Source organism: Mycobacteroides sp. CBMA 271 (assembly GCF_009729205.1).
GTDB lineage: Bacteria > Actinomycetota > Actinomycetes > Mycobacteriales > Mycobacteriaceae > Mycobacterium.
The window spans coordinates 169416-263890 of record NZ_VTHB01000009.1 but is presented as its reverse complement, the minus strand read 5'-3'; the positions used below and the strand labels follow the sequence as shown (position 1 = coordinate 263890).

General features: G+C 64.0%; 79 protein-coding genes and 1 pseudogene (1 of these 80 only partly in view). 31 read left to right on the top strand and 49 right to left on the bottom strand.

Annotated elements, in window-relative coordinates; genetic code table 11:
* On the top strand, positions 1-291 hold a 291-nt coding region (locus FZI91_RS23180), incomplete at its 5' end, for an HNH endonuclease signature motif containing protein (RefSeq protein ID WP_166548275.1).
* Here FZI91_RS23180 and FZI91_RS23175 read toward each other — a convergent pair.
* Positions 178-792, bottom strand: a complete 615-nt coding sequence (locus FZI91_RS23175; RefSeq protein WP_162526345.1) for a TetR/AcrR family transcriptional regulator — start codon at positions 790-792, stop codon at positions 178-180. The genes FZI91_RS23180 and FZI91_RS23175 overlap by 114 nt on opposite strands.
* A gap of 94 nt (positions 793-886) precedes the next feature.
* Between FZI91_RS23175 and FZI91_RS23170 the strand changes: the two genes are divergently transcribed.
* On the top strand, positions 887-1330 hold the full coding sequence (locus tag FZI91_RS23170) for an MmpS family transport accessory protein (protein WP_162526346.1): 444 nt from the start codon (positions 887-889) through the stop codon (positions 1328-1330).
* Positions 1327-4197: an RND family transporter gene (locus FZI91_RS23165; RefSeq protein ID WP_155941407.1), complete on the top strand. Its 2871-nt coding sequence runs from the start codon at positions 1327-1329 to the stop codon at positions 4195-4197. The genes FZI91_RS23170 and FZI91_RS23165 overlap by 4 nt, the downstream gene beginning before the upstream one ends.
* Before the next feature lie 3 nt (positions 4198-4200).
* On the opposite strand, the gene FZI91_RS23160 is transcribed toward FZI91_RS23165, so the two are convergent.
* Positions 4201-4965, bottom strand: coding sequence for a metalloregulator ArsR/SmtB family transcription factor (locus FZI91_RS23160; RefSeq protein WP_155941468.1), 765 nt, complete (start codon positions 4963-4965; stop codon positions 4201-4203).
* A 37-nt stretch (positions 4966-5002) separates the two neighbouring features.
* Complete coding sequence (locus tag FZI91_RS23155; RefSeq protein WP_155941406.1) at positions 5003-6481, bottom strand: NAD(P)/FAD-dependent oxidoreductase; 1479 nt, start codon at positions 6479-6481, stop codon at positions 5003-5005.
* A gap of 74 nt (positions 6482-6555) precedes the next feature.
* Here FZI91_RS23155 and FZI91_RS23150 point away from each other — a divergent pair, with 74 nt between their 5' ends.
* Genes FZI91_RS23150 through FZI91_RS23135 form a run of 4 tightly spaced genes read left to right on the top strand, consistent with a single transcriptional unit; the run spans position 6556 to position 9423 of the window.
* Positions 6556-7188, top strand: a complete 633-nt coding sequence (locus tag FZI91_RS23150; RefSeq protein ID WP_162526347.1) for a TetR/AcrR family transcriptional regulator — start codon at positions 6556-6558, stop codon at positions 7186-7188.
* Between the two features lie 25 nt (positions 7189-7213).
* Positions 7214-8311 carry an alcohol dehydrogenase catalytic domain-containing protein gene (locus tag FZI91_RS23145; protein ID WP_155941466.1) on the top strand — a complete coding sequence of 366 codons (1098 nt, stop codon included), beginning with the start codon at positions 7214-7216 and terminating at the stop codon, positions 8309-8311.
* On the top strand, positions 8308-8751 hold the full coding sequence (locus FZI91_RS23140; protein ID WP_162526348.1) for a thioesterase family protein: 444 nt from the start codon (positions 8308-8310) through the stop codon (positions 8749-8751). Before FZI91_RS23145 ends, FZI91_RS23140 begins: the two co-directional genes overlap by 4 nt.
* Positions 8752-8757: 6 nt before the next feature.
* Positions 8758-9423 carry an enoyl-CoA hydratase/isomerase family protein gene (locus tag FZI91_RS23135; protein ID WP_155941405.1) on the top strand — a complete coding sequence of 222 codons (666 nt, stop codon included), beginning with the start codon at positions 8758-8760 and terminating at the stop codon, positions 9421-9423.
* On the opposite strand, the gene FZI91_RS23130 is transcribed toward FZI91_RS23135, so the two are convergent.
* From FZI91_RS23130 to FZI91_RS23120, 3 genes are all read right to left on the bottom strand, one after another.
* Entirely contained in the window at positions 9385-9816 is a 432-nt protein-coding gene (locus tag FZI91_RS23130; RefSeq protein ID WP_155941404.1) for a hypothetical protein, read from the bottom strand. The two genes, FZI91_RS23135 and FZI91_RS23130, sit on opposite strands and share 39 nt — an antisense overlap.
* On the bottom strand, positions 9813-10241 hold the full coding sequence (locus tag FZI91_RS23125) for a MarR family winged helix-turn-helix transcriptional regulator (RefSeq protein ID WP_155941403.1): 429 nt from the start codon (positions 10239-10241) through the stop codon (positions 9813-9815). The genes FZI91_RS23130 and FZI91_RS23125 overlap by 4 nt, the downstream gene beginning before the upstream one ends.
* A gap of 89 nt (positions 10242-10330) precedes the next feature.
* Positions 10331-12268: a hypothetical protein gene (locus FZI91_RS23120; protein ID WP_155941402.1), complete on the bottom strand. Its 1938-nt coding sequence runs from the start codon at positions 12266-12268 to the stop codon at positions 10331-10333.
* A gap of 427 nt (positions 12269-12695) precedes the next feature.
* Between FZI91_RS23120 and dinB the strand changes: the two genes are divergently transcribed.
* Positions 12696-13901 carry a DNA polymerase IV gene (gene dinB, locus FZI91_RS23115; RefSeq protein WP_155941401.1) on the top strand — a complete coding sequence of 402 codons (1206 nt, stop codon included), beginning with the start codon at positions 12696-12698 and terminating at the stop codon, positions 13899-13901.
* A gap of 25 nt (positions 13902-13926) precedes the next feature.
* Here dinB and FZI91_RS23110 read toward each other — a convergent pair whose 3' ends face one another.
* The gene (locus FZI91_RS23110) at positions 13927-14709 is read right to left on the bottom strand and encodes a VOC family protein (protein ID WP_155941400.1); all 783 of its coding nucleotides are present in this window, start codon (positions 14707-14709) and stop codon (positions 13927-13929) included.
* Positions 14710-14944: 235 nt separating this feature from the next.
* Here FZI91_RS23110 and yaaA point away from each other — a divergent pair, with 235 nt between their 5' ends.
* Positions 14945-15691, top strand: coding sequence for a peroxide stress protein YaaA (gene yaaA, locus FZI91_RS23105; protein WP_162526349.1), 747 nt, complete (start codon positions 14945-14947; stop codon positions 15689-15691).
* Here yaaA and FZI91_RS23100 read toward each other — a convergent pair.
* The 4 genes from FZI91_RS23100 to FZI91_RS23085 all read right to left on the bottom strand — a co-directional run bounded on the left by FZI91_RS23100 (position 15681) and on the right by FZI91_RS23085 (position 19847).
* Positions 15681-17333 carry a hypothetical protein gene (locus FZI91_RS23100; RefSeq protein WP_155941399.1) on the bottom strand — a complete coding sequence of 551 codons (1653 nt, stop codon included), beginning with the start codon at positions 17331-17333 and terminating at the stop codon, positions 15681-15683. The two genes, yaaA and FZI91_RS23100, sit on opposite strands and share 11 nt — an antisense overlap.
* A gap of 95 nt (positions 17334-17428) precedes the next feature.
* A complete protein-coding gene (locus FZI91_RS23095) occupies positions 17429-17827 on the bottom strand; it encodes a DUF779 domain-containing protein (RefSeq protein WP_155941464.1) in 399 nt (132 codons plus the stop codon).
* Entirely contained in the window at positions 17824-19374 is a 1551-nt protein-coding gene (gene adh / locus FZI91_RS23090) for an aldehyde dehydrogenase (RefSeq protein WP_155941398.1), read from the bottom strand. The genes FZI91_RS23095 and adh overlap by 4 nt, the downstream gene beginning before the upstream one ends.
* Positions 19375-19448: 74 nt before the next feature.
* Positions 19449-19847: a PaaI family thioesterase gene (locus FZI91_RS23085; RefSeq protein WP_155941397.1), complete on the bottom strand. Its 399-nt coding sequence runs from the start codon at positions 19845-19847 to the stop codon at positions 19449-19451.
* 162 nt (positions 19848-20009) lie between these two features.
* Between FZI91_RS23085 and FZI91_RS23080 the strand changes: the two genes are divergently transcribed.
* Positions 20010-22019: an MDR family MFS transporter gene (locus FZI91_RS23080; protein ID WP_155941463.1), complete on the top strand. Its 2010-nt coding sequence runs from the start codon at positions 20010-20012 to the stop codon at positions 22017-22019.
* On the opposite strand, the gene FZI91_RS23075 is transcribed toward FZI91_RS23080, so the two are convergent.
* Positions 21973-22533, bottom strand: a complete 561-nt coding sequence (locus FZI91_RS23075) for a TetR family transcriptional regulator (protein ID WP_162526354.1) — start codon at positions 22531-22533, stop codon at positions 21973-21975. The genes FZI91_RS23080 and FZI91_RS23075 overlap by 47 nt on opposite strands.
* Before the next feature lie 103 nt (positions 22534-22636).
* Between FZI91_RS23075 and FZI91_RS23070 the strand changes: the two genes are divergently transcribed.
* Entirely contained in the window at positions 22637-23548 is a 912-nt protein-coding gene (locus tag FZI91_RS23070; RefSeq protein ID WP_155941395.1) for an LLM class flavin-dependent oxidoreductase, read from the top strand.
* 20 nt (positions 23549-23568) lie between these two features.
* On the opposite strand, the gene FZI91_RS23065 is transcribed toward FZI91_RS23070, so the two are convergent.
* The 4 genes from FZI91_RS23065 to FZI91_RS23050 form a co-directional block, all read right to left on the bottom strand.
* Positions 23569-23853, bottom strand: coding sequence for a hypothetical protein (locus FZI91_RS23065; RefSeq protein WP_155941394.1), 285 nt, complete (start codon positions 23851-23853; stop codon positions 23569-23571).
* Between the two features lie 113 nt (positions 23854-23966).
* Positions 23967-24410, bottom strand: coding sequence for an SRPBCC family protein (locus FZI91_RS23060; protein ID WP_162526350.1), 444 nt, complete (start codon positions 24408-24410; stop codon positions 23967-23969).
* A 24-nt stretch (positions 24411-24434) separates the two neighbouring features.
* Complete coding sequence (locus tag FZI91_RS23055) at positions 24435-25490, bottom strand: lipase family protein (protein ID WP_309224152.1); 1056 nt, start codon at positions 25488-25490, stop codon at positions 24435-24437.
* Positions 25491-25596: 106 nt separating this feature from the next.
* The gene (locus FZI91_RS23050; protein WP_155941393.1) at positions 25597-25815 is read right to left on the bottom strand and encodes an antitoxin; all 219 of its coding nucleotides are present in this window, start codon (positions 25813-25815) and stop codon (positions 25597-25599) included.
* A 78-nt stretch (positions 25816-25893) separates the two neighbouring features.
* On the opposite strand from FZI91_RS23050, the gene FZI91_RS23045 reads away from it, so the two are divergent.
* The gene (locus FZI91_RS23045; protein ID WP_162526355.1) at positions 25894-26703 is read left to right on the top strand and encodes a class I SAM-dependent methyltransferase; all 810 of its coding nucleotides are present in this window, start codon (positions 25894-25896) and stop codon (positions 26701-26703) included.
* Between the two features lie 80 nt (positions 26704-26783).
* Here FZI91_RS23045 and FZI91_RS23040 read toward each other — a convergent pair whose 3' ends face one another.
* Positions 26784-29189, bottom strand: a complete 2406-nt coding sequence (locus FZI91_RS23040) for a cation-translocating P-type ATPase (protein WP_162526351.1) — start codon at positions 29187-29189, stop codon at positions 26784-26786.
* A gap of 37 nt (positions 29190-29226) precedes the next feature.
* On the opposite strand from FZI91_RS23040, the gene FZI91_RS23035 reads away from it, so the two are divergent.
* Both FZI91_RS23035 and FZI91_RS23030 read left to right on the top strand, forming a co-directional pair.
* On the top strand, positions 29227-29598 hold the full coding sequence (locus FZI91_RS23035; protein WP_155941391.1) for a nuclear transport factor 2 family protein: 372 nt from the start codon (positions 29227-29229) through the stop codon (positions 29596-29598).
* 39 nt (positions 29599-29637) lie between these two features.
* On the top strand, positions 29638-30315 hold the full coding sequence (locus FZI91_RS23030) for a class I SAM-dependent methyltransferase (RefSeq protein ID WP_155941390.1): 678 nt from the start codon (positions 29638-29640) through the stop codon (positions 30313-30315).
* On the opposite strand, the gene FZI91_RS23025 is transcribed toward FZI91_RS23030, so the two are convergent.
* Both FZI91_RS23025 and FZI91_RS23020 read right to left on the bottom strand, forming a co-directional pair.
* A complete protein-coding gene (locus FZI91_RS23025) occupies positions 30312-31427 on the bottom strand; it encodes an MBL fold metallo-hydrolase (RefSeq protein ID WP_162526352.1) in 1116 nt (371 codons plus the stop codon). The two genes, FZI91_RS23030 and FZI91_RS23025, sit on opposite strands and share 4 nt — an antisense overlap.
* A 2-nt stretch (positions 31428-31429) precedes the next feature.
* A complete protein-coding gene (locus FZI91_RS23020; protein WP_155941388.1) occupies positions 31430-32161 on the bottom strand; it encodes an enoyl-CoA hydratase in 732 nt (243 codons plus the stop codon).
* A 15-nt stretch (positions 32162-32176) separates the two neighbouring features.
* On the opposite strand from FZI91_RS23020, the gene FZI91_RS23015 reads away from it, so the two are divergent.
* Complete coding sequence (locus tag FZI91_RS23015) at positions 32177-33247, top strand: NAD(P)-binding domain-containing protein (RefSeq protein ID WP_162526353.1); 1071 nt, start codon at positions 32177-32179, stop codon at positions 33245-33247.
* Here FZI91_RS23015 and FZI91_RS23010 read toward each other — a convergent pair.
* Positions 33227-33775 (bottom strand): hypothetical protein, encoded by a 549-nt coding sequence (locus FZI91_RS23010; protein WP_375234374.1) that lies wholly within the window; start codon positions 33773-33775, stop codon positions 33227-33229. The genes FZI91_RS23015 and FZI91_RS23010 overlap by 21 nt on opposite strands.
* A 177-nt stretch (positions 33776-33952) precedes the next feature.
* On the opposite strand from FZI91_RS23010, the gene FZI91_RS23005 reads away from it, so the two are divergent.
* The 4 genes from FZI91_RS23005 (at position 33953) to FZI91_RS22990 (ending at position 37114) form a co-directional block, all read left to right on the top strand.
* On the top strand, positions 33953-34432 hold the full coding sequence (locus FZI91_RS23005; RefSeq protein ID WP_155941385.1) for a hypothetical protein: 480 nt from the start codon (positions 33953-33955) through the stop codon (positions 34430-34432).
* Positions 34429-34935, top strand: a complete 507-nt coding sequence (locus FZI91_RS23000; RefSeq protein ID WP_155941384.1) for a hypothetical protein — start codon at positions 34429-34431, stop codon at positions 34933-34935. Before FZI91_RS23005 ends, FZI91_RS23000 begins: the two co-directional genes overlap by 4 nt.
* A gap of 44 nt (positions 34936-34979) precedes the next feature.
* Complete coding sequence (locus FZI91_RS22995; protein WP_155941383.1) at positions 34980-35723, top strand: response regulator transcription factor; 744 nt, start codon at positions 34980-34982, stop codon at positions 35721-35723.
* A 77-nt stretch (positions 35724-35800) separates the two neighbouring features.
* Positions 35801-37114, top strand: coding sequence for a sensor histidine kinase KdpD (locus FZI91_RS22990; protein WP_162526356.1), 1314 nt, complete (start codon positions 35801-35803; stop codon positions 37112-37114).
* A gap of 2 nt (positions 37115-37116) precedes the next feature.
* On the opposite strand, the gene FZI91_RS22985 is transcribed toward FZI91_RS22990, so the two are convergent.
* From FZI91_RS22985 to FZI91_RS22970, 4 genes are read right to left on the bottom strand one after another with little or no spacing between them, the layout of a single operon-like run.
* On the bottom strand, positions 37117-37476 hold the full coding sequence (locus tag FZI91_RS22985) for an FKBP-type peptidyl-prolyl cis-trans isomerase (RefSeq protein ID WP_155941381.1): 360 nt from the start codon (positions 37474-37476) through the stop codon (positions 37117-37119).
* Positions 37473-38294, bottom strand: a complete 822-nt coding sequence (locus tag FZI91_RS22980) for a GntR family transcriptional regulator (RefSeq protein WP_155941380.1) — start codon at positions 38292-38294, stop codon at positions 37473-37475. The genes FZI91_RS22985 and FZI91_RS22980 overlap by 4 nt, the downstream gene beginning before the upstream one ends.
* 27 nt (positions 38295-38321) lie before the next feature.
* Positions 38322-39098 (bottom strand): 3-oxoacyl-ACP reductase FabG, encoded by a 777-nt coding sequence (fabG, locus tag FZI91_RS22975; protein WP_155941379.1) that lies wholly within the window; start codon positions 39096-39098, stop codon positions 38322-38324.
* A 20-nt stretch (positions 39099-39118) separates the two neighbouring features.
* Entirely contained in the window at positions 39119-40135 is a 1017-nt protein-coding gene (locus tag FZI91_RS22970; RefSeq protein ID WP_155941378.1) for a phosphotransferase enzyme family protein, read from the bottom strand.
* A gap of 256 nt (positions 40136-40391) precedes the next feature.
* On the opposite strand from FZI91_RS22970, the gene FZI91_RS22965 reads away from it, so the two are divergent.
* From FZI91_RS22965 to FZI91_RS22955, 3 genes are read left to right on the top strand one after another with little or no spacing between them, the layout of a single operon-like run.
* A complete protein-coding gene (locus FZI91_RS22965; RefSeq protein WP_166548274.1) occupies positions 40392-41954 on the top strand; it encodes an APC family permease in 1563 nt (520 codons plus the stop codon).
* Positions 41951-43270 carry an aspartate aminotransferase family protein gene (locus FZI91_RS22960; protein WP_155941377.1) on the top strand — a complete coding sequence of 440 codons (1320 nt, stop codon included), beginning with the start codon at positions 41951-41953 and terminating at the stop codon, positions 43268-43270. The genes FZI91_RS22965 and FZI91_RS22960 overlap by 4 nt, the downstream gene beginning before the upstream one ends.
* 25 nt (positions 43271-43295) lie before the next feature.
* Complete coding sequence (locus tag FZI91_RS22955) at positions 43296-44807, top strand: NAD(P)/FAD-dependent oxidoreductase (protein WP_155941376.1); 1512 nt, start codon at positions 43296-43298, stop codon at positions 44805-44807.
* A gap of 107 nt (positions 44808-44914) precedes the next feature.
* Here FZI91_RS22955 and FZI91_RS22950 read toward each other — a convergent pair whose 3' ends face one another.
* The 13 genes and pseudogenes from FZI91_RS22950 to FZI91_RS22890 all read right to left on the bottom strand — a co-directional run bounded on the left by FZI91_RS22950 (position 44915) and on the right by FZI91_RS22890 (position 66347).
* Positions 44915-45355 carry a MarR family winged helix-turn-helix transcriptional regulator gene (locus tag FZI91_RS22950; protein ID WP_375234335.1) on the bottom strand — a complete coding sequence of 147 codons (441 nt, stop codon included), beginning with the start codon at positions 45353-45355 and terminating at the stop codon, positions 44915-44917.
* The gene (locus FZI91_RS22945; protein WP_162525551.1) at positions 45345-46757 is read right to left on the bottom strand and encodes a DHA2 family efflux MFS transporter permease subunit; all 1413 of its coding nucleotides are present in this window, start codon (positions 46755-46757) and stop codon (positions 45345-45347) included. Before FZI91_RS22945 ends, FZI91_RS22950 begins: the two co-directional genes overlap by 11 nt.
* 69 nt (positions 46758-46826) lie before the next feature.
* Complete coding sequence (locus FZI91_RS22940; RefSeq protein ID WP_155941375.1) at positions 46827-48110, bottom strand: citrate synthase; 1284 nt, start codon at positions 48108-48110, stop codon at positions 46827-46829.
* 60 nt (positions 48111-48170) lie between these two features.
* Positions 48171-48929: a DJ-1/PfpI family protein gene (locus FZI91_RS22935; protein WP_155941374.1), complete on the bottom strand. Its 759-nt coding sequence runs from the start codon at positions 48927-48929 to the stop codon at positions 48171-48173.
* Positions 48926-49903: a GlxA family transcriptional regulator gene (locus tag FZI91_RS22930; RefSeq protein WP_162525550.1), complete on the bottom strand. Its 978-nt coding sequence runs from the start codon at positions 49901-49903 to the stop codon at positions 48926-48928. Before FZI91_RS22930 ends, FZI91_RS22935 begins: the two co-directional genes overlap by 4 nt.
* 62 nt (positions 49904-49965) lie before the next feature.
* Positions 49966-50109, bottom strand: a pseudogene (locus tag FZI91_RS22925) (DUF2252 domain-containing protein); the annotation flags it as partial.
* Positions 50110-50138: 29 nt separating this feature from the next.
* A complete protein-coding gene (locus FZI91_RS22920) occupies positions 50139-50615 on the bottom strand; it encodes a hypothetical protein (RefSeq protein WP_155941373.1) in 477 nt (158 codons plus the stop codon).
* Between the two features lie 19 nt (positions 50616-50634).
* Positions 50635-50925, bottom strand: coding sequence for a glycohydrolase toxin TNT-related protein (locus FZI91_RS22915; protein WP_375234334.1), 291 nt, complete (start codon positions 50923-50925; stop codon positions 50635-50637).
* A gap of 21 nt (positions 50926-50946) precedes the next feature.
* Positions 50947-51426 carry a hypothetical protein gene (locus FZI91_RS22910; RefSeq protein WP_155941372.1) on the bottom strand — a complete coding sequence of 160 codons (480 nt, stop codon included), beginning with the start codon at positions 51424-51426 and terminating at the stop codon, positions 50947-50949.
* The gene (locus tag FZI91_RS22905) at positions 51426-53366 is read right to left on the bottom strand and encodes a TNT domain-containing protein (protein WP_155941371.1); all 1941 of its coding nucleotides are present in this window, start codon (positions 53364-53366) and stop codon (positions 51426-51428) included. The genes FZI91_RS22910 and FZI91_RS22905 overlap by 1 nt, the downstream gene beginning before the upstream one ends.
* A gap of 6 nt (positions 53367-53372) precedes the next feature.
* Entirely contained in the window at positions 53373-53687 is a 315-nt protein-coding gene (locus tag FZI91_RS22900) for a WXG100 family type VII secretion target (RefSeq protein WP_162525549.1), read from the bottom strand.
* 238 nt (positions 53688-53925) lie between these two features.
* A complete protein-coding gene (locus tag FZI91_RS22895) occupies positions 53926-55155 on the bottom strand; it encodes an MFS transporter (RefSeq protein WP_155941454.1) in 1230 nt (409 codons plus the stop codon).
* Between the two features lie 50 nt (positions 55156-55205).
* A complete protein-coding gene (locus tag FZI91_RS22890; protein ID WP_155941370.1) occupies positions 55206-66347 on the bottom strand; it encodes a type I polyketide synthase in 11142 nt (3713 codons plus the stop codon).
* Between the two features lie 298 nt (positions 66348-66645).
* On the opposite strand from FZI91_RS22890, the gene FZI91_RS22885 reads away from it, so the two are divergent.
* From FZI91_RS22885 to FZI91_RS22870, 4 genes are read left to right on the top strand one after another with little or no spacing between them, the layout of a single operon-like run.
* On the top strand, positions 66646-68067 hold the full coding sequence (locus FZI91_RS22885) for a condensation domain-containing protein (protein ID WP_155941369.1): 1422 nt from the start codon (positions 66646-66648) through the stop codon (positions 68065-68067).
* 33 nt (positions 68068-68100) lie between these two features.
* Positions 68101-71097, top strand: coding sequence for an RND family transporter (locus FZI91_RS22880; RefSeq protein ID WP_155941368.1), 2997 nt, complete (start codon positions 68101-68103; stop codon positions 71095-71097).
* A 47-nt stretch (positions 71098-71144) separates the two neighbouring features.
* Entirely contained in the window at positions 71145-72317 is a 1173-nt protein-coding gene (gene pe / locus FZI91_RS22875; RefSeq protein ID WP_155941367.1) for an acyltransferase PE, read from the top strand.
* Complete coding sequence (locus FZI91_RS22870; protein ID WP_162525548.1) at positions 72314-74053, top strand: AMP-binding protein; 1740 nt, start codon at positions 72314-72316, stop codon at positions 74051-74053. Before pe ends, FZI91_RS22870 begins: the two co-directional genes overlap by 4 nt.
* Positions 74054-74069: 16 nt before the next feature.
* Here the strand turns inward: FZI91_RS22870 and FZI91_RS22865 are convergent, their stop codons facing one another.
* Positions 74070-74723, bottom strand: coding sequence for a GAP family protein (locus FZI91_RS22865; protein ID WP_155941366.1), 654 nt, complete (start codon positions 74721-74723; stop codon positions 74070-74072).
* 5 nt (positions 74724-74728) lie between these two features.
* Positions 74729-75325 (bottom strand): TetR/AcrR family transcriptional regulator, encoded by a 597-nt coding sequence (locus tag FZI91_RS22860; RefSeq protein WP_155941365.1) that lies wholly within the window; start codon positions 75323-75325, stop codon positions 74729-74731.
* Between the two features lie 74 nt (positions 75326-75399).
* Between FZI91_RS22860 and kstD the strand changes: the two genes are divergently transcribed.
* Entirely contained in the window at positions 75400-77073 is a 1674-nt protein-coding gene (gene kstD, locus FZI91_RS22855) for a 3-oxosteroid 1-dehydrogenase (RefSeq protein ID WP_309224050.1), read from the top strand.
* Here the strand turns inward: kstD and pdxH are convergent.
* Positions 77039-77686: a pyridoxamine 5'-phosphate oxidase gene (gene pdxH / locus FZI91_RS22850; RefSeq protein WP_162525547.1), complete on the bottom strand. Its 648-nt coding sequence runs from the start codon at positions 77684-77686 to the stop codon at positions 77039-77041. The two genes, kstD and pdxH, sit on opposite strands and share 35 nt — an antisense overlap.
* A gap of 121 nt (positions 77687-77807) precedes the next feature.
* Here pdxH and FZI91_RS22845 point away from each other — a divergent pair, with 121 nt between their 5' ends.
* Both FZI91_RS22845 and FZI91_RS22840 read left to right on the top strand, forming a co-directional pair.
* On the top strand, positions 77808-78944 hold the full coding sequence (locus tag FZI91_RS22845) for a citrate synthase 2 (RefSeq protein ID WP_155941364.1): 1137 nt from the start codon (positions 77808-77810) through the stop codon (positions 78942-78944).
* Positions 78945-79099: 155 nt separating this feature from the next.
* On the top strand, positions 79100-79543 hold the full coding sequence (locus tag FZI91_RS22840) for a VOC family protein (RefSeq protein WP_375234338.1): 444 nt from the start codon (positions 79100-79102) through the stop codon (positions 79541-79543).
* Between the two features lie 5 nt (positions 79544-79548).
* Here the strand turns inward: FZI91_RS22840 and FZI91_RS22835 are convergent, their stop codons facing one another.
* The gene (locus FZI91_RS22835) at positions 79549-81246 is read right to left on the bottom strand and encodes an FAD-dependent oxidoreductase (RefSeq protein WP_155941362.1); all 1698 of its coding nucleotides are present in this window, start codon (positions 81244-81246) and stop codon (positions 79549-79551) included.
* Entirely contained in the window at positions 81246-82301 is a 1056-nt protein-coding gene (locus FZI91_RS22830; RefSeq protein WP_155941361.1) for a diiron oxygenase, read from the bottom strand. Before FZI91_RS22830 ends, FZI91_RS22835 begins: the two co-directional genes overlap by 1 nt.
* Positions 82302-82513: 212 nt before the next feature.
* Here FZI91_RS22830 and serC point away from each other — a divergent pair, with 212 nt between their 5' ends.
* Complete coding sequence (gene serC / locus FZI91_RS22825; protein WP_155941360.1) at positions 82514-83629, top strand: phosphoserine transaminase; 1116 nt, start codon at positions 82514-82516, stop codon at positions 83627-83629.
* A 53-nt stretch (positions 83630-83682) separates the two neighbouring features.
* Here serC and FZI91_RS22820 read toward each other — a convergent pair whose 3' ends face one another.
* The 3 genes from FZI91_RS22820 to FZI91_RS24380 all read right to left on the bottom strand — a co-directional run bounded on the left by FZI91_RS22820 (position 83683) and on the right by FZI91_RS24380 (position 87527).
* On the bottom strand, positions 83683-85536 hold the full coding sequence (locus tag FZI91_RS22820; RefSeq protein WP_155941359.1) for a glycosyltransferase family 39 protein: 1854 nt from the start codon (positions 85534-85536) through the stop codon (positions 83683-83685).
* Positions 85533-86759, bottom strand: coding sequence for a bifunctional glycosyltransferase family 2/GtrA family protein (locus tag FZI91_RS22815; protein WP_162525546.1), 1227 nt, complete (start codon positions 86757-86759; stop codon positions 85533-85535). Before FZI91_RS22815 ends, FZI91_RS22820 begins: the two co-directional genes overlap by 4 nt.
* 111 nt (positions 86760-86870) lie before the next feature.
* Positions 86871-87527 carry a hypothetical protein gene (locus FZI91_RS24380; protein ID WP_243734033.1) on the bottom strand — a complete coding sequence of 219 codons (657 nt, stop codon included), beginning with the start codon at positions 87525-87527 and terminating at the stop codon, positions 86871-86873.
* Positions 87528-88091: 564 nt separating this feature from the next.
* Between FZI91_RS24380 and FZI91_RS22805 the strand changes: the two genes are divergently transcribed.
* Positions 88092-90449, top strand: coding sequence for a penicillin acylase family protein (locus tag FZI91_RS22805; RefSeq protein WP_239001613.1), 2358 nt, complete (start codon positions 88092-88094; stop codon positions 90447-90449).
* 161 nt (positions 90450-90610) lie between these two features.
* Here FZI91_RS22805 and FZI91_RS22800 read toward each other — a convergent pair whose 3' ends face one another.
* From FZI91_RS22800 to FZI91_RS22785, 4 genes are all read right to left on the bottom strand, one after another.
* Positions 90611-90832: a cytochrome P450 gene (locus tag FZI91_RS22800; RefSeq protein ID WP_375234333.1), complete on the bottom strand. Its 222-nt coding sequence runs from the start codon at positions 90830-90832 to the stop codon at positions 90611-90613.
* A 626-nt stretch (positions 90833-91458) separates the two neighbouring features.
* Complete coding sequence (locus tag FZI91_RS22795) at positions 91459-91683, bottom strand: ferredoxin (RefSeq protein WP_155941357.1); 225 nt, start codon at positions 91681-91683, stop codon at positions 91459-91461.
* Positions 91684-91803: 120 nt separating this feature from the next.
* Positions 91804-92541 carry a hypothetical protein gene (locus FZI91_RS22790; RefSeq protein WP_155941356.1) on the bottom strand — a complete coding sequence of 246 codons (738 nt, stop codon included), beginning with the start codon at positions 92539-92541 and terminating at the stop codon, positions 91804-91806.
* Positions 92542-93042: 501 nt separating this feature from the next.
* Positions 93043-94475, bottom strand: the 3' portion of a protein-coding gene (locus FZI91_RS22785; protein WP_155941355.1) for a cytochrome P450. Its footprint extends 37 nt past the window's final position; the window shows 1433 of its 1470 coding nt (coding positions 38-1470); its start codon lies off the right edge, out of view — the gene reads right to left on this strand; it ends in the stop codon at positions 93043-93045.

Here is a 94475-nt window from a genome sequence, read left to right as displayed (position 1 = left end):
TACCTCTGCGAGGTCCACCACATCCACGAGTGGGCCCATGGCGGTACCACCGACATCGACCGACTCACCTTCGCCTGCCCCGCCCACCACCGCCTCCTATCCCAAGGCTGGACCACCCGAAAACAACCAGACGGCACCACCGAATGGATACCCCCACCACAACTCAACCTCGGCAGTTCAGAGCTCGCGGGTCAGACTCGGCATGATCACATCATCCACCAGCGTTCGGACGGTATCGGCCGTAGCCGACCTCACCGGCAGCAGCCCGCGGAACACGAGGTACCCCGGTAACAGATCCCAGAGCTCCTCGTTGATGGCAGCCGCGTCAATCTCACCTCGTTCAACGGCCGCGGCGAGCACATCGTCGATCAACTCCTTGCGCTGATCAACAAACTTCGTCCGAAATGCCTTGGTCAATGCGGGGTTTCGCGTGATCTCATTCAACATCCCACGCATGATGGGCGAGTTGCGTCGAACATCGGCGAGCGCATGGGTGCCAATGGTCAGCAGGTCCTCACGAAGAGATCCGGTGTTTGGCCGCACCAACTGCGCACGCATTCCTTCAATGAAGGCCGCCAACACCAGTTCAGCTTTCGAAGGCCAACGCCGATAGATCGTTGCCTTACTTGCCCTCGACTCGGTAGCGACTTCATCCATCGACAGGCGGTCGTAACCATGCTGCTGAAGCAGCCGCAGCGTGACAGCGAGCAGCTCCACCTCGCGCGGGGTCCACGGCGAGGCTTCGCGCCCCTTCCCCGCCTTAGTCAACCCCGTTGACACACCTCGCCTCACGGGAGTACGGTACCGTACCGTTCCGCAAATCGGCTCGACCGCCTCTCAGTACTCGATCCGCGGCCTGCCGACTACTGAGAGGGCGTGGACACTAGTGCAGGGTCGGCTCTGGACTCTCCTCAAACGGTGGTGGACGTTGGTCGTAGCGGCTTGCGTGGTGGCCGTGGTGGCCTTCGGCGTGACTCGGCTTCACGGCGTATTCGGTTCGAACATCGAGCTGTCCCGCCCAGGCACCGAGGCCATGGAAAACACCAACTACAACCCCAAACGCGTCCTCTTCGAGGTCTTCGGCACGGCCGGGAGCACCGCAACCGTCAACTTCCTCGATGAAAACGCTCAACCACACCGCGTCGACAACGCACCACTGCCGTGGTCTCACGAGCTGGTCACCAACGACCCCACCCTGTTCGCCGATCTGCGCGCCCAGGGCACCGGTTACGTAACCGGCTGCCGCATCACCGTCGACGGCATCGTCAAGGACGAAAGGACCGTCACCATCGTGAACGGCTACACCACCTGCCTGGACAAGTCCGCATGAGTGCCGGTCACGCCCAAGAGTCGCGACCGGCACGGATCATCCGCCGCCTCTCAGTGCCCATCATTCTGTTCTGGGTGGCGGTCGCCGGAGTGACCAACGCCCTTGTACCGCAGCTGGAAATCGTCGGTGCCGAACGCTCGGCCCCCATGAACGCGGCCGACGCACCGTCCACTCTCGCGATGCGACACATCGGCAAAGTGTTCAACGAGTTCGACTCGGACAGCTCGGCAATGGTGGTACTCGAAGGCGAGAATCCCCTTGGCGCCAAAGCTCACGACTTCTATAACACGTTGGTGCAGCGGCTGAATGAGGACCGCGAACACGTCCAACATGTGGCCGATTACTGGGGTGACCCGATCACCGCGGGTGGCTCGCAAAGCAAGGACGGCAAGGCCGCGTACGTGCAGGTCTACGTCGCCGGCAACCAGGGCGAGGCACTCTCCAACGAATCCGTCGACGCCGTGCGCCGCATCGTGGCGGACACGCCAGCCCCAGATGGGATCAAGGCCTACGTATCGGGCGAGGCGCCGACCATCACCGATCAATTCGAGATAGGCAACGCGGACGCCGCCCAGGTCACGATCATCACCTTCGCGGTCATCGCCGTCATGCTGCTGGTCGTCTACCGCTCGCTCGTCACGACGGCCATCGTCCTGGTGACGGTCATGGTGGAACTCTCATCAGCACGAGGAGTCGTTGCCGCACTGGGGCATACGGGCGCCATCGGTTTGTCGACTTACGCGACGAACCTTCTCACCATGCTCGCCATCGCCGCCGGCACCGACTACGCGATATTCTTCGTCGGGCGCTACCAGGAGGCACGCTCGGCCGGCGAGGATCGCGTGACCGCCTATTACACGATGTTCAAATCCACCGCTCACGTGATCATCGGATCGGGTTTGACCGTCGCGGGTGCGTTGTTCTGCCTGTCGTTCACGCGACTGCCCTACTTCCAAACCCTTGGCGTGCCTGCAGCGCTCGGGGTGCTGGTGGCATTGGCCGCGGCCCTCACCATGGCACCCGCGGTGCTGGTAATCGCCAGTCACTTCGGTCTGATGGAGCCCAAACGTGCGATGCGCACCCGCGGATGGCGCCGCATCGGCACGGCAATTGTGCGCTGGCCCGGCCCAATTCTCGTCGCCTCCTGCGTGGTGACGTTCGTTGGGGTACTCGCATTGCCGGGATACCAGACCACGTACGACGGCCGCATCTACATGCCCGACAGCACCCCGTCGAACGTGGGATATGCCGCGGCAGAACGTCACTTCTCCGTCGCCCGACTCAACCCCGAACTTCTCATGATCGAAACCGACCACGACATGCGTAACCCCGCAGGCATGGTCTTACTGGAACGCGTCGCCAAATCGGTTCTGCATGCGCGAGGCGTGGCCCTGGTGCAATCGATCACGCGCCCCCTCGGGACGCCAATCACCCATTCATCCATACCGTTTCAGATCAGCGCATCAAGCGCGAGTCAGCTGATGAACCTCTCGCAGCAGCAGAACCAGGCCTTGTACCTCACGCAGCAGGCCGACCAGATGACGCAGACCATCGCCGTGCTGAAACAACAACTGGCGCTTCAGAAACAAAGCGCAGCCATCACGCACGAACAAACTCAAGGATTTCAGCAGACGGTGGCCGTCGCCGAGGACCTACGGGACAAGATCGCGAACTTCGACGACCAGTTCCGGCCCATCCGTAACTATTTCTATTGGGAACCACACTGTTTCGACATCCCCTTCTGTGCGGCACTGCGATCGATCTTCGATGCCCTCGACGGTATTGATGAACTCGTCGATGCACTGCAATCGGTCACCGGGAGCCTCGACAAGCTCGACACGCTACAGCCCAAACTTGTGGAGCTGATACCGCCGCAGATCGCCATCCAGGAGAAGAACCGCGACCTGACTCTCTCCAACTACGCCATCAACGACGGCACCAACCAACAGAATGAGGAATCCACCCGCACCGCAACCGAGTTGGGCAAGGCCTTCGATGACGCGAAGAACGATGACTCCTTCTACCTGCCACCGGAGGCGTTTGACAACCCCGCGTTCAAACGCGGTATGAAGCTGTTCATGTCCCCGGATGGCAAGGCCGCGCGGATGATCATTACCCACCAAGGCGATCCGCAGACCTCCGAGGGGATCAAGCACATTGATGCAATCAGAGAGGCCGCCTTCGACGCCGTGAAGGCCACTCCACTGGCGGACGCCAAGATCTACGTGGCCGGAACCGCCTCGGCATACAAAGATATCCAAGACGGTCAGAAGTACGACCTGCTGATGGCCGCACTGGCTTCACTCGGTCTCATCCTGCTCATCATGATGTTCCTGACGCGCAGCCTGGTTGCGGCCTTGGTCATCGTCGGGACCGTGGCGCTGTCGCTGGCGGCCTCTTTCGGCATGTCAGTTGTAGTGTGGCAGTACATCTTCGGCATTCCGCTGTTCTGGGTCATTTTCCCGCTGGCGGTCATCATCTTGCTGGCGGTCGGGGCCGACTACAACCTGCTGCTGATCTCCCGATTCAAGGAAGAAACCGGCGCGGGACTGAAGACGGGCATCATCCGCGCCATTGCCGGCACCGGCGGGGTCGTCACCGCCGCAGGCCTGGTCTTCGCGGTGACGATGTCATCCTTCATCTTCAACGATCTGCTCGTCCTCGGGCAGATCGGCACCACGATCGGCCTCGGACTGCTCTTCGACACCTTGGTAGTGCGGTCCTTCTTGACGCCGGCGATCGCCACCATGCTGGGTCGCTGGTTCTGGTGGCCGATAAATGTGCGCACTCGCCCGGCGCCTAAACCCTTTGGGCCGAAGCCTGTTGGGTCGGACGACACCACCGGGCCGGTCTCGGTGAGCGGGTAGCGGTCAGCCCGGTTGAGTCCACGGCTCGGTCGGCAGCGGGGATCCAGTCTCCAAGAACGACTTGAGGTTTGACAGGACGGCCGCCCATCCACCGCTAGCCTGCGCATACTCGGTAGGATCCGCGAGATCAGCATGCGTCACGGTCAGACGCACGATGTCTTGGTACGGCTGAATCAGGAACGTGACGGTGGACTCCTGTCCGCCAGACGGCTCGGCCCACGTGGTCACCAGCTTGCGCGGCGGATCTGCCTCCACCACGGTGCCGACCACGTCGGCGATGCCGGAACCATCCAACCGCTGATGCTCCCAGCGTGAACCCTGTTGCCAGTCAGAGACATTCGCGTGTCCCCAGTACTGCCCGCTGAGTTCGGGGTCGGTGATGGCCTCCCACACCTTTTCCGGTGTGCTGTTGATGTAGGTGGTGTAGACGAACGTAGGTTGGGAAGGCTGAGAAGACTTAGTCACGGATTCCTCCTGGGCTCGCTGCTTGATGGCACTCAACGCTCGCAGTCGCGGGCGTTCGAACTTGTCGATCCACCGTTCCTGAATCTCGTGCAGCGGAACCGGATTGAGATAGTGCAGCTTCTCCCGGCCCTGACGCACGGTGCTGATCAGGTTGGCGGATTCGAGTACGCCCAGATGCTGAGTCGCCGATTGCCGTGTCATCGACACGTCCTCGCATAACTGACCCAGGGTCTGGCCGTTGTGTTCATGCAGCCGATCCAGCAGCGCTCGTCGCGTTGGATCAGCGAGCGCCCTGAAGACCAATTCGAGATCGGGGTGCACCCGATCATTATGCAGGTATTTACCTGCCTATTGCAACGGGCGCCTTCTTGGCGGCATTAACCCTGCTGAAGCGGACGCCCTTATCGGCGATCTTCCCGTATTTCAGCACGGGCAGCTCACGGAAGTAGTTCTGGTACGAACGCCACGGAGCCGCCGGTACCTGATGCGGCATCGCCTCGGCCGCCCGGGAGATGTACCCGGAGTCCAGGTCGACGAAGGGCAGCCGCTCGGCGGTCTCGGGTTCGACGGGCCAGACGACCGTCTGCCCCTGCTTGTCCATGTAGTTGAGCAGCCGACAGGTGTACTGCGACACCAGATCGGCACGCAGTGTCCACGAGGCATTGGTGTATCCGAACGTGAAGATGAAGTTCGGGATGCCCGTCAGCATCAGCCCCTTGTAGGTGACGCACTTCGACGGATCAACCTCGACGCCGTCGACGACGGGTTTGAGGCCGGCCGCCAGCTGAACATTCAAACCCGTTGCCGTGACGATGATGTCGGCCTCAAGCTCCTCGCCCGACTCCAACAGGAGGCCCTTCGGCGTGAATCGCGCGATGCGGTCGGTGGCGATCGACGCGGTGCCCTTGCGCAGCGCACGGAACAGATCCGAATCCGGCACCACACACAGCCGCTGATCCCACGGGTTGTACTTCGGGGTGAAGTGCTTGTCCAGGTCGAAATCGGGGAGCTGACGCTTCAACAGCGCACGCAGGATCCCCTTCATCCGCTCCGGGTCGCGACGGCTGGTCTGGTAGCTGATGAAGCTGACCATCTGGTTCTTCCACTTCACGATCGGGTACGCGATCGAGGCGGGCAGCTTGCCCTTCAACGCCACCGCCAGCGCGTCGGTGGACGGCAGCGACACCACATAGGTGGGCGAGCGCTGCAGCATGGTGACGTGCCCGGCGGTCGGGGCCATCGCGGGAACCAGCGTCATCGCCGTCGCGCCACTGCCGATGACGACAACCTTCTTGCCGGCGTAATCCAGGTCCTCGGGCCAGTGCTGCGGATGAATCACCTGACCGGTGAAGTCCTCGGCACCCTCGAAATCGGGCGTGAAGCCCTCGTCGTAGTTGTAGTAACCGGTGCAGCCCAAGAAGAACTCGCAGGTGAACTCGACGGCCTCGCCATCACGCTCGGCACGCACGGTCCAGAGCCCGTCCTCGGAGGACCATTCGGCGCCGACGACCTTGTGCCCGAAGCGGATCTTCTTATCCACGCCGAATTCGCGCGCGGTGTCGGTGACGTACTCGCGGATGGACGTCCCATCGGCAATGCCCTTGGTGCTGGTCCACGGACGGAAGTTGAAGCCCAGGGTGAACATGTCGGAGTCGGAGCGGATCCCCGGGTAACGGAACAGGTCCCAGGTACCGCCGATGCGCTCGCGACCCTCCAGCACCACGAAATTCTTACCCGGCACGTCGCGGGTGATGTGGCAGGCCATGCCAATACCTGAGATCCCGGCGCCCACGATGACAATGTCGACATGTTCGGTCATGAGGACTAGGCTATCGACGCAGTGTCGAGAAAGTCAACAGTGTGTCGAGAACTTTATAGAATGCGCAGGTAGACGTGACAAAACCGACCACAAGAGGCCGCAAAACCACGCGGCCCTCCGGGGATGAGCGCATACAGGCGATCCTGGCCAACGCCGAGGAACTGCTCAGGGACCGCCCTCTCGCGGATATCTCCGTCGACGATCTGGCGCGCGGAGCGGGGATCTCCCGGCCGACGTTCTACTTCTACTTCTCTTCCAAGGAGGCCGTGCTCCTCACGCTTGCCGAGCGGATCATCGAGGAAGCCGACGCCAATGTCGCGAGCATCGATCCGGCTGCCATGACCAGCATCGCGGAGTACTGGCGCGCGGTGATCAAGGCCTACTTCGACGCCTTCGGTTCGCACCGCGCCGTCTCGGTGGCCTTGTCCGGGGTCCAGGGCGCCAACGCTGAGTTGGATCAACGCTGGTCCGAGGTGACGGAAAACTGGGTCGCCAACACCACGATTGGTATCGACGCCGAACGCGCACGTGGGGCGGCGCCGACGACGATTCCCGCCCGCGATATCGCCATTGCGCTCAATCTCATCAACCAGTCGGTGATGCAGTCCACCTTCACCGGCCAGCAACCCGCCGTCGCGGACGCCGACGTTGTCGATACGCTGCTCCACGTCTGGCTCAATGCGATCTACGGAGGGGTCTGTGCCTGAAAGTCTTCGCGCAAGCGGCTCATCCATGCGAATTCGCGCCGCTGTGCTGCACGCAGCACCCGTCGACCGGCCATACCGCGACACCCATCCGCTGAAAGTCGTTGACCTGGAGCTCGACCCGCCCGGCCCCGGTGAGGTGCTGGTCCGAATCGAAGCGGCCGGACTGTGCCACTCGGATCTGTCGGTCGTCGACGGCAACCGGATACGCCCGATGCCCATGGCCCTTGGACACGAGGCGGCCGGCGTCGTCGCCGACGTCGGACCCGGTGTTCGCGACGTCTCCCCCGGCGATCACGTGGTGCTGGTGTACGTGCCGAGCTGCGGCGCATGTCGGTACTGCTCCTCGGGTCGCCCCGCGCTGTGCCCCGACGCCGCGGCAGCCAACGGTCGCGGTGATCTGATTCGCGGCGGTACCCGCCTGCGCGATCTGGACGGCACTGAGATTCGCCATCACTTGGGCGTCTCGGGCTTCGCCGATCATGCCGTGGTAGACCGTAATTCGGTGGTCGTCATCGAGAAAGATGTGCCGCTGGACACCGCCGCCCTTTTCGGCTGCGCCATGCTGACGGGTTTCGGGGCGGTCACCCATACCGCCGCGATACGTCCCGGCGACTCGGTCGCGGTCCTCGGACTCGGCGGTGTCGGCCAGGCCGTGGTGATGTCGGCCGCCGCCGCGGGCGCCGGGCGGGTGCTCGCCATCGACCCTGTTGCCGCCAAACGCGAACTGGCCCTTGAGCTCGGGGCCACCAGCGCTTGCGCCCCGGACGCGGCGCCGGGCGGTCACGACTGGGTGTTCGAGGTCGTCGGATCGGCCGCGGTACTGGAACAGGCATACGCGCTCACCGGCCGCGGCGGTGGCACCGTGTCGGTGGGACTGCCACACCCCGACGCGCGAATCACCCTCCCCGCGTTAAGCATTGTGGCCGAGGGGCGCAGCATTCTGGGCTCGTACATGGGGTCGGCGCAACCACAGCAGGACATCCCCGCGATGCTGGCGCTGTGGCGCGTAGGACGGCTGCCGGTGGAGAAGCTCAAGTCCGGAGAGCTGCCACTGGAGGACATCAACATTGCGCTCGACGCGCTGGCCGACGGCCTGGCAGTTCGACAGGTCGTACGCCCGTGACTAAACCCGACATCCCCACCAAGGCCGACTTCCCGGTACACCTTCGGCACCAAACTCGTTGGGCCGACAACGATGTCTACGGACACGTCAACAACGTCGTGTACTACGCATGGTTCGATACCGCCGTCAACGGCTGGCTGATGGAGGCCGCTGGATGCGATATCCGTGACTTGCCTGCCATCGGCGTCGTCGCCGAAACGTCCTGTAAATACCTGGCCGAGGTGTCGTTCCCAGATGAGCTGTCCATCGGGTTGGCGCTGGAGCACCAGGGCCGCAGCAGCGTCATCTACAAACTCGCCGTATTCACGGTTGTGAACGGCGTCGTCGAAGACACTCCGCGCGCCCTCGGTAGATTCGTCCACGTCTACGTGGACTCCGACGCACGCACCCCGGTCCCCATCCCCGAGCAAGTAGCCACGGCTCTCGAACAGTTGAGGTAACCACACATGCCATCTCTAACCCGCTCCGATGCCATCTACACCCTTGAACTCGGCACCGACGAAAACCGGTTCACCACAGCGAATATCGAGCAGATCAATGCACTGCTGGACGAGGTTCTGGACGACGGCACCCCGTCCGCGCTGGTGGTCACCGGCAGCGGCAAGTTCTTCTCCAACGGGCTGGACGTCGATTTCCTGGGCGCCAATCCCGACAAGCTCAGCTGGTACATCACCGAGGTCCAGAAGATCCTGGCGCGCTTCCTCGTATTCCCGACGCCCACCGTCGCCGCCGTCAACGGCCACGCGTTCGGTGCCGGCGCCATGGTCGCGCTGGCCTGCGACTACCGGGTGATGCGCGCCGATCGCGGATTCTTCTGCCTACCCGAGGTCGATCTCGGCATGCCGTTCACTCCCGGCATGGCGGCGTTGTGTCAGGGCAAGATGACGCCGCAGGCGGCCTCGGCGACCATGCCGAGCGGACGCAGGTTGGGCGGCGCCGATGCACTCAACTACCAGATCGTCGACGCTGCCGTCGCCGAAGACGGGGTGCTATCTACCGCAACGAGTTTCGTCGCGGCATTGGTGGGCAAAAATCGAGACACCCTCGGCAGCGTCAAGTACGGGATGTATGGCTCAACCGTGCCACTGCTGCTCGCCGGATTGGGGTCGTGACAACAAGGCCACGATGGCCAGCGCGACGGCGATAGCCGACGTCGAGATCGCTACCCAAAAACCGTACCCCGTCACGATCGGCGCCTTGACATTCGTGCGGTAATACAACAATTCCAGCCCCAGCAGCCCCAGCGCCAGCACACCCGCGGCGATCGGGGCGACCCGGTGCAGAATGTGCTGTCCCACCATGCATCCGGCCACCACGAGTAGCGCCGATACCAGCAAGATCATTTGTCCCGCGCCGAATCCGGGCGGCAATACCACCGATCCGGTGGCACCGCCGATGGCGCTGGCTCGTCCCCCTCCGCTGGCCGAGGTCCGCAGCCAGGGAAGCCAGACGCTGAGCCCGACCACCAGACCGGTGAACGCGATCAGCCAGCCGGCGCGTCTCATGGCAGTTGGCTCGGGACGCACTTGGCCAACATCGCCTTCAAGGCGCGACGCTCATCGGACGTGAGCTTCTCCATGACCTCGTTCTCGCCTGCGGTCACCGCTTCCACCGCCTTCTCGAGCTGGATGCTGCCGCGCCGGGTGAGACGAGCGGGCAGTGACCGCCCGTGGTCCGCATTCTCGGGCCGGGAGATGAGACCCTCCTCCTCCAACCGGTGCAGCACCGCGTTCATGGCTTGCCTGGTGACCATGGCCTGCCGGGCCAGCTCGGAGTTGGACATGCCCGGATAGGTGCGCAGGATCTGCATGCAGATGTACTCGGGCAGGCTGAGGCCGATCGGCTCCAGTCGGGCCGCGACCTTGCCCCGCAGTGATGTCGCGGTGCGGGTCAGCATGTACCCCAGGGTGGCCCGTCCATCTATTTCCATGTCAATGATGTTGACTTATGTCAGTGCCGCTTACAAGCAGGTCCCCGCGCCGTGTCGGGCGCGGGGACCTTTGAGCTTGCTACCGGAGACTAGTCAGACGACCCCGAGTGCGAGTCGCTGTGCGAGGAACCGGTCGAGCTGCCCGTGTGCGAATCGCTCGACGCGGAGGACGAACCGGACTCCGTCTTGCCTGCGGTCGAGGCCGCAGTCTCCGGCTTCTTCACAGGTGAAGCGTCCTTTTCGGGCTTCTTCGCGGGCGCGGCGTCCTTCTCGGACTTGGCTGTGTCGCCGGCCTTGGGCCCCTTGGCCGTGTCGTCGGCCTTGGGAGCAACCCCACCGCTGACCTGCCCGACCTTGGTGGACGGGGTAGGCAGCTTGATCTTCGGCAGGTTGACCTTCGGCTCTGCAGGAGTCGCGGGCTTGGCCGGATCCGCAGGAGTCGCGGGCTTGGCCGAATCCGCAGGAGTGGCCGGCTTGGCGGGCTCCGCAGGCTTGGTCGCCTTGTCCTCGGTGGCCTTGTCCGCGGAGGTCTTGGTCTCCTCGGTCTTGGACTCCTCGGTCTTGGACTCCTCGGCACCCGTGGCCGGCTTGCCCTTGTCCGCGCCGGATCCGACGTGCTCAACCGGCTTCTTGGAATCTCCCTCGGCCTTGGCAGGCTTGTCGGTTGTTGCCGAACCCTCGTGCACGGCGGGCTTGGCGTCATCCTTCTTGGCGTCCACGGTCGCCGACTTCTCGACGGTCGTCTTGGCGACGGCGTCGGTCAGCAGCGACTTGGGTGCGGTCACGTTGGCCGCAGCGGTGAGGGCGCCGATACCCGGCAATCCGATGCCGCTGAAGATCGACTGGATGGCAGCAACTGCCTTCGCGGTGGCCGCCTGCGCGTCGGCAAGAGCCTTCGCCTGAGCCGCCGCATTCTGCGTCAGGAAGTAGACGGGCAAGACGACGGGCAGGATGGCTACCTTGAACGCGGCGTCGGCGATCGGCACCGCGAGGTTGCCCAGCGGGTCCTGCAGGACCGGCGGGACACCGGGAACGGCGGCCTTCGGCGTCACAACCGGCGCGGCGGTTGCGGACTCGACCTTGGGTGCGGCGGCCGCCAGAGGGGCGGTGGCCGCGAGCGGTGCGGCGGCCGGAGCTGCCGTCGGCGCAGGGAACAGGCCGAAACCGGTAGCGAAGAGCTTCACCACGGCATCCAAGTTCGCCTGCGCCTTCGTCAGCTGCGCCTGCAACGCAGCCGACTGTCCCGTCAACACCAAAATCGGAACATTGATCGGCAACGTCACAAACACATCAAACGCAAGCCCCACAATGGGATTGACGATCTTGTTCCACGGATCCTGCCACGCCGGCGTCGGCGCCGGAGCGGCAGCAGCGGCAGCGGCGGGCTGTGCGAAGGAAGCGAACGACGTCACCTTCGGCGCTGCCAGTGGAGCGACGGCAGGAGCGACAGCGGGCGCAGCGGCGGGCGCGGGCAGCAGGCCGAAACCGGTCGTGAACAGCTTGGCCACGGCATCAAAGTTCGCCTGCGCCTTCGTCAGCTGCGCCTGCAACGCAGCCGTCTGACCCGTCAACACCAAAATCGGAACATTGATCGGCAACGTCACAAACACATCAAACGCAAGCCCCACAATGGGATTGACGATCTTGTTCCACGGATCCTGCCACGCCGGTGTCGGCGCCGGAGCCGCAGCGGCGGGCGCCGCATTCGGAGTGGAAGCGAGCGCGGATACCTTGGACAGCGCGGCGGGGGCCGCCGCAGGTGCAGCGGCAGGAGCGGGCGCGGGCAGCAGGCCAAAACCGGTCGTGAACAGCTTGGCCACGGCATCAAAGTTCGCCTGCGCCTTCGTCAGCTGCGCCTGCAACGCAGCCGTCTGACCCGTCAACACCAAAATCGGAACATTGATCGGCAACGTCACAAACACATCAAACGCAAGCCCCACAATGGGATTGATGATCTTGTTCCACGGATCCTGCCACGGCAGCGTCGGCGCCGGAGCCGCAGCGGGAGCGGCGGCGGCAGGTGTCACACCCGGAAACGCGGCCAGCGAGCCTAGGTTGGCCGGCGAAAGCGGGCCATCGTTCGACGTCAGGACGTAGGCCTGCGTCGAAACTGTCCGGTGTTGTTCTGGACTGGCGCTGGGAGCTTGGATTGTGGGCACGGAAGCCGACGCGGCAATGCAGACACTGCAAACCGTCGCGGCGGCCGTTGCACGAAGACGAACGCGCACGTGAACCACCCCTTCTGGGCAAAGTATGTGAATGAGCTGAGAGCAATCGGGTTAAACGTAGGGCACACTGCACCATGCCGCCGACCACGGATTCGATAGTTTTCCTAGCCGTAAATCAAATATCGCCCAGTAGCCATACAGAATTGCCTAAAACTTCCCAGACGCCTCATTGACCTGCGACGCCTGCACGTGCCGAAATGTCGTACCCCGATGCAACCATCTGTTCATGACGGGAACGGCCAGCATCCTGCATGCGGATCTGGATTCGTTCTATGCCTCCGTCGAGCAACGTGACGATCCCGCGCTGCGCGGCCGGCCGGTGATCGTTGGGGGCGGAGTCGTGCTCGCCGCCAGCTACGAAGCCAAGCGACAGGGCGTGCGGACCGCCATGGGAGGACGGCAGGCGCTTCGGCTGTGCCCACAGGCGGTAGTGGTGTCACCACGTTTCGATGCGTACAGCGCCGCGAGCAAGCAGGTCTTCGAGGTCTTTCGGGACACCACTCCCCTGGTCGAGCCGTTGTCCATCGACGAAGCATTCCTGGATGTCGCCGGCCTGCTGCGAGTTTCGGGTACCCCGCGCGATATCGCGGCGACCTTGCGGACGGAAGTTCGCCGGCGGGCAGGTCTGCCGATCACCGTCGGGATCGCGCGCACAAAATTCCTGGCCAAAGTCGCCAGTCGCCAGGGCAAGCCCGACGGGCTCCTCGTGGTGGAGCCGCACGAGGAGTTGTCGTTCCTTCGACCGCTTCCGGTACAGGCGCTCTGGGGTGTCGGCACCATCACCGCCGAAAAACTGCGGGTCTACGGGATTCATACGGTCGCTGACCTCGCCGATCTCGGCGAGCCCACGTTGGCCTCGATGGTCGGCAGGGCCATGGGCCACCAATTACATTGCCTGGCACACAATATCGACCAGCGGCGAGTTCAAGGTGGTCGGCGCCAGCGGTCGATCGGCGCCCAATGTGCGCTAGGGCGCCGACGACGCACCGCCGACGAAATCGACGCCATCGCCACCCAACTCATCGAACGCATCGCACGCCGAATGCGCAGCACCGACCGCAGTTGCCGAACCGTCGTGCTACGGCTGCGTTTTCATGACTACACGCGCGCGACGCGGTCACGCACCGTGCCGCGCCCCACGACCTCCACCGAACGCCTGCTTACGGTCGCGAGACAGCTCATCGGCGAGGCCGCTCCGCTCATCTCCGAGAGGGGAATCACCCTCATCGGATTTTCTGTATCCAACTTCGACCCCTGCGGTGCAGCGCAATTGGAGCTTCCCTTCGCGGGGACGGAGGGAAACACACTGGCGCTCGACAGCACGCTCGATGAGCTGCGCGGCAAGTTCGGCACCCGGTCTGTCACCCGCGCCACCCTGTTGCACGGCGGCGGGCACGAGGAGTGGGGAATCCCGACTTTCGAGGACATCTGACGACGCCGGGACACCCCAACCTCAATCAGGAACCGACCGAGCACAACCAGAAGGTACCGCCGGTGGTGTCCTGCACCAACGCCATCCGGCCGTACGGGGTGTCTTGCGCCGGTGTCAGTACCACTCCGCCAAGTTCGGTGACCTTGGCGGCACTGGCGTCGGTGTCATTGGTGCCGAAATAGACGGCCCAATGCGCCGGTACACCTTCAGGGAGCGTCCACTGGCCGACGGTTGCATCGTTGACGCCGGCAATCGGTTCACCGTCGTACTGGGCGCAGGCGTACCGCAATTCCTCGGAATCGGCCTCTACCTTGGTATCCCATCCGAGAACCTTGGTGTAGAAGTCGACCGCCTTGTCGTACTCACGGGTGTTCAGTTCATGCCACACCGGCGCACCCGCCTCGGCGACGAGTTGGAACCCCTTGTGGGCCAGCGGCTGCCACAGACCGACCACGGCACCCGAGGGATCTCCGAAAATTCCCATATACCCGAGCTGCGGAACTTCCATGGCCTGCATGCAATTTCCACCGCCATTGTCCGCGACCTTCTGCAGTGTGGCGTTGATATCGTCGGTCGCAAAATAGGTCGTCCACCCGTCGGGGGCATTCCACTCCGGGTTGTTGGCGATCATTCCGGCGACGGACTTACCGTCCTTATGCGCGTTGACGTAGCCGCCGTATTCGGGGCCGGCCTCCTGCAGTGTCCAGCCGAACAGCGCGCCATAGAACGCCTTCGACTTCTCCAGGTCCGACGACGAAAGGTCGATCCACGCGGGGGCGCCGAGCGGGGTTTCTTCACGAGTAGGCATGGGGTCTCCTTCGTATGGGTGGGCGTTCACGGATATCGACCCGCCGCAGCGCAAAAACTCATCGCGCCCTCGACCATCTCCAAGGTGCGCGGGCTGAAGTCCGCGCTCAGCAGCTCCAAGGGGTCGGACGGTCACACCTCCAACCATCCGGAGGTGACAAGTAGCCATCATCTAATGACATGCAACCGGCCCCTCTCCGCGACGGACAGGGGGCCGGTTCGCTACGGTCTCTGGCGTGATCGTGCTGCTGCCACCCTCGGAGACCAAACGCGAAGGCGGGGACGGCCCTGCCCTGCGCGTGGACGAACTGGCCACCCCATCGCTGAACCCGGTGCGCGCCGCACTCATCGACGAGCTCATCGCACTTGCCGCCGATCCCCCGGCGAGCAGGAAGGCACTGGGTATCTCGGCATCCCAGGACGCCGAGATCCAACGCAACGCCGACCTTCGGCTCTCCCCCACCATGCCTGCCCTGCACCGGTACACCGGCGTGCTCTACGACGCCCTCGATGTGACTTCCCTGCGCGGCGCCGCCGCGACCCGTGCACGTGAGCGGCTGGCTGTTGGCTCGGCGTTGTTCGGGCTGCTCCGCGCCGACGATCCGGTCCCGGCCTACCGGCTGTCCGCCTCATCCAAGCTGCCGGGACAACCGTCGCTAGCCGCGCGGTGGAAGCCGGCGTTGGAACCGGTGCTGGCCGAGCTCGCCGCCCATGAACTGGTGGTCGACCTGCGGTCGGGTTCCTACGCCGGATTGGGCCGGTTGCCTCACGCGGTGACCGTCGATTGCCTCACCGAACATGCGGATGGGCGACGCACCGTCATCACCCATTTCAACAAGGCGCACAAGGGAAAACTGGCACGCATCCTCGCCGGAAGCAGAGCCGAACCCACCGATGCGGCCGCGGTGGCGACCGTTGCCCGTCGCGCAGGACTTCATATTGAACGCGACGGGAACGCGCTGACGATCGTCGTCAGTCCGTAGAGCTCGAGTGCGACTTCCCCTCGGAGGTATGCGTTTTCCCTTCCGAGGAGTGCGAATTCCCTTCCGATGAGGAAGCGCTCTTTTCAGTTGACGGCTTGCCAGTCGGTGGCTTCTCGGCCGGCTTGTCAGTCTTGGCGCCCTCGGTGGACTTCAATCCCTCTCGGACCTTGGCAGACGTCGACGCATCGGGTGTCTTGCTTTCGGTCTCCGCGCCCTTGGACCCCTCGGCCGCCTTAGCGCCGCCGGTGGTGCTGGTCTCACCGGGCGTCGACTTGAGGCTGTCGCGGATGACCTTCACCGGGTGAGTGGTGTCTGGTGTCGGCGGCTTAGCGGTCTCAGGCTTAACGGTCGCCGGCTTAACGGTCGCCGGCTTAGCGATCTCAGGCTTAGCGATCTCAGGCTTGACCGGCTCTGAAGCCACCGGATCGGCCTTGGGCTCAACCGCTTTGGCGGGCTCCGCCTTAGGCTCGACTGCTTTCGGAGGATCCGTCTTCGTCGACTCCGCAGGCTTCTCGACAGGCTTGACCTCGTGCTCGGTTTTGGGCGTTTCGGCAGACTTGCCCTCATGCTCAGCGCGTTCTGTCTTGGACGTCTTCGGATCGGCGTCCTTCTTGACCGCCTCAGTCTTCTCGGACGCAGCATCCTGCTTGGTGTTGGCCTGCGTGCTCGGCGATGCGAGGGAAGCCTCCGACGGGGTCTGGGCAGTCTGCGGTGCCGACAGCTTCGGCGCCTGCCCCAGCAGACTCGTCAAGTCATTGAGCGCCGCGACAATCACCGACGGCACTCCATTGGGGTTACCGATGATTGCCTGCACTGGCACCGTGATCGGCAACGCGACAACGTGCAGCACCGCGAACGCCAACTGCGCAAAATAGGACGGAGTACCAAACGCCGGACGCGGCCCCGGGAAATTCGTTGGCAGCGGATCCGCCGGTGGATCCACTGCCGCTGTGGGATCGGCCGCTGCGGTCGACAGCTTCTGCAGCGGCGAGGAAACCTCAGCGACGTTCTGCTGCGCCTGCGCCCCCGAGGGTTGCTGCGTCGACAGCCCTGGGATCTGCCCGAGCAGGCCCGACAAGTCATTGATCGCCGCGGCAATCACCGTCGGCACGCCCTCAGCGCTGCCCAGGAAGAATTGCACCGGCACCGCGATCGGCAACGCAACAACGTGGAACACCGCGAACGCCAACTGTGCAAAGTAGGACGGAGTACCAAACGCCGGACGCGGCCCCGGGAAATTGGTGGGCGGCGCCGGATCGTCGGCCGCGGGCTGGTTTACAGGCGGATCGTCCACCGTAGGTTGGCCTGCGGGATCGGCGACTGCCGTGTTGACCTCTGGAATAGGACTGGTCGGCGCAGTTTTTGATGTCGCAAGGAGCTGGGCAACTGCACCGATGAGATCTGTACTACTCAATACCCCGCCAGCAGCCGACTCCGATTGTGGCTCAGCACCGCCCTGCGGGGTAGCCGCCGCCAGCAGGTCAGAGAACGAAGTAAGGGAGACTGCGCGGGTTGTCACCGAATACGTTGTGGCCGTGGGCATCACGGCAGGAGACGGCCGTACGGTGCGCGCGTCCACACCCGTCGCGACGCAGAGACTGCACACAGCCGCGACCGCGGCGGTTCGAATACTGACATGCATTGAACGACACTCCCCTCCGGACGACCCGACCGTCTCCGACAAGGGAAAACTACTACCTGGCCACAACTACGACAACCTGAAGCGCTCGCGAAGCCTTATCCCTCAACTCCGGTGCGCACCGGCTGATCCGCCAGCGCAAGCACCTCATCATCGGTGAACAACCGAGATCGAATGAGGAACCGCACCCCCTCTGGCGCCTCCAACGAAAACCCCGAACCCCGCCCGGGCACCACATCCACGGTCAGATGCGTGTGCGACCAGTACGCGAACTGGTCGGCGCTCATCCAGAACGGCGTCCCACCCGCGTCTCCCAATCCAACCTCGCCAAGCAGCACGTCCGCCGCACCGACCCGAAACTCCCCGCGGGGGTAACACATTGGCGCACTACCATCGCAGCAGCCGCCGGACTGGTGGAACATCACCGGCCCGTGTTTGCCCACCAGCGAGGCCAGCAGGTCTGCCGCCGCCGGGGTGAGCTCGACGCGATGTATCAGAAGAACCCCGCGGCGTCGGGTGAGTAGCTCACCAAGAGGTTCTTGGTCTGCTGGTAATGATCGAGCATCATCTTGTGGTTCTCGCGCCCGATGCCGGACTTCTTGTAGCCACCGAACGCGGCATGCGCCGGGTACTGGTGGTAGCAGTTGGTCCACACTCGACCCGCCTTGATACCCCGGCCTAGCCGGTAGGCGTTGGTCATATCGCGCGACCACACGCCCGCACCGAGGCCGTACAGGGTGTCGTTGGCGATCTTCAGCGCCTCGTCCAGCGAGTCGAATTTTGCCACGGAGAGCACCGGCCCAAAGATCTCCTCCTGGAAAATACGCATGTTGTTGGTACCCGCGAACACCGTCGGCTGAATGTAGGCACCGTCCGGGTAGTCGGGGACCTTCCGGGCATCTCCACCGGTGAGCAACTGAGCACCCTCCTGGCGCCCAATATCAATGTAGGACAAGATCTTTTCGTACTGGTCGTTGCTTGCCTGTGCACCGATCATGGTGTCCTCGTCGAGCGGATCACCGCTCACGATGGCCTCGACACGGCTGATTGCACGCTCAATGAACTCGTCGTAAATGGATGAATGCACCAGCGCCCGCGAGGGACAAGTGCACACCTCACCCTGGTTGAGCGCGAACATCGTGAATCCCTCAAGCGCCTTGTCCAGGAAGGCGTCATCGGCGGACATCACATCCGGCATGAAGATGTTGGGGCTCTTGCCGCCTAGCTCCAGGGTGACCGGAATGATGTTCTCGGTCGCGTACTGCATGATGAGCCGGCCCGTGGTGGTCTCACCGGTGAATGAAATCTTGGCGATGCGCGGGCTTGACGCCAGCGGCTTGCCCGCCTCGACACCAAAACCATTGACCACGTTGATCACTCCTGGCGGCAGCAGGTCACCGACCAGTTCCATCAGCACCATGATCGAGGCCGGCGTCTGCTCGGCGGGCTTGAGCACTACACAGTTCCCGGCAGCCAGTGCGGGGGCCAGCTTCCAGGCCGCCATGAGGATCGGGAAGTTCCACGGAATGATCTGCCCGACTACACCGAGCGGCTCGTGGAAGTGGTAGGCCACGGTGTCGTGGTCGATCTCGGAGATCGACCCCTCCTGGGCGCGCAGCACCCCCGCGAAATAGCGGAAGTGATCGATCGCCAGCGGGATGTCGGCATTGAGGGTCTCGCGGACCGGCTTGCCGTTGTCCCAAGTCTCCGCGACGGCCAGCCTCTCGAGGTTCTGCTCCATCCGGTCGGCGACCTTAAGCAGTGTGTTGGACCGCTCAGTCGGCGAAGCGGTACCCCAAGCTTCTGCCGCGGCGTGTGCCGCGTCGAGCGCCTTCTCGATGTCTGGCGCGGTGCTGCGGGCAACCTGAGTGAAGACCTTGCCATCGATCGGTGAGGAATTCTCGAAGTACTGACCGCTAGCAGGCGCGACCCACTCACCACCGATGAAGTTGTCGTACCGGGGCGCGAATGTGATTGCGCTGCCCTCGGTTCCGGGTGCTGCATGCTTCGAGGATGAGCCGCTTGCGCGAAGACCATCGTCCATTGCCTGCTCCTGTCGGTCGAACATCCGAGCCCTGTGACGTACGTTACACCCAGGTCAGAGGCGCGGCACAGGCGTCACCTCTTCGGCCACAGCACCAGCTGTGTACACCGGAACACGGCCACCGTGCGCCCGTCCTCGGACGTCACCGTCGCATCCCACAGTTGAGTGGAACGCCCGCGATGCACCGGCACCGCGGTCCCGGTGAGCCTCCCTTCCCGGGCAGCGCCGAGGAAATTGGTCTTCAGCTCGACGGTGGTGAAACCGGTAGCGCCGTCCGGCAGCGACGCGAGGCACCCGTATCCGCACAACGTGTCGGCAAGTCCAACGATCGCGGCCGCGTGGACGAAACCATTCGGAGCGAATAACTCCCGTCGAATCGGGAGCTCGGCAGTGACCCGTCCATCCTCGACGGAAACCGACTCGATTCCCAGAAACGAGGGAAACTGGTCAGTCGGCAGGGGATTACGAGTCATGGAGTGCAATGTAATTCAATGTGAACTCAGCTCTGCTGCGCCCTAGTTCCCCGACTTCCGCAGGCCTGTCAGGAACGGCGGCTAACATGCGAACAGATGTCTGCCGAATCTGTGAAGCCACCGCCTGACGCCCCTACCGTCGATCAGGAAGCGGCCAGTTCCATGATCAGCGTGCAGCGCCGCAACCTCATCTTCATAGCCGTGCTGCTCGGGATGCTGCTCGCCGCGCTGGACGGCACCATCGTCGCCACCGCCCTGCCCACCGTCGTGGCCGATCTGGGCGATGCCGGCCATCAGTCGTGGGTGGTCACCAGCTACCTGTTGGCCTCCACGGTGGCGACGGCTGTCATGGGCAAGTTCGGCGATCTGTTTGGCCGGCGAACGGTGTTCATGGCCTGCATCGTGATCTTCGCGGGCGGATCTCTGCTGTGCGGCATGGCCGGATCGATGGCGATGCTCGTCGGCGCCCGCGCCATTCAGGGACTGGGATCCGGCGGTCTCATGGTGACGGCGACCGCCCTCATCGGCGAGATCATCCCCATGCGCGAGCGCGGCCGGTATCAGGGCATCCTGGGCGCGGTCTTCGGGGTGACTACCGTAATCGGCCCACTGCTCGGTGGCCTGTTCACCGATCACCTGGGGTGGCGGTGGGCGTTCTACATCAACCTGCCCATCTCGGTCGTGGTGATCACAGTCGCCGCCGGCGCCATCCCAGCACTGGCCAAGGCGATGCGTCCCGTCATCGACTACTGGGGCATCGTGCTCATCGGGTTGGGCGCCTCCGCGCTGACGCTGGCGACAAGCTGGGGTGGCACCACTTATCCGTGGTCCTCACCGATGATCATCGGATTGTTCGTCGGTTCGGTCGCAGCGATCGGTGTCTTCGTCTGGGTGGAATCCCGGGTGTCCGAACCGATTCTGCCGCCGCGCCTGTTCCGCGATCCGGTCTTCACGATCTGCTGCGTGCTGAGTTTCGTCGTCGGTTTCGCCATGCTCGGGGTGATGACGTACCTGCCGACGTTCATGCAGTTCGTCAACGGCGTTTCGGCCACCGCTTCGGGTATGCGCACCCTGCCCATGGTGGCGGGCATGCTCATCACCTCCACCGGCACCGGCACCCTGGTGGGGCGCACCGGAAAGTACAAGCGCTACCCGGTCTTCGGTACCGCCACCATGGCCATCGCGTTGATCCTGCTGTCCCGGATGGACGACTCGACGCCGTTCCTGTTGCAGTCGCTGTATCTGTTCATCCTGGGCGTCGGCATCGGCGCCTCGATGCAGGTGCTCACCCTCATCGTGCAAAACACCGCCCGATTCGACGATTTGGGTGTTGCGACATCCGGCGTGACGTTCTTCCGAACCATCGGCAGCTCGTTCGGCGCGGCGATATTTGGATCTCTTTTCTCCAATTTCCTTGCCCGCGAACTAAAATCGGTCAACACTCCACCCGAGGCCACGCAGTCTCCCCAGGCGCTGCACGCGCTGCCGCATGAGGCCGCGATACCCGTCATTAATGCCTACGCCAATTCGCTGGACCTGGTATTTCTTTGTGCTACACCGGTTGCCGTACTCGGATTCGTCGTTGCCCTATTCCTCAAAGAAGTCCCGCTGCGCGGCACCGACTCCGCCCTCGCCATGGACCTCGGCGAGGGCTTCGGCATGCCCAACGCAGTCTCGCCGGACAAGCTGCTCGAGATCGCGATTAGCAATGCCATGCGCGGCTTTCCGCACGTCGGCCTGCGCAAGCTGCGCGAGCAGGCGGGTATGTCGATGCCCATCGCGCCGCTCTGGGCCCTGGTGCAGGCCAATCGTTTTCTGCGCGCCACGGGTTCGGCCGAGGTACCCCGGATCGCGCAGTGGTATCGGATACCACCGGAGGTCATCGATCCGGCCTTCAATGAACTCGTCGAACACGGCTATGCCCTGCGTACCAACGATCACGTCTGGCTTACCGACGCGGGCCGGCTGGAAGTCGACAAGGTCAGCGAGGCCATCAACCACTACCTGGTCGAGCGACTCTCTCGCACACCAGATTTCGAGGACCGCGCGGACCGGGAGCAGATTCAGGCTGCGCTAGAACGTATTTCACGCCGGCTGGTCACCGACAACGACTGGCGCGAGAACCCTATCGCTGCACTACCCGCGGCGCCTGGGGCATCACCAGCACGGTAATCAGCGCCTCAATACCCGGGCGCGGGTTGAACTCCGCGGCCGGGTTGGCCAGCTGCTGATAGATGATCCCAGTGAGATAGTCCTGCAAGATCGCCGCGTGCAAATCGGGCGTATCCGGGTTGACCTTGCACATCAACTGCAACGTGCGGGGAATCTGCGCATCCCGCCCCCGCTGCAGCGGTTCGCGCAGCTCCGGATGACTCCAGCCCGCCATGAGCAGCACCATGTAGGCCCGAACCCGCGTGCTCATTACCCCAACGGCACCGTTGACATACGCCGTGACGATACCGACGAGCTCGGCCACCGTAGTCGGGTTCGTCTCCGTGACCAGCGCCCGCCAGAACGCGCGCCGCAGCTTCTCGATCTCGACGATGACGCCCAGGAGTAACGCGTCGCGGGTACGGAAGTGATTAGAGGTAGTACCGCTGGGCACGTTCGCTGCCGAGTCGACCGATCGATAGGTAAGGCCATCGACACCGTGGGTGCCCGCCACCGCAATAGCGGCATCCAACACCTCTGCCCGCCGACCCCGTGGTTGCTCGCTCATCACTGCCAGCGTATTACGGCCGGCTTCTGGTCACACGCGTCCCTCGCATATCTGTCCCTAGGATGGATTCATGCGCTTCTCAATCTGGGGACAAACCAACCAATCCTGGGCCGATCTACTGGATATCGCCCGATACGCGGACAGCGGTTCGTGGCGCGCGTTCTATGCGGCCGACCATTTCATGTCGATGGCCGATACCCCGGACAAGCGCACCGACTTCCTAGAGGCGACGGCCATATTTGCCGCACTCGCGACGGCCACCGCACGCATCCGGCTGGCGCCGTTGGTGCTGTCGATGACGTTCCGGCATCCGGCGGTACTCGCCAACTGGGCGGTCACCGTCGACCACGCGAGTCAGGGGCGATTTACCCTCGGGCTAGGCGCCGGGTGGCAGGAGAACGAGCACCGTCAGTACGGCCTGGAGCTGGGCGCCCCCGGGCCTCGGGTCACTAGGTTTTCCGAAGGACTGCAAGCGATTACCGGACTGCTCAACGAGCAGACAACCACGGTGGACGGTGCGCACTACCGGCTGACGGAGGCGATCTGCGAGCCGAAAGCGCTGCAGCGACCGCTACCGATCCTGATCGGCGCCACCCAGCCACGGATGCTCGGGCTGACCGCCCGCTATGCGCAGGAATGGAACCAGTGGTCCACACCCGGGACATTCCACGAGGCGTCGAGCCGACTGGACGCCGCGGCCGAGAAGATTGGCCGCGATCCGGCGACGATCTGGCGTTCGACGCAGGCGCGCATCATCATCACCGATGGCCCGCAGTCGGAGGCACGTGCGGCCGAAATCGCTGCCGCACTACCGATCCCGGTGTTGTACGGAACCGCTGAACGCATCGCGGAGCAGATGGAGCCGTGGACGCAAGAGGGTGTCGACGAGGTGATCTTGCCCGATCACCTTCTCGGTACCGGCAATGCTCGTCGGGATGCCTTCGACGCCCTGACGCAGGCCCTCAAACCGCTCGCGGACTAGTTACTGCAGATCAACCGGGGTTAGTTACCCCAGCCGCGCTGGCCATCCCAGCCACCGCAGACACCGTTGTAACAGCCATGGCCAAAGCCACCCTGTTGAGGGTTCCATCCGCCGCATACGCCGTTGTAGCAGCCACCGCCGCCACCCGCGTCACCGCCACCACCGTTGGGATCGGCAAGAACGACCTGGTTGGACGTGGTTGTCGGCACCCCGGCGGTCATCACGGCGACGGGCGCAATGGCGATCAACGCCGCGCCAGCACCTGCGGCGAACACCGTTTCGATGATCTTCCGTGTGATTGACATAGCTCCATATTGCTCCTGAAACCGGAGCATGCCAACCACCGACACCAACTCGATACTCGCCAATCGCAAACAGTCACATGCATTTTCGCAGGTAGACCACCGAAAATGCGAAGTTACGACGTAGAGGCAAAAACCTGAACGAATTTCGACAGCGAGGCGTCGATATCGCCGCGCAGCGTGGCCGCGACGATCGACCCAATGGGGCCGAACATGGCGGGCCCGCCCAGGTGCAGGGTGAAGTCGACGACAGATCCCGCTCCCTTCGGAGTGATCGTCACCCGAAGCTTGATCTTGACGCCGCCTCTGCCTTGACCCTCCAAGAACAGTCCCGTCGGCGGGTCGTACTTCTGCAGCGTCCACTTGACCCGGTTGTACATGCCCTTGACGCACACGATCGAGTCAATGACGGTGCCCTTTTCCAGGGTCTCGGGCAACGCGCTGCGCCATGCCGTGTGAACGCTCAGCCACTCATCGAAACGCCGCAGATCCGAGGCGTGCTCCCACGCCTCCTGCGGAGGGAGGGGCACATCGATGGAGGAATTCAGTTTGGCTGCCACGTAGGCAAACGTTACCGGAGCACGTCATGCGCAGTTACTGGGCGCCGGGAGTCCGGCAAACCGGTCGGCTATCCACTGGACGCCGAGCCGCTCCCCTTCGGGGTCCACGTGCCCCTTACCCGGCGCGACGATCTCCTGGACCGTATCCCCCAATGCGCAGGCCCGCGCGACCGCCGCATGAATCCAGCGCGCGTCGATGAGCCGGTCGGCCCCGCCGGCGTACACCAGCATCGGCGCGGAGGTGCCGCCCAGCGGAAGCGCGATCCGCTTCAGTGCACCCTCAAAGATGGCCGGGTCCTCGGCAGTGGTGCCGTGAAAATCGTTGGCGCGCAACCTTCCGATGGCGGCGGCGCGCGCAGGGTCGAGTCCGTTGTGGCAGCCCAGCAGCAGCGCCTTGTCGCGCGGGTTGTCCTCGAACGACCCATGTAGAAAGTTCTCCGGCCGTAATTCCGGGACGGTGACCGCCAGACCCGTAAGCAAGGTGGGCATCATCGAGAGCTGGCTCCAGTCGTATCGACCGTCGCCGACGTGCGTACCCATCTCAGTGAGGTCGGCGGCCGGAGACAAGTTCACCGACCCCACGAACTGCAGTTCGGGGGCATAGTCGCCAGCAAGCTCGGCGGCAGCCCAGCTTGCCTGCCCGCCCTGGGATGCCCCGATCGCCGCCCATGTCGTCGACGCCCCGGGAACCAGCGACACCGCTGCCCGCGCGGCGTCGATGACGTTGAATCCCGCGGATCTCGGCTCCAGATAGGGGTGCGGACCGGGAACGCCCAAACCCTCGTAATCGGTGATGGCTACCACCCATCCGCGCTTGGTGAGGGTACGCACCAGCCAGATGTAGCCCCGTAGGTCCGGAGCACGGGACACCGCACACTCGTCGTCGAGGCCGGTGGTACCGTGCCCCACCGATACGATGGGCCAACCCGCTTGCGGCGGTTCGCCTTTCGGCGAAAAGACAACCCCCGTCACCTCGGTCGGGGTGCGGGTGGCACCCGAGGTGGACATGTATCGGATGAGATGACCGTCGGCGATGGCATCGAGATCAGGGGCCAACGACAGCGGCGCATCCGAGAGCACCTCACCCGGCGGCGGCGAGGGAGGCGGGGGCGCAACGCCTTCCGCCTCCACCCGCGCGCAGGCCGCCGTGATCAACACCAGCGCCGCGAGCAGCAGCGCCAGTCGGTTACTGAGCGTCGCCGGCCTTAGGAGCCTCGGGCGCACCGGCCTGCTTCTCGACGGCACTCTTGGCGGCGTCCTGCACCTTGTCCACCACGGACGAGTACTTGCCACCGGTCTTGGAGTCGATAACGTCGCCAACCTTGTCGACCGCCTGGTTCACCTTGTCTGTGTTTCCCGCCAGCAAGCTCTTGAGCTTTGCGATGAGGCCCTTGAAATCAGCCATGAGTCAGTTCTCCTTTGTCTGGGACGGCGCAACTGTAGTACGAGATCGCGGCGTATGTTGGGTTGAGTGATGGACCCCGTGAAAATCACGCTGACCGGCGCGCCAGAGACGATGCTGGCCACCCTGTACGGCCGCGCGCAGGACGCTAAATCGCCCAATTCTGTTCTTCATGACCACTACGCCGCCGCGGCCGTCGCGCGCATCGACTACGACTTCTCTAAAACCAAGGTCAAGGGCACCCAAGCTATCGGCGTCGCATTGCGCGCCCGCCAGCTCGACGTCTGGACCTCGGAGTTCTTGGCCGCACACCACGAAGCGACGGTGCTGCATCTGGCCTGCGGGCTGGACACCCGCGTCTTCCGGATCGACCCGCCCGACACCGTGCGCTGGATCGACGTCGACTATCCCGACGTGATCGCGCTGCGACGCACGCTGCTCCCCGAGCGCGGCGGCGACTACCGAATGATCGACAGTTCGGTCACCGATGAGGCGTGGCTGGAGAGCATCCCGGCCGATCGCCCCACCCTCGCGGTGTTCGAGGGCTTGACGATGTACCTGACGCAGTCCGAGGGGCAGGCACTCATCCGGCGGATCACCGGCAGATTCCCCAGCGGCCAACTGGCTTTCGACTGCTACGGCACCATCGGGATCAAGCTGCAGAAGCTGGTGCCGGCGGTACGCAATGCGGGCGCCACCCTGCATTGGGGTATCGATGACCCCGCCCAGATCGAGCTATTGCGGCCGGGGCTGCGCTGCATCGACGACCTGCGCAGCACCGACGTGGCAGGTGAGGAGTACCTGCCACTGTCGGGCCGCATCCAGATGAAGGTCATCTCGCATGTTCCCGCCCTGCGAGATATCGGCAGGATCATGCGGTTCAGCTACTAGGACTTCCCTGCGCGAGTAGACACCTATTGCACGCAAATGCCAGGTGTCGTGCGCGACACGTGTCTGCTCGCGGTCAAGCCTCAGTCTTCTTCGGAGGCCCAGAACCGCCGGGGTTGGCCGGACCACTTGCCCTGCAACCACCACAACGCCTCGATCAGCGCGGCAGCCGCGATACCGATGCCCAGCGCGGGCCCGGTGACGGCCAGATTACTCGGGTCCAGCTTGAATGTCTTGCACACCAATGGAATTGCGAATATCACCACGTAGCCCAGCCCGGACAGCGCCACCAGCGCCACCCGCCACCACTGGTACGGACGCGCCACCACCGCGAGCACCCACACCGCGGCCACCAGCTCGGTGATCAGCGCGGCCGTCGAGGCCTGGGTGCTGTTACCCGTGACGTGCAGGATCTGCCGGGCCAGCAGGTACGACAGGAAGGTCGCGATCCCCACCGTGAGGCCCGACGGGATAGCGGATGTCATCACCCGACGCACAAATCCTGGCTGTGCGCGTTCGTTATTCGGAGCCAACGACAGGATGAACGCCGGGATGCCGATGGTGAACCAGGCCGCGATGGTCACGTGGATCGGCTGGAACGGGAATGGCACCGCGCCGTAGTGGAAGATCTTCGAGCCCAGTCCGGCGAGCCCGACCGTCAGCGCCAGCAGCACCGAGTACACCGTCTTGGTGAGGAACAGATTGGAGACCCGCTCAATATTGCCGATAACCCGGCGCCCCTCCGCCACCACATACGGCAAGGTGGCGAACTTGTTGTCCAACAAGACAATCTGGGCCACCGCGCGCGAGGCGGAGCTGCCGGTACCCATCGCGACACCGATATCGGCGTCCTTGAGCGCCAGCACGTCATTCACGCCATCACCGGTCATCGCGACGGTGTGGCCACGCGACTGCAGCGCCTTGACCATCGCCCGCTTCTGGTCGGGCCGCACCCGTCCGAATGTGGTCGCCTCGGAGAGAGTTTCGGCCAGCGTGTCGGTATCGGTGGGCAGGGTGCGCGCGTCCACCGCGGCACCCGAAAGCCCCAGCGTCTGAGCCACCGCGCTCACCGACACCGCGTTGTCGCCCGAGATCACCTTGATCGAGACGTGCTGGGAAGCAAAGTATTCGATGGTTTCGCGGGCATCGGGTCGAATCTTCTGCTCCAGCACCACCAGGGCGCGCGCGGTGACGGCACCGGGTGCATCGGCGTGGTCTACGGGCAACTCGGCCGATGCCAGCAGCAGCACCCGCAGACCCCGGGAACCGATCTCCTCAGCGGTGGCCGCGATGGGATCGGCGGGGTTCAGCAGCACGTCGGGCGCGCCGATCACCCAGTTGCCATGTTCACCGTAGGAGGCGCCACTCCATTTCTTGGCCGACGAAAACGGGGCGATCGCAGTCGATTTCCAACCCGGCGACGTGTCGTACGCCTCGGCGATGGCGGTGATGCTCGCGTTGGGGCGTGGATCATCGGCCGCCAGTTGAGACAACACCGTTAGGGCGTCCGCACAGTCACCGTCGTCGTTCAGCTTCTTCACATCCGAGAGCCGCATCCCGTTCTCGGTGAGTGTCCCAGTCTTGTCGGCGCATACCGTGTCCACCCGGGCCAGCCCCTCGATGGCCGGCAGTTCCTGCACCAGGCATTGACGCCGTCCCAGCCGAATCACACCGACCGCGAAGGCGATCGACGTCATGAGCACCAGGCCTTCGGGCACCATCGGGACCAGGGCGCCGACCATGCGCAGCACCGACTCCTGCCAGCTGTCGTCGGTGGTGAACAGCTGGGTGTAAATGATGAGCGCACCCGCAGGGAGCAGCAAGTAGGTGATGAACTGCAGGATCTTGTTGATGCCGTTGCGCAGTTCGGAGTGCACCAGGGTGAACTTGGATGCCTCCTCGGCAAGCTTGGCCGCGTACGCCTCCCGCCCCACCTTGGTGGCCCGGTATGCGCCACTGCCCTGCACCACAAAGCTCCCCGAAAGCACCTGGGAGCCAACGGTCTTGTCGATGGCGTCGGCTTCACCGGTCAGCAGCGACTCGTCGACTTCGAGAGCGGCCTCCTCGACCATCTCTCCGTCCACCACGATCTGATCACCGGGTCCCAGCTCGATGATGTCATCGAGCACCACCTCGTTCGGTGCCAGCGCCGTAGCGACGCCGTCGCGCCGCACCATGGGCCGGGCCTGTCCGACGATGGCAAGCTTGTCCAGGGTCCGCTTGGCCCGCAGCTCCTGAATGATGCCCACGGCACTGTTCGCGATGATCAGCAGACCGAACGCGCCGTTGATGATCGAACCGGTGGACAGCACGATGACGAGCAGCACGCCAAGGATCGCGTTGATGCGGGTGAACACGTTGGCTCGCACGACGTCCGAAACACTGCGTGCCGCACGTGAGGGAACGTCATTGGTCTTCCCCTGCGCTATGCGCTCAGCGACCTCGGTAGAGGTCAATCCGCCGACGGTCAATCTCTCGGTCGTTGCCACCCCTGCACAGTAGCGACCAGCGCGTAGTGTCGCGGGGATGGACGCGGATGAGATCGCTCAGCGATTGTTCGCCGCCATTGAGGCCGGCGATATCAGCGCGGTCGCCGCCCTATACGCGCCCGATATCGTCGTCTGGCTCAATACACTCGGCGAAGCTCGCAGCCGTGACGAGAACCTGGCGACCTTGACCTGGGTGACGCACAATCTGTCCGAATTTCGCTACACGGACATCCGCCGCACCGTCACACCGGTCGGATTTGTCCAGCAGCATGTGGTGCAGGCGATCAATCGTGCGGGCGAATGCGTTTCAGTTGCCGCATGCATCGTCGCGACGATCTCCGACGGGCTCATCACGCGTATCGACGAGTACCTGGACTCCGCGCACGCGGCCACATTGTTGGCCAAGTGACTAGCCGCCGTTCGCCTTCCGGGGGTAATGTCAGTTCGTATGACATCGAACGAACTTCCGAACTGGGACGAGGTCTATCAAGGCAAGGGTGAAATCTTCCAGGGTGAGCCGCCGTGGAATATCGGCGAGCCCCAGCCCGAACTGGCCGCTTTGATCGAGGCCGGGAAGTTCCACGGCTCCGTTCTCGACGTCGGATGCGGGCACGCCGAGACCTCGCTGCGCCTGGCTGCGCTGGGCCACACCACCCTCGGCCTGGATCTGTCTCCCACCGCCATCGAAGCCGCGCGGGCTGCCGCCGCCGAACGCGGACTGACCAACGCCAGCTTCGAGGTCGCCGATATCACCGACTTCTCCGGATACGACGGGCGCTTCGACACCATCGCCGACAGCACACTGTTTCACTCGATCCCCGTCGAGGCCCGCGAGGGCTATCAGCGGTCGATTTCGCGTGCGGCCGCGCCCGACGCCTCGTACTACGTGCTGGTCTTCGCGGTCGGCGCGTTCCCTCCCGGGATCGGGCCCAATGCCGTCACCGAGGATGAACTACGCGCGGCGGTGGAACCGTACTGGGTGATCGACGAGCTGCGTCCGGCGTCCATTCACTCGAACATCCCGGAAGTGCTGCCCGGCGCCGACTTCGAGATGCCGATCTTCGAGAAGGACGAGAAGGGCCGCAACAAGCAGCCCGCTTTCCTACTGCAAGCGCACAAGCGCTAGTCGAAGCGCCACCAACCGTCGAGGGTGGCGGGCTGCCGGGCCGGATCGCCCACCAGCACGGCCCGCTGCCCCGGCTTGGGCACGACAACAGTCACGCCCTGATCCTCGGCCGCGGTGAGCACCCGCTCGATCGGCTCGGCCCACGGATGCAGCGCGAGGTTGAACGTCGCCCAGTGAATGGGGAGCAGCGGCGCCTGCGATGTCGCTAGATCCCGATGGGTTTGCACAGCCTCTTCGGGATTCATGTGGATGTCCGGCCATTGCGTGTTGTAGGCACCGACCGGCAAGAGGGTCAGGTCGAAGGGGCCGTACGTCTCGCCAATGACCTTGAACGCCTTGGTGTATCCGGTATCGCCACCGAAGAACACCTTGTGCTTGGGTCCGGCGATTGCCCATGACGCCCACAGCGTGGTGTTGCGGGCCAGCGACCTGCCCGAGAAATGCCGGGCCGGTGTGCAGGTGAGCGTCAGCTTTCCGAGCTGATGGCCCCGATCCCAGTCCAGCTCGACGACCCGAGCGGGTGACACACCCCAACTACGCAGGTGCGCGCCCACACCGAGCGGCACCACGAACACAGCGTTCTGACTGCGAGTCAACGCGATGATGGTGTCCATATCGAGATGGTCGTAATGGTCGTGACTGATGACCACCGCGTCCAGGGCGGGCAACGCCGAGACTGACATCGGAACCGGATGCTGCCGGTGCGGCCCCACGGCCCGTGAGGGCGAGCACCGGTCGCTCCAGACCGGGTCGGTGAGCACTCGGTACCCGTCGACCTCCACAAGCACACTGGAATGTCCAAACCACGTGACCGCCAAATCTGCCGCAGGACCGGCGACTTCGGGCACAACCAGGGGAACCGGCCCCTTGGGGCCGCCCGCGGTCTGCCGCGTGACCAGACCGCGCAGCAGTGAGGTCGGATCCGCGTCGGGGACGAATTGCCGTGCCGCATCGGCGTTATGGAAGGTTCCGCCCCGATACTGCGGCGATCCCTCCGCAACCTCGGCGATGCGTTCCTTGCTGGCGCCCAATGTCCGCGGGACGTCACGCAGGACGCGCCCGATCCACGTCGACGCAAGAGCCGCGCCGGCGCCAACCCAGAGCGCCCGCACCGTCAGGCTCCCTGAAAGTTGGGGGGACGCTTCTGAATTCGGGCCACCTGGGCCTCGATGATGTCTTGACTGCCCCATGCCTTATCGAAAAGCACCTTATGCTCGGGCGACTGATCCTCGAAGGCGCCATCGTCGTTGAGCACCCGCTTGGCGTGTTTGAGAGCCAGCGGCGCGAACCCGGCGAGCTCGGCGGCCCAGGCCTGCGCGTCGGCAAGCTCGCCGATGCGGTTGGCCATTCCGGTCACCAAGGCGGTCTGCGCGTCGAGCGGCTCGGCGGCCAGCAGCATGCCGCGCGCCCGTCCGTATCCCACCAGCGAAGACAACCGGCGGATACTCCAGTTGTCCAGGGCAATACCGTATTTGGCGACGGGGAATTGGAAACGCGCGGTCTCGGAAACCACCCGCAGGTCGGCGACCATGGCCAGCATGACGCCGGCTCCGATAGCGGGACCGTTGACCGCGGCAATCACCGGGATATCGGCGGCGTCGATGCTCATTACCGAGTGCTGCCAGGCATCGGCGAATTTGTCGGGATCAGGGGCGCCGCTGGACAGGTCGGCACCCGCACAGAATGAGCTGCCCTGCCCGGTGACCACGATGGCGCGCGCCGTCTCCGCGGCCTTCCTGACCTCCTCGGCGAAGGCGAGCGCAAGCTCGTAGGTCACCGCATTGCGCCGTTCCGGGCGCTGCAGCTCGATAGTCGTGACGGGCCCGTCGACTGAAACTCCGATCATGGCGACCACCCTAATATGAACGCCATGACTACCGTCGCCGTGATTGGTGGCGGGCAGGCCGGGATCGCTGCCGGATACTTCCTGCAGCGCCGGGGCCTGCAGCCCGGCGATGGATTCGTGATCCTCGATCACTCCCCTGGTCCGGGTGGGGCGTGGCAGTTCCGCTGGCCCACGTTGACCCTCGACAACACCAATCGCATCTATCAGCTGCCCGGACTCCCGTTCGACGAGACGGGAACCATCATGGCCTCGACCGCCATGCCCCGATACTTCGAAGCGTACGAACATCGGTATGCCCTCGACGTGCGGCGTCCCGTGCATGTGCGGGCGGTGCGGCCAACCACCGATGGCCGGGGCGGGTTCACGGTCGAAACCTCCGCGGGCGCGTTCACCGTCCGCGGGCTGATCAACGCGACAGGGACCTGGGACAAGCCGTTCGTACCATTCGTTCCCGGCGCGGCCTCCTTCGTGGGCCGTCAACTGCACACCCACGACTACCGGACACCCGAAGAATTCGCGGGCCAGCACGTCCTCGTGGTCGGCGGCGGGGTGTCGGCAGTACAGCTGTTGATCGAAATAGCGCAGGTCACGCACACGTCCTGGGTGGCACGTCGCGATCCGGTGTTCGTCAGGGACTTCACCGTCGACCGGCTGCGTACCGCGGTGGCCGGAGTCGACGAACGATCGCGGCGCGGGGAACCGCAGCGCTCGGTGGTCTCGGCGACCGGGCTGCCATGGACGCCCGAGATCGCCGAGGCATCGCAGCGTGGCGTGCTGGCGCGGCGCCCGATGTTCAACCGGATCACCACGAACGGGGTCGCCTGGCGCGACGGCAGCGCAGTGGACGTCGACGTAATCCTGTGGTGCACCGGGTTCCGGCACGCGCTGGATCACCTGGCGCCGCTGCACCTGCGCAACGCCCTCGGCGGCATCACCATGACGGGCCGACTACTCACGCAGGTCGCGGGTCAGCCCGCAATCCACCTGCTGGGGTACGGATCCTCGGCAAGCACCATCGGCGCCAACCGGGCGTCGCGTGCCGCCGTGCAGGAGCTGACGACCTTTCTAGAAGGACGTGCTTCCTGAGGGCTGCAGCACGAAGCCGTGCTTCTTATCGCCCATCGATACCTGGCAGGCGGTCACGCTGCCCGCACCGACGGCGCAGGTGACGTTTCCGTAGGTGAGCTTCTGTCCGACGTTGAGGAGCGGGGCCTCGGGCTTGGTGCCACACGACCAAGCGCCCTTGGTGATCTCGAATGCGGCGTCGCCCTTCTGGGCGACGGTGCCCATCGGGCAGGTGCCCACACCCGGGATGTTGACGCCGCCCAGCCCCGGCACATTCGCGCTGGCGCCGCCCACGCCCGGCACGTTCGGGGCGTTCGGGGCATCACCGGGAATCCCGGGTACGGCGCCGTCGCAGCTCAGCCGCTGACGCGAATTGGGCGAGATGTTCGCCGAGGCGCGGAACATGCAGCCGATCCCGTCGGGGGTCGTGAAGTTGATCGACCGGACCGAGGAGTTCTCGTTGGTGACGAAGTACGCGTCGGGCGCCACCGCCGTGAACCCGTTCAAATCGGGGAAGGCTGGATCGGCGTGGGCGACAACCGGGCCCATCACAACCGCAGCCACCATCGCGCCACAACCTGCCACAACTCTGCCCATCCGCATGAGATCCGATTGTACGGATCGCCGACAACACGGTGGTCAGCTAATATCAGACATTCAGTTCTTCAACAGGTGGGGGGTCGCGTGACACGTCGTGGGATATGGATCGTCCCGATTCTCGTAGCAATGTCGAATTTGTGGCCACCGGTGGCGGCTGCCGCGCCGCCGGGATTCCCCGATCTCGCCGGGTACACCAAGGTCAACCTGGCCGAATATGCGCAGCAGACCATCGGTCAGCTCTTCGTCTTCGACACCCCCGACGGGCTGCACTGCGAAATCACCGAACCGCATTATCGCCCGTTGCAGTTCGCGTGCCACGGCGCGCTTCCCGGGGTCCCCGAGGGGGTTGACCACGTGCTCGCGGCAACCATGCCTGCCGAGGACTTCGCGACCACCTCCAAGAATCCGGTGGTCGAATTCGGCGCGCCCTACGGCGCCACACGGGAGCTCTCCGGGGCCCTGCTACCTCCCATGCACTACATCACAGCGCTGAACATCACCTGCGCGGTCGACGGAGCGGGCATGACGGCCTGCCGGTATCGCAGCGACGACGGCGCCCGGCAGTACGGATTCGTGTTGTCTCCTAGCGGAAGCGCAATCCTGTGACCACGCGTGGATACCTGGTAGCCACGGCATCGGCCGTCACTGTCTCGCTCTGTCTGGCGCCGCTGGCGATTGCGGACGCCCCCGAGTTTCCCGACGTATCGACATATCAAGCGGACTCCCTCACGGCGTACAAGCATGGCGAGTTCGCCGAATTCCGCACCCCCGACGGTCTGCTGTGCAGGCTGCAGCCGGCCAACGGAGGTATCCCCACATTCTGGTGCTATGGCAACCTCCCCGCGGTGCCGGCCGGGGTCAACGCGGTGTCCGGAACCAATTTCAAGCGGTGGGGGTTCCTGCCACCCGACGTGAACAAGAACGCGCCGGTGCTGCCACCCATGCACTCGTTGACGATCACCGGCAGCCAAACCAACACCACCTGTGTGGTCGGCCCGAATGGACTCACTGCCTGCAAGAGCGTCATCAGCTACAGCGGCGGGGGCGGTGAGGAAACGGGCTTTGTCGCATCGCCGCAAGGAAGCCGCATCTGGCGCACCAAGCTGTGACGGCCTCCCACCCCTAGCGACGCGCATCAGGCAAGATGGCAGCCATGCCTGATGGTCTTCGCGGAAGTGGTTCCGCCGGTAGTTCGCATGATGCCGGGCACCCCTCCCCCCGCGTGCTGGTGGTCGATGACGACGCCGATGTGCTCGCCTCGCTAGAACGTGGCCTGCGCCTCTCCGGTTTCGAGGTGAACACCGCCAGCGACGGCGCCGAGGCGCTGCGCGCCGCCACCGAACATCGCCCGGACGCGATCGTCCTCGACATCAACATGCCCGTGCTCGACGGCGTCAGCGTCGTCACCGCGCTGCGCGCCATGGACAACGATGTACCGGTCTGTGTGCTGTCCGCGCGCACCTCGGTGGACGATCGGGTTGCCGGTCTGGAGGCGGGCGCCGACGACTACCTGACCAAGCCGTTTGTGCTCGCGGAGCTGGTGGCCCGGGTGAAGGCGCTGCTGCGCCGTCGCGGCGCGGTCGCCACGTCATCCACCGAGACCATCACGGTGGGGCCGCTGGAGGTCGAGATCCCCGGCCGGCGTGCCCGCATCAACGGCGTCGAAGTCGATCTCACCAAACGCGAGTTCGATCTGCTCGCCGTCCTCGCCGAACACAAGACGGCCGTGTTGTCCCGCGCCCAGCTGCTCGAGCTGGTGTGGGGATACGACTTCGCCGCCGACACCAACGTCGTCGACGTATTCATCGGGTACCTGCGGCGCAAGCTGGAAACCAGCGGCGCACCACGGCTGCTACACACGGTGCGCGGCGTCGGATTTGTGCTGCGGTCGCAGTAACCACACACATGACCAGCCCCAGTAAGCATCGCAGTCAACGGATCACCGACCTGGCCTACCGGCTGCTGGAGAAACCCATGAGGGTCTTCTCGCTGCGCACCCTGGTCGCCATCGCCGCACTGGGGGTGATGGTGCTCGTGGTCACGCTGGGCGCCTGGGTCTGGGTGGGCGTCGAAGAAGACCAGCACAGCCAATTGGACCGACGCCTGGACTCCGTCTCCAGCCTGGGCGCGGTGTCGAATCTGCTGAATTCGGTGATCAACTCCGATCGGAAGATCGACTCCCCCGACGGTCTGGTGCTCACCACGCGCGTCGGCGGGATCACCAAATCGATCCCCGGCGACATCGAATTGCCGCTACTAGACCAGCCGTACGCCAACACGAAGATCAACGGCGTCGAGTACCGGGTCCGATCATTCATCGCCCCCGGAAACATCCCCGTCGCCGTCGGTGCACCCGTCGCCGAGACGCAGCGGCAGATCGACCGCTATCACATGCGCATCCTGGCGATCTGCGGCGGCGTGCTGGTGGGCACCGTCATCGTCGGCTGGGTCCTCTCCCTCGTCGTGGTGAGCCCGTTCCGGCTGCTGGCGCAGCAGGCCCGCCTGATCAACGCGCAATCCAACCCCGACGACGTGAACGTGCGCGGGGTTCGTGAGGCGGTCGAGATCTCCGAGGCCGTCGAGGGAATGCTCGAGCGCATCAGCAAGGAGCAGGAAAAGACCAAGGCCGCTCTCGAAACCGCGCGCGACTTCTCCGCGGTGGCCTCCCATGAGCTACGCACACCGCTCACCGCGATGCGGACCAACCTGGAGGTGCTCTCCACCCTCAACCTCAGCGAGGAGCAACGCGAGGAAATCATCGAGGAGACGGTACGAACCCAAAGCCGGGTCGAGGCAACGCTTTCCGCGCTGGAAAGACTCGCACAGGGCGACCTCACCACCGAGGACGACCACGTACCGGTCGATATCACCGAGCTCCTCGACCGCGCCGCGCATGACGCCGACCGCAGCTTTCCGAACGTCGAGGTGTCCCTGGTTCCCTCGTCCACCATCTTGATGTTGGGGCTGCCCGCGGGGCTGCGGCTGGTGATCGACAACGCGATCAAGAACGCAGTCCGTCACGGCGGCGCCACCGAGGTTCAGCTGTCCGCCACCAGCACCGTGCACGGCGTCGAGATCGCGATCGACGACAACGGCACCGGCATCCCCGAGGCCGAACGCGAAGTGGTGTTCGAACGATTCTCGCGCGGCTCTACCGCCTCACACACCGGCTCCGGCCTGGGACTGGCACTGGTCGCGCAACAGGCCGAACTCCACGGCGGCACAGCAGCTTTGGAGTCCAGCGCAATGGGAGGCGCCCGGCTAGTGCTGCGCCTCCCCGGGCATTAGCCCTAGCGCGCGCCGAGCAGGTCGATCACGAACACCAGCGTCTTACCGGACAGCTGATGTCCGGCGCCGGCCTCGCCGTAGGCCTGGGCCGGGGGCACGGTGAGCTGACGACGTCCGCCGACCTTCATACCGGGGATGCCGTCCTGCCAGCCCTGGATGAGCGCGGAGAGTGGGAACTCGATGGACTCGCCGCGGTTCCACGAGCTGTCGAACTCTTCACCACTATCGAATTCCACTCCGAGGTAGTGGACATCGACGACCGATCCGGGGGTGGCCTCGGCACCATCACCGACGGTGATGTCCTTGACGACCAGTTCGGTGGGCGCCGGGCCGGGCTGAAAGTCAATCTCGGGTTTCGTCATGCCAGCAGCGTATCGTCCCGCCTCCGGTGAGCGGCCAGGCCGCTCACCGCGCGTTCCACCTTGCCGTCCGTGCCGCGGCTCTCTTGCGCCACGGCCGATGTCATGGTGGCCGTCAGCCGCACCCGGTCGGCCCGGAACAGGTCATAGCTGTACTCGAAGGGTCGACCATCCGTGCTGCGGGTTACCCGCGTGATGGCCAACAAGGGCCTCCGATGGGGCACGTCAAGCCATTCGGCCTCACGTGGATTCGCGCTCACCACTTCAATCGTCTCTGTCGACGAGTCCGCTATCAATCCGTAGCGCAGCTGGCATAGCTCGTAGAGCGAGCCACCCAGCGGTTGTTCCAACAAGTCGGGCACCAGGTCGGCTGCGAAGCACGCGGAGTCGACCGAGAGCGGCACCCCGTCGGCGTAGCGCAGCCGCCGCACATCGAAAACCTCTGCCCCGTCGGCGATTTCCAGGGCAGATTGCTCGACAGAGGTGGCTGTCCTTCGGGACGTGCCGAGCACCCGCGTATCACTCGTATGGCCACCGATGTGCAGCCTGGTGGGCAGGCCCACGAGCTCGGCGACATTGCGTTGCACCACATCGGCCCGTACGAACGTGCCACCACCTCGACCGGTTTGGCGTTCCAAGATTCCTGCGCGGCTCAAGGGCACCAGTGCGCTGCGGATGGTGGCACGCGATACCGCGAACCGTTCCGCCATCTCACGTTCGGAACCCAGCCGAGAGCCCGGGTGCAGCGTTCCCTGCGCGAGCATCGACAGAATTCGACGCCGCACATCCTCGGCTACCGGGCCGCCCTCCGACTCCTCCATCCCCTCAGTATCGCCGCCGGGCACCGGTCACGTCGTCAACGCCTCGGGTGACTCCGGCAGGACCTGTCCGCCGTCGACCACGATGGCCTGGCCGGTAATGTACCCCGCCTCATCGGTGGCCAAGAATGCCGCCAAGTGCCCGATATCGGCGGGAGTCCCCAGTGCACCCATCGGGATGGAGCGGGCCATTCCGGAGACGTACTCCTCACCCATGTCCACCAAACCCTCGGTGAGGATGTTGCCCGGCAGGATCGCGTTCACCGTCACCCGGTGCGGGGCGAGTTCGATGGCGGCAGTGCGCATGAAGCCCAGCTGGGCCGCCTTGGAAGCCCCGTAATGCGACCACCCCGGATAGCCGGTGACCGGCCCGGTGATAGATGAGGTGAGGATGACGCGCCCACGACCCGACGCGGTGAGTGCGGCCAAACAGGCCTGCACCGTGTAGACCGTGCCCTTGACGTTGACATCCAACACCTCCCCGAGCTGCTCGGGTGTCATCGTCGCCAACCGCGCCTCAGGGAAGATCCCGGCGTTGGCGCACACCACGTCCAATCCCCCGAACGCGTCGACGGTGGCCTGCACGGCATTCGCACACGACTGCGGATCGGAGACGTCCAATCGGACGCCGAGCACTTTTCCGCCGCCCAGATCACCCAATTCCGCTGATAGCGAGGTGATCTCGTCGATAGACCGCGCCGCGACGGCAACGTTGGCACCCGCACGCGCGAACACCGTGGCGATCCCCCTGCCGATTCCCTTGGTACCACCGGTCACCAACACCGATTTGTCGGACAGATCAAACATCGCATTCCTCTCGTGTTAACTCAGCCGACCCGACGGCCAAAAGCTGCATCCTGCAACCATGTTCGGTCTCCCAGGTATCGCTCGGCGAGACGGGCGGTACGGGAGGCGAATCCGTCACTAACGCTGATCGCCGCGCCGGCATCGGCGTGTGAGGCGATCCAGGCGGTGAGCATGATCCGGCGCAGCATCACGAATACAGGGATCATGCCGCGATGCTCCTCGGGCAGCGTGCGCACCCGCTGGTATCCGTCGAGCCAATCAGCGACGGCAGCTTCGGCCTCCGGGGTGTCCTCCACCCACGACACCACCGCACCGAGATCGGCGAGGAACCAGGACCAGCCGCAGTCGTCGAAATCGATCACGGTGATATCCGATCCGGGCCGGCCCGGATCCACCATCAGGTTGGACAATCTCATGTCCGCGTGTATCAGTCCGAATCTATCTGGTGCACTACCGAATTCGACCAATCGTCGAATGATCTCATCCACGGCGGCACCGATCGCCGCGCGGTCACCGTCGGTCATTCCGGGAGCACAACGCCAGTCACCCCAGCGCGCCTGCGCGCCGAACATCGAGTCCAGGTCCCACCGGAACCGAGTGAAATCCTGCGGCGCCGGCCAGCGCTGAGCATGGTCGTGCATGTGCGCCGTCAGCTCGCCGAGCTTGTGGTAACCGACCACCCCGGGTTCTTCTTCCGCGGTACACCCCGGAACGAAGCTCATTGCATCGACATAGAGAGTCATCCCCTCCTGGCTGACCGCGATCACGTCCGACCCGTCATCGGCACCGACGAGACCCGGTGTGACCACGGGCGTCTCCGCGCGCAACGCCCGCATCCAAGCCAGCTCGGAGCGGATGGCCTGCGGCGAGTGATACCCGGGACGGTGCACGCGCAGCACGAGGGGCTCCGCGATGTCCACCAGGTAGGTGGCGTTCTCCGACAGGCTCAGCAGTCGCAGTGGAGTGTCCGGCGCATGGCCATAACTCGAGAGAGCGGCTCGCGCGAACGCACCGTGGGTCGACGGTAATCCCGGCATGGTCCGAGTGTGCACCATCACGCGGCGTAAAGCGGACCAAATCGGACCATTTAATTTTCTCGCATCACAATCGACCGAAATCGAAACCTCCCCGAAATCATTCCGGACGATTTCGATGATTCCCTATTGACCTGGGCATCTAAGCCGGGTTCTAATGACCGCGTCGCATAAGCAACGCCGTCCGCCAGGCAGCATCCGACTCGGCCGGCAGAGGAACCAGAACTAAACCAGACCAAATACGGAGAAGGGACCATCCGTGAGCGACACCATCGATCCACCCGCACCCGCTACCGCCAGGCCCACCAGCGTGCAACGCCTCAAGCCGAACGCGGTCGGGTTGATCGGCGTGCTGTTTATGGCGGTGGCCACCGCCGCGCCGATCACCGCGATGGTCGGCAACGTGCCCATCGCTGTCGGGTTCGGTAACGGCTCCTACGCGCCTGCGGGTTACCTGGTCGCGACCATCGTGCTGACGCTCTTCGCCATCGGCTACGCGGCGATGTCCAAACACATCTCAGCGACGGGAGCCTTCTACGGATACATCTCCCACGGCCTCGGCCGGATCGCGGGACTAGGTGCGGGATTCCTGATCACCTTGGCGTACATGGTCTTCGAGGCGTCACTGGTAGGTATCTTCTCGTTCTTCGGCCGCGATCTGTTTCAGACGTTCTTCCACGTAGACATTCCGTGGGTCGTCCTCGCACTGGCCATGCTGGCCATCAACGCGATACTGAGCTACTTCGACCTCAGTCTCGCCGCCCGGGTGTTGGGCGTGTTCCTGGTGACCGAAATCCTGATGCTCTCACTGCTCGCCCTCTCCGTGCTGTTCACCGGGGGCGGCCCCCAGGGCTGGGCATGGGGATCACTCAACCCGCTCAACGGCTTTCACAATCTCGGCGGGGTCGTCAACGGCCCCTCTGGGCCTGTCGCGGTCGCCGGATCGGCGGGTGTCGGGCTGTTCTTCGCCTTCTGGTCCTGGGTCGGGTTCGAGTCCAGCGCCATGTACGCCGAGGAATCCAAGAATCCCAAGAAGATCATTCCGATCGCCGTGGTCACCTCCGTGGTCGGCGTCGGCGTCTTCTATGTGTTGGTCTCGTGGCTCGCGATCGTCGGCACAGGTCCGGACAATGCCGTTGCGCTGGCGCAGGATTCGACGACGGCCGGTCAGATCTTCTTCGGGCCGGTCCAACAACACCTCGGGGTGTGGGCCGTCAACATGTTCAAGATCCTGCTGATGACCGGGTCGTTCGCCTGTGGCATGGCATTTCACAACTGTGCCGCCCGCTACCTCTATGCGATCGGACGCGAGAACGTCATCCCGGGGATGCGCCGAACCATCGGCGCCACCCACGACGCTCACGGCTCGCCGCATGTGGCGGGATTCGTCCAAACCGCGTTCGCCACGGTGGTGGTGCTGTTCTTCGCTTTCACCCACCGCGACCCGTACACCGGCCTGTACGGACTGATGGCACTGCTGGGCACCACCGCCATCTTGATCGTGCAGGCACTCACCGCATTCGCGGTGGTCTCCTACTTCCATGCCCACCGGAACCACCCCGAGACCGCACACTGGTTCCGGACACTGGTGGCACCGCTCCTGGGTGGACTCGGCATGGTCTATGTCGTCATCCTGCTGGCCCAGCACGCCTCGTTCGCGGCGGGTACCGCGGCAAGCGACTGGATCTTCGCGTCGATCCCGTGGGTGGTCGGTGCCACCGGTATCGGCGGCATCACGCTGGCCATAGTCCTGAAGTACACCGCACCCGACCGCTACGCAGAACTCGGAAGAACCGTGCTCGAGGAGGCACCCGAACGATGAGCTTTTCCAACATCATGGACTCGAACAGCTACTCCGGACAGCAGGAGGACCCGGCCACCCAGGCTCTCATCTCCGCGCGAGAACAGGTACTGGGCCCGTCCTACCGGCTCTTCTACGAACGGCCAGTACATCTCGTGCGCGGGCAGGGCAGCCACCTATTCGACGCCGAGGGCAATCGCTACCTGGACGCGTACAACAACGTGGCCAGCGTCGGCCACTGTCACCCACACGTCATCGACGCGGTAACCCGGCAGATGTCGGCCCTCAACACACATACCCGCTACCTCCATGAGGGCATCGTCGACTACTCCGAACGACTGCTCGCCACGATGCCCGCTGCAATCGACCAGATGATGTACGCATGCACGGGATCGGAGGCCAACGACCTCGCTCTTCGGGTGGCTCAGATGTACACCGGGGCAACAGGAATCATCGTAACCAGCGATGCATACCACGGTAATACGGCCGCGGTCACCGCCATCTCTCCCTCGCTCGGCGGAGATTCGGTCGGTCCGCACGTGCGGACCGTGCCGGCACCCGACAGCTATCGGGTGTCTCAGGGCGATCTGGCCGCCACCTTCGCCGCCGACGTATCCCGAGCGATCGACGAATTACGCTCCGAAGGTTACGGATTCAGCTGCCTGGTGGTGGATACCATCTTTTCCTCCGATGGCATCTACACCGATGCCTCGGTGTTGAAGCCCACCGTCGATGTGGTGCACGCGGCCGGTGGCGTTCTCATCGCCGACGAGGTACAGCCCGGATTCGCGCGCACCGGGGAGGCGATGTGGGGGTTCGCGCGCCACGACGTGGTGCCCGATCTGGTCACCATGGGCAAGCCCATGGCCAACGGAATCCCGGTGGCGGCGATGGCGGCCACTTCCGAGGTGCTCGCACCCTTCTCTCGGGAAGTGCCGTATTTCAACACCTTTGGCGGTAATCCCGTGTCCATGGCAGCAGCCTCAGCGGTACTCGACGTCATCGAGGACGAGAAGCTCCAACTCCACGCCGCCGAGGTCGGTGACGCGCTGCGCACCGAACTGCGCGCTCTCGCTTCGCGTCACATCAATCTGGGCGATATCCGCGGCGCCGGCCTGTACACGGCAGTCGAGATGGTCACAGACCCAGAATCCCGCACACCGGATCGTGACGGCGCACGACGTATCGTGAACGCGCTGCGCGACCGGCGGGTTCTCATCTCGGTGTGCGGGCAGGATGGCAACGTGCTCAAGATCAGACCGCCACTGGTCTTCTCGCTGTCGGACGTGGATTGGTTCTGCTCCGAATTCGAGGCCGCGCTGTTGGTCATCGCCTGACGCCGTTACGTCGTACAGTCCGTACATGATCGCCACAGGAGCAGACCGATACGACGCCGTCATCGTCGGCGGCGGGCACAATGCCTTGACCGCCGCCGCATACCTGGCCCGCGCGGGCCAACGAGTGCTGCTGCTGGAGCGGCTCGACGTGCTCGGTGGGGCAGCGATTTCGGCGCCCGCGTTCGAGGGCGTCGACGCCCGGCTGTCGCGGTATTCCTATCTGGTGAGCCTGCTTCCGCGGCAGATCATCGACGACCTGGACCTTTCGGTGCAGCTAGTGCGACGCACGTATGCGTCCTACACGCCGGACCCCCATGACGGCGGTCGCTCGGGGTTCCTTGCCCGCACAGATGATTTCGCCGACTTCGGGGCGTTGTGCGCCTCCGTTACGGGCGCGGTATGGGACTCGATGCTGGCCCCGCTGCCCACCCGCAGCCAGTTGCGCACCGGCGCCTGGACCGAGCTGATCGAGACACCCATCGGCGAGGTGATCCGCGCGGCCACCCCCGACGATCTTCAACGCGGGGTCCTGCTCACGGACGCGCTCATCGGCACCTTCGCCAGCGCCGACGAGCCGTCGCTGCAGCAGAACATCTGCTTCCTGTATCACCAACTGAATCCGTGGGACGTCCCTATCGGCGGCATGGGCACCGTCACCGGATCCTTGGAATCCTCCGCCCGTCGGCACGGCGTCGAATTACGCACCGGTGCAGAGGTTCTCGCCATCAACCCCGACGGCGAGGTGCGTTACCGGATCGGCGACGAAGAGCGCTTCGCCGTGGGCACGCACATTCTCAGTGGTGTGACGCCTGCGGTACTGGCCCGGCTACTCGGCGAGAATCCACCGAGTGGCCAGCCGGGCGCACAGGTCAAGGTCAACCTGCTGCTCAACCGCCTCCCCCGCCTAAGGGACGAAAATGTCACGCCGGAGCAGGCTTTCGGTGGCACTTTCCACATCAACGAGACCTACACCCAGCTGGAGAATGCCTATCGACAGGCCTCGCTTGGGCAGATCCCGGACCCTCTGCCCTGCGAGATCTACTGTCATTCCCTGGCCGACCCCAGCATTCTGTCGCCGGAGCTGCGCGCGTCCGGCGCCCAGACGCTGACGGTGTTCGGGTTGCACACCCCGCACGGGCTACCGGCCACCCGCGAACAGCTGCAGGACGCGGTGCTGGCATCGCTGAATTCCGTACTGGCCGAGCCCATCACCGACGTATTGGCCACCGACTCGCAGGGTCGCCCGTGCATCGAGACGAAGACCACCGCCGACATAGAGGATGCCCTCGGGATGACGGCAGGCAACATCTTCCACGGCGGGCTGCACTGGCCATTCGCCGAAGACGACGAGCCCCTGGACACACCCGCCCGGCGTTGGGGCGTGGCAACGGATCACGAGCGGATCCTGCTGTGCGGCTCGGGATCCCGCCGAGGCGGCGGCGTCTCGGGGCTCGGCGGCTACCACGCCGCCATGGCAGTGCTGGAGACGCGCCGATCCGTCCAAGCGACAGGTTTCTCACCCACTGACCGCGGATAATCGGCAGGCACGACACGCTTCGGCTACACCCTGATGACCAGGTCTTGGCCTGGCTTCCGTCGGCGACGACGATTTACGATCATGCCGTGGCAGGCCCGATCGAGGCGCTAGGTACCCTCCGAGACTTCCTCGGCCCCCGCCACTTTCTGCAGAATCCCGCGTAGAGATCTCAGGTCCGCTTCATCGAGCGCGGCAAGTGCCGCGGGCGCCGGATCGTCGAGTTCGGCGATCGCCGCCATCAGCCGCCGGCCGTCATCGGTCAGTGACACCTGTTTGCACCGTCGATTGTCGGGGTCGACGCGGCGTACCACCAACCCCCGGCGTTCCAGATCGCTCACCGCGACGGTGGCTGCCGGGGCGTCCAGCGCCGTGGCCTCGGCGATCGCTTTCATCGTCATGGACTGCCGCTCAAGTCTTCTCAGGATGCGCACCCGAGTGAAGGGCAGCCCGGTCTTTTCTACGACCGTCCTTCGCCAGCCGTCACGGTTGTCGAGCACCAGGCTTGCCATGGCGCGCCACACCTCGTCCGCGAGAGGCCTATCCGACACGAGACACCTCTCGCCTTGAGGTGCCTTCGATAAGCGGCGCTAGTCTTTGGGCGGACCGCACCGCCGCCCGAGAAGTGGACACGATACCGAGCGTAGCGATGGCCAGTCCGAGCCCCGCACACATGAACCACAGCGCAGGCGCGCCGATCGAACCGCACAGCGCCACACCGACGCTCACCCCGACCTGGCGACTCGTGGAAGTGACCGCCGAGGCCGCGCCGGCTCGGTCCAGCGGCATCCCGCTGACGGCGGCATTCGTAATCGGCGCATTCACCATGGCGAACCCGGCACCGAAAATGGCGAAGGTCACGAGGAGTTCCCATACGGGGGTCGTCGCCGAGACCCTCGTCAGGAGCAGCGAGGCGGTGAAGAATAGAGCACCCGCCACCAATAGCGACGGCCTCGCCCCGAACCGGCCCACCATGCGGCCCGAGATGGGTGAGAACACCAGTGCCCCAATGGCAATCGGAAGATAGATGAGCCCGGTGTGCATGGCCGAGAAGTGACGCTCACCCTGTAGATACAACGACATGGTGAACAGGAATGCGCTCCAGGCCACGCACGCACATATCGCCGTCAAAGTGGCCGATGCGAACGGGACGCTGCGGAAGAAGCGCAGGTCGATGAAGGGGTGACGGCGCCGGGATTCGTACCGGAGGAACACCACGAACGCCGCCAACGCGGCGACCAGCACGCCGATCAGCATGGGCGTCGCCCAGCCCAGCGTGGGGCCCTCGATGAGGGTAAACACGATGCCGAACAGGAACAGCACCGCGAGTGCCTGTCCCACCGGGTCGATATCGCGCATGGTTGCCGACTTGCTCTCCGGTACGAAGATCGCCGTCAGCACGAACGCGAGCGCGCACACCGGAAGGTTGATCCAGAAGACGGCCCGCCAGCCCACCCATTCGATCAGCAGACCGCCCATGATCGGACCCAGGGCCATCGATATTCCCACCACCGCGCCCCAGAAGCCCAGTGCCCTGGCACGTTCCACGCGGCCGGTGAACACCTGCGAAATAATCGACAGTGCAACAGGATTCAGCATGGAGCCGCCCACGGCCTGCAGCAGGCGCGCGGCGATGAGCAACCCGATGGTGGGCGCCACGCTGCACAGCAGCGAGCCCATCGCGAAAATCGAGAGTCCGACGTGGAACACCTTCCGGCGCCCCAGCCGGTCCCCCGCGGCCCCCGACAGCATGAGCAGGGACGCCAGTCCCAGGGTGTAGATATCGATGACCCATTGCAGCTGCGAGGTGCTGGCACCGAAGTCCGCCCGAATGGTCGGCAGTGCCACGTTCACGATGGTGGAGTCCATCGACACGATGAGCAGACTCAGGCAGCAAGACCCCAGGATGATGATCTTGCGGCGCTCACTCAAAGCACCAACGGTCGCTTCCACGCAACCATTGTGAAACTACAACTGTTAGCGATGCAAACAGATTTGCGTCACACTGTCAGATGCACCAGGTCAGGGGTATTGACGCTCGCCGTAGCCGGTGTAGATCTGCCGCGGACGGCCGATCTTGCCGGGCTCCGAATGCATCTCACGCCAGTGCGCGATCCAGCCGGGCAGGCGGCCCAGTGCGAACAACACCGTGAACATGCGCGTCGGGAAGCCCATCGCGCGGTAGATCACTCCGGTGTAGTAGTCCACGTTCGGGTACAGCTTGCGCTCGACGAAGAAGTCATCGGTGAGCGCGATCTCCTCCAGCGACTTGGCGATGTCGAGCAGCTGATCGTCGCCGCCGAGCTTGGCCAGGATCTTGTCGGCCTGCTCCTTGACGATGCGGGCGCGCGGGTCGTAGTTCTTGTAGACCCGGTGTCCGAAGCCCATGAGCTTGACGCCGTCTTCGCGGTTCTTGACCCGGCGCACGAAGTCGTGAGCGTCGCCGCCCTCCTGGCGAATTCCTTCCAGCATCTCCAGCACCGCCTGGTTGGCGCCGCCATGCAGCGGGCCCCACAGCGCGTTGATGCCGCCGGAAACGGAGGTGAACAGGTTGGCGTCCGAGGAACCGACCAACCGCACCGTCGATGTCGAACAGTTCTGCTCGTGGTCGGCGTGCAGGATCAGCAGCATGTCGAGGGCCCGCACGATCTCCGGGTCCACCTCGTACGGTTCGGCGGGGAGCCCGAAGGTCATCCGCAGGAAGTTCTCCACGAGGGTCAGGGTGTTGTCCGGGTACAGGAACGGCTGCCCGACCGACTTCTTGTAGGCGTAGGCCGCGATCGTCGGCAGCTTCGCGAGCAAGCGGATCGTGGACAGCTCAACCTGGGCGTCGTCGTGCGGATCCAGCGAGTCCTGGTAGTAGGCAGATAGCGCATTCGCGGCGCTGGAGAGCACCGGCATGGGGTGCGCGTTGCGCGGAAAGCCGTCGAAGAACCGCTTGAGGTCCTCGTGCAGCAGGGTGTGGCGCTGGATCTTGGTGGTGAAGTCCTCCAGCTGCTGCGAGGTGGGCAGCTCGCCGTAGATGAGCAGGTAGCTCACCTCGATGAAGGTGGACTTGTCGGCCAGCTGATCAATCGGGTAACCGCGGTAGCGCAGGATGCCCGCGTCGCCATCGATGTAGGTGATGGCGCTCTTGGTCGATGCGGTGTTGACGAAGCCGGCGTCGAAGGTGGTGTAGCCGGTATCAGCCAGCAGCTTGCCGAGCGCGAAACCGTCGGAGCCTTCGGTCGCGCGGACGATGTCTAGCTTGGTTTCGCCTCCGGGGTACTGGAGAGTAGCGAAATCGTTGTTCTCGGCCACAGGCATCCCTTCTGAGGTTGAGCGGGCTCTACAAGAAGGTAGTCGCTCTGCCTTCCGGCCGCCTGGTCAGGGTCGGCGTCCAGAAGCTTGACCGAGACGAAGCGAACGGCGGCCAACCGTCCGTGCACGCACCGCTTCGAGCGCACGACCCCACAACAGCAGTGCGCCATCGGTGATCACCGCGGGCTTCAGCAGGTCCTTGCCCAGCGCAACGGTCGCCTCGGCCTTGGTAGCCGCGCTGGCCTTGGACATGTGCCCGGAATCGAAGGGTGGCTGCGGGTCGTACTCGATACTCAGCTGAATGGCCTTGGCCCGCGCCTCCCCAGCGATCTGGCCGGCCAGCCAGAGGCCCAGGTCGATACCTGCGGAGACGCCGGCCGCAGTCACCACACCGTCATCGGCGTGCACGACGCGCTCGTCACCGACCGGAGTGACCCCGAAAGCTCGGAGCGTGGACAGCGTGGACCAATGCGAGGTCGCCCGGCGCCCCGTGAGCAGGCCCGCCGCCGCCAGTACCACCGACCCGCTGCACACCGACGTCGTCCAGTCCGGTTGCACCGTGCGCAGCCACTGCAGCAGCTTCTCGTCGCGGGCGGCCGATGTGGTTCCGGGCCCGCCGGGCACCAGCACGACATCGGGGGACGGCGTCTCGTCGAACGAGTGCGTGGCACCGATCACCAGCACCCCGGAATCGGCGGTGATGGGCCCGGGCTCACGCCAGACGAATCGGATCTCGGTGTCGGGCATGAAGCGCAGCACCTCGTAGGGGCCAATGAAATCCAGTGCAGTGAAGTTGGGGTACAGCACGATCGCGATCTGGGTCATGAAGAAATCCTTTCGATTCGATGGAAGGTCTTGCGGTACTGGTCGGGGGACACACCCATACGGCGAACGAAGTTGCGGCGCAAGGATTCCGCGGATCCGTACCCGCAGCGGTCGGCGATCGCCGTCATGGTGTCATCGGACTCTTCGAGCTGACGGCGAGCGGCCTCGGATCGAATGCGTTCCACGTAGACCGAAGGCGCCTCGCCGACCTCCGCAGTGAATACCCGAGTGAAATGCCGCGGACTCATGGCGGCCCGGCGCGCCAACTCACCGATCAGATGCGATGCCCCCGGCTGCGTCTCGATGGCCTCCTGGACCTCACGGATCGGCATGCGCTTGGCCCGTGGCGTCCACACCGGCGCCGCGAATTGGGACTGGCCGCCCGGACGGCGCAGGTATAGGACGAGCCAGCGCGCGACGGTCTGCGCCACCTCGACGCCGTGGTCGTCCTCGACGAGCGCAAGCGCCAGGTCGATACCCGCCGTCACGCCAGCGGCGGTCCACACCGAATCCGAGCTACGTAAGAAAATTGGGTCGGGATCCACAGTGACGCTGGGGAATTCGGCCGCAAGCTTGTCTGCCATAGCCCAATGCGTGGTGGCCCGGCAGCCGTCGAGTAGGCCGGCCCCGGCGGCCAGGAACGCACCGTTGCAGACGCTGACCACTCGTCGCGCGGACCGTGCGGTGGCGCGGATCCAGTCCATGAGGGCGGCGTCCTGTTGCACCGCGGGCACCCCGACGCCACCGGGCAGGAGCAAGGTGTCACATCCCTCACCGGGATCGGGCAGTCGGCGGGTGACCAATTCCAGGCCCGACCCCGTGGGCACCGGGGCGCCGTCGCTCGACACCAGCGACACGTCGTAGCCGGGTGCGCCGGTCAAGTACAGCGACGCGCTCGAGAACACCTCGTACGGACCCACCAAGTCGAGGGCCTGCACTCCCGGGAATCCCAGGATGACTACCGATCGCGTCACGCTTCTCAGTGTTCGCCACCTGGGCAATGGCGTCTAGGTCGCGTACCCCACAAATTAGGACATCACGTCGGCGGCAGCCACTGCTCGTCGGAGGCAGCGAGCAACCGCTGGTGGTCTTCGCGATTGAGCCGCGCTTAGGCCTCCGCGAAATCCGAGAATGCGGTGTCCGCGACGTTGGGATCCGAACCAGTTCCGAGGTATCCGGCAAAGTAGTCTGATCTACGCAGATCTCATACTAACGAGATGAAACGACCTGATTCGCCCGCTGCTCGATTTGACTAGTCGGCGTTGCCATTACATAACTGAAGATTGTTGCGCTGGGTTCGCCTAGACGCGCTTTCCCGGCATTAGATTCCAGCTCAACACGCCACTCGCTGTCCGTTGGGCGCACTGTAATATCAGGATTCATCCCTCGCGCATAGAGTTCTGGCCCAATTTCTAGAGCATTCGTAACAGTTCGTGTCCATCGCCACACAAGAAATCTTTCAGCCAGTTCAAAATTGGAGAAGCTGCCGATGTCATTGTTCCGCTCGCCGCGATCATTGATTCGGTCAATGATCCACCATTCGCCGCTTTTTCGAAGGCAGAAGGTGTCATCGTCAGATTTGAAGTAAGCCTCGTACTGGTTACTGACTGACACACTCACGTTGCTCATGCGCATCCAGTTTGACCAGGTGGTCCAATCAGCTGAAAGCCGTGTGAAATCGGTCATCGCTGCCTACCCATCTGTGCTAGAAAACCAGATCGAACAAGTTCTTTGACGTTCGCATCTTGCCCTGGTGGTGCGATGATGCAGTATTGGGGTCCCCCTCCTGGTTGGTTGAACCAGGAGGGGCTTGCGACTGTTCCAAGCGGTAGCCGGACGGCAGCTTCGTCGGGTCGTTGACAACGTATTCAAAAAATGGCTTAAGCGCACTTTCCGGCGGCAACGAGATCGTAGCGAATGGGGTTCCTTCGGATGCTAGCCATTCGCCGCCGGGGTATCCGAATCTTCCGAGCTGCCCCGCTTGTCCAGCTTGCATCAGGCGACACGGCCCACCTAGTCAATGACGCGAGACCGCCTGATTCGCCCGCCGCTCAATCTGATCTGTCGGAGTCAGCATGAGATAACTAAATACTGTTGCGTCGGGCTCGCTCAGACATGCCTTTCCACCGCTGGATTGCAGTTCAAAGCGCCATTCGCTATCTGTAGGCTCCACAACGATGTCAGGGTTCATACCCCTCGCATATAGCTCCGGGCCTAGTTCAGGTGCGCGCGTCAAGTTTGAAGCCCATCGCCAAATTAAGTACTTTTCAGCCAACTCAAAGTTAGAAAAACTCGCCGTGTTGTTATATCGCTGCGCACGATCGTTGGCCTCATCGAGTACCCACCAGTTACCTTCTTGCCGCAAGTAGAATGATCCGTCATCAGAAATAAATCCCACAGGGTCATGTCCGTCTTCACTCGAGAACGAAACGTTGCTCATGCGCATCCAGTTTGACCAGGCGGTCCAGTCATTTGAAAGTCGTGTGAAATCAGTCATCACTGCCTACCTATCCGCCCTAGAAAACCTGAAATTTCTAAGAACTCGACATTCGGTATCTTACCTGGTGGTGCAATTACTCGATATTGTGGTCCCATGCCGGGCTGGTTGAACCAGGGCGCGACTTGGGATTCTTCGATTCGCCAACCTGGAGGCAATTTGGTCGGGTCGTTGACTACGTATTCATAGTACGGTTTGAGCGCACTCTCATTTGGTAGTGAGAGTTTAGCGAACGGTGTTCCTTCGGGTGCTAGCCATTCGCCGCCGGGATATCCGAATCTGCCCAAAACGGTGCCCTTCTGCAGTTGGACGTTGTCAATGACCGTGCCGGGTACCGCATAGGGCTTAGCCGGGTCCGAAGCGTCCGGATAGCGGAGGCTGCCATCGGGATTGGTGTAGTTGGGGCCGGGTGGCGTGTCGTGGTAGCCGTTGAAAAGCGGGTGATCTGACGGAAGCGGCGACGGTACTGGCGCGTCATGTGGGAGTGCGGCATAGGGGGCATGGTTCCCTGCGGGTGGTATCGAGTGATCACCCACGGAAGCTGGCGTGTGATCACCGCTTGGGGCAGGGTGGTCCACCTGTGGTGGCGTGTGGTGTCCAGTAGTTAGGCCGTCATCAAGGCCGTGGCTGAGGTCGCTGACTACGCCGCGTTCGATGGCTGCGCCTTCGAGTCCGCGCGTCAGGGCCGCGCCTTCCCCACCGAGGGGCAGGGTGGGTGCGGCAGCGGTTGCTTCGAAGAGTTTCTGCCCGGCGAAGTGTCCTGGGTCCTGGTAGGCGTGTTGTGCGTCTTCGGCTAACCCGAGCACCGGGAACATTCCGTATTTGACCATTCCCTCACCGGTACCTTTGGCGAGGTTGCCCCAGGCTTCGGCGACACCGGGTGCCCCCGGGCCGGCTTGTCCGACAAGGGTTTTGCCTTCCCGGACGGTGGCATCGGCGCTGTCGTAGAAACCTTCGTGCATATCGTTGGTGAAGTCGATGAACCGATCACCGGGTGATTTACTCAGGCTGGCGTTGCCGTCCCCGAGGGCGGGCACGTCAGGTTTGAAATGGGGGGTCTGCGCCTGCTCGACGGCGGCGTTGACTTTCTGTTCGATTCGGTCGGCGGGCACACCCATTTTTTGGAACCCTTGGCGGGCATCGGCTTTGAACTGCTCGACCTGATCGGGGCGCAGCACGGGGCGCTGCAACGGCTGCGGTATCTGGTCACGCCCATCGCGCACACCGAGTGTCCCCAGGCTGCCCAACTGTCGCGGGTCGATGGGCTTATCGGAGCCGGGCACCGTGGTTTTCGGGTACAACTCTTTGTAATTGACGTGCGTGTCCCCGGGCGCGGCAGCGGCTTTGGTGGCACCGGGATCACCGTCCGGGTTCGGTGGAGTCAACCCCTTGAGCCGGGCGGCAATCCCTAATTGATCCTGAGGCGCGGTGGCAGGTGGCGCCCCGGCGGGGTTGGTTCCGGCCGGCGTGGTGGAGCTGTCAGTAGCGTGGATGGCGGTGGCCAACTCGACGTTGGCCTGCTCGCCAGCTTGGCCAAGCTGTTTGAGGGTGGCGGCAATGTAATCGCGCTCAGATTTGTTGAAATCCTTGCTCAACGGGGTGACTTCGCCGGTGTCGGCGTTGATGGCGAACGCGCCGTGTGCCTCGTTCTCCAGCTTGCTCAACAACTGCTGCAAGCCCTCGAACTCATCGGCGGCGTTGCGGACCTTCTTCGCCGCTGCCTGCTCGGTGTCGGCGCCAGCGCCCAAACCGGTGCCGAATGTCCCGACCTCGTGATCAGCGGCATCGGCGGACACCCCGGTCCAGGTGCCCACATGCGGAAGATGCGGCAACCCCTCCTTGATGCCCTTCATGGATGCAGCCCGGGCTTCCAGACCAGCCGCGATATCACGGATGGACTGGACCTTGACCCGTTTAAGTTCGGCCGGCGACATCGCCATAACGGGTCAGGAACCCTCGTGCGGGCGGGTGCGGAAAATCCGGATCTTCGACTCATCGTCGGTGGTGAAGAACGCATACCCGCACTGATCGAAAGAGTCCCGCAAATGGATCAACTCGTTGGTGACATGCAGCGATTTCGCTTGCAAATCAACCGCTTTGGCCTCCAACGCAGCCGCAGCCGCCCCCACCAACCCCGAGGCGGCCGCAGTGATCTTCGCGTTGGCCGCAGTATGTGCCGCCCGGTGCTCGTCCAGATGCCCATCCAACGCGGTCGCTGACAGGTGCAGACGCTCCGGCACCACCCGCAACGGATCCGTCACCCAGCACCCCCCAACCGGCTAGCCAGCAACCATCGTGACAGGCGACACATTACAAGCTATCCCACGCAGCCGCCACCTCCAGCGAATCCCGAAGGATGAGAGGGCGCTGTCTGCAGCGAGGCGTGGGCTATCCGCGTCAACGGGTCTCTTCAAAGGGCGTCGGTGGCGAAGCCAACCGCGAGGCCAGATCATGCGGCAGCGACGCGCCGGTGTGCGCGTTCGGCATTGGGCGCCTCAGCTATTGCGGGTCGGGTACCGACACCCGGAAGCGGATAAACACCGACACCACGAGCGCGGCGACGATCACCCCGACCACCACGAGCGCACCGCCGCCGGCAGCGGCAGTCGTCGTGCCCACCACCGCCGCGGCTGCGCCGTGCACAAAGTCCGCAACCCGCGGTCCGCCCGCGACCACCACCGTAAACACACCCTGCAGCCGACCCCGCACGTCGTCGGTCGCCACCGACTGCAGGATCGTCGTCCGGAATGCCGCCGAGACCATATCGGCGATACCGCCGATCACCAGGAACAACAGCGCCAGCCACAGCAGCGGCGCATGCGCGGTGAGCCCGAAGCCCACCATCGCCATACCCCACACCACGATGCTGATCACCACCGCGAAACCTTGGCGATCGATCTGATGGAACCAACCCGAGAAGACCCCACCGATCACGGCGCCTACCGATATCGCGGCGGACAACAGTGCAATGACGGTGCCGCCGTCGGCAGGATCGCCGAATCCCTCATGCGCAATCTGCGGGAACAGGATGCGCGGCATCCCGAAGACCATCGCGATGAGGTCCACCACGAAGGACATCAACACGATCTTGTGCCCCGCGAGATAGCGCAAACCTTCCATCACATCTTTGAATCCACTGGTGCGCAGGTCTTTTGACACGCCGACCGGTGGCATCTTGAGCAGCCGGACGGTCGCCCAGATGGGCGCGACGCACGCGACCGCGTCGATCAGGTACAGCGTCGAGAGGTCCACCCACTTGAGCAGCACCCCGGCCAGCAGTGGTCCGGCGATGAACCCGAACTGCTGCACCGTCATGTTGAGCGCGTTGGCGGCCGGCAGCTGGTCGAGCGGGAGCATCCGCGGGATCGCCGCGGCGCGCGTCGGTGAATTGACCGCGAAGAACGCCTGCTGCACCGAGAGCAGGCACAGCACCACCCACACGTTGTTGACGGACAGCGCAGCTTGCACCCACAGCAGCACCGAGGAGACGCCGAGCCCGGTGGCGGTGATGATCAGCAGGGTCCGCCGATCCATCCGGTCCGCGAGCGCGCCGCCCCACAGGCCGAACACCACCAACGGCACCAGCCCGAAGATCCCGGTCAGTCCCACATACGCCGAGCTCTGCGTGAGCGCGTAGATCTGCACGGGGACGGCGAACAGTGTCAGACCGGCACCGATGACCGTAACCACCCCGGCCAGCCACAGACGCCGGAAGTCAGGGTTACGCAGCGGCGTGATGTCGGCAAAGAGCTTTCTCAGGCCGCACGCCCCCAATCCCGTTACTGGTTGACGGACACCTCGTCCTTCACATCGGCGTCCACGCTATCGGATTCCGACTGCGGCTCCGGCTCTGGCGCCGACTCCGATTCCGCATCCGGCAGCTGGGCCACGAGGTACTCGGCGAGGCCCCCGATGGACGGGTAGTCGAACACCGCGGTCGCGTTGATCGTGAACTTGCCGCCGAACTGGCTGTGCAACCGGTTGCGGAGCTCGATCGCCATCAGCGAATCCGTACCGAGGTCCAAGAACCGACTCGTGGCCGCCGGCGGTTGCGCCAGGCGCAGGAAGTTCTGCACCTCGCGCTGCAGGAACTCGGTCACGAATCCGGCGCGCTGTGGCACCGGTACCTCCATCAGCTGCTTGAGCAACTCGCTGTCACCGACGGCCTCCCCCATGGCACTGGGCAACACCAGGTCCAGGATCGGCGGACGCGAACTGCCCAGCACCTTCGCGGCGCGCTGCCAGTTGGCCTTGATAACGGTGGCCTGGCCTGTGCCGTTGGCGACGACCTCGGCAAGGGCCGCGAGCGCAGCCGACGGATCCAGCGGAATCAGGCCCTGCGCACTGATGTTCGCGCTCGCCGCCGCCGAGGAGGCCATACCGCCCTGACCCCAGGGGCCAAAGTTGATGCCCGTGGCCGGCAGGCCCTGTGCCCTGCGCCGCGCGATCAGACCGTCGAGCAGTGCATTGGCGGTCGCGTAGTTGGACTGACCGGGTGAACCGAACAGGCTGGACACCGAGGAGGAAACGATGAAGAAGTCCAGATCGTCGCCCTTGGTCAACCTGTCCAGATATTCGGCACCGAAAGCCTTGGGCGCCAATGTTGTCCGGAACCGCTCCACACTCTGCTGACCGAGCAGCGCATCATCGAGCACGCCTGCCAGATGGGCCACACCGGCCAGCGGCGACACCTCCGCGCGGATCCGCTCCAGCAGCTTGGCCACCTCGGCTTCTTCCCCGACATCGGCGGTGAAGACGTGGATGCGGGTCTTGTAACGCTCGGTCATCTCCTCGATCAGCTTCTGCGCGTCCGCATCCGGTGCACGTCGGCTGGTCAACACGATGTCACCGGCGCCAAGCTGCGCGAGATACGACGCGGTGTGCAGACCGATCGCCCCGAGACCACCCGTGATCAGGTAGCTCCGATCCGGCCGCGGTGCAAGCGGATTCGGCATCTGGCAGACGATCTTCCCGATGTGCCGCGCCTGCTGCATGCGACGGAAGGCGGCCCTGGCCTCGGTCAGCGGGTAGATCTCCGCGGGCAGCGGAGTCCACTCGCCGTTGGCCAATCCTTCCGACACCTCGGTGAGTAGGACGCGAATACGATCGGGTTCGGTGAACATCACCGTGTCCAGGGCCACGATCTCGTAGGCGATATCGGGGCGAACCTCGGCCATCTGCTCGGGCGTCCAGATATCGCGCTTGGCGATCTCGGCGAAACGGCCGTTCTTGGCGGTGGCCCGCACGGTCGCCTCGATGAACCCTTCGCTGGTGAGGCTGTTGAGCACCACATCCACACCGGCACCGTCGGTGTCCGCGAGGATCTGATCGGCGAAATCGGTTGTGCGCGAGTCATACACATACTTAACGCCGAGCTTGCGCAGCGTCGCCCGTTTGAAGGTGCTAGCCGTCGCGTAGACCTCTGCACCATGTTGTTGCGCCATCTGAATGGCTGCCAATCCGACGCCGCCACTGGCGGCGTGGATGAGCACCTTGTCTCCGGGATTCAGCGTGGCCCAGTCGAACGAGAGCCGAACCGTGAGCGCCGCGGCCGGAATGGTCGCGGCTTCCACCGCGCTCACCCCGTCCGGGATCGGCGCCAGGAACTGGGCCGGCACGTTGAAGCGGCTAGCGAACGCGCCCTGCATGGAGCCGTAGACCCGCTGACCGACTTCCAGCCCGGTGACGCCGTCACCCAATTGCGTGACGGTGCCGGCGAAGTCGCCACCGACCGGTCCGGGGTCACCCGGGTAGAGACCCAGGACGTTGAGCACGTCACGGAAGTTGAGGCCCGCGGCCTCCACCCGCACCTGCACATAGCCTTCCTCCGGCGCCGACACCTCCTTCTCGGTGATCCGCAGGTTGTCGATCGCGCCGCGTTCGGTGGGCGCCAGGGCGTAGTCGCTGCCCCGTGGCACCGTCAGGTGACCGCTACGCGCCCACGGCAGCAACCGGGAAGCCAGCAGCTTCCCCTGCCGCACAGCGATTTCCGGCTCAGCCGGCTCGTCTCCGGGGGTGGCCAACAGATTCGCCAACGCCTGGACGGCCTCCGGCGATCCGTCGCAATCGACGAGCTTGGCGCGCAGCGCCGGTTCCTCGTTGATTGTGGTGCGTCCGAATCCCCACAGCGACGCCTGCACCGGATCGACAGGCTCGCCGGATTCGGTGGCTACGGCCCGTTCGGTGATGATCCACAGTCCGCCGGGCAGTTTCACTCCGTTTTGGGAGCCATTTTGCACCGTATGTACGGCGCTGAGCAGGTTGGAGATCTCGGTCTCGAGGCGGGCAATCTGATCAGCGCTCGACTCCTGCGCGTTCGGCCCGGCAGCGCGCCAGACGGCACCGGAGAACGGCACGCCCCGCTCCTTGGCCTGTATCAGCACCTGCCCAAGGAGTTCCGGATCGGTGCTCCGGTCAAACGGGATGCAACCGGGCACCTTGGCCGCCAGCTCGCCGAATCCGGCGATCAACCACGTGCCGCTTGCCGCTGCGGATCCCTCTGCGCTGTCGTCGGCGGGTGGTACCGGAACCTCGTGCCAGCCAAGGGTGTACAGCAGCCGCGTGGCATCGCCACCGAGACCGCGCAGCAGCGCCTCGCGGGGCGCACGCTTCACCGTGAACTCGCGAATCCCACCCAGGTGACGGCCATCCCGATCGAGGTAGTCGAGATCGAAGACCTGAGTTTCGCTGTCGAGGGCGCTCTCATGCCACCTCGCACGGCAGTAGAACCGCCGAGGCATTTTCTCTTTCAACGTCACCTGCCCGTACCGCAAGGGTAGGAACAGGTCGTGCATGCCCTGTTCGGCCGCGAGAAGTGCGGGGAACGCGGGGAAGGCGACTCCGGTGCACAGGTCCATCAGCACCGGGTGCATCGGCTCGGTTCCGAGTTGTTCGGCCAGTTCTTCACCAACAAGGATGTCGCCGATCGCCTCACCCTCGCCCAGCCAGAGCGACTTCAGCGAGCCGGACCAGGTCGGGCCCCACGCCAGCTCCAAATCGGCGAAGGTCTCGAAAAGCTCCTGCGGACGCATGCGTTCCATCCGCTCGATGGCGGTGTCGACCGGATCGCTTTCGTCGGCCGCTTCGACGGTCTCGTCCACGCCGGTGACAACAGTGCCTTCGGCATTCAAAGACCAGTCGACGTCGCGTTCGCCATAGGGACGGCTATGCACCTGAAACTTCGACCCGCTGCCATCCTCCAGCGGATGCAGCGTCAGCTGCACTTCACGAGAACTCTTCTCGGGCAGGATGATCGGCTCGTAGAAGAACACATCCTTGGCCCGTGCCGGAGTGCCGACGGCGGCCAGGGCCATCGCCGCATACGTTGCGCCCGGGACGACGACAGTGCCGTAAATGACGTGATCGGACAGCCACGGCTGCGACCTGACCGACAACCGGCTGATGTACACGGAATCTCCGGACGCGAGATCCTCGCCTCGACCCAGGATGCCGGAGGATGCCCCACCTACGCTGCCGTCCACGGCAGCACCCGACGACTTGGGCCAGAAGCGACGCCGCTGGAACGGATATGTCGGTAATTCCAGTGGGCGACGGGGACCACGTTGTAGCACAGCGAAATTGGGCTTGTGGCCGCCGACATAGGCCGCCGCTAGCGCGTCGGCAATCTGGCGGCGATCACCGACGCCCTTGCGCAACGAGACGATGGCCCGCGGCGCGGCCAAGTGCTCCGGCCAGACTTGCACCGCGGCACCGGTCAGCACCGGCTGCGGGCCGATCTCCATCAGCACCGAACATCCCAGCGCCGCCACGGTGCGCACGCTTTCGGAGAATTGCACCGGCTGACGGGAATGCCGTCGCCAGTACTGCGCGTCGATCGGGGTTTGACCCGTCAGCACGGCACCCGTGCGGTTGCACACCAGCGGCAACGTCGGGGCAGCGAAAGTCACTTGCGCTGCGTACGACTCGAATTCATCGAGGATCGGATCCAACAACTCCGAGTGGAAGGCATGGCTCGTCTCCAGCCAGGTGCAGCGGATGCCCTCCTGCTCGAACCGCGCAACCGCCTGTTCCAGATCCTCACCTGGACCCGAGAGCACGGTGTTCGGTCCGTTGTAGGCGCCGACCGACAGCCGCGGAAATTCACCGGTGATCTGCTCGACGTGCTTGGCGTGGCTGAACACCGCGACCATGCGCCCGCCCTCGGGCAGGCTGCCGAACAGCCGGCCTCGCTCGGCGATCAATCGCGCGCCATCCTCGAGGCTAAACACTCCGGCCACACACGCGGCTGCATACTGGCCGACGCTGTGTCCCAGCACCACATCGGGCTCAATGCCCCACGACTGCCAGAGCCGTGCCAGGCCCATCTCGACGGCGAAGAGCGCCGGCTGCGCGAACGACGTGTGCCGCAGGGCCTTACCGGCTTCCCCGCCGGTTTCACGATCGGTAGCGAACATCACCTCCAGCAACGGACGCGCCACGATGTCCTTGACCGCTTCCGCGCAACGCGTCACGGTTTCGGCGAAAACCGGCTCGGCCTCGAATAACTCACGCGCCATGCCGGGATACTGGCTACCCTGCCCGGTGAACAGCCACGCCGTTGTCGGGTGATTGATGTGCTCACCACGAACGACACCCGGACGCAGGCGGTTCTGGGCCAACTCGGCCAGGCCCTCGCGCGCGGCCTCGACCGAATCCACGACCAGCGCGGCGCGATGTTCGAAGTGCGAACGACCTGTCCCGGCGGTAAGGCACACGTCCGCAAGCGCGACATCCGGGTGCGCGGTCAACCAGGACTCATAGCGCTCTGCCAACGCCACTAACGCCTCCGGTGACCTCGCCGAGAGCGGCAGCACGTTCATCTGATCGGTCTGAGCCTCCGGTACGACGTCAGTCGCGTCCACCTCCGACACCGCCGGCCTCTGCGGCGCCTCCTCGATCAGCACGTGCGCGTTGGTACCGGTGAACCCGAAGGAACTCACACCGGCGCGGCGCGGCCTGTCGGCGGCCTGCCAGGGAATGGCCTTATCTACGACGCGCACGGACAGCGAGTCCCATGGGATGTGTGGAGACGGCTGGTCGAAGTGCAGGCTCTGCGGCAATACCTCGTTCTGTAGTGACAGCACGACCTTGATCAGACCCGCTGCGCCGGAGGCCGATTCGGTGTGACCGATATTGGATTTCACCGATCCCATCAGCAGCGGCCGGTCCGCGTCACGCGAGACGCCGTAGGCCGCCGCGGCCGCCTGTACCTCGATCGGATCGCCTAGCGGGGTGCCCGTTCCGTGCGCCTCGAGGTAGTCGACGTCTCCACCCGTCAGGCCCGCACGGGCCAGCACTGCGCCGATAAGTCGTTGCTGCGCACCGCCGTTAGGGACTGTAAGTCCACTGGAGGCACCGTCCTGGTTCACCGCGCTGGCGGGAATCACGGCCAGCACTCGGTCCCCATCGCGCTCCGCGTCGCTCAGCCTCTTGAGCACGAGAATTCCGCAGCCCTCGCTGCGCACGTAGCCGTCAGCGGAGGCGTCGAAGGTCTTGCAGCGTCCGACGGGCGACAGCATCCTCGCGCGCGAGGCGGCAATGACGGTCACCGGGCTCAGCAGCACATTCACGCCGCCGGCGAGCGCCAAGTCACAGTCACCCGAGTGCAGGGCCTGGACGGCCTGATGGACGGCCACCAACGCCGAACTGCATGCGGTATCGACGGCGACCGCCGGGCCCTCCAATCCGAGCGCGAAGGCAACCCGTCCCGAAATCGCGTTGAGCGCGTTGCCGGTGATGAAGTAGGGCTCGATCTTGTCGATCGACTCGGAGGACAGCAGGTGCGCATACTCGTTGGCGCCCACCCCCGCGAAGATGCCGGTTCGGCTGCCGCGCAACGCCGCCGGCGCGTAGCCGGCTCTTTCTAGGCCCTCCCATACCGTTTCCAGCATCAACCGCTGCTGCGGCTCGATCCAGACGGCCTCGCGCGGGGAGATGCCAAAGAACTCGGGATCGAATCCATCGATGCCGTCCAGGAATCCGCCGAAGCGCGTGTACGTCTTACCCGCGACCTCCGGATCGGGGTCGTAGTACTCGTCGATGTCGAAGCGGTCCTCCGGCACTTCCCGGATAGCGTCGACGCCGCCAGACAGCAACTCCCAGAACGCTTCCGGGTTGGGTGCACCGGGGAAACGGCAGGACACGGCGACGATCGCGATCGGTTCGTCGGTGCGTGTTGTCACCGCCGCCAGCTGCGGCGCCTGCTTGGCCTGCTCGTTAAGACCGAGCACCTCACCGAGCAGGTAGTCGGCAACATCGGAAATCCGGGGATGATCCATCACCAGGGTGACGGGTATCTCCGCACCCACGCCCTGTTCCATGCGGCTACGCAGTTCGACGGCCATCAACGAATCCATACCGAGATCGAAGAACCCGGCGTCCTCCCGGATCTCGGCCGCATCGACGCGTGTCACCTCTGCCACGGCTTCGCGCAGGTAGTCCGTGAGGAGCTTCTTGCGCTGCTGCACTGGGGCATTGGTAAGCCGCTCAACAAGCCGGGTCTTTCCGGACAACGACGCAGACGACCCCACTCCGTTCAACGGGGAGGGCACCTCGCGCTCCAACTCTGTCAGGAATGCGCGTCTCCCCGTCTGCTGGAACAGCGGCAGGAAACGGGCCCAGTCGATGCGGGCCACCACTCCATGCGCGGCGCCCAGTCCTGCGGATCCCGCCACGACATCAGCCAGGCCGGCCAACGCATCGGCGGGTGACAACGTCTTGATCCCGCGCTGCTGTAGTCGCGCGCGGGATTCCTCATCCGCCATGCCCGCCGACCAAGGCCCGAAGTTGACGCTGGTACCGGCGATTCCCTGCTCGCGCAGACGCCATGCCAGCCCGTCCAGGAAGGCATTCGCCGCGCTGTACGCAGTCTGACCGAAGCCACCCCACACCGAGGCGATGGAAGAGGTGTTGATGAAGAAGTCGAGCTTGAGACCGGCTTCCCGATCCAAGATGGCTTCGCTCAAATACCATGCACCCCACACCTTCCCGGCGAAGACGCGGTCGACTTCTGCTTGCTGGGATTCGAAGTCGAGGTCGCTCAGCGGGGTGGTGCCGATCTCGCCGGCGGCGTGCACGATGCCCGCCAACGGCGGTAACTCGGCCCGCACGCCCGCCAACAGACGAGCAACGTCGTGTGCGTCGGCGACGTCGGCGGTGATGGCCCGTACCTCGCAGCCGTACTGCGCGCTCAGTGCGTCGATACGCTGCCGCGCGGCGTCATTCGGCTCGCGCCGGCTCGTCAGCACGAGATTCTTGGCGCCGTTCGCCGCCAGGTACCCGGCGATCTCCAGCCCGATCGCGCCGAGTCCGCCGGTCACCAAATACGTGGCGCCATCGCGCAACTCCAGCGACTTGCCACTCGGCAGCGCCTCGCGTCGAACCAGCCGGGGAACGTAGGCCGCTTGACCTCGCAGCGCGATCTGGTCTTCCCTGACCGCCGAGTCACTCGAGGCGGTGGTCCGCGTGATGAACTGCGACCATTCGTCGGCGGTGTCTCTTCCCGTCGCTTCGCTCGCCCCGGCGCCATCAGACAGGTCGGCGAGTCCACCCCACATGTGCGGAAGTTCCAGAGCCGCGGCGCGGCCAAAGCCCCACAGGGCACTCTGCTCCGGTGCCACGACGTCGGCGTCGGTGACGTGTTGCGCACCCCGGGTCACCACCCAGATGGGTGCCCTCAGCTCGGCGGCAACCGCGGCGCGGAAGAGTCGCCGAATTCCGCCCAGGATCTGGTGCTGCATCCGCAGCAGCGACGGCGCCGAGGATGCACCCGCGACGTCGAGGGCCCCGACATGCACGATGCGCAGGTCTCTTCCGGCCGCCGAACCATCGGCTGCCGTGACCCGCAATACGTCTGCAAACGCTTCCTCGTCCGCGTCGGACACCGGCAACCCGAGGATCCGATGCTGCTGCCCGCGCGCGGTCAGCGCGTCGACCAACGGAGCGACGGCGGGAGAATCGTCACCGACGAGCAGCCAGGTGAATTCCGCTGCGGCGTTCGCACCGGAGAGCGGATTAACCGCCTTCTCCCAACGGAATTCGTAGCGATCGTCCGCGATGGACTGGGTTGTCCGCTGCTGGTTATGTTGGGCCGCAAGCTTGGTCAGGACAGTCAGGGTCTGTGCATCGGTCTGTGCACCGCCGAGCAGGGCCGCGAGTTCGTCGATCCGCCCGTCCTCGAGGAGGCGGACGGTTTCGGTACGCGGTCCGACAACATGCTGTTGTTGGTTAGGAGTTTCTCGGTTCTCGCGGTACCAGTACTGGCGATGCTCGAACGGATAGGTGGGCAGGTCGACCTTTCGCGCATCCGAGCGTCGGAAGGCGCCGAAATCGGGCACGTGTCCGAGCACGTAAGCGTCGGCAGCGGCCTCGGTGATCTGCCGGTGGTCCGCGGTGTTTCGACGCAGGGACGCTATCGCCCGCGGGGTGGTCGCCGGGTCGGGCCAAGCCCGCAAGGCTGCGGCGGTGAGCACCGGCTGTGGGCCGATCTCAAGCAGCACCTTGCAATTCATGTCCGCGAGGGTCTGCACGCTCTTGGCGAATTCCACCGGTTGACGCGCGTGGCGACGCCAGTAGGCGCCATCGAGTTTCACACTTCTACCGAGCGCGGCACCGGTCCGGTTGTCGATCAAAATCCGCTGTGGCGACTTGTACGTGAACTGATTCGCGTACGACTCGAATTCATCGAGGATCGGCTCCAGCAGCGCCGAATGGAACGCATGGCTGGTCTCCAGGAAGTCGCAGCGGACCCCTTCGGCCACCAGGCCTGCGACCGCTTTCTCCAAATCCTTTGCAGGACCGGACAGTACGGTGTTTGCGCCGTTGTAGGCGGCAACCGACAGGCTCGGGAACTCATCGCTCAGGGCCTCGACGCGCTCGGCATCCGCGAAGACCGCGACCATCCGGCCGCCTGCGGGCAGGCTGCCGAACAGGCGACCACGCTCGGCCATCAGCCGCGCGCCGTCCTCAAGACTGAACACACCCGCCACGCAGGCCGCCGAGTACTGGCCGACGCTGTGACCCAGCACCACGTCCGGCTCGAAGCCCCACGACTGCCAAAGCCGTGCCAAGCCCATCTCCACCGCGAACAGGGCGGGCTGCGCATAGGACGTCTGCCGCAGCGACTCTTCGCTCTGCGGGCCGTCCACATCGAAAATCACGTCCAGTAACGGCTTTTCGAGAACGCCATCGACCACAGACGCGCACCGTTGCAGCGTTTCGGCGAACACCGGCTCGGTATCGAACAACTCCTTGGCCATACCGGGGTACTGACTGCCCTGGCCCGTGAAGAGCCACGCCGTCTTCGGTCTGTCATGGGATTCACCACGGCCAAGACCGGGCGCCGGGCGGTCTTCTGCGACAGCACCGAGGAGCTCGACAGCGGCCTCTCTGGAATTGACCACCAATGCGGCCCGGTGCTCCAGGTGCGCTCGCGCCACTCCAGCCGTGAAGCACACGTCCGCCAACGTGGCCTCCGGGTGCGCACTCAACCAACTGCGGTACTGATCGGCCAGGTGCCCCAAGGCCGCGGGTGTCCGCGCCGAGAGCGGGAGAATGCTGAACCCCTCATGCCCGTCCGGTTCGACAGCGGCTTGTTCGACCGGTACCGGCGCTTCCTCGAGGATGACGTGCGCGTTGGTACCGGCGAATCCGAAGGAGCTGACTCCCGCGATACGTGGCCGGTCGGTGCGCTCCCAGGGTGTGGCCTCCTTGACAACCTCCACCGGAAGCCGGTCCCAGGGAATATGGGGCGACGGTTCCTGAAAGTGGAGGTGCTGCGGCAGTAACTCATTCTCGAGCGACAAGATGACCTTGATGACACCCGCGATGCCCGCGGCCGCTTCCAAGTGCCCGATGTTCGTCTTCGCCGAGCCGATCAACAGTGGCCGGTCTGCGTCGCGGCCGATGCCATACGCCGCGCCGGCGGCCTGAGCCTCGATCGGGTCACCCAACGATGTCCCGGTGCCATGTGCCTCCAGGTACCCGACGTCACTGGGTGCGACTCCGGCACGCTTGAGCGCATCGGCGATAACTCGTTGCTGGGCAACGCCGTTCGGCACTGTCAGCCCGCCCGATGCGCCGTCCTGGTTGATCGCGCTGCCACGGATGACGGCACGAATCCGGTCGCCGTCGCGGATGGCATCCTCAAGGCGCTTGACGACGATGACGCCGCAGCCCTCGCCACGCACATAGCCGTCCGCGGCAGCATCGAACGTTTTGCAACGGCCGTCGGGCGCGAGCATGTGCGCGTTGGAGAATGTGATCATTGTTGCGGGAGTGAGCAAGACGTTCGCGCCACCAGCCAGCGCGAGATCGCACTCGCCCAATTGCAGCGCCTGGCATGCCTGATGGATTGCTACCAATGACGAGCTGCACGCCGTGTCGACGGCAACCGCCGGACCCTGCAAGCCCAACCGGTAGCTGATCCGGCCGGCCGCAGCGGCATTCGAGGTACCGATGGCCATGTAGGCCTCGATCTCGGGGTATGTCAGCTCGTCGGAGGCCATTCCCAGATAGTCGTGGGTGGCCAGGCCGACGAATACACCGCTATTAGTCTCAGCCAAATCCGTTGGCGCGATGCCGGAATGCTCCACGGCACGCCACGCCGTCTCCAGCAGGAGCCGATGCTGCGGGTCCAACAACCTGACCTCACGCGTCGACATGCCGAAGAACGGTGCGTCGAATCCGGTCACGTCATCCACGAAGCCCGCGCGACGGGTCACGACCTTGCCGGGGGTGCCGGGCTCCGGGTCGAAGAACTCATCGACGTCCCAGCGGTCGGCGGGCACCTCCGATATCGCGTCCCGACCTTCGCTCAGCACATCCCAGAACTCGTCGGTGTCTGCGGCACCGGGGAAACGCGCTGCGTAACCGATGATGGCAAACCGTGGGGTTGGCTCGGTGGGATGATCGGCGGAATCCATGCGGAGGCCTCCTTGCGTCGGCGAGTGAGAGAAGCGACCCACGACGTGGTCAGGCACAAATGTGACCTGGGGCATCATCGGGTGCGACCGCGACTCTAGCCGAACAAGTTTGGCATTTGGCCGTTACCCGAATTTTCGATTGCCCGGACCGAAAGTTCTAGTTATTGCAGGTATGCCATGTGCGGCATAGGTTTTCCCAGTTCCGGCCGCTGGACCACCCTGAGCCGAACCAGGGGTATGTTGTCCGGCAACGAGTGTTACCGGTCGCGGGGCCCGGGTAATTGAGAGGGGCAGTATTTTGCGCATCGGCACAATAACGGTTGGGGCACTGGATGAATGGTCACTGAGCGAAGGTTCGGTGACCTCCTGGCATCCCACGGCGACGGCAGCCGACAAAGCGCGACAGGCGCCCGTGAGTTCTGTCCCCATCAGCTACATGCAGAGCCAACATCTTCGGAATTACCAAGATCGAACGGTTGCGGGACTTAACTTTTCCCGGCAGATCATCGCGAGCTGCGATGTGCCTGGCCAGTGCGATATTTCCGCCATGGACCACGCCCTGAACGCGTACCTGCGACGGCATGACACTTTTCGCAGTTGGTTTGCACGCACCGATGACGGTGAGTTCATCAGGCATACGATCAGCGATCCGGACGACATCGAATTCGCACCGGTGGACCAGGGCCAGATGACGGTCAATGAAATACGTAGTCACGTCACCAACATCCCGAGCCCACTGGAGTGGGGATGCTTCACCTTCGGAATCATCCAGAACGAAACCTTCTTTACGTTCTTCGCGGCCATGGATCACGTGCACGGAGACGCAACGTTGATCGGCACCACGATGATGGAAGCCAACGGAATGTACTCCGCATTGAGTGTCGGCGGCCAGCCACTCGTGCTTCCCGATGCCGGCAGCTTTGACGACTTCTGTGTTCGCGAAAGGGAATTCACGTCGACCTTGACCCTGGACTCGCCCGGCGTACGTGCGTGGGTCGACTTCGCCGAGAACAACAACGGAGGCTTTCCCGAGTTCCCGCTTCCGCTCGGCAGCCCGTCGGAATCGACCCGCAGCACCATGACCTCCTTGTCGCTGATGAGCCCGGAGCAGACGGAGCGATTCGAGTCGGCCTGCGGGACTGCCGGCTCACGCTTCGTCGGGGGTCTGTTCGCCTGCCTCGGCCTGGTGGAACACGAATTCACCGGGGCCCTCACGTATTACGGGCTCACGCCGAGGGATTCGCGTACAGCAAGCGACAACTTCATGACGCAGGGCTGGTTCACCGGCCTGATTCCGATCGTCGTACCGATAGCGGCAACCTCGTTCAACGATGCCGCATACGCGGCGCAGACGGCTTTCGATTCGAGCCTGGACATGTCCAGGGTGCCGTACTACCGGGTGTTGGAATTGGCGCCGTGGCTGAAGTGGCCGCAGCCAAACTTTCCGGTGTCGAACTTCTTCCACGGTGGCGCCGCACCGCTTAACGCCATCCTCGCGGCGGGCGAGCTGGGTCTCGCCGACAACATCGGCATCTACCCCGACGGCCGGTTCTCCTATCAGCTGACCATCTACATCTTCCGGTACGGCGAAGGCACCGTGATGGCGATCATGCATCCTGATAACCCGGTCGCCGAGAAGTCGGCCACCCGCTACATGGAGGCGATGGCGTCGGTGTGCGCACGGGTCGCTGACAGCGGGCACTGGGGACGCGTCGCGTAGCTTGGGCACTGTCGGAGTGAGGATGAGGGCTATATGCAACGGCTGACCGATCTCGTGGTTCGGTGGCCATGGGCGGTAATAGGCATCTGGGTCGCGCTCGCAATCGCGTTGCCGCTGTCATTGCCGTCCCTGAACCAGATGGCGGAAAAGCATCCGCTCGCCATCTTGCCCAGCGATGCACCGTCAAGTGTCGCCGCCAAGAAGATGACCGAGGCGTTCCACGAGTCGAGCAACGACGACCTGCTCCTGGTCGTTTTCATCAACGAAAACGGGCTGGGACGCACCGACGCAGACGCCTACCGCGCGGTGGTCGAGGCGGTGCGGCATGACCTGACAAACGTCGTGTCGGTGCAGGACTTCATCAGCACACCCGAATTGCGGAAATTCCTGACCAGCGAGGACAACAAAACCTGGGTGCTACCTGTGGGCCTCGCGGGAGAGTTGGGGACGCCCAAGGCCTTTGAGTCCTACAACAAGGTCTCCGGCATCATCCAGCAGAGCATCGCCAACAGTCCCGCGACCGTGCACATCACCGGTCCCGCGGCCACCGTCGCCGACCTCACCGTCGCAGGCCAACGGGATCGCCTGCCCATCGAACTCGCCATCGCCATCCTGGTACTCGCCGTGCTGTTGCTGGTTTACCGCAGCGCGCTCACGATGATGCTTCCCTTGGTGACCATTGGGTCGTCGCTGGTGATCGCACAGGCCGTCGTAGCCGGGTACTCCGAGCTGACCGGTGCGGGCGTCTCGAATCAGTCCATCGTGTTCTTGAGCGCGATACTGGCCGGCGCCGGAACGGATTACGCGGTCTTTCTGATCAGCCGATATCACGATTACCTACGGGCAGGTAAGACGTATCACCAGGCCGTCAAGGCCGCCATGATGTCGATCGGCAAGGTGATCACCGCATCCGCGACGACGGTGGGCATCACCTTCCTGCTCCTGAGCTTCGCCAAAATGGGCGTGTTCCAAACGGTCGGCGTGTCCTCTGCGATCGGGATCGGCGTCGCATACCTCTCCGGAATGACGCTGCTACCCGCCATCCTGGTGCTCGCCGGGCCACGTGGCTGGGTCAAGCCGCGGCGCGAACTGACCGCCGGATTCTGGCGCCGTTCCGGCATACGCATCGTCCGCAGACCGATCGCACACCTGGCTGCCAGTCTTCTCGTGTTGGCACTGCTAGCAAGCGGCGCGCTCTTCGCGCACTACAACTACGACGACCGCAAGGCCGTGTCACCGTCGGCGCCGAGCTCGGTCGGATACACCGCCCTGGAACGCCACTTCCCCCTCAGCCAATCCATCCCCGAGTACATCCTCATCCAGTCACCGCGTGACCTGCGTACCCCACAGGCCCTCGCCGACCTGGAACAGATGGCTTCTCGCGTCGCCCAGCTGCCGAACGTCGGCCTGGTCAGCGGGGTCACCCGCCCCCTCGGTGAGGTGCCGCCGGAGTTCCGGGCCACCTACCAGGCGGGCCTCGTCGGTGACCGGCTGGCCGACGGCTCCAACCAGATCAACCAGCGCAGCAGCGACCTCAATCGACTCACCTCGGGCGCCAACACCCTCGCCGGCAGCCTCGCCGATCTACGCACCCAGCTCAACAAGATCGTCCCCGGCCTGCAAAGTCTGCTCGACGCGTCGGCCTCGCTGAAGACCAAATCCGGCGGCGACGAGCTGGTGCAGAACGTGGACAACGCCGCCAAACTCGTCGATGAGATCAACGCGCTGGCCAACGATATGGGGTGGAATTTCTCCAGCGCCAAGAACATGTTCGGCTGGATAAACCCGGTGCTGACGGCACTGCAAGGCAATCCGATCTGCGATGCCGACGACTCGTGCAGCAATACCCGCGGGCAATTCGAGCGGCTCGTCGGCGAGCGCAACAGCGGCCATCTCGACGAAATCGAACGGCTCGCTCGTCAGCTCGGGAACTCCCAGGGCAACAAGGCAACCCTGTCCACGACGGTAACCAAGCTGAACGCCTCGCTCCTGAGCGTCGTCAACGGTCTCCAGGCCATGGGCCTGGACAAGCCCGGCGGCCCGCAGTCCGGACTCAACCAATTGCGCCAAGGCGCCGACCGCCTGGCGGGTGGCAGCCGACAGATCGCTGGCGGCGTGGATCAACTCGTCGGGCAAATCAAGGTGATTGTCAACGGCCTTAACCAGGCATCGAGCTTCCTGCTGACGATGAAAACCAACGCCGCGGATCCAGCGCAGGCGGGATTCAACATCCCCGCCGAAGTACTGAACAACCCGGACTTCCAACGGGCCGCGCGGGCGTTCATCTCTCCGGACGGGCACTCCGTGCGGTACCTGGTGCAGACCAAGCTCAACCCATTCAGCCCCGAGGCAATGGACCAGGTCAACCAGATCAGTGACGTCGCCAAGGGCGCCCAGCCGAACACCACACTCGCCGACGCGACCATCTCGATGGGCGGGTTCCCCACCGCGTTGCGCGATACCCGCGACTACTACCAGCAAGACATCCGATTCATCATCGCGGCGACCCTGATCGTCGTGCTGCTGACGTTGATGGTGCTGCTGCGGTCGCTCGTCGCCCCGCTCTATCTCGTTGGTTCGGTAGTGGTTTCATATTTCGCTGCCATCGGCATCGGGGTGCTGACCTTCCAGGTCATCCTCGGCCAGAATTTGCACTGGACGGTGCCGCCGCTGGCCTTCGTCGTGCTGGTCGCGGTGGGAGCCGACTACAACATGCTCTTTGTGTCGCGAATGCGCGACGAGTCGGCCAGCAGTGTGCGCTACGGGATCATCCGCGCCCTGAGCTCCACCGGTGGCGTCATCACCGCGGCCGGGCTGATCTTTGCCGCATCGGTGGGCGGCATGCTCTTCTCCAGCATCGGAATCGTGGTCCAGGGCGGCTTCGTCATCGGCGTGGGAATTTTGTTGGATACCTTCGTCGTAAGGACCATCACCGTGCCGGCCATTGCGGCGCTGGTGGGCAAGGCGAACTGGTGGCCGTCGCAGGTGCGGCGCTCGCCGGCGAAGTCAACGCAGGGCGCGCGCACGTGACGATGTATGTGAGACTAAAAAATGAAGCCGATCGGTCAGGAGCGCGGATGAAAGACCTCCTCGCAGTAGCAGCCCTGCTGGTAACCGCCAGCGTCACAGGATGTTTCGGCATTCCCAGTGCTGTCGCCGACGACCCGGTGGCCCCTCGGCCGCCCATCCCCGGGATATCTGCCGACGGGAAACCGATGGCCGCACCGGTATCACCGGACCGCACCGCGTACGCCCTGGGCGGCGCTCACGTGCTCGGCATCCCCTATGACGAGTACATCCGAATGACCGGCAAGGACTGGTTCCCGGGCATGAAACGGGAGAACGTCTGGTACCCCGCGGGGCAGGTCCAGGGCCACACCCTGGAACGCCTGTTCCCCGGCATCGGTCCGGTGGGGGAGAAAATCCTGCCAGGCCTGGGGCTTGACGGTCCCAGCATCGGTGAGTCGATCGACATCGGAGAACCGAACCTGGAAAACAGGCTTCGCGAGGGCGGCCCCGGTACGGCCATGGGTTTGTCCGAGGGAGCACTCGTGCTCAACGCCGTCAAATCGGCATTGGCGAACGATCCGACCGCGCCGTCGCCCGACAAAGTTACCTTCGCGACATTCGGCGACCCGGTGGCGCGGCATCCCTTCGGTGAGAGTTTCCTGACCCAGAACTTCGCCCCCGGCTCGGTCGTCCCGTTCATGGACTACACCGTTCCGGCGCCGGTGGAGAGTCAGTACCACACCGACCAGTTCATCTCCGCCTATGACAGCATCGCCGACTGGCCGGATCGGCCGGACAACCTGTTTGCGGTCGCCAATGCCATCGCGGGTCTGGCCACCGGCCACACGGCGATTGCCTTCACCAACCCGAAAATGGTTCCGGCGCAAAACATTAGGACGGAGTTCAACTCGCGGGGAGGATCGACGACGACGTACTTCATCCCCGAACAACACCTTCCGCTGGTGATGGGCTTCAAGTATCTGGGAGTGCCCGAGGAAACGCTGAATAGGCTCGACGCGATCCTGCAACCCCGGGTGGACGCGGGCTACTCGCGCAACGATGACCCGGCAACCGCACCGATCACAGTGGATCCGACGCGCGGCTTCGACCCCGCGGACGTCACTGCGCCGGCCTCCCAGGCGACGTTCGGCGGCGGCTCCGATCCGATTTCACAGATCACCAGTGGCGCTCTGGCCGTGCTAGGCAACGGCGCGCGCACCGATTCGGGACGCACACCGTGACGTCCCCGCATCAGTCATCGATTCTCTCGATCCTGCACGGGCGCGCCAGCCTGCGCCCAGATGACATCGCCTTCACCTTCACCGACTACGCCGAGGACTCGGCTGGTGTCGTGGAGAACTTGACGTGGGCACAGCTGTCCCGTCGCACCCTGCAGGTGGCGCACGAACTCAGCCTCCATGCGTCGGTCGGCGACAGGGCGGTGATCCTGGCACCGCAGAGCCTCGACTACATCCTGGCCTTCCTGGGATCCATGCAGGCTGGGCTGATCGCGGTGCCACTGCCGATGCCGCACCGCGGCTCGAGCCTCGATCGGGTCAGCGCGGTCTTCGACGACACCTCGCCCTCGCTTGTGCTCACGACGTCCGACGTGACAGCAGACGTCGCCGAGTACCTCGATGGCGCACACCTGCACAACATCGTCCCGAAGCTCGTCGAGATCGATTCGATCGACACCGGAGGTGACGGGCCAAGCATCGAGCTGACGCACGCGCCCGAGATCGCGTATCTGCAGTACAGCTCGGGCTCGACCCGAATTCCGACCGGCGTCACGCTCTCTCATCGGAACCTTCAGGTCAATTTCGAGCAGTTGATGAGCAGCCTCTTTACCCGCTCCGGCGTCCCCATGCCCACTGAACGCACGATCGTGTCGTGGTTGCCCTTCTACCACGACATGGGTTTAGTGCTGGGCGTCTGCGCCCCGATCCTGGGCGGCTATCGCGCCGACCTGACCAGCCCCGTGTCGTTCCTGGAAAGGCCGGCCAGGTGGATTCGGGCACTGGCCCAGAGTCCGCACACCTTCTCGGCGGCGCCCAACTTCGCCTTTGACCTCGCCGCTCGTAAAACCGCTGACAGCGACCTGGCAGGACTCGACCTCGGTGGCGTACTGGGCATCATCAACGGTGCCGAACGCGTCGAGCACGCCACCTTAGAACGCTTCGCAGATCGGTTTGCGCACTTCAACTTTCGAGACCACATGCTGCGTCCCTCGTATGGGATGGCGGAGGCCACCGTCTTTGTGACGAGCGGCCACTGGAATGCGTCGGCGGAGGCCGCTCGCTTCAACACCGACGAATTGGCCGTGGGCCGTGCACGACGACACACGGGCAGGGGCGGCTCGGCGCTGGTCAGCTACACGCTGCCGCAGTCACCGCTGCTGCGCATTGTCGACGCCGACACCCATCAGGAGTGCGCACCGGATGTGATCGGCGAGATCTGGGTGCGCGGTGAGAACGTTGCGGCCGGGTACTGGGGCAGACCGCCGGATGAGCAGCGGTGCTTCGGGGCGACACTGCCCGAACCGTCGCCCGGCACGCCGGCCGACTCCTGGCTGAGAACCGGCGATCTGGGGTTCGTCTCCGAGGGACAGCTGTTCATCGTCGGGCGTATCAAGGATCTGCTGATCATCCGCGGGCGCAACCACTATCCCGAGGACATTGAGGCGACGGTCCAAGAGATCAGCCATGGCCGGGTCGCGGCGATATCGATCCAGCAGGAAAGCACCGAGAAGTTGGTCACCGTCATCGAGGTCAAGAAGCCGCGTGACGCTGACGAACACTGGCTGAGCGGGATCAAGAGCAACGTCACCGCCGCGATATCCACCGTGCACGGCCTGAATGTCGAGGATCTTGTCCTCGTGTCGCCAGGATCGATTCCCATCACGACGAGCGGCAAGATTCGCCGCGCCGCGTGTGTCGAGCAGTACTGGCAGGACCAGTTCGCCCGGATGGACGCCTAAGCCGCGCTGCCATCCATCAGATGTTCACAGCCCCGACGGTCAGCAGCACGCAGCCGACCACTGCCAGCACTAGCGCAACGTTGCGGCGGCGATGCGATTGCACCCAGTTGTGCAGTGCATCCATCAATTCCCGTGTCCGCTCCGGCGCCAGCACGTAGGCGATCAGCGGAATCTCGACGAGTGCACACGCCACGGCATTGAACGTCAGGAGTGCGCCAACCTGTGTCGTCCGCGATGCACCCGAGGCGAGAATGAGCGCCAACGCCGCCAGGTAGTCGACCGAGGGCAGCGCGATCCCCATTCCCGCGACACCGGCGAACCACAAGGAACGTCCCGTCGCGAGCGCACGAATGCGTTCGGGAATCCCGTCCGGCGACCCGGCCGGTAGGGGAATCCGGATGTTCGTCACCAGCACGACGGCGATCACCAGCGCCACCGCGCCGAGCGCGATCTGTACCCGCGGCAAAGTGAAATGCGCGGTACCCATGACCTTTTCGCGAAGCACAAACAGCACCACCAGGCCCACTGCGGTCCCCATGAGGAATCCCCCAGACAGGAACGCGAACAGCTGCAGCATGGGGCGCGGCCTGTTGAGCATCAACACCGTCATGCCCAGCCGGAACGGCTCGAAGCTCACTGCCACCGCCATCACCAGCAGGGGGATCCACATAGATGTCAGGGCCGCGACCAATCCGTGGGTAGGTCAAGGACCGCCTTCAGCGCCGACTCGACACAGGTGCCCAGGGAGCGCTTGGCATCCGGGCCGAGCCATCGCTGAAATCCGTACTCGGCGGCGGCGAGGAGCATGTGCACGATCAGCCCGGGCCGTTGGTCGCCGGATACCTCGAGCCCCATCCGCTGCGCGGCGATGGCGGTCAATTGCTCACGATCCTGCACCGAAATGAGCGACACCCGAGTCATCAATTCCGGGGCGGTCAAGATCGCCGCGCGCCAGCGACGCAATTCGTCATCGTCAACTTCGGCACTGCGCTCGGCGATGGCCGCCGACAAGGCGAGGGGGACCGCTTCGTCCGGAGATCGCTGCGAGAACCTCTCGGTGATGGCGTCACCGCTGATGAGCAACGGACCGAGCAGCAGATCTTCCTTGGCATTCACGTGACGGAAATAGGTGCTCGCCGATACCCCGGCCGCGGCGGCGATCTCCTCGGTGGTCACCGCGTAGAACCCGCGTTCGATGAAAAGCGCGATGGCGGCGTTGTAAATGTCGCTGCGCACCCTCAGCCGCTGACGCGATCGCAGCGAGCCAGTCATGTCTTCGACCTTGACACAGTGCGGCCCGTCTGGCAATTTGACAGTTACTGTCATATTGCTTCTAACTCTCAGGAGTGGGTGTGGACGAAACCTTCGACGTCGTGGTGGTGGGCTCGGGTGCCGCAGGGATGGCTACCGCGATCACCGCCAAGCGGCTCGGGCTGTCGGTCGTCATCGCGGAGAAGGCAGACCAGTGGGGTGGGTCCACCGCGCGATCGGGCGGCGGCGTCTGGATCCCCGGAAACCACTTTCTACCGAAGACGTCTCCCGAGGAAATCGAGGACGCCCGCACCTATCTGCACCACATCATCGGCCCGTTCGCCGCCGCGGATCGCATCGACGCCTACATCGACCGCGGCCCCGAGGCGCTCAGGTTCCTCGCCGACAACTCCGCACTCAATCTGGAATGGGTGCGCGGGTACTCCGACTACTTCCCCGAGGCCCCCGGCGGCCGACCCGGCGGAAGATCCTGTGAACCCAAGCCATTCGACGCGCGACGACTCGGATCCGACGTCGACACCATGGCGCCGTTCTACACCAAGGCGCCCATGAACGTCGTCGTCAAACAATCCGACTACCGGTGGCTCAGCACCGGCCTGCGGCACTGGCGCGGCCCGTGGCGCATGTTCCAAGTGGGCGCCCGCACCGCGGTGGCCAAACTACGGCGCCAGCACCTCGTCGGTGTCGGAAGCGCCTTGGTGGCATCACTTTTCGTTGGCGTCAAGGAGGCTGGTATCCCCGTGCGGCTGGGCACCGCACTGCGTGAGCTCGTGCTGGCCGATGGTCGCGTCACCGGGATCCTCACCGATCAGGGGACCATCACCGCCCGTCTCGGCGTCATGATCGCCTGCGGCGGTTTTGACCACAATACGCAGATGCGCGCCAAATACCACCGCGAACCCGCAGGCGCGCAGTGGTCGATCGGCGCCACCTCCAATACCGGAGACGGCATCGTTGCCGCCGAGACAGCCGGTGCCGCACTATCTCTCATGGATGATGCCTGGTGGGCGCCGTCCATCCCGCTACCCAAGGGGCCCTGGTTCGCGCTCGCCGAGCGCTCCCTGCCCCGCAGCATGCTCATCAATAGCCGCGGGCAGCGCTTCATGAACGAGTCACTGCCCTACGTCGAAGCGACCCATCAGATGTTCGGCGGCCAGTTCGGCTCCGGAACCGGCCCCGCCGAGAACCTGCCTGCCTGGCTGATCTTCGACCAGACGTATCGCAACCGATACACCTTCGCCGGTGTCACCGGGCGCGCTCCCCTGCCCAAGTCCTGGCTCAAGAGCGGCGCAATCACTAAGGCGGACAGCATCACCGAGCTCGCACAGGCCATAGGCATACCGGTGGATGCACTCGAATCCACGGTCACCCGGTTCAACGAGTTCGCGCGCACCGGATGCGACGAGGACTTCCACCGTGGCGAATCGGCATATGACCACTACTACGGGGACATCACCAATAAACCCAATCCCAGTCTGGGCGAATTGAATCGGGGTCCGTACTACGCCGCCCGCATCGTCCCCGGCGATCTAGGCACCAAGGGCGGTATCGACACCGACGCCAACGGGCGCGCACTACGCCCCGACGGTTCCGTCATCCCCGGCCTGTACGCGGCGGGAAATGCAAGCGCCGCACTGATGGGCCACACCTACGCCGGACCGGGCGCCACCATCGGACCGGCCTTGGTCTTCGGCTACCTGGCCGCGCTGGACCTCACGGCTGCAGCCGCTGCACCCGCGCGCCGCTGACGACGACGCGGTTGTGGATCCGGTTTTCGCGCCCCTGCCAGAATTCGACGGTCTCGGGCGCGATGACGTAACCGCCCCACTGCGGCGGCACCGGTACCTCGTCTAGATCGGCGAACCGCTGGGTGACGTCATCGAGCTGCGCCACCAGCGCCTCGCGCGACTCGATGGGTGCGGACTGCTGCGAGGCCCACGCCCCCAGCTGCGATCCGCGGGGCCGGTTGGTCCAATAGTCGGCGGTCTGCGCCGGATCGACCTTGGTCACCTGGCCGCGCACGTGGACCTGCCGCCCCAGCGCGTACCAGGGGAACGTGACGCTCGCATAGGGGGTTTGTGCGAGCTGGCGCCCCTTGGCGGAATCGTAGTTTGAGAAGAACGTCACACCGGCGGCGTCGAAACCCTTGCACAGCACCGTGCGCGTCACCGGCCGCCCGTCCTCGACCGTGGCAAGCACCATCGCGTTCGGTTCCGGTATGCCCGAGGACACCGCAAGGTCAAACCATGTGTGCAGCAAGGGAAGCCAGCCATCGTCGAGCCAATCGACATCCAGATCGCCACTGCCGTCCTTCTCGCCGGGACGGTAGTTCGAACGCAGCCATTCGGTCACGAAAATCACGCTACAGGCGGGCGATTAAGAACGGGCTATAGGACATCTCAGTGACTAAGAACCGCCCTTAATTGCGGGTGCGAGAATCGGCGTTACCGAGTTGTTACCCACAGGTAGGGAGTCGAGAATCATGACGGTTGCAGCGCCGCTACCAGCGGATTTCGCACCTGGACTGGAGGGCGTGACTGCCTTCGCCACCGAGATCGCCGAGCCGGACAAGGACGGCGGGGCCCTGCGCTATCGCGGGGTCGATATCGAGGATCTCGTCGATGCGCGCATCACCTTCGGCGATGTGTGGGCGCTACTGGTCGACGGAAAGTTCGGGCAGGGACTACCGCCCGCGGAGCCCTTCCCCGTCCCGGTACACACCGGCGACGTCCGGGTTGACGTTCAGGCCGGGCTCGCGATGCTCGCCCCCATCTGGGGCTTCGAGCCGCTGTTGGACACCGACGAGGTGACCGCGCGCAATCAGCTGGCCCGCGCATCGGTGATGGCGCTGTCTTATGTCGCGCAGTCGGCACGCGGCCTGAACCAGCCCGCCGTACCGCAGCAGATTGTCGACGAATGTTCCACCGTGACAGAACGTTTCATGACCCGCTGGCAGGGCGACCCCGACCCGAAGCATGTCGAGGCGATCGACGCGTACTGGGTGTCGGCCGCCGAGCACGGGATGAACGCCTCGACGTTCACCGCCCGAGTCATCGCCTCCACCGGCGCCGACGTGGCCGCCGCGCTCTCGGGTGCGGTCGGCGCGATGAGCGGGCCACTGCACGGCGGTGCCCCCGCGCGCGTACTGCCGATGATCGAGCAGGCCGAGAAGACCGGCGATGCCCGTGGCGTCATCAAGGGCATCCTGGATCGCCGCGAGAAGCTCATGGGCTTCGGACACCGCGTGTACCGCGCCGAGGATCCGCGTGCGCGGGTGCTGCGCAGCACTGCCAAGCGCCTCGGCGCCGCGCGCTACGAGGTGGCCGCCGCCCTCGAGCAGGCCGCCCTCACCGAGCTGCGGGAACGTCGTCCGGATCGCGTCATCGAGACCAATGTCGAGTTCTGGGCAGCGGTGATCCTCGACTTCGCACAGGTGCCGCTGCGCATGATGCCCGCGATGTTCACCTGCGCCCGCACCGCGGGCTGGAGCGCGCACATCTTGGAGCAGAAGCGTCTCGACAAGCTGGTGCGCCCGGCCGCGCTGTATGTCGGTCCCGGACCCCGGTCCATCGAATCCGTCGACGGGTTTGGACTCCTGCACGCGCGCGTGGGTGCTTAACCGCCACGGCGTGTTGGCCCTCGCGGGAACCCCCTGGTTCGCCGTGATGATGATGCGAGAGGCCTACTTTTCCTGACATCTGGCGCCTGTCGGTGGGCCGTGGTTGGGTGGGTCCCATGACCTCATCCGACTCTGCTCCTGAAGCCCTACCACCCGTGGAACCCTCAGTGTCGCCATACATCATCGTCGAGGACTCGCGCGCGGCGATCGAGTTCTACAAGAACGCTTTTGGCGCCGAGGAGCTTGGCATTCTCGAGACTCCTGACGGCAAGGTGATGCACGCCGCCGTCAAGATCAACGGCACGACGATCATGATGAACGACGACTTCCCCGAGTACAACGACGGCAAGTCCAGCACCCCTGCGGCGCTTGGCGGCACCCCGGTCACGATCCACCTCACGGTGCCCAATGTCGACGACTGGTTCCAGCGCGCCGTCGATGCCGGAGCGGCCGTCGAGATGCCACTGGAAGACCAGTTCTGGGGCGACCGGTTCGGCGTCATCAAGGACCCGTTCGGTCACCTGTGGTCAATGGGTCAGCCGGTCAAGGTTGTCGACCCTGAGGAGCTCAAGAAGTACGCGGCGGGCGGCGGCGAGTAGCCGCTCTACCGCAGCAGGTCCTCCAGCACCGATCCGCGAATCGCCTTACGCCACAACGGTGGCTCCGGGGCGGTCGCGGCGGCGCGGAGCATCTCCGGCACCGAGACAAACTTGTCACGCGGACGGCCCTCGCCCTTACCGCGCGCGATCTCCGCGCGGTCAATGGCGAGCCAGCCGTCGTGATCGACGATCGTGGGCTGACGCCGCCGGATCAGCTTGGACAATCCCGACAGCCGATCCGCGGGGTCGGCGAGCAGCCCGTGGTTGTAGTCCTCGACCAGCGAGGTGACCGTCTGCTGCGAGCAGGACTTGTTGGTCCCGATGAATCCCGTCGGACCGCGCTTGATCCAGCCCGCCACATAGGTGCCGGGATGCGCCTTGCCGGTGGCCGGATCCATCACGCGCCCTTGCTCATTCGGGATGACGGCACGCTGGTTGTCAAAGGGCACGTCGGGCATCGGAACGCCGCGGTAACCGATCGAGGTGAGGAGAAGACCCGCCTCGATGGTGTCGGTGGCATCGCCATGCTGGAATTCGATGCCCTGGACACGACCGTCGCCCAGCACCTTGGCGGGGGTGCGGTTGTAGGCAAACCGGATGGTCTTGCCGCCCGGTTCGCGCGCCTCGCGCGGTAGCGTGCTCAGCACTTCGAGCTTCTGGCGGGTCAACGGTTCCAGATGCGTCTGCAGCGCCACGTCGACTGCGCTCGCAGCTTCTTCGTCCAACACCACCGTCATGTCGGGCAGACCGACAAGGCCGAGGAGTTCGGGCAGGGTAAACGCCGAGTGCTCCGGCCCACGGCGGCCCACGATGATCACTTCACGCAGCTTGCTGCCGCGCAGCGCCGCCAAGGCGGTATCTGAAATGTCTGTGCGGGCAAGGCGATCGGTATCTCCGGTGAGAACCCGCGCCACGTCGAGAGCCACGTTCCCGTTACCGACAACAACCGCGCGACGGCTCGAAAGGTCCACCCGGAAATCGGTGTAGTCGGGATGCGCGTTGATCCATGCGACCACCTGGGTGGCGGTGGCGTTGCCCGGCAGCTCGATCCCGGGGATGTCCAGCCGACGATCCGACGACGCGCCGACGGAGTAGATCACCGCATGGTGATGCGCCAGTAGTTCCTCGTGGGTGACGTCGGCGCCTTCTTCAAGACTGCCAACCCTCACGTTCAGGAAGAACTCGAAGTTGGGCTGGGCCGCCATCGTGTCGAAGAGCTTCGTCACCCGCTTGGTCTGCTGGTGATCGGGGGCAACCCCGGCACGTACCAAACCGTATGGAGCGGGCAGCCTTTCGAACATGTTGACCTTCACGTTCGGCTGGGTCAGCAGTTCGTCGGCGGCGTACATGGCAGCCGGGCCGGAGCCGATGATGGCCACCTTCAGCGAGCGACCGCTCTCCCGAACCGGCGGCGCCTGCATGACCGGCGCCAAACTGGCACGGGGGATTTCGCGCGGATAAAACTCGGCGTTGATCCGCAGGAACGGCAGCTGCTCTTCCTTGAGGACCGAGTCCGGCTTGATGGCATCCACCGGGCAGGCGGCGACGCACGCACCACAGTCGACGCATGCGGAGGCGTCGATATGCAACATCTCAGCCGTGAGGAAATCTGGCTCATCAGGCGTCGGGTGGATGCAGTTAACCGGGCATGCGTAAACGCAGGAGCCCTCGTTACAGCACGCCTGGGTAACGACGTGGGGCATCAGGCAGGGACTGCGCTGTGTGAATCAGACACTGCAGGCTCAGCAGCCGAGTAGTTCACGAGGGGGCCACGCTGGGGCTCGCTGCGGTAGCGGGCGGCACGACCATCGATGTGCATAAGCCGCCATACGATCTTGGCGATCGGGTTCATCATGCCGACTTCCCGGCACAGCATCCGGACGTCGGAGAAGACCTCGCTCATCGTCTGGCGCGAGGCCGGGCTCTTCCAGAAGATTTCCTTCATCACCTCGCGCGGGATGTCGAATTTCTCGGCGAAGCTGCGCGGCGGGGTCATGATGGCGCCCATCAGCACTCGCATCGTGATCGGGGTGGAGATCGACAGCACGAACCGGTTGAACCAGTGCATGTCCGGTACGCGCTTACGCAGGTACTCATGGGCGAAGGAGATGTGGCGCGCCTCCTCGGCGACGTGGATCTCCATCACGCGGCGCATGATCGGGTGCAGATTGTCGCCCTCGCGCAGCACGTTCTTCTGCGTGTGGTCGATGGGCTCCTCGCCTGCGAGCACGCCCACGAAGAACATTTCCGGGAAGGGGGTGGCGGCCAGCGGAATGAACGGGGAGATCCAACGCAGCAGGCGCGGCATGCCCGGTACATCGACACCGAGGCGGTTCACCATCTCCTGGAACATCAGGGTGTGGTTGCACTCTTCGATGGATTCGTGGTTCAGGTAGCGGAACTCCGGTGAGCCGTTGGGAACACTGAACGCGTACTGAATGAGTCCGCGAATCAGGATGCTCTCGAAGTGCAGGCCGACCTTGGCGACGTTGGCCTGACGCCACATGCCGATCTCGATCTGCTTCTCCAGCGGCTGCGCCTGGTACCAGGGGTGCCGGCCGAAGGGGTCGGTCCGGTGCGGCAGCACCCAGCGTGGGTCGTTGGGGACGACGGCGTACTCGGGAGCGTCCCAATCGATGTCGATGAACGGATCGAAGTTCCGGTTCGTCGATCCGTAAGACAGCGTCTCCAGTACCTGGACGTAACTCGCGTCTCCGCGCACTTCTTTCTTTGCGCGCAGCTTCTCGCGGAGCGACATGGCGTTATCTCCTTTGATGTCCAAAAACTCGGCGACCGACCTGCGAACTTTTACGTTCTGTGGCTACTTGGAAGTCTACAAGCTCTGGGCGAGTGTAGACAGGGCGAAGAAGCCATATCTATGTTTGGGACAAAAGGTCCCATGTGATGTTCTCTGCGGGGCAGTTTCTGTGTGAGGCAGGTCTCAGTGGGTCACCGTTTAGGCTGGTAACCATGGCTGAACTGATTATTCCTGCCGATCTACTTCCCGCCGACGGACGCTTCGGCTGCGGACCGTCCAAGGTGCGCCCCGAGCAACTGCAATCCCTGGTAACGGCCGGGGCCTCCCTCTTCGGTACCTCGCACCGGCAAGCACCCGTCAAGAACCTGGTCGGTCGCGTGCGCGAGGGTCTCAAGGAGCTGTTCTCGGCTCCCGACGGCTACGAGGTCATCCTCGGCAACGGCGGCTCCACCCTGTTCTGGGATGCGGCCGCCTTCGGCCTGGTCCGCGAGAAGTCGCTACACCTAACCTTCGGCGAGTTCAGCGCCAAGTTCGCCTCCTGCGTCGCCAAGAATCCCTTCGTCGGCGACCCGATCAAGGTGACCGCCGATCCGGGCGGCGCGCCCACACCCGTCTCGGATCCGTCCGTCGATGTGATCGCGTGGGCCCATAACGAGACGTCGACCGGAGTCATGGTTCCGGTGCAGCGTCCGACCGGCTCCAAGAACGCACTGGTGCTGATCGATGCCACCTCCGGCGCCGGCGGCCTGCCCGTGGATATCACTGAGGCTGACGCCTACTACTTCGCGCCGCAGAAGAACTTCGCCAGTGACGGCGGACTGTGGTTGGCACTGATGAGCCCGGCCGCGCTGGAGCGAGTGGAGGAGATCGGCAGCAGCGGACGCTGGGTGCCCGACATCCTGTCCCTGCCTATCGCCGTGGAGAACAGCCTCAAGAACCAGACCTACAACACCCCCTCCATCGCGACGCTGCTGCTGCTGGCCGACCAGACCGACTGGCTGCTGAGCAACGGCGGGCTGGACTGGGCCACCAAGCGCACGGCCGACTCAGCCTCGCGGTTGTACTCGTGGGCCGAGAACACGTCCTACACGACGCCGTTCGTGGCGGACCCGGCGCAGCGTTCGCAGGTCGTGGGCACCATCGACTTCAACGACGACGTCGATGCCGCTGCAGTGGCAAAGATATTGCGCGCCAACGGCGTTGTGGATACCGAGCCGTACCGCAAGCTGGGTCGCAACCAGCTGCGGGTGGCGATGTTCGCGGCCATCGATCCGGAGGATGTTTCCAAGCTGACGCAGTGCGTCGATTGGGTCGTCGAGCGCCTCTAACCCCGCGCCTTGCGCCGAGTGTGAGCACCAGTGCTCACACTCGGCGGCAGTAACTAGCGCTCGGGCGCTGTGAGGTCGTAGACGTCGACATCGTCGACGGCCTGCTTGGTGAAGGTGCTCTGCACCCAGTCCTGGATGGCCTTCGACGTTTCGCTGCCCGGGGGCGCGAACCCCTCGCCTGGACCGTCGCTGGTCAAGAAGTAGTGGATCTGCCGGTCGGCAACGTACTGCTGGAACTGCGCCAGGGTCGGTGAAGGGTCAGTGCCGTTGAAACCACCGATCGGCATCACTGGACGCTGGGTGGCCAGCTGGTATCCCGACGCACGGTTGGAACCGACCGCCGCGGCGACCCAGGTGTAGCGGTCCGCGTTGTTCTCCAATGCGGCAACGATATTGGGGCCGGGCGTGCTTCCGTCGAGGAGGCCACCACCGGCTTTAGATCCGTGCTCGGGGCCATGTTTGCGTTCAGGCATATCCGGGAAGTCTGGGAAACCACCACCACCCTTGACCTCGGGCCCGGCGGAGGGCAGCGCCCCACTGTGCGGTGTGGCAATGGTCTGCGCGGAATACGCGACCGGCCCTGCCAGCGCCACAATGATCGCCGCGGCAGCGACGGCCTGGGGGTACCTGTTCAGAACAAGGCCAACGGACGCGAGCACTCCGAAGACCAGGACGGAGCCGCGCAGCCACGGCAGGAACTCGGGCGATCGGCCCAGTAGCATCCAGGACACTGCCACGGCGGCGAGCAATACGGCCGCCAGAGATGCTCGCACCCAGGCCTTTTCGCGTTCGCCCCAGGCCAGTACCGACCCGGCGCCGACGAGTGCGGCCACGGCTGGCGCCAGTGCCACCGAGTAGTAGGGATGAAAGATGCCCTGCATGTAGCTGAACACGGCTCCCGTGGTGAGCACCCACAATCCGAACACGAGCAGCACCGCTCGTCGCGCATCGGTCCTGGATTCCTTGCGTAACAGGATGATTCCCAGCACCCCGAGGGCAAGCGCCGTTGGCAGCAACCAGGCGATCTGCCCGCCGAGCGCGGACTGAAACAGCCTGCCGATTCCGGGATCACTCCCGAAATGGCCTCCAAAGCCGTACATCTCCTCGCGGGGACCCGAGGCGCTCCCCTTCTCGTTGCCATTGATACGGCCCAGACCGTTGTAGCCGAGGGTGAGTTCCACAATGGAGTTGTCGGATGATCCGCCGACCCAGGGACGCGAACCCGGTGGCCACAGCTCGACGGTGACGATCCACCATCCCGCCGAAATCACTACCGCCGCAGCCGAACCGCACAGCTGGGCCAGTCGCTTGCCGACGCCCACCGGCCCGGCAATCAGGTATGTCAGGGCGATGGGAGGGATGATGAGCATGACCTGCAGTTGCTTGGTCAGGAATCCCCATCCCACCAATGCCCCAATGAGAAGCAGCCAGCGAGTGCGGCCATCTTCGATGGCCCGCAACGTCGCCCACACCGCAGTAACCATCAGAAAGACCAGCAGGGCATCCGGATTGTTGAACCGGAACATCAATACCGCCACCGGCGTGACCGCCAGCACCAGTCCGGCGAGCAGACCGGCGGTGTGCCCGAAGTACCTGCGGATGGTCACATAGAGCACACCGACCGATGCCACTCCAAGCAGCACCTGGGGCACCAAGATGCTCCAGCTGCTCAATCCGAAGATGCGCGCCGAAAGCTCCATGAGCCACAGCGAGGCGGGAGATTTGTCGACGGTGATCGAGTTGGCGGCGTCCGAGGATCCGAAGAACGCCGCCTTCCACGAAACCGAACCCGCTTGCACCGCAGCCGAATAGAAGGAGTTGGCCCAGCCGTTGGAGCTGAGGTTCACGAGATAGGCGGCGGCGGTACCGATCAGCAACAGACCAACGCTGATCCGTTCCCGCGTCATCGAGTGTTTGCGCTTCGGAACACCCAACGCAAACCGACGAATCGAACGAGCGTGGAAACGAGGTTGGCGACCGTCAGCACGATCAACAGCACATGCTTGGACGCATCCGGTTCCACATGGTGCATGACGAGCAGCGAGCCGCTGGTCAGGGCCAGCCCGATGCCAAAGATGACGAGCCCCTGGAACTGATGCTTGGCGACATCACGCCGCCCCCGCACCCCGAACGTGAAGAACCTGTTGGCCGAGGTGTTGAACACGGCCGTGATGAGCAGTGCCGCGAAGTTGGCGGCCTGATCCCCCACCACGCCGTGCAACATCAGGAACAGCAGCGCATACGCCACTGTGCTTGCCACGCCGATGATTCCGAACCGCACCAACTGACCGACCATGCCTACCGGGACACCCTCGACGAGTGGTTCACGGCCGAGGCTGTGCCGGAGCTCCTCCAACGGCAAGGTGCCGAGCATCAGCGCCCGACCCAACCGCCCGATCCCCAACAGGTCCTTGCGCACGGTGTCGACGATGTCGACCCGGCTGTCCGGATCGTCCACCCAGTCGACGGGGACCTCGTGAATGCGCAAACCCACCCGTTCGGCCAGCACCAGCAGCTCGGTGTCGAAGAACCATTCCTTGTCCTCGACTAACGGCAACAGCTGACGCGCCACCTCGGTACGAATCGCCTTGAAACCGCACTGAGCATCGGAGAATTGGGTCTGCAGCGAGGCATGCAAGATGAAGTTGTATGTGCGCGAAATGAACTCGCGCTTGGGGCCACGCACCACCCGTGAATTGCGGTTAAGCCGCGAGCCGTAGGCGACATCGGAGTGCCCAGAAACCAGCGGTGCCACCAGCGGCATCAGCGCGTTGAGGTCGGTGGACAGGTCAACATCGCAGTACGCAACCACCTCGGCGTCCGAGGAGAGCCACGCGGCGGCCAATGCCCGCCCCCGGCCCTTCTCCTCCAGATGCAGCACGTCGACGTGGTCGAGCTCATCGGCCAGCCGCTGCGCGATCTGAAGGGTGTCATCGGTGCTCGCATTATCGGCGATGGTGATGTGTGCGGAGTACGGAACCTCGTTGGCGAGGAACGCATGCAGCCGGCGCACACACGGTTCCAGGTCGTTCTCCTCGTTGTACACGGGGATCACGATGTCGAGAGTCGTCGTTTGCCGACGATCCAGACTGAAGTCCTTGACGTCGATCGGCTGCATCACGGTGGTCACGACAGTGACAATGGCTGCCGCGGCTCCGGTGTCACTGGGCCGCCGCTGCGAGTTTCCTGTGAGCGCAGGCGGGGTAGACGGGCAAAAACCGAACTGAAAGCGTCCGGTTGCCTAGAGATCCCGGAAAGCTGTCCACATCTGGCGCTCTTCGAGGTCGTCGCCCGGACTCGGCGGGGCCGAACCCTCATGGACAAACCCGGCTTCAGCCAGTGCGCCAGCGATGTCCGTGTCGTTAGTGCCGGTGGTCACGACGGTCCTGCGCGTCGCACCGTGATGTTCGGCAAGGCGAATGGCTAGGCCAACAACCACTGCGGAGCCGGTCTCCCGAGGCAACGTCGGCGCGAGCTGCGGCAGCAGCTCGGCCGTTGACGTTCCAACATCGACCGCGACTTCAATGTGACCGACCCGAGCACCATCAATGAGGACCTCGTAGCGCCCGCCGGTGCCGCGCGTTGGCACAAGAAGTACCTCTTCGCCGGAGGCGGAGCCGACCGGAATTGGCGTACCGACGTCGGGCGCTTTCGTCCGAGCAGCGCGTACGGTTGAGCGCGCGATGCGTACCAGGTACCGCGGGATGACCACCGCCTGCTGCAGCGAACGGAGCGGCTCCCGACGCGGCACGGCAGTGGCGGTGTCCTCGGGTATCTCCGCGACGATGCTCGCGAGTTTGGCGCGCGCATCGGCGTCGTTAACCAGGATCCAGATGTCGTGGTCGGCCAGAACACCGCCGTAGTGCCGTAGTTGCCGTTGCTGCTGAATGGTCCACATACCCAATGATCTAGCAAGCTTCGCAGGGGCATGATTGCTGACAGCGATAGGCGCGATAACATGCGGCCGACTGTGGCGTTCAAATGCGTCGAGGACGACGCATGCCTGGGCCCACTGCGTGAGCTGAGAGGGGATGCCCACTGCCCATGATGAAAGCTCCGCGCAGCCAGTGCGCGCGTGAACACCAGCGACCGACATATGACCGACGATTCTTTGGCGACCACCGTCGATGCGAACGATGAAGTACGAGACACCTGCTTTGTTGTCCGACAGAGCTTTCCGCCAGGTATCGATCCACGAAACATGCGAATGCGCCGCATCCCAGTCGACCCCGTCGCAGTCGAACGCGGCACGCAGTCTGTCGGCATACATTCGGTTGGTCTCACGCCACGATGGACCGTCGCTGAGCATCGGTCGACGAAGCATGACCGTCACCCCAGCAATCGTTACTGGCCCAAGCACAACAGCACTGTACCGGCGAGCTTCGATGTATCACGAGACCCTCGGGAATGACCAATCTCCCAGTCGCCGGTACTGCGGGCAGTCGGAACGATCCGCGAAACAATGAGCAGCAGCCTGCGAACCGTTGCCCTGATACTGGTGGCTGCACTGGCAATCGGGCCCGCATCAGTGGCGCGACCAGTACTACAGCGATACACGGCCATGATCAATCGGGACGAGCGTGGCGTCGCGCATGTCAAAGCCGATGATTGGGGTTCGCTCGGTTACGGCACTGGCTTCGCCTTCGCCCAGGACCGCGCCTGCACACTCATCGACCAAATTGTCAAAGTGCGCGGCGAGCGCAGCCGCTGGCTAGGGCCCGGCGTCGACAATCGCAATGTCGACATGGATTTTGGCTATCGGCACCTGAAATTGTGGGAAGGTGCGTCGAAGCGCTGGGCGCATCAGCCGGCCAGGATAAACGAACTCGTCAACGGGTACGTGGCTGGTTTCAACGAGTCTCTGCGCCTAAACGGCGTCAACGGCGGCTGGTGCCAAGACGCCGGATGGGTCAGGTCGATCACCTCCCAAGATCTGTATGCACACATTTCCGATGTGTTGATGACCGTCTCCAGCTCCGACATGGTCCTGGAAATCGGTAGAGCACAACCTCCCTCGGGTGTGTCCGCGCCGCGCAGCGGAACACTCCCCGCACCGCTGCGCGGCGGAAGCAACGGATGGGCACTCGGATCGGATCGATCGACGACGGGTGGTGGGCTGCTGCTGGCGAACCCGCATTACCCGTGGACGGGCGAGAACCGATTGTGGGAAACACACCAGAGCATTCCCGGGCAGCTCAATGTCTACGGTGTCAGCATCTCCGGAATACCCCTGGTACAACTGGGATTCACCGATGCGGTGGCCTGGACCGCGACAGTGGCTGCCGGCCGCAGATTCGCGTTGTACAGCTACGATTTAGATCCCCGTGATCCCACTGCGTATTACGTTGATGGACAACGCAAAACAATGATCGCCGATCCTATCGCGATAGATGTGGCCGGCGAACATGGTCTTTCGCGTGCGACTCGAACTCTCTACTCGACCAATCACGGCCCCGTCGTCGATGTGGACACCGTGGGATGGACAGAGACTCGAGCGGTGGCGATAGCCGATGCGAATGCCGAGACCAACACCGCGCTGATGCAGTACCTGGCAATGGGCACGGCCCGATCGATGGACCAGTTCCAACAGGCGTTCAGCACCTATCGGGGCATCCCGTGGATGAACACCGTTTCCGCCAGCGCCGATGGTCGGGCATGGATTGTCGATGCATCCGCCACTCCCAACCTTTCGCCGGAGGCACTGCAAGCATGGGCTCAGGAGCGCGACAAACCGGGCCTGGCCAAAACAGCGTTCGATACCGCGGGACTGATGGTCCTCAACGGATCAAACTCGTTGTTCGATTGGACCGACAGTCCCGATGCCGCAGCGCCCGGACTCATCGGGTACCAACGCATGCCTCAGCTGGAACGCCGCGATTACGTCTTCAACGCCAACGACAGTATGTGGCTTGCCAATCCGAACCGCCCGCTCACCGGATATCAGCCACAACAAGGTGGCGAGAACCTGGCATTGACACCCCGAACCAAGACCAACGCGCAGCTACTGCGCGAGAAGGAGAAGTGGAACGCCGATGACGTGATTGCCGCGTTGTTCTCTGATCGTGCCGTGCTGGCCGACCAGCTTCGTGCACCACTTGTCAGAGCATGCACTCAGACACCTGTGGTCGCCGGCGTCGATCTACATCCGGCATGCGCCGCGCTAGCCGGCTGGGATGGCCGGTTCACCGTGGGAGCGCGCGGGGCCATCGTGTTCCGGGAGTGGCTATCCCGATTCACCCCGGCCGAGCGGAAAGACCGCGGACGTCTGTTCGCCGACGCCTCCGATCCTAGCGATCCGCTCCGTACACCGGCGGTGACGGCCTCGGACACAAAACCCTGGCTGGAAGAATTGTCCGCGGCTGTGCGCTTACTCGAACGGGCAGACATTCCGGTGGATACCCCGCTAGGAGACAGGCAGCGCGAATTCCATACGGGCCGAATGCTTCCCGTTGGCGGCGGTACCGATATTGAGGGTGCGGCCAACATCGTCGACTGCTGCTCGTGGGGCACGTCCTCTCAGCCGATACCTTATCCGGGTGAACGACTCGCACCGGGAACGGAGTTGCGGGCCATCCCCGGAAAGTTCAACGGCTATCCCATCCAAGAAGGCGACAGTTTCGTCATGGCCCTGCAATACGGATCTGACGGCCCGAATGCCAAAGGCATTCTGGTGTACGGCAACCCAGACGACCCAACGAACTCTGCCTATAACGTAGGTGCCGAATCCCTCAGCGCAGAACAGCTTCGCCCCTTGGCATTCACCGACAATTCTGTCGCGGATGCCACGGTCAGCAGTATCACTGTCACCCAAATACGTTGATTCAAGAGACCGCGAGCAACCGCTAGAACGGAGGCGGATCGTCGGCGTGCGGGTCCGCACACAGTCGGTCTTCTCGATTGCGTTTGCGTCCCGCATCAACACGCTGTCGACGGGCGTCGACCGCCACAGGGCCGGGAACGTTACAGCACCGGCAGGCCGTGTTATCTGCACCCCAGACAGAGCCGCTGTCCACGCACAGAGGGAACGAACGCGCGCAAGTCGGCTTCGTCGCTAAGGAACGAGTCAGGGTTGTACCGGTTGCATTCGGGCCAGAATCGCGGATCACGTTGCGTCGCAGGCGAGGACTGCAGAATCGTTGTCTCTGCCGCAATACGGTAGCCACCTATCTCGTCACCGACGAGGGCGGTTTCAGGGTTGATCACCAAACCATCTTTGTAAACGTTGCGCTTCGTCGAAGCAGGCTCGAGGCAGCGGGAGCCTGGTCATATCGGCGACCGTCACGGACTTTCCACCCAACCAGAGGCTGACGCCAACATTACGGCCGACGTTCTCAACCGAACAGTGATGTCACTGGTACTTGTCCCAGACACGGCGTACCTCAAGACCGACCTTGCAGACCTGGAAAAATACATACAGAGAGTTGTCGAATGCGTCCTGAATCCTGCCGCGAACGTTGCCGAACGACTCGATCTGATCACTCCGACGTTTAGCAAGGAATGGCGATCGACGGCATTCTGGGCCGATCTTCAGGTCTCTCACATATTCATGGTCGATGATGCCTTACCAGGCTACTTCTACCGTCTGCGAGCCGTGGCGCAATGGTATCGCAGCCACCAATTCCGGTTGTATGGAGCGGCATTTAGAGCACTCCGCTGCATCCATCACGGTCACTCATCATCAATTCACGTGCTCATTGACCAACAATCATTCCTCCCCGGTCACCGCCCAGGAGCGTCGCCATCGACCACAGGCGACTTTTGAGCTGTTCACGACGCCGTTGAACTCCGTCGGTTGCCGCCGTTAGCTATGAGGCGATCGAACGCCGTGATCAGCCGGTAACTGTAACGGCACCGGCTGGACAGGCCAGTGACACCTGCTTCACCGCAGCGACCTGACGTCCATGCACGGTGGTAAATCCGTCGGGATCTGCGCCGCGGACGAGGACGATGCCTTCGCTGTCGGCGCCGAAGACCTCCGGCACCATACGGGCACACAAGCCCGATCCAAAGCACATGTCAGCATCAGCCGAGACCTTTATAGAAGCGGCATCCATGATCCCTCGCAATATTCACAAGAATAAATTGTCATTGATTTACCGCACCTCGCACTCATCGAAAGTCCCACGCCGCATCGTGACTGATCCGTACCCGCCATCACGGCCTGTCAATCTCTATCATTTCCAGCGGAATGCTTCGATCTTGGGTCCGCGGAGGAACGGGAGGAACTTCTGCGCTGCCTTCAGCACTGATCCGAATGTCTGTTGCTTGACTGCATGTAGAGGTAGTGGCAGTACGTTAACAATACCGGCTAATATGTCGTAGTCGGTATCGATGCGGGAGATCAGCCAGCCTCGCGCAGGATCGCGAATGAGGTTGTATCTGTCGACGCCGACCCTATCGATCCTCTTCGGTGAAAACGCGAAATAGCCCTTGCCGCGCCACGGCACGGTGACTCGGACATTACCCTCGAAGAAGTCGAAGAGCGGTAGAGACTTGTGTGTGTCGTCTTGCGGGTAGAACGGGATCACGCTATATGTGACCAACAGATGGTAGAGGTCGCACTCTGCCTGGGTCGTGGACCAGTCGCGGCAACCAGTGATCGAATCCGCAAATACCAGATCATCAGTCAGGCATTCGCAGATCGCCTCTATCGATCCCTTTTGGGTTGCGGTTCCCCAAGCCTCCAAGTATCTACGTAGAAAATCGGCGAGACCATCCGCGGGAAATCCGGCTTTGACGTACATACCTTCTTGAGCGCGCACCTTTTCCCAATATCCATCGAGGAGTTCTTGGTAACCGTCGTGACTCCTTGCGTAACGACCCGTAACACGATCACCAAGCGGGGCAAAGCTATTCGCCTTGGATTGCACGTGGGATGGTGATTCGCCGGTATCCGCTGCTGATATAGGCATGGGTACTAACCTTTCATCTTTACTGCGTGGCCCAGGTGGGAGATCGTCGCCAATCATCCGATTGCCGTTCGTGAATCTGGTATCTATCTTTATGTCGGTTGAGATGAGCACCCACGCTTGTTCCCGAGCGTGCGTGATAGTAATTCTCGAGTTGTGCTCGCAGTTTGGCATCGGTGTGCTTGATAGCCGACTCCAGCGTCGAATCGACGAGTTGGGCCAATGCTTGCCCCTTCAAGCCGCCTCCGACGTTGGACCTCAGTTCGAGAGACATGCAGGAGACAGTCGGACCTGCTGACGTAAATCGCCAAGTCGAAACCCCAGTGATCACGCCCTGATCCAGCGTTACGGCAATCAATCTGCTTTCGCAGTAGTCAGGTCGACCTGGGCAACATGTATGGATCTGGGATGTATCTCGGCGTGCGGAATGGTCGACTTTCGTGATGAACCCTTCGTGGTGCCGGGAAACGCAGTAGTGCAACGAAGGTGCGTGGGTCAGTGAATTCATCGGCGAGAGATGGTGCACGGTACTCCACCCTTAATGGTGACCGACATAGTCATCTTGTGCCTGGGTGTCCAACCCGGCTTCAGCTGAATTCGATAGCGTTGCAGAATCAATGCGGTGAGCAACAAGCCGTTCTGGTAAGCCATCGCCATGCCGATGCATTGGTGCGGACCAGTGCCAAAGGGGATGAATACGGTGTTCGGCCTGCCGGAAACCTGTTCCTTGTCAAAATGTTTGGGATCGTAGACATCTGGCTGGGCCCACCACCGTGGATCACGATTGAGCGCCGTCATGCAGGCTCCGACCATCGTCCCCTTCGGAATCCGAAACCCGGCGAGTTCATTGTCGGTTTTCGACCAACGCACATTGAACGGATGGCCCTGTATACGTTGGGTCTCGTCAAAACACTGACGGGCCCAGCTGAGACGATCCAGATGCTCAGCGCTGGGCATCACGCCACCGAGCGCGTCGACCTCATCGTAAAGCTGTTGCTGTGCACAAGGGTTCGTCGGCAGGAGCGAGAACATCCATGCCAGCACCGCAACCACGGTGTCATAGCCGGCCATCATGATGCCCATCGTGTCGACCACGCGCGCCTTGCGGTCCACTTGCGACCCGTCGGGTAGGCGTGCCTCCACAAGGATCTGGAGTAGGTCATCTCGGCGCTGCAACTCGCCAGCTCGTGCATCCAAGATGTCATTAATGGTGCGGGCCATTCGCCGACTCGATCGGACCAAATTGGGTGCACCGGGAATGGGCATGAGGTTGGGCGGTTTACGACACCAAAACGCCGACGCGACTGCCGCCAGGATCTCTCTCAGATCCCTGTCGTATATCTCGATCTCTTCGTCGGTGAGCGCCATCGAAAACATATTGCGCATGAACGCCGGCAATAAGATCTTGCCAATCTCGCGCTCCAGATCGATCGTGGTTCCTGACGCTGCGGCAGCGTCCCACGATTGCAAGCGTCTGTCCATCTCGTCGACAAAGTCATCGGCGAGGCGCGCCAGGAATCGCTTGCCGAACATCGGACTGTAGAGGTTGCGACGCTGCGTGTACTCCTCGCCTTCTAGCATGGGCAGGCCCCGGCCGACTCTTTTCTCGAGGGACTTAGGCAAGTCATACAGTCCGTATCTTGTTGCACCCCGATCATGGAAGACTTCACGCACTAGATCAGGATGGGTCACCACCACGAGGTCGTGAAGCGGAACCGGGATACGGAACACGTCGCCGTATTTCTTCGATGCATCATGCAGATAAGTGAATGGATCTCGCATGAGCTGAGGTGCAACCCCCACGACCGGTAGACCCAGCGGGCCAGGAATGCTCTGATCTACGCTGCGCCCAATCGTGGCCAACGGAACTCGGGTGAAACGGAAGAAATCCCTACTCGTGTGGGTTGTGAGCCGGATCGCCTGATCATCGGGGTTTG

Excerpts from the sequence above, each read along its gene's own strand:
- FZI91_RS23070 (WP_155941395.1), top strand. The coding sequence starts at position 22,637 with ATGCGCTTCTCAATCTGGGGACAAACCAACCAATCCTGGGCCGATCTA.
- FZI91_RS23130 (WP_155941404.1), bottom strand. The coding sequence starts at position 9,816 with ATGAGACGCGCCGGCTGGCTGATCGCGTTCACCGGTCTGGTGGTCGGG.
- FZI91_RS22835 (WP_155941362.1), bottom strand. The coding sequence starts at position 81,246 with ATGCCCCACGTCGTTACCCAGGCGTGCTGTAACGAGGGCTCCTGCGTT.
- pe (WP_155941367.1), top strand. The coding sequence starts at position 71,145 with ATGAAAGACCTCCTCGCAGTAGCAGCCCTGCTGGTAACCGCCAGCGTC.
- FZI91_RS22955 (WP_155941376.1), top strand. The coding sequence starts at position 43,296 with ATGATCGCCACAGGAGCAGACCGATACGACGCCGTCATCGTCGGCGGC.
- FZI91_RS23110 (WP_155941400.1), bottom strand. The coding sequence starts at position 14,709 with ATGCCTACTCGTGAAGAAACCCCGCTCGGCGCCCCCGCGTGGATCGAC.
- FZI91_RS22830 (WP_155941361.1), bottom strand. The coding sequence starts at position 82,301 with ATGTCGCTCCGCGAGAAGCTGCGCGCAAAGAAAGAAGTGCGCGGAGAC.
- FZI91_RS22960 (WP_155941377.1), top strand. The coding sequence starts at position 41,951 with ATGAGCTTTTCCAACATCATGGACTCGAACAGCTACTCCGGACAGCAG.
- FZI91_RS22880 (WP_155941368.1), top strand. The coding sequence starts at position 68,101 with ATGCAACGGCTGACCGATCTCGTGGTTCGGTGGCCATGGGCGGTAATA.
- FZI91_RS23085 (WP_155941397.1), bottom strand. The coding sequence starts at position 19,847 with ATGACTCGTAATCCCCTGCCGACTGACCAGTTTCCCTCGTTTCTGGGA.
- FZI91_RS22865 (WP_155941366.1), bottom strand. The coding sequence starts at position 74,723 with ATGTGGATCCCCCTGCTGGTGATGGCGGTGGCAGTGAGCTTCGAGCCG.
- FZI91_RS22915 (WP_375234334.1), bottom strand. The coding sequence starts at position 50,925 with ATGCAAGCTGGACAAGCGGGGCAGCTCGGAAGATTCGGATACCCCGGC.
- FZI91_RS23135 (WP_155941405.1), top strand. The coding sequence starts at position 8,758 with ATGCCATCTCTAACCCGCTCCGATGCCATCTACACCCTTGAACTCGGC.
- FZI91_RS22860 (WP_155941365.1), bottom strand. The coding sequence starts at position 75,325 with ATGACTGGCTCGCTGCGATCGCGTCAGCGGCTGAGGGTGCGCAGCGAC.
- fabG (WP_155941379.1), bottom strand. The coding sequence starts at position 39,098 with ATGTTTGATCTGTCCGACAAATCGGTGTTGGTGACCGGTGGTACCAAG.
- FZI91_RS24380 (WP_243734033.1), bottom strand. The coding sequence starts at position 87,527 with ATGTGGACCATTCAGCAGCAACGGCAACTACGGCACTACGGCGGTGTT.
- FZI91_RS23155 (WP_155941406.1), bottom strand. The coding sequence starts at position 6,481 with ATGACCGAACATGTCGACATTGTCATCGTGGGCGCCGGGATCTCAGGT.
- FZI91_RS22905 (WP_155941371.1), bottom strand. The coding sequence starts at position 53,366 with ATGGCGATGTCGCCGGCCGAACTTAAACGGGTCAAGGTCCAGTCCATC.
- FZI91_RS23010 (WP_375234374.1), bottom strand. The coding sequence starts at position 33,775 with ATGGGCCCGGTTGTCGCCCACGCCGATCCAGCCTTCCCCGATTTGAAC.
- dinB (WP_155941401.1), top strand. The coding sequence starts at position 12,696 with ATGACGGGAACGGCCAGCATCCTGCATGCGGATCTGGATTCGTTCTAT.
- FZI91_RS23145 (WP_155941466.1), top strand. The coding sequence starts at position 7,214 with ATGCGAATTCGCGCCGCTGTGCTGCACGCAGCACCCGTCGACCGGCCA.
- FZI91_RS23005 (WP_155941385.1), top strand. The coding sequence starts at position 33,953 with ATGTCGAATTTGTGGCCACCGGTGGCGGCTGCCGCGCCGCCGGGATTC.
- FZI91_RS23020 (WP_155941388.1), bottom strand. The coding sequence starts at position 32,161 with ATGATCGGAGTTTCAGTCGACGGGCCCGTCACGACTATCGAGCTGCAG.
- FZI91_RS22890 (WP_155941370.1), bottom strand. The coding sequence starts at position 66,347 with ATGGATTCCGCCGATCATCCCACCGAGCCAACCCCACGGTTTGCCATC.
- FZI91_RS22910 (WP_155941372.1), bottom strand. The coding sequence starts at position 51,426 with ATGACTGATTTCACACGACTTTCAAATGACTGGACCGCCTGGTCAAAC.
- FZI91_RS22995 (WP_155941383.1), top strand. The coding sequence starts at position 34,980 with ATGCCTGATGGTCTTCGCGGAAGTGGTTCCGCCGGTAGTTCGCATGAT.
- FZI91_RS23100 (WP_155941399.1), bottom strand. The coding sequence starts at position 17,333 with ATGCATGTCAGTATTCGAACCGCCGCGGTCGCGGCTGTGTGCAGTCTC.
- FZI91_RS22845 (WP_155941364.1), top strand. The coding sequence starts at position 77,808 with ATGACGGTTGCAGCGCCGCTACCAGCGGATTTCGCACCTGGACTGGAG.
- FZI91_RS22795 (WP_155941357.1), bottom strand. The coding sequence starts at position 91,683 with ATGGATGCCGCTTCTATAAAGGTCTCGGCTGATGCTGACATGTGCTTT.
- FZI91_RS22980 (WP_155941380.1), bottom strand. The coding sequence starts at position 38,294 with ATGGAGGAGTCGGAGGGCGGCCCGGTAGCCGAGGATGTGCGGCGTCGA.
- FZI91_RS23030 (WP_155941390.1), top strand. The coding sequence starts at position 29,638 with ATGACATCGAACGAACTTCCGAACTGGGACGAGGTCTATCAAGGCAAG.
- FZI91_RS22985 (WP_155941381.1), bottom strand. The coding sequence starts at position 37,476 with ATGACGAAACCCGAGATTGACTTTCAGCCCGGCCCGGCGCCCACCGAA.
- adh (WP_155941398.1), bottom strand. The coding sequence starts at position 19,374 with ATGGACGATGGTCTTCGCGCAAGCGGCTCATCCTCGAAGCATGCAGCA.
- FZI91_RS22820 (WP_155941359.1), bottom strand. The coding sequence starts at position 85,536 with ATGACGCGGGAACGGATCAGCGTTGGTCTGTTGCTGATCGGTACCGCC.
- FZI91_RS22920 (WP_155941373.1), bottom strand. The coding sequence starts at position 50,615 with ATGACCGATTTCACACGGCTTTCAGCTGATTGGACCACCTGGTCAAAC.
- FZI91_RS22940 (WP_155941375.1), bottom strand. The coding sequence starts at position 48,110 with ATGCCTGTGGCCGAGAACAACGATTTCGCTACTCTCCAGTACCCCGGA.
- FZI91_RS22990 (WP_162526356.1), top strand. The coding sequence starts at position 35,801 with ATGAGGGTCTTCTCGCTGCGCACCCTGGTCGCCATCGCCGCACTGGGG.
- FZI91_RS22970 (WP_155941378.1), bottom strand. The coding sequence starts at position 40,135 with ATGCCGGGATTACCGTCGACCCACGGTGCGTTCGCGCGAGCCGCTCTC.
- FZI91_RS23125 (WP_155941403.1), bottom strand. The coding sequence starts at position 10,241 with ATGGAAATAGATGGACGGGCCACCCTGGGGTACATGCTGACCCGCACC.
- FZI91_RS22790 (WP_155941356.1), bottom strand. The coding sequence starts at position 92,541 with ATGCCTATATCAGCAGCGGATACCGGCGAATCACCATCCCACGTGCAA.
- FZI91_RS23050 (WP_155941393.1), bottom strand. The coding sequence starts at position 25,815 with ATGGCTGATTTCAAGGGCCTCATCGCAAAGCTCAAGAGCTTGCTGGCG.
- FZI91_RS22805 (WP_239001613.1), top strand. The coding sequence starts at position 88,092 with ATGAGCAGCAGCCTGCGAACCGTTGCCCTGATACTGGTGGCTGCACTG.
- FZI91_RS23065 (WP_155941394.1), bottom strand. The coding sequence starts at position 23,853 with ATGTCAATCACACGGAAGATCATCGAAACGGTGTTCGCCGCAGGTGCT.
- FZI91_RS23015 (WP_162526353.1), top strand. The coding sequence starts at position 32,177 with ATGAACGCCATGACTACCGTCGCCGTGATTGGTGGCGGGCAGGCCGGG.
- FZI91_RS23035 (WP_155941391.1), top strand. The coding sequence starts at position 29,227 with ATGGACGCGGATGAGATCGCTCAGCGATTGTTCGCCGCCATTGAGGCC.
- serC (WP_155941360.1), top strand. The coding sequence starts at position 82,514 with ATGGCTGAACTGATTATTCCTGCCGATCTACTTCCCGCCGACGGACGC.
- FZI91_RS23165 (WP_155941407.1), top strand. The coding sequence starts at position 1,327 with ATGAGTGCCGGTCACGCCCAAGAGTCGCGACCGGCACGGATCATCCGC.
- FZI91_RS22935 (WP_155941374.1), bottom strand. The coding sequence starts at position 48,929 with ATGACCCAGATCGCGATCGTGCTGTACCCCAACTTCACTGCACTGGAT.
- FZI91_RS23080 (WP_155941463.1), top strand. The coding sequence starts at position 20,010 with ATGATCAGCGTGCAGCGCCGCAACCTCATCTTCATAGCCGTGCTGCTC.